At 47.9% G+C, this 115,343-nt stretch carries 106 protein-coding genes, 2 tRNA genes, 1 rRNA gene and 1 pseudogene; 65 read left to right on the plus strand and 45 right to left on the minus strand.

What is annotated here, in order from left to right; all coding sequences use genetic code 11:
• From rrf to JHL22_RS09370, 3 genes are all read left to right on the plus strand, one after another.
• Positions 1–111: ribosomal RNA gene (gene rrf / locus JHL22_RS09360) — 5S ribosomal RNA — on the plus strand; the annotation flags it as partial.
• 82 nt (positions 112–193) lie between these two features.
• Positions 194–961 (plus strand): sulfite exporter TauE/SafE family protein, encoded by a 768-nt coding sequence (locus tag JHL22_RS09365; RefSeq protein ID WP_200236359.1) that lies wholly within the window; start codon positions 194–196, stop codon positions 959–961.
• Positions 962–1,199: 238 nt separating this feature from the next.
• Positions 1,200–1,934 carry a class I SAM-dependent methyltransferase gene (locus tag JHL22_RS09370; RefSeq protein ID WP_200236361.1) on the plus strand — a complete coding sequence of 245 codons (735 nt, stop codon included), beginning with the start codon at positions 1,200–1,202 and terminating at the stop codon, positions 1,932–1,934.
• A 64-nt stretch (positions 1,935–1,998) separates the two neighbouring features.
• Here JHL22_RS09370 and JHL22_RS09375 read toward each other — a convergent pair whose 3' ends face one another.
• Both JHL22_RS09375 and JHL22_RS09380 read right to left on the minus strand, forming a co-directional pair.
• Positions 1,999–2,472: a T6SS immunity protein Tdi1 domain-containing protein gene (locus tag JHL22_RS09375; protein ID WP_200236364.1), complete on the minus strand. Its 474-nt coding sequence runs from the start codon at positions 2,470–2,472 to the stop codon at positions 1,999–2,001.
• 57 nt (positions 2,473–2,529) lie between these two features.
• Complete coding sequence (locus JHL22_RS09380; RefSeq protein ID WP_200236367.1) at positions 2,530–3,000, minus strand: TM2 domain-containing protein; 471 nt, start codon at positions 2,998–3,000, stop codon at positions 2,530–2,532.
• Between the two features lie 111 nt (positions 3,001–3,111).
• Here JHL22_RS09380 and JHL22_RS09385 point away from each other — a divergent pair, with 111 nt between their 5' ends.
• Complete coding sequence (locus tag JHL22_RS09385; protein ID WP_200236370.1) at positions 3,112–5,385, plus strand: heavy metal translocating P-type ATPase; 2,274 nt, start codon at positions 3,112–3,114, stop codon at positions 5,383–5,385.
• 18 nt (positions 5,386–5,403) lie between these two features.
• The gene (gene cueR, locus JHL22_RS09390) at positions 5,404–5,808 is read left to right on the plus strand and encodes a Cu(I)-responsive transcriptional regulator (RefSeq protein WP_200236373.1); all 405 of its coding nucleotides are present in this window, start codon (positions 5,404–5,406) and stop codon (positions 5,806–5,808) included.
• On the opposite strand, the gene JHL22_RS09395 is transcribed toward cueR, so the two are convergent.
• A complete protein-coding gene (locus tag JHL22_RS09395) occupies positions 5,789–7,042 on the minus strand; it encodes a D-amino acid dehydrogenase (RefSeq protein ID WP_200236376.1) in 1,254 nt (417 codons plus the stop codon). The two genes, cueR and JHL22_RS09395, sit on opposite strands and share 20 nt — an antisense overlap.
• A 23-nt stretch (positions 7,043–7,065) precedes the next feature.
• Positions 7,066–7,857 (minus strand): ferritin-like domain-containing protein, encoded by a 792-nt coding sequence (locus JHL22_RS09400; protein WP_200236379.1) that lies wholly within the window; start codon positions 7,855–7,857, stop codon positions 7,066–7,068.
• A 97-nt stretch (positions 7,858–7,954) separates the two neighbouring features.
• Between JHL22_RS09400 and JHL22_RS09405 the strand changes: the two genes are divergently transcribed.
• The 11 genes from JHL22_RS09405 to JHL22_RS09455 all read left to right on the plus strand — a co-directional run bounded on the left by JHL22_RS09405 (position 7,955) and on the right by JHL22_RS09455 (position 22,917).
• Positions 7,955–8,923: a D-2-hydroxyacid dehydrogenase gene (locus tag JHL22_RS09405; RefSeq protein ID WP_200236383.1), complete on the plus strand. Its 969-nt coding sequence runs from the start codon at positions 7,955–7,957 to the stop codon at positions 8,921–8,923.
• A gap of 115 nt (positions 8,924–9,038) precedes the next feature.
• Positions 9,039–10,655 (plus strand): GMC family oxidoreductase, encoded by a 1,617-nt coding sequence (locus JHL22_RS09410; RefSeq protein ID WP_200236385.1) that lies wholly within the window; start codon positions 9,039–9,041, stop codon positions 10,653–10,655.
• A 202-nt stretch (positions 10,656–10,857) separates the two neighbouring features.
• The gene (locus JHL22_RS09415; protein WP_200236387.1) at positions 10,858–11,649 is read left to right on the plus strand and encodes a phosphoadenylyl-sulfate reductase; all 792 of its coding nucleotides are present in this window, start codon (positions 10,858–10,860) and stop codon (positions 11,647–11,649) included.
• A gap of 39 nt (positions 11,650–11,688) precedes the next feature.
• A complete protein-coding gene (cysD, locus tag JHL22_RS09420) occupies positions 11,689–12,639 on the plus strand; it encodes a sulfate adenylyltransferase subunit CysD (RefSeq protein ID WP_200236390.1) in 951 nt (316 codons plus the stop codon).
• Between the two features lie 21 nt (positions 12,640–12,660).
• Positions 12,661–13,965, plus strand: a complete 1,305-nt coding sequence (locus tag JHL22_RS09425; protein ID WP_200236392.1) for a sulfate adenylyltransferase subunit 1 — start codon at positions 12,661–12,663, stop codon at positions 13,963–13,965.
• 311 nt (positions 13,966–14,276) lie between these two features.
• Positions 14,277–15,272, plus strand: a complete 996-nt coding sequence (locus JHL22_RS09430) for a virulence RhuM family protein/type II toxin-antitoxin system death-on-curing family toxin (RefSeq protein ID WP_200236395.1) — start codon at positions 14,277–14,279, stop codon at positions 15,270–15,272.
• A gap of 414 nt (positions 15,273–15,686) precedes the next feature.
• Positions 15,687–15,887 carry a hypothetical protein gene (locus tag JHL22_RS09435; RefSeq protein WP_200236398.1) on the plus strand — a complete coding sequence of 67 codons (201 nt, stop codon included), beginning with the start codon at positions 15,687–15,689 and terminating at the stop codon, positions 15,885–15,887.
• A gap of 189 nt (positions 15,888–16,076) precedes the next feature.
• Positions 16,077–17,633, plus strand: a complete 1,557-nt coding sequence (locus JHL22_RS09440) for a type I restriction-modification system subunit M (RefSeq protein ID WP_200236401.1) — start codon at positions 16,077–16,079, stop codon at positions 17,631–17,633.
• Complete coding sequence (locus JHL22_RS09445; RefSeq protein ID WP_200236404.1) at positions 17,630–18,772, plus strand: restriction endonuclease subunit S; 1,143 nt, start codon at positions 17,630–17,632, stop codon at positions 18,770–18,772. Before JHL22_RS09440 ends, JHL22_RS09445 begins: the two co-directional genes overlap by 4 nt.
• A 12-nt stretch (positions 18,773–18,784) precedes the next feature.
• Positions 18,785–19,822, plus strand: coding sequence for a virulence RhuM family protein (locus JHL22_RS09450; protein WP_200236407.1), 1,038 nt, complete (start codon positions 18,785–18,787; stop codon positions 19,820–19,822).
• Positions 19,819–22,917: an HsdR family type I site-specific deoxyribonuclease gene (locus JHL22_RS09455; RefSeq protein ID WP_200236409.1), complete on the plus strand. Its 3,099-nt coding sequence runs from the start codon at positions 19,819–19,821 to the stop codon at positions 22,915–22,917. Before JHL22_RS09450 ends, JHL22_RS09455 begins: the two co-directional genes overlap by 4 nt.
• A 23-nt stretch (positions 22,918–22,940) precedes the next feature.
• On the opposite strand, the pseudogene JHL22_RS16200 reads toward JHL22_RS09455, so the two are convergent.
• Positions 22,941–23,156: pseudogene (locus JHL22_RS16200) on the minus strand (hypothetical protein); the annotation flags it as partial.
• Positions 23,157–23,171: 15 nt separating this feature from the next.
• Positions 23,172–24,239, minus strand: coding sequence for a sulfate/molybdate ABC transporter ATP-binding protein (locus JHL22_RS09460; protein WP_200236412.1), 1,068 nt, complete (start codon positions 24,237–24,239; stop codon positions 23,172–23,174).
• Positions 24,240–24,530: 291 nt separating this feature from the next.
• On the opposite strand from JHL22_RS09460, the gene JHL22_RS09465 reads away from it, so the two are divergent.
• Positions 24,531–26,327 carry an ABC transporter ATP-binding protein/permease gene (locus tag JHL22_RS09465; protein WP_200236416.1) on the plus strand — a complete coding sequence of 599 codons (1,797 nt, stop codon included), beginning with the start codon at positions 24,531–24,533 and terminating at the stop codon, positions 26,325–26,327.
• A 51-nt stretch (positions 26,328–26,378) separates the two neighbouring features.
• On the opposite strand, the gene JHL22_RS09470 is transcribed toward JHL22_RS09465, so the two are convergent.
• Positions 26,379–26,759: a SirB2 family protein gene (locus JHL22_RS09470; protein ID WP_200236418.1), complete on the minus strand. Its 381-nt coding sequence runs from the start codon at positions 26,757–26,759 to the stop codon at positions 26,379–26,381.
• Between the two features lie 147 nt (positions 26,760–26,906).
• Here JHL22_RS09470 and JHL22_RS09475 point away from each other — a divergent pair, with 147 nt between their 5' ends.
• From JHL22_RS09475 to moaA, 6 genes are all read left to right on the plus strand, one after another.
• Complete coding sequence (locus JHL22_RS09475) at positions 26,907–27,668, plus strand: TSUP family transporter (protein WP_200236422.1); 762 nt, start codon at positions 26,907–26,909, stop codon at positions 27,666–27,668.
• A 134-nt stretch (positions 27,669–27,802) separates the two neighbouring features.
• Entirely contained in the window at positions 27,803–30,262 is a 2,460-nt protein-coding gene (gene rnr / locus JHL22_RS09480) for a ribonuclease R (RefSeq protein ID WP_200236425.1), read from the plus strand.
• Positions 30,263–30,283: 21 nt separating this feature from the next.
• Positions 30,284–31,024: a 23S rRNA (guanosine(2251)-2'-O)-methyltransferase RlmB gene (gene rlmB / locus JHL22_RS09485; protein WP_200236428.1), complete on the plus strand. Its 741-nt coding sequence runs from the start codon at positions 30,284–30,286 to the stop codon at positions 31,022–31,024.
• A 38-nt stretch (positions 31,025–31,062) separates the two neighbouring features.
• Complete coding sequence (locus JHL22_RS09490) at positions 31,063–32,310, plus strand: cystathionine gamma-synthase family protein (protein ID WP_200236780.1); 1,248 nt, start codon at positions 31,063–31,065, stop codon at positions 32,308–32,310.
• 202 nt (positions 32,311–32,512) lie between these two features.
• Complete coding sequence (locus JHL22_RS09495; protein WP_169294981.1) at positions 32,513–32,785, plus strand: HU family DNA-binding protein; 273 nt, start codon at positions 32,513–32,515, stop codon at positions 32,783–32,785.
• A gap of 182 nt (positions 32,786–32,967) precedes the next feature.
• The gene (moaA, locus tag JHL22_RS09500; RefSeq protein ID WP_200236430.1) at positions 32,968–33,942 is read left to right on the plus strand and encodes a GTP 3',8-cyclase MoaA; all 975 of its coding nucleotides are present in this window, start codon (positions 32,968–32,970) and stop codon (positions 33,940–33,942) included.
• A gap of 56 nt (positions 33,943–33,998) precedes the next feature.
• On the opposite strand, the gene mog is transcribed toward moaA, so the two are convergent.
• Entirely contained in the window at positions 33,999–34,562 is a 564-nt protein-coding gene (gene mog / locus JHL22_RS09505) for a molybdopterin adenylyltransferase (RefSeq protein ID WP_200236432.1), read from the minus strand.
• A 103-nt stretch (positions 34,563–34,665) separates the two neighbouring features.
• Here mog and moaC point away from each other — a divergent pair, with 103 nt between their 5' ends.
• The 9 genes from moaC to fdhE all read left to right on the plus strand — a co-directional run bounded on the left by moaC (position 34,666) and on the right by fdhE (position 44,138).
• Complete coding sequence (gene moaC, locus JHL22_RS09510; RefSeq protein WP_200236435.1) at positions 34,666–35,148, plus strand: cyclic pyranopterin monophosphate synthase MoaC; 483 nt, start codon at positions 34,666–34,668, stop codon at positions 35,146–35,148.
• A 63-nt stretch (positions 35,149–35,211) separates the two neighbouring features.
• Entirely contained in the window at positions 35,212–35,955 is a 744-nt protein-coding gene (modA, locus tag JHL22_RS09515; RefSeq protein ID WP_200236439.1) for a molybdate ABC transporter substrate-binding protein, read from the plus strand.
• A gap of 18 nt (positions 35,956–35,973) precedes the next feature.
• Positions 35,974–36,636 (plus strand): molybdate ABC transporter permease subunit, encoded by a 663-nt coding sequence (gene modB, locus JHL22_RS09520; RefSeq protein ID WP_200236441.1) that lies wholly within the window; start codon positions 35,974–35,976, stop codon positions 36,634–36,636.
• A gap of 1 nt (position 36,637) precedes the next feature.
• Positions 36,638–37,318 (plus strand): ABC transporter ATP-binding protein, encoded by a 681-nt coding sequence (locus tag JHL22_RS09525; protein WP_200236444.1) that lies wholly within the window; start codon positions 36,638–36,640, stop codon positions 37,316–37,318.
• A 276-nt stretch (positions 37,319–37,594) separates the two neighbouring features.
• Positions 37,595–40,708 (plus strand): formate dehydrogenase-N subunit alpha, encoded by a 3,114-nt coding sequence (gene fdnG / locus JHL22_RS09530; RefSeq protein ID WP_200236447.1) that lies wholly within the window; start codon positions 37,595–37,597, stop codon positions 40,706–40,708.
• A gap of 11 nt (positions 40,709–40,719) precedes the next feature.
• Positions 40,720–41,634 carry a formate dehydrogenase subunit beta gene (fdxH, locus tag JHL22_RS09535; RefSeq protein ID WP_200236450.1) on the plus strand — a complete coding sequence of 305 codons (915 nt, stop codon included), beginning with the start codon at positions 40,720–40,722 and terminating at the stop codon, positions 41,632–41,634.
• On the plus strand, positions 41,634–42,281 hold the full coding sequence (locus tag JHL22_RS09540; protein WP_200236453.1) for a formate dehydrogenase subunit gamma: 648 nt from the start codon (positions 41,634–41,636) through the stop codon (positions 42,279–42,281). Before fdxH ends, JHL22_RS09540 begins: the two co-directional genes overlap by 1 nt.
• A 113-nt stretch (positions 42,282–42,394) precedes the next feature.
• Positions 42,395–43,201, plus strand: coding sequence for a formate dehydrogenase accessory sulfurtransferase FdhD (gene fdhD, locus JHL22_RS09545; protein ID WP_200236456.1), 807 nt, complete (start codon positions 42,395–42,397; stop codon positions 43,199–43,201).
• Between the two features lie 10 nt (positions 43,202–43,211).
• On the plus strand, positions 43,212–44,138 hold the full coding sequence (gene fdhE / locus JHL22_RS09550) for a formate dehydrogenase accessory protein FdhE (protein ID WP_200236460.1): 927 nt from the start codon (positions 43,212–43,214) through the stop codon (positions 44,136–44,138).
• Positions 44,139–44,278: 140 nt separating this feature from the next.
• Here the strand turns inward: fdhE and JHL22_RS09555 are convergent, their stop codons facing one another.
• The 4 genes from JHL22_RS09555 to JHL22_RS09570 are packed head-to-tail and all read right to left on the minus strand — an operon-like array spanning position 44,279 to position 46,802.
• On the minus strand, positions 44,279–45,487 hold the full coding sequence (locus JHL22_RS09555; protein WP_200236463.1) for a molybdopterin molybdotransferase MoeA: 1,209 nt from the start codon (positions 45,485–45,487) through the stop codon (positions 44,279–44,281).
• A complete protein-coding gene (gene mobA, locus JHL22_RS09560; protein WP_200236465.1) occupies positions 45,487–46,092 on the minus strand; it encodes a molybdenum cofactor guanylyltransferase in 606 nt (201 codons plus the stop codon). Before mobA ends, JHL22_RS09555 begins: the two co-directional genes overlap by 1 nt.
• Positions 46,089–46,553 carry a molybdenum cofactor biosynthesis protein MoaE gene (locus tag JHL22_RS09565; protein WP_234041224.1) on the minus strand — a complete coding sequence of 155 codons (465 nt, stop codon included), beginning with the start codon at positions 46,551–46,553 and terminating at the stop codon, positions 46,089–46,091. Before JHL22_RS09565 ends, mobA begins: the two co-directional genes overlap by 4 nt.
• Complete coding sequence (locus JHL22_RS09570) at positions 46,554–46,802, minus strand: MoaD/ThiS family protein (protein ID WP_200236467.1); 249 nt, start codon at positions 46,800–46,802, stop codon at positions 46,554–46,556.
• A 228-nt stretch (positions 46,803–47,030) separates the two neighbouring features.
• Between JHL22_RS09570 and JHL22_RS09575 the strand changes: the two genes are divergently transcribed.
• Positions 47,031–47,106, plus strand: a tRNA-Val gene (locus JHL22_RS09575).
• 157 nt (positions 47,107–47,263) lie between these two features.
• Here JHL22_RS09575 and JHL22_RS09580 read toward each other — a convergent pair.
• Positions 47,264–47,488, minus strand: a complete 225-nt coding sequence (locus JHL22_RS09580; protein WP_200236469.1) for a hypothetical protein — start codon at positions 47,486–47,488, stop codon at positions 47,264–47,266.
• Between the two features lie 458 nt (positions 47,489–47,946).
• Here JHL22_RS09580 and JHL22_RS09585 point away from each other — a divergent pair, with 458 nt between their 5' ends.
• Together JHL22_RS09585 and JHL22_RS09590 are read left to right on the plus strand one after the other, a co-directional pair.
• The gene (locus tag JHL22_RS09585; protein WP_200236471.1) at positions 47,947–49,086 is read left to right on the plus strand and encodes an exonuclease SbcCD subunit D; all 1,140 of its coding nucleotides are present in this window, start codon (positions 47,947–47,949) and stop codon (positions 49,084–49,086) included.
• Positions 49,083–52,139, plus strand: a complete 3,057-nt coding sequence (locus tag JHL22_RS09590; protein ID WP_200236474.1) for an AAA family ATPase — start codon at positions 49,083–49,085, stop codon at positions 52,137–52,139. Before JHL22_RS09585 ends, JHL22_RS09590 begins: the two co-directional genes overlap by 4 nt.
• Before the next feature lie 25 nt (positions 52,140–52,164).
• Here the strand turns inward: JHL22_RS09590 and arsC are convergent, their stop codons facing one another.
• Both arsC and ogt read right to left on the minus strand, forming a co-directional pair.
• A complete protein-coding gene (gene arsC, locus JHL22_RS09595; protein WP_200236476.1) occupies positions 52,165–52,593 on the minus strand; it encodes an arsenate reductase (glutaredoxin) in 429 nt (142 codons plus the stop codon).
• A complete protein-coding gene (ogt, locus tag JHL22_RS16145) occupies positions 52,568–53,140 on the minus strand; it encodes a methylated-DNA--[protein]-cysteine S-methyltransferase (RefSeq protein ID WP_329610659.1) in 573 nt (190 codons plus the stop codon). Before ogt ends, arsC begins: the two co-directional genes overlap by 26 nt.
• 82 nt (positions 53,141–53,222) lie before the next feature.
• Between ogt and JHL22_RS09605 the strand changes: the two genes are divergently transcribed.
• Entirely contained in the window at positions 53,223–53,897 is a 675-nt protein-coding gene (locus JHL22_RS09605; protein ID WP_200236479.1) for a response regulator transcription factor, read from the plus strand.
• A gap of 63 nt (positions 53,898–53,960) precedes the next feature.
• Positions 53,961–55,082 (plus strand): sensor histidine kinase, encoded by a 1,122-nt coding sequence (locus JHL22_RS09610; protein ID WP_200236481.1) that lies wholly within the window; start codon positions 53,961–53,963, stop codon positions 55,080–55,082.
• On the opposite strand, the gene JHL22_RS09615 is transcribed toward JHL22_RS09610, so the two are convergent.
• The gene (locus tag JHL22_RS09615) at positions 55,069–57,222 is read right to left on the minus strand and encodes a TonB-dependent receptor (protein ID WP_200236484.1); all 2,154 of its coding nucleotides are present in this window, start codon (positions 57,220–57,222) and stop codon (positions 55,069–55,071) included. The genes JHL22_RS09610 and JHL22_RS09615 overlap by 14 nt on opposite strands.
• 99 nt (positions 57,223–57,321) lie before the next feature.
• Here JHL22_RS09615 and JHL22_RS09620 point away from each other — a divergent pair, with 99 nt between their 5' ends.
• The gene (locus tag JHL22_RS09620) at positions 57,322–57,648 is read left to right on the plus strand and encodes a hypothetical protein (protein WP_200236486.1); all 327 of its coding nucleotides are present in this window, start codon (positions 57,322–57,324) and stop codon (positions 57,646–57,648) included.
• Positions 57,649–57,852: 204 nt separating this feature from the next.
• On the opposite strand, the gene argG is transcribed toward JHL22_RS09620, so the two are convergent.
• Both argG and argF read right to left on the minus strand, forming a co-directional pair.
• Positions 57,853–59,196, minus strand: a complete 1,344-nt coding sequence (gene argG, locus JHL22_RS09625; RefSeq protein ID WP_200236488.1) for an argininosuccinate synthase — start codon at positions 59,194–59,196, stop codon at positions 57,853–57,855.
• Between the two features lie 56 nt (positions 59,197–59,252).
• Complete coding sequence (gene argF / locus JHL22_RS09630) at positions 59,253–60,197, minus strand: ornithine carbamoyltransferase (RefSeq protein ID WP_200236490.1); 945 nt, start codon at positions 60,195–60,197, stop codon at positions 59,253–59,255.
• Between the two features lie 154 nt (positions 60,198–60,351).
• On the opposite strand from argF, the gene JHL22_RS09635 reads away from it, so the two are divergent.
• Positions 60,352–60,666: a DUF3579 domain-containing protein gene (locus JHL22_RS09635; RefSeq protein ID WP_200236492.1), complete on the plus strand. Its 315-nt coding sequence runs from the start codon at positions 60,352–60,354 to the stop codon at positions 60,664–60,666.
• A 61-nt stretch (positions 60,667–60,727) separates the two neighbouring features.
• On the opposite strand, the gene rpsT is transcribed toward JHL22_RS09635, so the two are convergent.
• The 7 genes from rpsT to lpxK form a co-directional block, all read right to left on the minus strand.
• Positions 60,728–60,991, minus strand: a complete 264-nt coding sequence (rpsT, locus tag JHL22_RS09640; protein ID WP_200236494.1) for a 30S ribosomal protein S20 — start codon at positions 60,989–60,991, stop codon at positions 60,728–60,730.
• A gap of 138 nt (positions 60,992–61,129) precedes the next feature.
• Positions 61,130–62,746, minus strand: coding sequence for a murein biosynthesis integral membrane protein MurJ (gene murJ / locus JHL22_RS09645; protein WP_200236495.1), 1,617 nt, complete (start codon positions 62,744–62,746; stop codon positions 61,130–61,132).
• Positions 62,747–62,838: 92 nt separating this feature from the next.
• Positions 62,839–63,597, minus strand: a complete 759-nt coding sequence (locus tag JHL22_RS09650; protein WP_200236497.1) for a 3-hydroxyacyl-CoA dehydrogenase — start codon at positions 63,595–63,597, stop codon at positions 62,839–62,841.
• Positions 63,598–63,615: 18 nt separating this feature from the next.
• A complete protein-coding gene (gene adk / locus JHL22_RS09655; protein WP_200236500.1) occupies positions 63,616–64,272 on the minus strand; it encodes an adenylate kinase in 657 nt (218 codons plus the stop codon).
• 73 nt (positions 64,273–64,345) lie between these two features.
• Positions 64,346–65,110, minus strand: coding sequence for a 3-deoxy-manno-octulosonate cytidylyltransferase (kdsB, locus tag JHL22_RS09660; protein ID WP_200236503.1), 765 nt, complete (start codon positions 65,108–65,110; stop codon positions 64,346–64,348).
• The gene (locus JHL22_RS09665; RefSeq protein ID WP_200236508.1) at positions 65,110–65,295 is read right to left on the minus strand and encodes a Trm112 family protein; all 186 of its coding nucleotides are present in this window, start codon (positions 65,293–65,295) and stop codon (positions 65,110–65,112) included. The genes kdsB and JHL22_RS09665 overlap by 1 nt, the downstream gene beginning before the upstream one ends.
• A 20-nt stretch (positions 65,296–65,315) precedes the next feature.
• Positions 65,316–66,374, minus strand: coding sequence for a tetraacyldisaccharide 4'-kinase (lpxK, locus tag JHL22_RS09670; RefSeq protein ID WP_200236510.1), 1,059 nt, complete (start codon positions 66,372–66,374; stop codon positions 65,316–65,318).
• Positions 66,375–66,751: 377 nt separating this feature from the next.
• On the opposite strand from lpxK, the gene xseA reads away from it, so the two are divergent.
• Together xseA and sodB are read left to right on the plus strand one after the other, a co-directional pair.
• Positions 66,752–68,110 carry an exodeoxyribonuclease VII large subunit gene (xseA, locus tag JHL22_RS09675; protein ID WP_200236513.1) on the plus strand — a complete coding sequence of 453 codons (1,359 nt, stop codon included), beginning with the start codon at positions 66,752–66,754 and terminating at the stop codon, positions 68,108–68,110.
• A gap of 34 nt (positions 68,111–68,144) precedes the next feature.
• Positions 68,145–68,723, plus strand: a complete 579-nt coding sequence (gene sodB / locus JHL22_RS09680) for a superoxide dismutase (protein WP_200236516.1) — start codon at positions 68,145–68,147, stop codon at positions 68,721–68,723.
• A gap of 105 nt (positions 68,724–68,828) precedes the next feature.
• Here the strand turns inward: sodB and JHL22_RS09685 are convergent, their stop codons facing one another.
• From JHL22_RS09685 to JHL22_RS09695, 3 genes are read right to left on the minus strand one after another with little or no spacing between them, the layout of a single operon-like run.
• On the minus strand, positions 68,829–69,170 hold the full coding sequence (locus tag JHL22_RS09685) for a hypothetical protein (RefSeq protein WP_200236519.1): 342 nt from the start codon (positions 69,168–69,170) through the stop codon (positions 68,829–68,831).
• Positions 69,171–69,214: 44 nt separating this feature from the next.
• Positions 69,215–69,706: a DUF192 domain-containing protein gene (locus JHL22_RS09690; RefSeq protein WP_200236521.1), complete on the minus strand. Its 492-nt coding sequence runs from the start codon at positions 69,704–69,706 to the stop codon at positions 69,215–69,217.
• 14 nt (positions 69,707–69,720) lie between these two features.
• Positions 69,721–69,966, minus strand: coding sequence for a cold-shock protein (locus JHL22_RS09695; protein WP_200236524.1), 246 nt, complete (start codon positions 69,964–69,966; stop codon positions 69,721–69,723).
• 243 nt (positions 69,967–70,209) lie between these two features.
• On the opposite strand from JHL22_RS09695, the gene clpS reads away from it, so the two are divergent.
• Genes clpS through JHL22_RS09725 form a run of 6 tightly spaced genes read left to right on the plus strand, consistent with a single transcriptional unit; the run spans position 70,210 to position 77,829 of the window.
• Positions 70,210–70,518, plus strand: coding sequence for an ATP-dependent Clp protease adapter ClpS (gene clpS / locus JHL22_RS09700; protein ID WP_200236527.1), 309 nt, complete (start codon positions 70,210–70,212; stop codon positions 70,516–70,518).
• Between the two features lie 52 nt (positions 70,519–70,570).
• Complete coding sequence (gene clpA / locus JHL22_RS09705; protein WP_200236529.1) at positions 70,571–72,871, plus strand: ATP-dependent Clp protease ATP-binding subunit ClpA; 2,301 nt, start codon at positions 70,571–70,573, stop codon at positions 72,869–72,871.
• Positions 72,871–74,151, plus strand: coding sequence for a paraquat-inducible protein A (locus tag JHL22_RS09710; protein ID WP_200236532.1), 1,281 nt, complete (start codon positions 72,871–72,873; stop codon positions 74,149–74,151). Before clpA ends, JHL22_RS09710 begins: the two co-directional genes overlap by 1 nt.
• 58 nt (positions 74,152–74,209) lie before the next feature.
• A complete protein-coding gene (locus JHL22_RS09715) occupies positions 74,210–75,931 on the plus strand; it encodes a PqiB family protein (RefSeq protein ID WP_200236534.1) in 1,722 nt (573 codons plus the stop codon).
• A 6-nt stretch (positions 75,932–75,937) separates the two neighbouring features.
• A complete protein-coding gene (locus JHL22_RS09720) occupies positions 75,938–76,618 on the plus strand; it encodes a PqiC family protein (protein WP_200236537.1) in 681 nt (226 codons plus the stop codon).
• A gap of 59 nt (positions 76,619–76,677) precedes the next feature.
• A complete protein-coding gene (locus JHL22_RS09725; RefSeq protein ID WP_200236540.1) occupies positions 76,678–77,829 on the plus strand; it encodes an ABC transporter substrate-binding protein in 1,152 nt (383 codons plus the stop codon).
• A 68-nt stretch (positions 77,830–77,897) separates the two neighbouring features.
• On the opposite strand, the gene JHL22_RS09730 is transcribed toward JHL22_RS09725, so the two are convergent.
• Genes JHL22_RS09730 through JHL22_RS09765 form a run of 8 tightly spaced genes read right to left on the minus strand, consistent with a single transcriptional unit; the run spans position 77,898 to position 86,031 of the window.
• On the minus strand, positions 77,898–78,908 hold the full coding sequence (locus JHL22_RS09730) for a Bug family tripartite tricarboxylate transporter substrate binding protein (RefSeq protein ID WP_200236543.1): 1,011 nt from the start codon (positions 78,906–78,908) through the stop codon (positions 77,898–77,900).
• 21 nt (positions 78,909–78,929) lie between these two features.
• Positions 78,930–79,376: a dUTP diphosphatase gene (dut, locus tag JHL22_RS09735; RefSeq protein WP_200236546.1), complete on the minus strand. Its 447-nt coding sequence runs from the start codon at positions 79,374–79,376 to the stop codon at positions 78,930–78,932.
• On the minus strand, positions 79,373–79,798 hold the full coding sequence (locus tag JHL22_RS09740; RefSeq protein WP_200236549.1) for a hypothetical protein: 426 nt from the start codon (positions 79,796–79,798) through the stop codon (positions 79,373–79,375). The genes dut and JHL22_RS09740 overlap by 4 nt, the downstream gene beginning before the upstream one ends.
• A gap of 28 nt (positions 79,799–79,826) precedes the next feature.
• The gene (locus JHL22_RS09745) at positions 79,827–80,483 is read right to left on the minus strand and encodes a DedA family protein (protein WP_200236552.1); all 657 of its coding nucleotides are present in this window, start codon (positions 80,481–80,483) and stop codon (positions 79,827–79,829) included.
• 33 nt (positions 80,484–80,516) lie between these two features.
• Positions 80,517–81,713, minus strand: a complete 1,197-nt coding sequence (gene coaBC / locus JHL22_RS09750; protein WP_200236555.1) for a bifunctional phosphopantothenoylcysteine decarboxylase/phosphopantothenate--cysteine ligase CoaBC — start codon at positions 81,711–81,713, stop codon at positions 80,517–80,519.
• Positions 81,710–82,222 carry a signal peptidase II gene (gene lspA, locus JHL22_RS09755; protein WP_200236787.1) on the minus strand — a complete coding sequence of 171 codons (513 nt, stop codon included), beginning with the start codon at positions 82,220–82,222 and terminating at the stop codon, positions 81,710–81,712. Before lspA ends, coaBC begins: the two co-directional genes overlap by 4 nt.
• Positions 82,215–85,076 carry an isoleucine--tRNA ligase gene (ileS, locus tag JHL22_RS09760; RefSeq protein WP_200236789.1) on the minus strand — a complete coding sequence of 954 codons (2,862 nt, stop codon included), beginning with the start codon at positions 85,074–85,076 and terminating at the stop codon, positions 82,215–82,217. Before ileS ends, lspA begins: the two co-directional genes overlap by 8 nt.
• Positions 85,066–86,031, minus strand: a complete 966-nt coding sequence (locus tag JHL22_RS09765; RefSeq protein ID WP_200236557.1) for a bifunctional riboflavin kinase/FAD synthetase — start codon at positions 86,029–86,031, stop codon at positions 85,066–85,068. The genes ileS and JHL22_RS09765 overlap by 11 nt, the downstream gene beginning before the upstream one ends.
• Before the next feature lie 47 nt (positions 86,032–86,078).
• On the opposite strand from JHL22_RS09765, the gene purN reads away from it, so the two are divergent.
• The 6 genes from purN (at position 86,079) to JHL22_RS09795 (ending at position 92,436) form a co-directional block, all read left to right on the plus strand.
• On the plus strand, positions 86,079–86,741 hold the full coding sequence (gene purN / locus JHL22_RS09770; RefSeq protein WP_200236560.1) for a phosphoribosylglycinamide formyltransferase: 663 nt from the start codon (positions 86,079–86,081) through the stop codon (positions 86,739–86,741).
• Between the two features lie 5 nt (positions 86,742–86,746).
• A complete protein-coding gene (locus JHL22_RS09775; RefSeq protein WP_200236562.1) occupies positions 86,747–88,321 on the plus strand; it encodes a class I SAM-dependent methyltransferase in 1,575 nt (524 codons plus the stop codon).
• Positions 88,322–88,593: 272 nt separating this feature from the next.
• The gene (locus JHL22_RS09780) at positions 88,594–89,799 is read left to right on the plus strand and encodes a DesA family fatty acid desaturase (RefSeq protein ID WP_200236565.1); all 1,206 of its coding nucleotides are present in this window, start codon (positions 88,594–88,596) and stop codon (positions 89,797–89,799) included.
• Entirely contained in the window at positions 89,796–92,063 is a 2,268-nt protein-coding gene (locus JHL22_RS09785; protein WP_200236567.1) for a UvrD-helicase domain-containing protein, read from the plus strand. Before JHL22_RS09780 ends, JHL22_RS09785 begins: the two co-directional genes overlap by 4 nt.
• A 56-nt stretch (positions 92,064–92,119) precedes the next feature.
• Positions 92,120–92,281, plus strand: coding sequence for a hypothetical protein (locus JHL22_RS09790; RefSeq protein WP_200236570.1), 162 nt, complete (start codon positions 92,120–92,122; stop codon positions 92,279–92,281).
• Between the two features lie 78 nt (positions 92,282–92,359).
• Positions 92,360–92,436 (plus strand) — tRNA-Val (locus JHL22_RS09795).
• An 818-nt stretch (positions 92,437–93,254) separates the two neighbouring features.
• Here the strand turns inward: JHL22_RS09795 and JHL22_RS09800 are convergent.
• The 4 genes from JHL22_RS09800 to JHL22_RS09815 form a co-directional block, all read right to left on the minus strand.
• The gene (locus JHL22_RS09800; RefSeq protein WP_200236572.1) at positions 93,255–93,740 is read right to left on the minus strand and encodes a DUF934 domain-containing protein; all 486 of its coding nucleotides are present in this window, start codon (positions 93,738–93,740) and stop codon (positions 93,255–93,257) included.
• Positions 93,724–95,751, minus strand: a complete 2,028-nt coding sequence (locus JHL22_RS09805; protein WP_200236575.1) for a DUF2849 domain-containing protein — start codon at positions 95,749–95,751, stop codon at positions 93,724–93,726. Before JHL22_RS09805 ends, JHL22_RS09800 begins: the two co-directional genes overlap by 17 nt.
• A gap of 462 nt (positions 95,752–96,213) precedes the next feature.
• On the minus strand, positions 96,214–96,450 hold the full coding sequence (locus tag JHL22_RS09810) for a hypothetical protein (protein ID WP_200236578.1): 237 nt from the start codon (positions 96,448–96,450) through the stop codon (positions 96,214–96,216).
• A 94-nt stretch (positions 96,451–96,544) separates the two neighbouring features.
• Positions 96,545–96,784 carry a putative hemolysin gene (locus JHL22_RS09815; RefSeq protein WP_234041226.1) on the minus strand — a complete coding sequence of 80 codons (240 nt, stop codon included), beginning with the start codon at positions 96,782–96,784 and terminating at the stop codon, positions 96,545–96,547.
• 528 nt (positions 96,785–97,312) lie between these two features.
• Here JHL22_RS09815 and JHL22_RS09820 point away from each other — a divergent pair.
• Positions 97,313–97,684 (plus strand): single-stranded DNA-binding protein, encoded by a 372-nt coding sequence (locus tag JHL22_RS09820; protein ID WP_200236583.1) that lies wholly within the window; start codon positions 97,313–97,315, stop codon positions 97,682–97,684.
• Positions 97,685–97,807: 123 nt separating this feature from the next.
• Positions 97,808–98,065: a hypothetical protein gene (locus JHL22_RS09825; RefSeq protein ID WP_200236585.1), complete on the plus strand. Its 258-nt coding sequence runs from the start codon at positions 97,808–97,810 to the stop codon at positions 98,063–98,065.
• Positions 98,066–98,125: 60 nt separating this feature from the next.
• On the opposite strand, the gene JHL22_RS09830 is transcribed toward JHL22_RS09825, so the two are convergent.
• Entirely contained in the window at positions 98,126–98,377 is a 252-nt protein-coding gene (locus JHL22_RS09830; protein WP_200236587.1) for a hypothetical protein, read from the minus strand.
• A gap of 429 nt (positions 98,378–98,806) precedes the next feature.
• Here JHL22_RS09830 and JHL22_RS09835 point away from each other — a divergent pair, with 429 nt between their 5' ends.
• Complete coding sequence (locus JHL22_RS09835; protein WP_200236589.1) at positions 98,807–99,238, plus strand: PaaI family thioesterase; 432 nt, start codon at positions 98,807–98,809, stop codon at positions 99,236–99,238.
• Here JHL22_RS09835 and JHL22_RS09840 read toward each other — a convergent pair.
• The 4 genes from JHL22_RS09840 to JHL22_RS09855 form a co-directional block, all read right to left on the minus strand.
• Entirely contained in the window at positions 99,235–99,990 is a 756-nt protein-coding gene (locus JHL22_RS09840; protein ID WP_200236591.1) for a hypothetical protein, read from the minus strand. The genes JHL22_RS09835 and JHL22_RS09840 overlap by 4 nt on opposite strands.
• 244 nt (positions 99,991–100,234) lie before the next feature.
• Positions 100,235–102,160 (minus strand): TRAP transporter large permease, encoded by a 1,926-nt coding sequence (locus JHL22_RS09845; RefSeq protein WP_200236593.1) that lies wholly within the window; start codon positions 102,158–102,160, stop codon positions 100,235–100,237.
• Positions 102,157–102,783 (minus strand): TRAP transporter small permease subunit, encoded by a 627-nt coding sequence (locus JHL22_RS09850; protein WP_200236595.1) that lies wholly within the window; start codon positions 102,781–102,783, stop codon positions 102,157–102,159. Before JHL22_RS09850 ends, JHL22_RS09845 begins: the two co-directional genes overlap by 4 nt.
• 119 nt (positions 102,784–102,902) lie before the next feature.
• Positions 102,903–104,069: a TRAP transporter substrate-binding protein gene (locus tag JHL22_RS09855; RefSeq protein ID WP_200236598.1), complete on the minus strand. Its 1,167-nt coding sequence runs from the start codon at positions 104,067–104,069 to the stop codon at positions 102,903–102,905.
• Positions 104,070–105,137: 1,068 nt separating this feature from the next.
• Here JHL22_RS09855 and flhD point away from each other — a divergent pair.
• The 9 genes from flhD (at position 105,138) to JHL22_RS09900 (ending at position 115,318) form a co-directional block, all read left to right on the plus strand.
• Entirely contained in the window at positions 105,138–105,494 is a 357-nt protein-coding gene (gene flhD / locus JHL22_RS09860) for a flagellar transcriptional regulator FlhD (protein ID WP_407926770.1), read from the plus strand.
• Positions 105,491–106,081 carry a flagellar transcriptional regulator FlhC gene (flhC, locus tag JHL22_RS09865; RefSeq protein WP_329610660.1) on the plus strand — a complete coding sequence of 197 codons (591 nt, stop codon included), beginning with the start codon at positions 105,491–105,493 and terminating at the stop codon, positions 106,079–106,081. Before flhD ends, flhC begins: the two co-directional genes overlap by 4 nt.
• 228 nt (positions 106,082–106,309) lie before the next feature.
• Entirely contained in the window at positions 106,310–107,893 is a 1,584-nt protein-coding gene (locus JHL22_RS09870; protein ID WP_200236601.1) for a methyl-accepting chemotaxis protein, read from the plus strand.
• A 124-nt stretch (positions 107,894–108,017) separates the two neighbouring features.
• The gene (gene motA, locus JHL22_RS09875; protein WP_200236605.1) at positions 108,018–108,881 is read left to right on the plus strand and encodes a flagellar motor stator protein MotA; all 864 of its coding nucleotides are present in this window, start codon (positions 108,018–108,020) and stop codon (positions 108,879–108,881) included.
• Positions 108,882–108,890: 9 nt separating this feature from the next.
• Complete coding sequence (gene motB / locus JHL22_RS09880; RefSeq protein ID WP_200236608.1) at positions 108,891–110,675, plus strand: flagellar motor protein MotB; 1,785 nt, start codon at positions 108,891–108,893, stop codon at positions 110,673–110,675.
• Positions 110,676–110,686: 11 nt separating this feature from the next.
• Complete coding sequence (locus JHL22_RS09885) at positions 110,687–112,915, plus strand: chemotaxis protein CheW (RefSeq protein WP_200236611.1); 2,229 nt, start codon at positions 110,687–110,689, stop codon at positions 112,913–112,915.
• A gap of 2 nt (positions 112,916–112,917) precedes the next feature.
• Positions 112,918–113,397 (plus strand): chemotaxis protein CheW, encoded by a 480-nt coding sequence (locus JHL22_RS09890; protein WP_200236614.1) that lies wholly within the window; start codon positions 112,918–112,920, stop codon positions 113,395–113,397.
• Positions 113,397–114,218, plus strand: a complete 822-nt coding sequence (locus JHL22_RS09895; protein WP_200236617.1) for a CheR family methyltransferase — start codon at positions 113,397–113,399, stop codon at positions 114,216–114,218. The genes JHL22_RS09890 and JHL22_RS09895 overlap by 1 nt, the downstream gene beginning before the upstream one ends.
• Positions 114,219–114,244: 26 nt before the next feature.
• On the plus strand, positions 114,245–115,318 hold the full coding sequence (locus JHL22_RS09900; protein WP_329610661.1) for a protein-glutamate methylesterase/protein-glutamine glutaminase: 1,074 nt from the start codon (positions 114,245–114,247) through the stop codon (positions 115,316–115,318).
• The last annotated feature ends 25 nt before the right edge of the window (positions 115,319–115,343 follow it).

Below are 115,343 nucleotides of genomic sequence, written 5' to 3' on the forward strand. Positions count from 1 at the left end.
TGACGACCATAGCAAGGTGGACCCACTCCTTCCCTTCCCGAACAGGACAGTGAAACGCCTTCGCGCCGATGATAGTGGATGGACATCCGTGAAAGTAGGTCATCGTCAGGCTCTTTATTCAAAAAAAACCCCTTCAGATAATTCTGAAGGGGTTTTTTATTGCCTGCAAAATTTGATGGAAGATTGAAAGTAAATGTTTGAATGGTTTTCTTTCCCTGATGAAATAAGCAGAACCTTTGCGATTGTACTGATTTTTGCCAGTTTTTTAACTTCCGCTTTAACTGCAGCCATGGGACTTGGCGGTGGGGTTGCGTTATTGGCCTTAATGGGTACTGGCATGCCCGTAGCCAGTGTGCTTCCGGTACATGCAATTGTGCAATTAGGTTCAAACATGGGTCGAACTATTATTCAGTTCAAATATATTGTCTGGCCATTGGTATTATGGTTTTTACTTGGCAGTATATTTGGAGTTGCAATGGGTGGGCCGGTTGTTATGCATATTCCAGATACCTTTGCCAAACTATTACTAGCTGCTTTTATTCTATGGTCTGTTTTTGGGGCCAAGATTAAACCGGCCTCATCGGTTAGTAGGATCTATTTCATTTTGGGTGGCGCATTAACCAGTTTTGCTTCCATGATTGTGGGTGCGGCTGGGCCTATGGTGGCGGCCTTGATTGCTTCTAAAGGGTATACCAAACAAGCTTTGGTGGCGACACATTCGGTATGTATGGTTTTTCAGCACGGGCTTAAAATTCTAGTCTTTGGTGCTTTGGGTTTTGCATTTGCGCAATGGGTGCCTATGCTAGTGGCTATGATTGCCAGTGGTTTGGCCGGGACTTATGTAGGTACCCGTTTGCTTGATGATTTGCCAGAAAGTATTTTTAAACTGGGCTTCAGAATCACAATGATATTGCTAAGTCTACAAATGATTTGGGGTGCACTTAAATTTTTTTGGATTTGATTAATTCGTCAAAGAAAGATTCTTTCCGATGATAGCCTGCTTATGATTGAGTAAAACAAAAAAATCATTACTATTAATTTTTGTTTTATTTGAAATTGCCGCTAAATTTTATCTATATTTAATTAAGTTGCTCTAAATACCCTTTAATTTTCATTATCTTTTGTTATTCGCCTAAATAATTATTGTTTATAAAAATATGGGCTATAGTGACTGGTGTGTATATTAGATTGAAGGGGCTATGTTTACATCCATACCTTATAAAACCAAATTACGTACTATCCACATTCCAGGGCAAGATCCACTGGAAATATTCACTTTATTAGACAGGCAGCAATATTACGATCCAACGGGTGCCGCCAAACGTTTGGGTATTTGCTCGGCAGCCTGGCCATTGTTTGGAATGTTATGGCCTTCAGGCTTGCAATTGGCCATTAAAGTCACAAAAGAAGACATTGATCCTGAACAGCGTATTCTGGAAATAGGCTGTGGTTTGGGCTTGGCCAGCATGACTGCGCACCGTCTGGGCGCTAATGTTACCGCCAGCGACCGCCATCCATTGGCAAAACATTTTTTAAATAAAAACCTTAAAAATAATAATTTACCACTCATTAATTACAGGTATGGCCAGTGGGGCCATGATAGGGCAGTCTCTTTGGCAGACACGGGGGCACCGGTATTGTCGGGCCGTTATGATTTGATTATGGGCAGTGATTTACTTTACGAGCCTAGTAGTCCCGGGATGGTGGCGCAGTATATCCACGAGCATGCACAAGCCCGCGCAGAGGTTTGGGTGATGGATCCAAACCGAGGTTACAGAAACCGTTTTACCAGAGAAATGTCAACATATGGTTTTGAGCTGGCCGAAGAAAAAAAAATCCATCGGCCCTATGCTTTTGATATCAATGATATGCCCGAATCCTATTCGGGCCGGTTCTTACGTTATCAACGGAATATCAATTTATCGCTATTATAAATAGCCAGGCCATACCAGGCTTGATCCGGCGGTTTTTTGCTATTGGATGCCAGGCTGGATATGGCTACCCGTCGTTATTGTCATTAATGTCTTCATCAATGTTTATTTTGCCAATTTCTTCCCACAGCATGCCCATATCTGAAAAATGATGCTCTACATCAAAAATTTCCAGATTATCGCTATGGTATTCGCCACCCAGTACTGGTGGGGTCTTGAAACCATAAATGGTATTGGGTGGCAGTTGATGATGCAGCAATGGCGCGATCAGTTCGCAAGAAAAATAATCAATCACGAATTCTTCATCTTCCAGTAACTGCTTGAAAGACTCAAGGGAGTCTGCGAGTACTTCCAGCTCGCCGTCCAGGGTATCCAGGAAAAGGATGGAGCCGTTGTCTTTTTCAATAAGGAAGGCATCGCCGGTTTGCGTAATCATGGCAATTTCCGTTTCAAAAGGAATCAGCCAATTCCAGGCTTTAAGCAGTTTCTTACTGTCTATGGTGGAAGTGTCAATAATCAGGTCTTTGATATTTAATTGCATGGTATAAAAAACCGGGCCTGTGCCCGGTTGTTAGTAATGGATTAAGGATAGATAAGATTATGCCTTAATATTTGCCTTGAATTCTTCATCATTCATGAAAATATACCTGACAGCATCAACCAGACCCAGAAATACGGAGAGCGGGAGCCAGATAAAGCTGATAAACAGATATAAAAGGCCCATGCCTATATGTCCAGCGTAGAAGCGGTGGGCACCCAGCCAGCCTAGAAAAATAGCCAGGAAGATGGCTATCTTGCGAGAGTTGGCCTGGTTATTCATTTCTTCACCTTTGTTTTTGTAGATCCATACACAAACAACGGCGGTAATAAGAATGGCAACCACAATTTTTACTGGATGTCTTGAAACATAAAGGGATATAGTCCAGTAAAGATCCTGGAAATTGTAAATAACGATGCCGGTAATTTGGCTTAGCCATTGTGCCAGAGCAGTAAATACGCCTTCACCAAAGGTTAGGCCAATTAGCACAATAATAAATACAATTACGGGCAGTAAAAGTTTTTGCAGCATTGAAATTTTCTCCGTATGAGGGGCCAGTAGGAATCGGGCTTGACCTTCCCATAGTGTGAGGGTTGATAATAAATCAGTTAATATGGATTATCCTTTATTTTTGTGATTATCATGGCAAATTCCAAATTGTTAGATGTTTCTCCCCATTACGAATTCGCGGTTCATGGCATGACATGCGCATCTTGTGTGCGGCGTGTTGAGCGATCCATTGCCAAAATTGAGGGGGTTGAAAAAGTTAACGTTAACCTGGCTTCTGAAACCGCCCATGTAGAATTAAGCAGGCAAGACTTGCCAGCCGAACAGATTATTGCCGTTATTGCCAAGGCAGGTTATGAAGCCGCGCTGATAGAACGTGCAGACAAGCAAACCCAGGAGCAGATTGAAAACCGGAATCGTGAAATCGCCGGCCTGAAGCGGGATTTGCTAATTGCCACTCTCTTTACTGTCCCTGTTTTTATTCTGGAAATGGGGGGGCATGTTATTCCCGGTTTTCATGATTGGCTGCATGCTTTCCTGCCCATGCAAACCAGCTGGATAATCCAGTGGGTGCTGACCACGATTGTGCTGGCTTTCCCCGGCAGACGTTTTTTTACACTTGGCGTAAAAAGCTTTATGCAAAAATCGCCTGACATGAATGCCCTGGTGGCTATTGGTGCTGGCAGTGCTTACGTTTATTCAGCCATTGTGACGGCATTGCCTGAAATCATTCCCGAAAATTCTCGTTTTGTGTATTTTGAAGCGGCTGCGGTGGTAAGCACCCTGATACTGTTGGGCCGTTACCTGGAAGCCCGCAGCAAAGGGCAAACCGGGCAGGCCATTGCCCGCCTGATCGGCTTGCAGGCCAAAACGGCACACTTGATAGAAAATGGCCAGGTACGTGATATCCCGCTGGATGAACTTAAGGTGAATGATACGGTACTGGTCAGGCCGGGTGAAACTGTTCCGGCTGATGGGGTCGTGGTAAGTGGCCAGGCGCATATTAATGAATCGATGATGACCGGCGAACCATTGCCGGTTAGCAAGTCGCAGGGGGATAAAGTGGTGGGCAGTACGGTTAGCACCAATGGCAGCCTGACGGTTAAAGTAGAGCAGGTGGGTGAGAACACGGTCTTGGCTAATATTATCAAGATGGTGCAGCAGGCACAGGCCGATAAACTGCCGATTCAAAATATACTGGATGTGGTAACCAGCCGCTTTGTGCCGGCGGTGCTGGTGGTGGCTGTTTTAACTTTTATGGCCTGGATGGTTTGGGGCCCCGAACCCTTGTTGCCGCATGCGTTAACGGCTACCGTGGCGGTGTTGATTATTGCCTGCCCATGTGCCATGGGTTTGGCCGTACCGGTTTCCATTATGGTGGCAACGGGTAGGGCAGCGCAGCTGAATATCCTGTTTCGCAAGGCCAGTGCTTTGCAGATATTAAAAGACACCAAGGTGGTGGTTTTTGATAAAACGGGTACCTTAACCCATGGCCGCCCCGAACTGACCGATTTACAGGTGACGGATGATTTTGAGCAAGCGCAACTATTGGCCCATGTTGCCGCGATTGAGCAGCGTTCCGAACACCCGATTGCCCTGGCTATTGTCAAGGCGGCACAAGAACAGAATTTGCACTTGCCACCGGTGGATGATTTTCACAATATTATGGGTGCCGGCATCCAGGCCCGTATTGGTAACGACCATTATCTGATTGGCTCGGAAAAATTCCTGGTCAGCCAAGGTGCGGATATAAGTGCTTTGGCTGAAAAGGGCATGGCGTTTGCCCGTGTAGGCAAGACGCCTATTTTTGTGGCGGTTAATACCCAGGCTGCCGGCCTGTTCGTGATTGCCGATACCGTTAAGGAAGATGCGGCAAGCGCCATCGCGCAACTGCACAACATGAATATTAAAACCGTGATGTTAACCGGCGACAACCCGCAAACCGCACAGGCCATTGCCCATCAATTGAATATTGACAAGGTGTATGCCCAGGCATTGCCTGATGACAAGGTAAAGTATGTCAATCAGATCAAGCAGGAAATGGGCACGTTGGTTTTTGTAGGTGATGGCATTAATGATGCACCGGCCCTGGCCAATGCTGATGTAGGTGTGGCCATTGGCACCGGTACGGATATTGCCATCGAATCGGCCGATGTGGTGCTCATGGGCAAAAGCATTCAGAATGTGGCGCATGCGGTTTCATTATCGAAGGCAACCTTTAAAAATATTTACCAGAACCTGTTCTGGGCATTTGCCTATAATGTGGCGCTTATCCCTATTGCCGCTGGTGTGTTGTATCCGGCCTATGGGTTGGGATTGTCACCGGTCTTTGCGGCGGCTGCCATGGCATTGTCCAGTGTGTTTGTCGTCACCAATGCGTTAAGATTACGCAGGTTTTCAATTAAATAACCCGGCAGGAAAATGTCCATGAATATTGGTGAAGCCGCCAGGCAAACAGGCATCTCGGCAAAAATGATTCGCTATTACGAAGACACCGGTTTAATTAAACCGGTTCATCGCAGTGATTCGGGCTATCGGCAATACGCTGAAAAGGATTTGCATACCTTGCGTTTCATACGGCGTTCACGTGATTTGGGGTTTTCAATTGCACAAATTGAGGATTTGCTGGCCTTATGGAATGATCAGGGCAGGGCCAGTGCCGATGTCAAGCAAATAACCCAACAGCATATAGAAGCGTTGCAACATAAGATTCAGCAATTGCAGGCTATGGTGGATACCTTGCAACACCTGAACCGGCATTGCTCGGGTGACCAGCGCCCTGATTGCCCCATATTAGAGGATCTTGGCCAAACTACGCATTACTCAGGCTGAATAGCGTGTCAGGAACCGAAGGCGTTTTTCCACTGATTTTGTCTGCCAGCAATTTGCTCGAGCCGGTAGCCAGGGTAAAGCCCAGTGCGCCCTGGCCGATATTCAGCCACAGATTTTTGTATCGGGTGCTATCAATAATGGGTTTGCCCTTGGGGGTGGCCGGACGCAGGCCCGCCCATTGCTCTGCCTGGGCGTAATTGCCAGCATCAGGGAAAACAGCCTTGGCCTCGTTAATCAGGGTTTTAATGCGGCTGGGGTCAATGTTTTTATTCATGCCAACCAAATCGGCCATGCCGGCAATACGCAGGCGTTTACCAATGCGGGCATAAACTACCTTGCGTTCAAAATCGGTAATGCTGACATGGGGTGCCTGGTTATCGTTCTGGATGGGCAGGGTAAGGCTGTATCCTTTAAGCGGGCGCACGGGTACATCTATTTGAAGTGGTTTAAGCAAGGCGGTGCTTTCGCAACCCAGTGCCACCACGATATGATCGGCTGAAAGCGTTTGCCGGTTTTTAAGCATGACGCTAACTTGTGATGAGCCATTGCTTTGCAAAAGGCCAACTTCCTGGTTGAAAAGAAACTCAACACCCCGATTTAATAAAATAGTCTTCAGGTTTTGGCAAAATTTAAAGCAATCAGCCGCTTCTTCACTGGGGGTATAAATGCCACCCGTAATCTGGTTTTTTAAGGGTGCAAGTGAAGGTTCTTTTTCAATGCATTCATCGGTGTTCAGGGCAAACTGCTCACAGCCAAGCTGGCGCTGGAAATCAAGCAGCTGGACGGCACTGTTAAAGGATTCGGTGCTTCGGTGCAGCACCATTTTGCCGGATGCCTGGAAATCCATAGTCAGTTTTTCAGCATCCATTAATTGGTGTAGCAGATCACGGCTAAGAAAAGAAAGTTGCAGCAGCTCCCGGGTGGTTTTGTCGCTTTGGCTGGCATTGCAGGCTTTCATGAAACGCAGGTTCCAGCAGATGTCGGCCGGGTCCAGGCTGGGCCGAAAACGTAGCGGAGAATTGGGGTCAAGCAGCCATTTGGGTACTTTGCCAATAACGCCCGGGCCGGCCAGCGGAGCGACATAGCTGTATGAAAGTTGTGCACCGTTGGCATAGCTGGTTTCAAGGCCTACATCGGGGTTTTTATCAAGGATACTTACTTTATGACCTTGTTCAGTAAGGTAGTATGCCGTTGTCAGGCCTATTACACCTGCACCTAAAATAAGTATTTCCATTGTTATCCCTGTTTATTAAACGATTAAACCGAACTTAGCCAGGCCAACTCTTCGTCGCTAAAGCCGGCCTGTTTTCTGGCCACCATATTAAGGGGCCCTTTGGGTTTTGCGACATGGTAAGTGTGTATCATGTTGGCATAAGTGGCAATGGGGTCTTTACCGGTTTGCTGGCATAAATAAAGATACCATTTATTGCCCAATTCAACATGGCCTACCTCATCACGCAAAATGATATCCAGGATTTTTACGCCTTCGTGGTCATTGACGCTGGCCAGCTTGTTCTGGATAAGCGGCGACACATCCAGTCCACGGGCCTCAAGGGTTCTGGGAACCAGGGCAAGTCGGGCAAGAAGATCGTTAGCGGTTTTTTCGCATATTGCCCATAAACCGTTATGGGCCGTGAAATCACCGTACTCATATCCCATGTTGCGCAAATGATCCCGAACCAGGGAAAAATGATAGGCTTCTTCCTTGGCAACACGCAGCCAATCACGGTAAAAGTCGTCAGGCAAATGGGCAAAGCGCCAGATAATGTCCAGCGCCAGATTAATGGCATTGAATTCTATATGTGCAATAGCATGAATAAGTGCCGCTTTACCCTGTTCACTATTAATGGAACGGTAGGCCACTTTTTGTGGGGAAACCAGTTCGGGTTGCAAGGGCCGACCCGGAATAGTCTGGCTGGGTGATGTTATTTCCTGCGTATGAATAGGGGCATCAAATGCAATTTTCTGGACAGCGGCAATTTTTTCATCAGGATCTGAAACGATAAGCGCCTGAAGGACACTTTCACGAAGGGAAAGGGGATTTGACATAAAAACAATAATTATTGGAAACAGTTGGTATTGACCCTATTCTAGCCAAATAAGGCGGGTGATATAGTGAATGATTTTACCGTTGTGGATTATTCTCATGAGTCATGTTCCCCATATTGTATTTCTGGATCGCGGCACCATTCCGGATTTCATTCAGTTAAAACCCTTTACCTTTGAGTGTACGGTAGATATGTATGCCAATACACCGGCGCATCAGGTGGCCGAACGGATTGAAAACGCGGATATCGTGATTACCAATAAGGTCCGGATTGACAATGACAGTCTGTCTCGTGCGGCTAGCCTGAAATTAATTGCGATCTCTGCAACCGGCACGAATGTGGTTGATATCAACGCCTGTGAAGTTAAGGGTTGTGTGGTTAGCAATATTAGAAATTATGCGGTCAATAGCGTGCCAGAGCATGTGTTGGCTCTCATGTTTGCCTTGCGCAGAAGCATTATTCCCTATCATGCTTCTGTTAAGGCCGGGCGTTGGCAGCAAAGCGGGCAGTTTTGCTATTTTGATTACCCTATTAAGGATTTGGCCAATAGCACGTTGGGTATTTTCGGTTCGGGCGCCTTGGGTTCATCACTGGCAACCCTGGCCAGGGGGCTGGGCATGAAAACCATTTTTGCTTCGCGTAAAGGACAGGCGCCACGTGATGAAAACTATCGTCCATTTGAGGAAGTACTTGAAACTTCAGATATCCTGAGCCTGCATTTGCCACTGACACCAGAGACCCAAAATATGATTGCCGACCCGGAATTTGACAAGATGAAACCATCAGCCTTGCTGGTTAATACCGCAAGAGGAGGGCTGGTTGACGAGGAAGCGTTGGTGCGGGCTATTAAAGGAAAAAAGATTGGTGGTGCCGCATTTGATGTGGTTACCACTGAACCCATGCCCGACTCACATCCGTTTATGGCATTGATGGATTATCCCAATTTTATTTTAACACCACATGTGGCATGGGCCAGTGAAGAAGCCATCCAGGCATTGGCTGACCAGTTGATTAATAACATTAATTCTTTTGTGCGGGGAGAAATCCGTAATCAGGTTTTTTCGTAACCATTTTTTGCCGCTAATAAGGGATAGGTGTTTGTCCTTCTTGTGTCAAGAAATGTAAACCTCTATGCTGGTTTTGCTTCCTTTGAAGTAAAAAAACAGCATCTCAGAGGCGGATATGCACAACCAGAAACCGGTTTTATTTGGAGAGTTTGATTACATTATTGTAGGTGCCGGTTCGGCCGGGTGTCTGCTTGCCAACCGTTTATCTGCAAATCCCGATAACAGGGTTTTATTGTTGGAAGCGGGTGGGCCGGATTCCTGGCATTGGCTGCATATTCCGGTGGGATACTTATACTGTATTGGCAATCCACGAGCCGACTGGTGCTTTCGTACACGGCCGGATGCCGGGCTGCATGATCGCAGTATTGCCTATCCACGGGGCAAGGTGCTGGGGGGCAGCTCAGCCATTAATGGCATGATTTACATGCGGGGACAAAAACAGGATTACGACTACTGGGCCAGCCTGGGCAATACCGGCTGGGCCTGGGATGATGTACTGCCCTTATTTAAAGGGTTTGAAAACCACCATTTAGGCAATAATGATTGGCATGGTACCGATGGGGAATTACGGGTGGAAAACCAGCGCTTGCGGTGGGATATTCTGGATGCCTTCAGGGCTGCAGCGGCACAGGCTGGCATTTTTCCCATCGATGATTTCAACCGGGGTGATAACGAAGGAAGCGCTTATTTTGAGGTAACCCAAAAAAAGGGTTTGCGTTTCAGTGCGGCAAAGGCTTTTCTGCATCCGGTCAAGTCTCGCAAAAATTTGACTATTCTTATGCATGCCACCAGTGACCGTATCATCTTTGAAGGTAAACGGGCACGGGGTATTCAGTATTATATTAACGGCAAGCTGTATCAGGCCAACGCCCGGGCCGAGCTGGTGTTGTCAGCGGGTGCGATTGGATCGGTGCAAATATTGCAACGCTCGGGAATTGGCCCGGCTTCTTACCTGAACAAATTGCACATTCCGGTTGTGCATCATGCGCCAGAGGTCGGAAAAAACTTGCAGGACCATTTGCAGTTGCGTACGGTTTATAAAGTGTCTGGGGTAAAGACACTGAATAAAATGATGCAATCACCTTTGCAAAAAGCCTGGATGGGCATGCAGTATGCATTGTTCCGCAAAGGTCCCTTAACCATGGCACCTTCCCAATTGGGGGTCTTTGCCCGCTCTACTGATGAGCAGGGCAGTGCCAATCTTGAATACCATGTACAACCCTTGTCTTTGGAAAAATTTGGCGAACCCCTGCATGCATTTGCTGCGTTTACCGCTTCGGTCTGCAATTTAAGGCCTACCAGCCGGGGTGAGGTTAATATCGTTTCGTCTGCCTGCCATGACAAGCCCGATATTATGTGCAACTACTTAAGTACTGATGAGGATATACGGATTGCCGTGCAGAGTCTGAAACTAACCAGAAGAATTGTGTTTCAGGATGCGCTGGCTACCTATAACCCCATTGAATATAAACCAGGCACTATCTATCAGTCTGAAGAAGACCTGGTTAGGGCGGCCGGTGAAATAGGCACCACTATTTTTCATCCAGTAGGTACATGCCGTATGGGAACTGATGATAAAGCCGTGGTTGATCCCGAGCTTAAGGTAAACGGGGTAAGTGGCTTACGGGTGATCGACGCCTCTATCATGCCGCAAATTACCTCGGGTAATACGAATGCACCTGTCATGATGATTGCTGAAAAAGGCGCCAGAATGATTCTGGCATCACGCTAATGTATTCATTTATGCGGTTTTGACATTATCACTTTAAGCGTAATGAAAGTAGCAAGGATATAGCCTGATTGAATATGCAAAGAAATATTAGTTAGTTTGAGTTTGTCCGGTAACTCTATATTATAAAAACCTGATTTGTTATACCGAACCAGAATATGGGTTTCATGATGAAACAGGTTCGGTTTTTGAATTTAGGTTAACCATGTCTTTACAAACAGCCAGTGATTTTTCGGGTGGATTCGAGCGGCCCCTGTTATGGTCCCCCCCCAAGGGTAGTGTCAGCGCCACTTTACTACAGGATAAAAGAGCGGTGCTGGCGGAGCGGCTTCAGCTTATTGCAGCCAGCCATTCCCGTGTCAGGCTGGCTTCCAGTTTGTCGGCAGAAGACCAGGTGCTGACCGATATTATTTTGACCAACCTGAAAAATACCCCGAATCAGCGCATTGATATTTTTACGCTGGAAACCGGACGCCTGCACCCGGAAACTCTGGCACTGCTTGAGCAGGTAAAACAGCGTTATGGCTATGAGATCAAACTGTATCGGCCAGAGGCCGGGCAACTTGCTGAATATATTAATACCTATGGTCTTAACGGTTTTTACGATAGCCTTGAAGCCCGCAAAAAATGCTGCCAGATAAGAAAAATTATTTCCCTTGACCAGGCACTGGCACAGGCCGATGCCTGGATTACGGGGCAACGCCGGGAACAGTCGGTAACCCGCACTGAGCTTACTTTGCAAGAACAGGATACAGCCAGAAATATTCTTAAGTACAACCCGCTGTTTGACTGGTCCGAGGCGGAAATCTGGGCCTATGTCAATTTATATGATTTACCCGTTAATGTGTTGCATGAGCAAGGCTATCCCAGTATTGGCTGTGAGCCCTGTACCAAGGCGGTTCGTGCCGGTGAAGACCCTCGTGCAGGTCGTTGGTGGTGGGAATCGCAAGACAGCAAGGAATGTGGCCTGCATGTAAGCCCTGCCCCCACAGCGTAAGCAGTAACTATAGAAATTTAAAGAAAACCAGGATTTTTAATGAATAGCATAACTGAGACCGTGCATCTTGAGAAAGCACAATTGCATACCGAACACCTGAAACGGCTGGAAACCGAATCGATTTATATTATTCGTGAAGTCGTGGCCGAGTGCCGTTCACCGGCGCTGCTGTTTTCCGGTGGTAAGGACTCGGTGGTCTTGCTGCACCTGGCCATGAAAGCATTCCGTCTGGGGGATCGCAAACTGAACTTGCCATTTCCATTAGTGCATATTGATACCGGCCATAATTACCCGGAAGTGATTGCCTTTCGTGATGAGCTGGTTAAACAATATGGCCTGAAGCTGGTGGTGGGGCATGTTGAAGACTCCATTCGCAAAGGCACGGTACGCTTGCATCGTGAAAATGATTCCCGCAATGCCGCACAGGCCGTGACCTTGTTGGAAACCGTGGAAGAAAACGGTTTTGACGCCTTAATGGGCGGTGCCCGCCGCGATGAAGAAAAAGCCCGGGCCAAAGAACGCATTTTCTCTTTCCGTGACGAATTTGGCCAGTGGGACCCGAAAAACCAGCGCCCCGAACTGTGGGACTTGTATAACGCCCGGATCCACCCCGGTGAGCAAATCCGCGTATTCCCGATTTCAAACTGGACCGAGCTGGATATCTGGCAATACATTGAACAGGAAAACCTGAGCCTGCCTTCCATTTACTATGCGCATGAGCGTGAAGTAGTGCGTCGTAATAGCCTGTTGGTGCCGGTAACGCCATTAACCCCTAAAAAAGAAGACGAGCAAAGCGAAGTGTTGACGGTGCGGTTCCGTACCGTGGGCGATATCAGCTGCACTTGCCCGGTCTTAAGTACCGCCACTTCACCGCAAGCCATTATTGAAGAAACCGCTATTACGCAAATTACCGAACGCGGTGCTACCCGAATGGATGACCAGACCAGTGAAGCGTCGATGGAAAAACGCAAAAAAGAAGGCTACTTCTGATAATTGGATATTGAGAAAGACATGACAGAAAAAACAAATACCCAGGGCTTATTGCGTTTCATTACTGCAGGCTCGGTTGATGATGGTAAAAGCACGCTGATTGGCCGTTTGTTATATGACAGCAAATCGGTGCTGACAGACCAGTTGCAGGCGATCCAGAAAGCCCGCCATAAAAGAACCACTGGCGAACAGATTGATTTTTCCCTGCTGACTGACGGCCTTGAAGCCGAGCGCGAGCAGGGCATTACGATTGATGTGGCCTACCGTTATTTTTCAACTGCAAACCGCAAGTTCATTATTGCGGATACCCCCGGGCATGAACAGTACACCCGTAATATGGTGACAGGGGCTTCTACCGCCGATGCCGCGATTGTACTGATTGATATTGTGCGTGCCATTAAAGAAAATGGCGAGTTTGAATTGCTGGCGCAAACCAAGCGCCATACCGCCTTGATCAAATTGCTGGGCATCCGTCATGTATTGGTGGCGGTTAATAAAATGGATCTGGTAGGGTTTGATGAGACCCGCTTCAATCAGGTAAAAACCGCTTATCTGGCACTGGCACAGCAGCTTGGACTGGATGCCAGCCAGATTCACTTTATTCCTGTATCAGCCTTGAGTGGCGATAATATCGTTTACAAGAGCGAGCAAACCCCCTGGTATGATGGCAAGCCATTGTTATCTATTCTGGAATCGCTGGATAATGGGGAAGAAGACGAGCTGAATGCGCCTGAGGCATTGCGCCTGCCGGTACAACTGGTGATTCGCCAGGATGGTTCACAGGCGGATGACTTCAGGGGTTATATGGGCAAGGTTGCCCAAGGTAGCGTGTATGTGGGTCAGCAAATCAGGGTCTTGCCTGCCAACCAGACGGCAACCGTGGCAGAAATTCTCACTCCCGACGGTAACGTGCAACAGGCACTTAAAGACGGTACGGTTACCATTCGCCTGGATGTGGATATTGATATTTCTCGTGGCGATATGTTGGTGGATGCTCAGGCCGTGGTTGAATCAAGCAAGACGCTGTCTGCCAATATCTGCTGGTTTGATGAGTTTCCTTTGAACCTGAAAAGAAAATATCTATTGAAACATACAGCAGCTACCGTGCCGGTGCGTATTAACCAGATCCATCATGTGCTGGATGTACAAACCCTGCTGGATACCGCAGACAAAGATCAGCTGGCCTTGAATGATATTGGCAAGGTAGGGTTGTCTTTGCAAAAACCGCTGGTGGTGGATGCTTACGCACAAAACCAGATTACCGGTTCGTTTATTCTGATTGATGAAGTCAGCAATAATACGGTGGCGGCGGGTATTATTAATTGATTGTGTGCGTTCCCGGGTTAGTAGCCTGGGAATGCCTATGTTTACCAGGTTTCTTCTATAGAGGCGGAATCATTATTCAGCTTTGCTCCGACGCCCCTGCGGGCCGAAGTCGCTGCACCTGAATAATGATTCCGCTTTTTTCTGCTTGTTGCCATGCGCTGCGTTGGAATGCAGGCCTGCATATAAATCAGGGAATGCTTTCTGACTGCCAAGTCAAAATAATTATTATAAATCAAACACCGGCAAGGCCCTTTACCGTAAAATTGGGCGGCTTGGTAAGAAGCGTTTGGAATAAATAACAAAGAGGTGCTATGGATCAGCAACAAGTACGAATTTTCACTTTATCTGATGGTCAGGCTCAACTTGAAGTGGCGCTGGAACAAGAGACGGTGTGGTTGAGCCAGGCCCAGATGGTAGAGTTGTTTGGACGAGATCAGTCGGTAATTTCTCGTCATGTCCGTAATGCATTATCAGAAGGTGAGGTAAATGATAAAAGCAATATGCAAAAAATGCATATTGCTAATTCAGACCGCCCAGTCGTATTTTACGATCTGGATGTTATTATCTCTGTCGGATATCGTATCAAGTCTGAACGAGGCGTTCAGTTCAGGCGCTGGGCAACACAAGTACTCAAAGACCACTTGGTTAGCGGCTATACCCTCAACCAGCGGCGCCTGGCAGAGCGAGGCATTGAGTTTGAGCAGGCAGTGAATTTACTTAGCCGCACGTTAAGTAACCAAGGTCTGGTTACTCAGGAAGGCAAGGCAGTAGCGCGAGTGATTAGCGACTACGCTCGCTCTTGGAGCCTGCTGCAGGGCTATGACGAACAGCAGCTTGAAGAAATATCCTTAAGACAACTGGATATGCGTCCATTACTACAGGATGAGGCGTTAACGGCCATTGGTGAGCTGAAGCAGACATTAATTGGCAAGGGCGAAGCTACCGAGCTTTTCGGCCAGTTGCGAGGCGAAGGTCTGGCTTCGGCCCTGGCAACTATTGAGCAGGGGTTTGGCGATGAGCTTTTCTATCCTAACATAGCCAGTCGTGCTGCCCACTTGCTGTATTTCGTGATCAAAAACCACCCTCTGGCAGACGGCAATAAACGATGCGGTTCTTTTCTATTTTTGTGGTATTTGCGCCGAAATGCCGACTTATTGGCACTTCCTGTTGAACAACTCATTAATGATAATACCTTAGTGGCATTAGCCCTATTGGTGGCAGAAAGCTTGCCGGATCAAAAAAACTTGATGATTCGGCTCATTGAGCACTTTATCCTGCTAAAGGAACCGCTGGCTTATAAGGCCTGAAAATGAACGAAAATCAATCACAATAATATCGCTTTGAGTGATTTTCCGAGACTGGATTTGGAGTAATTACTCGCTCCATGCTCCAGCGTGGAAATGCATAGGTTTAGCCGGTTTCTTTTGTGGAAGCGGAATTATTATTCAGCTTTTCTCCGACGCCCCTGCGGGCCGAAGTCGCTGCACCTGAATAATGATTCCGCTTTTTTACTGGTTCTTGCCATGTTCTGCGTTGGAATGCAGGCCTGCATATAAATCAGGGAATGCTTTCTGACCTAGGTATTGATTTGGGTACCACAACATGTACGGATATTTATAAATCCAAGAAAAATACCTGGAACTTGCAGGCACCCGCAATGAGCACATGGAGTAAGGGAACCATCCTTCAGTCCTCATATCCTTCTCTTGACGCTTTTGAGAATGGGAAAAATCTTTTTAACAAGACTGGGTAATGGAAGGGCGTTATGGAAAGCGAGCAATGCGAATATTGAAATTCAATATGTGCATGTCAGCTTTGATGCGACCTTGAATTACGAAACGGCCAAGGCAAAAACAATGTACGCAAAATACCAACAGGAACAGGAGCGTATGAAACAGCAGGAAACAGTCAGCCAACTTTAACGGGGTGCCTGACGTAATTCTGCTTTCATCCCCCATTAGGGTGACGTTTCATCTCAAAAGCCCTCTGACCAAAAAACTGTAGCGATAGAATACCCCTCTATCACTACCGCTATCCGTCAAAATAAGCCTTATAATACCCACACCCCAAACCCCCCAAGTAACAAAACAATACAAAGCAGGAAAAACACCATGACAAGTGCCCAACAACGTGCAGAACTTCAACGCCGCATCTGGCAAATAGCAAACGATGTGCGGGGTTCGGTCGATGGCTGGGATTTCAAGCAATATGTACTGGGTGCGCTGTTTTACCGCTTCATAAGCGAAAATTTCGCCAGCTATATTGCGGCAGGCGACGACAGCATCAATTATGCAGAACTGGCCGACAGCATTATTACCTCTGAACTGAAAGACGATGCCATTAAAACCAAAGGCTACTTCATATACCCCAGCCAGCTGTTTGAAAACATCGTTAAACAGGCCAACACCAATGAAAGCCTGAATACCGATTTAGCCAATATTTTCAATGCGATAGAAAACTCGGCCAATGGCTATGATTCGGAAACAGACATCAAGGGCCTGTTTGCCGACTTCGACACTACCAGCAACCGCCTGGGTAATACGGTAAGCGATAAAAACAAACGCCTGGCCGCCGTGCTAAAGGGCGTGGTGGAATTGAATTTTGGCAACTTTGAAAACAATCACATTGACCTGTTTGGTGATGCTTACGAGTTTTTAATTTCCAACTATGCCGCCAATGCCGGTAAATCCGGTGGTGAATTTTTTACCCCGCAGCATGTGTCCAAATTAATTGCACAACTGGCCATGCACCAGCAAACCAAGGTCAACAAAATTTATGACCCGGCATGTGGCTCCGGCTCGCTACTGTTGCAGGCCAAAAAACACTTTGACGCCCATATCATTGAAGAAGGTTTTTACGGGCAGGAAATTAACCACACCACCTATAACCTGGCCCGCATGAACATGTTCCTGCACAACATCAACTATGACAAGTTCAACATTGCGCTGGGCGATACGCTGCTTAACCCTGGTTTTGAGCAAGACAAACCGTTTGATGCCATTGTGTCCAATCCGCCGTATTCGGTAAAGTGGGTGGGTGCCGACGACCCAACGCTGATTAATGATGAGCGCTTTGCCCCGGCAGGGGTGCTGGCCCCCAAATCCAAGGCGGATTTTGCCTTTGTACTGCATGCGCTTAGCTACCTGTCTGGCAAGGGCAGGGCGGCCATTGTTTGCTTTCCGGGCATTTTTTACCGGGGTGGGGCCGAACAGAAAATCCGTAAATACCTGGTTGATAACAACTACGTGGAAACCGTTATTTCTCTGGCTCCCAATTTGTTTTTTGGGACTACCATTGCCGTGAATATCCTGGTGCTGTCCAAGCATAAAGCCAATACCGACATCCAGTTTATTGATGCCAGCGAATTATCCAAAAAAGAAACCAATAACAATATTCTGCTGGATGAACATATTGAAAAAATCATGCAGGTATTTGATAGCAAGGAAAATATCGAGCACTTTGCCAAATTTGTACCCTTTGAAAGCGTTGCCGCCAATGACTACAACCTGTCGGTGAGTAGCTACGTGGAAGCCGAAGACACCCGGGAAGTGGTGGATATCGTCCAGCTTAACGCAGAGCTGGCAACCACCGTTGCCAATATAGACTGTCTGCGCAAGGACATTGATGCGATTGTGGCGGAAATTGAAGGCGAGGAAATTGAGGGATGAGTAGCATGAGTTTTATGGAGAAACTGCTGGATGGCGTGCAGGTGGAGTGGGTGGCTTTAGAGCGGCTGGCAAAAATCAAGCATGGCAAAGACTGGAAACATTTGAATTCAGGCGATATTCCTGTATATGGTTCAGGAGGGGTAATGGGATATGTTGATACATATTCATATGATAAACCTACTGTTTTAATTCCAAGAAAAGGTTCAATTACAAATGTTTTTTATGTCGATGAGCCATTTTGGAATGTTGATACAATTTACTATACAGAAATTGATGTTTCAAAGATTATTCCCAAATTTCTTTATCACTTTATTAAAAAAATAGACTTAATGGCGCTTGATACAGGCTCAGGAAGACCAAGTCTGACACAGGCAATATTAAATAAAATAGCAATCCCCATTCCCTGCCCGGAAAACCCCAAAAAATCACTTGAAATCCAAGCCGAAATCGTCCGCATTCTGGATGCTTTCACCGAGCTGACCGCCGAGCTGACCGCCGAGCTGACCGCAGAGCTGACCGCCCGCAAAAAACAATACAACTACTATCGGGATAAGTTGTTGAGTTTTGATGAGGGCGAAGTGGAGTGGAAAACGTTGGGGGAGATGTTTGACATGCGTGCTGGAAAACATATCTCAGCCCAAAAAATCGCAAATGCCTCTACTAAAGAACATTCTTACCCGTGCTTTGGAGGAAATGGTATTCGGGGATTTGTTAATGAAGCGAGCCATAATGGGGAGCATTTACTCATTGGAAGACAAGGAGCCCTATGTGGTAATGTTCAAAGAATGAAAGGTCAATTTTACGCCACTGAACATGCTGTCGTGGTAACAGCAAAAAAAGGAATAAATATTGACTGGGCATTTCATTTGCTAACTGTTGTGAATCTCAACCAATATGCATCAAAATCGGCCCAACCAGGATTAGCTGTTGGAAATATTCAGAGTTTAAAAATTCCTATTCCATCCTTGGAAGAACAAATCCGCGTAGCCTCTATCCTCGACAAATTCGACGCCCTTACCAATTCCATCACTGAAGGCTTGCCCCGTGAAATCGAACTGCGTCAAAAACAATATGAATATTACCGCGACCAGCTATTGAGCTTTCCCAAAGTAGAAGCGCGTACAACTGCTTTGGCATAAGGAACAAGACCAATGTATAACCTGAGCCGGCAAGACCAAACCACAGAGTTTTTACTCTACACAGCACCCAATGGCGAGATAAAAGTGGAAGTGCTGCTTAGCAATGAAACCATCTGGATGACGCAGGAGCGGATGGCTGAATTATTTGGTGTGCAACGTCCGGCAATTACCAAGCATCTAAAAAACATCTTTGAAAGCAATGAGTTAAAAGAGGAAGTGGTATGTTCCATTTTGGAACATACCACTGAGCATGGTGCAATTTCTGGTAAAACTCAAACCAGCAAGGTCAAGTACTACAACCTTGACGCGGTGATTTCAGTCGGCTATCGGGTTAACTCGGCTCAGGCAACTCAATTCAGAATCTGGGCGACTCAACTCATCAAAGAGTACATCATCAAAGGCGTTGCCATGGATGATGAGCGTCTGAAAAATGGCCGTTATTTCGGCAAGGATTATTTTCGTGAACTGCTTGAGCGGGTACGCTCCATCCGCGCCAGTGAACGACGCATTTATCAGCAAATTACCGATATTTTTGCCGAGTGTAGCATTGACTACGACCCAAACTCTCAAACCACTCGTTTGTTTTACGCCCATGTGCAGGATAGGTTTCATTTTGCCATTACTGGTCATACTGCCGCTGAAATCATTTCACTCAGGGCGGACGCCAGTAAACCGTTAATGGGCATGAGTACGTATAAAAACGCCCCTGCTGGCCGTGTCCTAAAGTCAGATACCATTTCAGCAAAAAACTATTTAAGCGAAACAGATATTAAAAAACTGGAGCGCACGGTATCTGCTTTTTTTGATTATATTGAAGGCGTTATTGAACGGCGTACTACGCTTTCAATGGAAAGTTTTTCGGAAAGCGTCAACAAATTCCTTACCTTTAACGAATACCGAATTCTGGAAGGGTACGGAAAAATCAGTCGTAAACAGGCTGAGCAAAAAGCGTTTGCTGAATATGAAAAATTCAACAAATTGCAACACATTGAGTCAGATTTCGACCGTACAGTGAAGCAACTGCTACAGAAAAAGGACATAAAAGAATGAACGCTTACACCCCCATCACTGAAACCAACCACTTTATCGTCCTTGAGAAATACAGCAAAGAATGGCAGGTGGCTGAAAGCTATCAAAATGAATTCGAGCTGGAACAGGAATTGATTCAAGACTTGCAAAACCAGGGCTATGAATATGTGCCTGGCCTGAAAAGCATGGACACCATGCTGGCCAATATACGTGTGCAGTTGCAGGCCCTAAATAAGGTAGAGTTCAGTAATGGTGAATGGCGGCGTTTTGTGGAAACTTATTTAGACAAGCCCAGCGATGGCGTTGTTGATAAAACCCGTAAAATCCACGACAATTACATTCACGATTTTGTCTTTGACGATGGCCGTATTCAAAATATTTACCTGCTGGATAAAAAGAACATTGCCCGTAACAAGGTGCAGGTAATCAAGCAGTTTGAGCAAACCGGCAGCCATCTTAACCGTTATGACGTTACCATTCTGGTGAACGGCCTGCCACTGGTGCAGATAGAGCTTAAAAAGCGGGGCGTGGCCATTCGTGAGGCTTTTAACCAGATTCACCGTTACAGCAAAGAAAGCTTTAACAGCGAACATTCTCTGTATAAATATTTGCAGCTGTTTGTGATTTCCAACGGCACCGATACCCGTTATTTTGCCAATACCACCAGGCGTGACAAGCACAGTTTTGATTTCACCATGCACTGGGCCCAGGCCGATAACAGCCTGATTCGCGACCTGAAAGACTTTACCGCAACCTTTTTTCAAAAAAATACCCTGCTGAATATATTGCTGTATTATTCGGTATTTGATGTGAGCGATACTTTGCTGGTGATGCGGCCTTACCAGATCGCCGCCACCGAGCGTATTTTGTGGAAAATCAACAGTGCCTATGCGGCCAAAAGCTGGAGCAAGCCGGAAAGCGGGGGGTATATCTGGCATACCACGGGTTCAGGTAAAACCTTAACCAGCTTCAAGGCGGCCCGCCTGGCCACAGAGCTGGAGTTTATCGACAAGGTTTTCTTTGTGGTGGACAGAAAAGACCTTGATTACCAAACGATGAAAGAGTACCAGCGCTTTTCCCCTGATAGCGTGAATGGGTCTGACAGCACCGCCGGGCTAAAGCGTAACCTGGAAAAAAACGACAATAAAATCATTGTTACCACCATCCAGAAGCTGAATAACCTGATGAAAAGCGAAAGCGATTTACCCGTTTACAATAAACAGGTGGTGTTTATTTTTGACGAATGCCACCGCAGCCAGTTTGGGGAAGCACAAAAGAATTTAAAGAAAAAATTCAGGCAATTTTACCAATTCGGTTTTACCGGCACGCCTATTTTTCCGCAAAATGCCCTGGGGGCGGATACAACCGCCAGCGTATTTGGCCGTGAATTGCATTCTTATGTGATTACCGATGCCATCCGTGATGAAAAGGTGCTCAAGTTCAAGGTGGACTATAACGATGTGCGCCCGCAATTCAAGGCGATAGAGACAGAGCAGGATGAACAGAAACTGAGTGCGGCAGAAAATAAACAGGCTTTGCTGCACCCTGATCGTATCCGGGAAGTATCGCAGTATATTTTGAACAGTTTCCGCCAGAAAACCCATCGCCTGAAAGCGGGGGCCAGGGGCTTTAATGCCATGTTTGCGGTAAGCAGTGTCGATGCCGCTAAACTGTATTACGAGCAGCTGAACCAGTTGCCGCAAGGCAGCGACAAACCCCTGAAAATAGCCACGATCTTTTCTTTTGCGGCCAATGAAGAGCAGGATGCGGTCGGTGATATTCCTGATGAAAGCTTTGAAGTGTCTGCCCTGAACAGCAGTGCCAAAGCGTTTTTGGAAGCGGCGATTGCCGATTACAACACGGTTTTTAAAACCAGTTTTAGCGTGGATAGCAACGGTTTTCAGAATTACTATCGTGATTTGGCCAAACGGGTGAAAGCGCAGGAAGTTGATTTATTGATTGTGGTGGGTATGTTCCTGACCGGTTTTGATGCGCCTGCCCTGAATACTTTGTTTGTAGATAAAAACCTGCGCTACCACGGCCTGATTCAGGCTTATTCACGCACCAACCGCATTTATGACGCGACCAAAACCTTTGGCAATATCGTGACTTTCCGTGATCTGGAGCAGGCCACCATTAATGCCATTACCTTGTTTGGTGATAAAAACACCAAAAACGTGGTACTGGAAAAGAGCTTCAAAGCGTATATGGAGGGCTTTAGTGATATTGTGACTGGTGAGGCCAGACGTGGCTTTGTGGATATTGTGACCGAGCTGGAACAGCGCTTTCCCAAGCCCAATGAGATTTTTCTGGAAAAAGACAAGAAAGATTTTGCCAAACTGTTTGGCGAGTATTTGCGGGTGGAAAATATCCTGCAAAACTTTGATGAATTTGCCAGCCTGAAAGCTTTGCAAAATGTGGACATGAGCGATGATGCGGCGGTAGAGGCCTTTAAGGAACAGCATTATTTAAGTGATAGTGATCTGGTCGCCATGCAAGCCGTTTCTATGCCTGCCGAGCGCAAAATACAGGATTACCGTTCTACCTATAATGATATTCGCGATTGGTTGCGCCGACAAAAAACGGCTAATGAGCAAGATGAATCTACACTGGATTGGGATGATGTGGTGTTTGAGGTGGATTTGCTGAAGTCGCAGGAAATTAACCTGGATTATATTCTTGAGCTGATTTTTGAGCATAACAGGAAAAACAAGAACAAAGCCGGGTTAATTGATGAAGTACGCCGGCTTATCCGTGCCAGCCTGGGTAATCGGGCCAAGGAAAGCCTGATGGTGGATTTTATTAACCAAACCGATCTGGATGCCATCAAGGAAAAAGAAAACGTGACTGATGCTTTTGTTACTTTTGCACGAGCAGAACAATTGCAAGAGGCAGAGGCATTGATTGACAGCGAGAACCTGAATGAAGAAGCGGCAAAACGCTATATTATGGCCTCGTTAAAGCGGGAATATGCCAGCGAGAACGGAACCGGACTGAATGAGATTTTACCCAGAATGAGCCCGCTGAACCCGCAATATTTAACGAAAAAACAAAGCGTTTTACAAAAAATCGCTGCGTTTGTAGAGAAGTTCAAGGGCGTTGGGGGTGAAGTGTAGTTTGGTGTGTCTGGCAATTTGGCAACAGACTGTTGCCAAATTGCAGGATTGCAGTAAAAGCGAAAGAATGCGCGGCAGTAGCGCAGATTTGTAGCGGAAAAGCCACCAACCTCAGGGAAGGTCTGCCGTAAGTCCTTGCTGAATGTCAAATTGGTCTTTGTCGTTTTTATCGTGCAATGGTTACCCGATGAAATTTCTTGTGGATTGGTGAGATTGTACTGGTTCCCATGCTCCTGCATGGGAACCGGAATCACTCAAACACTGGCCGGGTCAAAAACGGCCACTTTCCTGGCCTTCACATACACATTATCGCCCGGCATTAAGCCCAGGCTGCGGTAGCGTTCTTTGGTTAGCACCACTTCAATATTCTCATCCTGGCCGTCGCGGGCAATTTCAACCCGGACAATTGGGCCGATGGAATGGATATGCTCTATTTGGCCATGGCCCAGGGCATTGGTGGCATCAAGGCTGATTTCAATGTCGTGCGGGCGGATGTAGGCAATGGCTTCGGCGCCAGTAAAATGCGCGCTGTGCTGGCTGATTTCATGGCGGAAATCACCGCTGGTGAAGTGCTTGTCCTGGATTCGGCCATGAAACAGGTTAACGTCGCCCAGAAACTGGGTCACAAACGGGCTGGCAGGCGTGTCGTAAATTTCATCGGGGCTACCCACCTGTTCAATCTTGCCGTGGTTCATCACCACCACACGGTCTGATACCTCAAGGGCTTCTTCCTGGTCGTGGGTTACAAAAATACTGGTCAGGTTGATATCGTCATGCAGCTGGCGCAGCCAGCGGCGCAGGTCTTTGCGCACCTTGGCATCCAGGGCACCAAAGGGTTCGTCCAGCAATAATACTTGCGGCTCAACTGCCAAAGAGCGGGCCAGGGCAATACGCTGGCGCTGGCCGCCAGACAATTGTGACGGGTAGGCATTGGCCAGCCAGTCCAGTTGTACCATTTTCAGTAAAGCCATGACTTTTTCCCGGATGGCTTCCTGGGAAGGGCGATCTTTGCGTGGTTTAACATTCAGGCCAAAGGCGATGTTGTCGAACACGGTCATGTGCCGGAACAGGGCATAGTGCTGGAATACGAAGCCGATCTGGCGTTTGGACACATGGGTATCGGTGCTGTCTTGCCCGTTAAAAATAATTTTGCCTGAATCTGCTTTTTCAAGGCCGGCAATAATACGCAACAGGGTGGTTTTACCGCAGCCTGAAGGGCCCAGCAGGGCAAGCAACTCGCCACTGTGGATGTCCAGATTGATATTATCAAGGGCCGTAAACCCGGCGAATTTCTTTGAAATGTTCTGAACTTCAATACTCACGATAATTCCTGTTTATGTAGCGACTTGCCAAGAAGGGCATGGCGAATGCGAATTTGGTTGGCACGCCATCGGACAGTGTAGAATTGCAGATGCAAAACCGGAACGAAGAAAAATTGATATTTATATAACCTACGGTTATAAGTGATTTTCAAGTCATGGCATAAACCGCATCACCCATGGCGGAATGTCTGTGATTTTTTACTATTTAAGACGGACATCAGGTAAAGTAGTGAACTTTATTGCCGATGGCGAACTCTATTTGCCCATGAGAAAAAATCATAAGGAGTGTCAATGAATTGGGGCCAAGAATTACAAGACAGCGCGCTTTGGATCTTGCAGGCTTTGCTTATATCATCAGTCATGTTGGGACTGGTTGGTTTTATTCTGGTTAAAACCACTAAATGGGCAGGGCAATTCTGGCTATTGGCCGGTGATTACTTCAATCCCAAAAACAGCCTGCGTCCCTTGCTGACATTTGGGGTAATCCTGTTTTTAAGCTTGTTTGGGGTGCGTATTAGCGTGTTGTTTTCAAACTGGTACAACACGATGTATACAGCGTTGCAAGAGCTTAATGAAGATGGATTCTGGATACAGATGGGCGTGTTTGCCATTCTGGCCGCGATTCATATTTCCCGGGCACTAATATCATATTATTTGCAACAGAGCTTTACCATTAAATGGCGTGAGTCCCTGAATGAATCCCTGCTCTCGCAATGGCTGGAAAAAAGCAGTTATTACCGCTCCCATTATCTTGAAACACCGGCCGATAACCCGGACCAGCGTATCCAGCAGGATGTGTCCAGTTTTGTGACAACGTCCTTATCCCTGATTCTGGGCCTAGTCAGTTCCCTGGTTTCTGCCGTTGCCTTTACGATAATTTTGTGGGGTTTGTCGGGCGATTTAACCGTTTTTGGATTCACCCTGTCAAAAGGGATGGTCTTCGCCCTGTTTATTTATATTCTGATTGCCACGGTCTTTGCGTTCAGGATCGGGCGTCCGCTGATTCGTCTTAGCTTCCTTGATGAACGTTTCAACGCGGATTACCGTTACTCGCTGGTTCGGGTACGAGAATATGCCGAAAGTATTGCCTTTTATGGCGGTGAAGAAATCGAAGGGCAAAAACTGCGTAATCGCTTTGCCCGGGTTATTGGTAACGTGTGGGCAATTGTTTTCCGTTCAGTCAAATTGCAGGGCTTCAACTTGCTGGTTTCACAAACTGCGGTTATTTTTCCTTTCATTATTCAGGCAAAAAGGTTTTTTTCCCAGCAAATCACGCTGGGTGCCATGATACAAACGGCTCAGGCATTTGGTACCTTGCATGATAATCTGTCATTTTTTCGTGATGCTTATGATACTTTTGCCGGTTATCGCGCGGTGTTAGACCGGCTAAGCGGTTTTGTACAAAATATCCGTGCGGCTGATAAATTACCGGTTCCCGATGTTAAGGCAGAGCAGGAAACGGTTGCATTGCGTGGTGTCAGTATTACAACCCCAGCGGGTAAGTGTCTGGTAAAAGACTTGTCTTTTGCGGTAGAGTCCGGGCATTCCCTGCTACTGCAAGGCCCTTCGGGGGCGGGTAAAACCACCATATTGCGAACAATAGCCGGTTTGTGGCCTTATTCGCAGGGGCAGGTGGTACGGCCTGATAATAATGTGTTATTCCTGTCGCAAAAACCGTATTTGCCTGAAGGTTCCCTGCTGGATGTTTTGTACTATCCTAACGAAGTACCTGAAGATGGGCATGAACATGCTAGCAAAGTATTGCAGGATGTGAATCTGGGTCACCTGATTGGTCGTATGGACGAGGTGGTGAGCTGGACCAATATCCTTTCTTTGGGTGAGCAACAAAGGATTGCGTTTGGCCGTTTGCTGCTGGCAAAGCCGGTTGCCGCGTTTATAGACGAAGCCACCTCTGCCATGGATGAAGGTCTTGAGGATGCCATGTACCGGCTGATTGCCCAGCGACTGCCTGAATTGCGCCTGATTAGCGTGGGGCATCGCAGCACCCTGTATTCGCATCATACGCATTTGCTGTATTTGCGTGGCGAAGGCATATGGGATTTCAAACCTTTGCCGCAAACTGGATGATGTCCAGGTGCGGCAAAGGCGGTTTTGTTGTTATGGTGCTAGATCTTGCGTTTAGACAAACCAGGAAAGGGCGCTTTTGTTAATGGCTGCGCCAATAATATATACAAAAATCAGGGTGGCAATGATGGTTGCCATTATTTTTTGGGCCGGTGTTTTTCCGCGCTTGATCGCAACAGTGCCAACCCCGATATAGGCAATCAGGGCCACTATTTTGGCCAGAATAAAGGGTTGGTTGGGGCCAATCATGGCTGCCAGGATAAAACCGCAGATCAGCAGGATGGAATCAATTACATGCGGGGCTATTTTTACAAAACCTATTTGCAGCAGGCGGGAGCCCGTAATTGACCAAAATGCGCGAATCAGGAAGAAAGTGATGCTCAGGTAGGCACAGGTCATGTGCAGGTGCTTGATGGGTAGATAATAATCAGCCATAATCTCGATTTTAAAAAGTCAAATACTGGAAATTGGGTATTTTAACTGATGGATATTGTTTTTGATTTTTTACCCTACGGTTTATCGGCTTAATGCGTTCTGATCGGCATTTTTCTGATATCCAGGTCTTTTTTATCCGGATGCGGCATGGATTTCGTTGTTAGCCCTGATGTATTGCTTCTACTTTTCTTTGTTGCCATGCTGGCGGGATTTGTTGACACCATTGCCGGCGGTGGCGGCCTGATTACCATTCCGGTGTTATTACTGGTTCAGGTTCCCCCCATCAATGCGCTGGCCACTAACAAGTTGCAAGGCAGTTTTGGTACCCTGACTTCCTCCTTAACCATGCTCAGAAAAAGAATCGTGCGTTTTGAGGAAGTCTGGAAACCGGCACTCATGGCTTTCGTGGGGGCGGCATTGGGTACTGTTCTTATCCAGCTCATTGATGTCTCGGTGCTGGATATCGTGATTCCCGTTGTGCTGGTCATGATTGGACTGTATTTTTTGTTTACGCCGTCTGCCGGTAAGGTAGAACGGGTTCCGCGCATGAGTGGCAAGACATTCAATTGTACCGTTGTACCGGTAATTGCATTTTATGATGGTATTTTTGGTCCGGGAACCGGCTCTTTCTTTTCCCTTGCCAATGTCGCGTTACGGGGCCAGCAAATTATCAAGGCAACGGCCAATGCCAAGGTATTCAACTTTGCCAGTAATGTCGCTTCGGTAGCGCTTTTTGTACTGGGTGGCAAAGTCTTGTGGCTGATCGGTGGTATTATGATTGTTGGGCAAATAATGGGTGCTTATGCGGGTTCTTTAATGGTAATCAGCCATGGCAGCAAATTTATTCGCCCGCTTATTGTGTTGGTCTGTTTTGTGATGGTTACCCGTTACCTGCTTGAAAAATTCTAGGAAATGGCAGTGCTTACCGGGCGATTTTTTAAACGCACAGGCCAGTCATATAAGTATCATAAAGCCGTAATAGGATAGTATGGTTTTATAAGCATTAGTTGCATCATAAATTGAAATAACCAGGAAGTACTGTATTGGCTAATCGAACCACCACTAAAAATCCGGCAAACAGGCCTGTTCAGGCTAATAATTCCCTTACGGAAAGCACGCCTGACTTTGATCCCGATGTTCCAAGCCGTGAAAATATTCTTCAGGCGTTCCGGGATTCAACACCACCACTGACGGTGAATGCCTTAATCAGTGCATTCGGTCTATCCAGAGACGCCAGTGTCGTGGGCCTTGAAAGACGGATGGGGGCCATGCAAAGAGATGGCCAGCTTGAACAAACACCGGGCGGTTGGCAATTGTCCCGGCAGAAAAATTTTGTGATTGGCAAAGTCCAGGGGCACCGGGATGGATTCGGCTTTCTTATTCCCGAAGACGGTTCACAGGATTTGTTCCTGTCACCACGGGAAATGCTTAAGGTGTTGCATGGCGACCGGGTTCAGGTAAAACCCACTGGCGAATACAGAGGTAAGCCTGAAGGCACCATTGTAGAAGTGCTTGAGCGCGGCACGACACGACTGGTTGGACGTTTACTGCATGAGCAGGGGCTATATGTCGTGGTGCCCGAAGATCAGCGAATAAAACACGATATTATCGTACAAAGTGCAGACCTGGGTGAGGCCCGGCACGGGCAAGTGGTGACGGTTGAAATTATTCAGCAGCCAACCCGCCATACCCAGCCCTTGGGTAAAATTATAGAAGTACTGGGCGAAATAGATGACCCGGGCATGGAAATTGAAATTGCAGTGCGCAAATTTGATGTTCCGGTTGAGTTCTCCGATGCGACCCTTATACAGTCGGAAAGCCTGCCTGATGAAGTGCAGGCTGCGGATCTTAAAGGCCGTATAGATTTGCGCGATGTGGCATTTATCACAATTGACGGTGAGGATGCCCGTGACTTTGATGATGCCGTGTATGCCGAGGTTGTTAATATTGGCACTGAAAAACGCCGTAAAATGGCATGGCGCCTGTTGGTGGCCATTGCCGATGTTTCTCATTATGTTAAACCTGGCGATGCCATAGACCGGGATGCCATAGAGCGCGGTACCAGTGTGTACTTCCCGCGCCGGGTTATTCCCATGCTGCCTGAAAAACTGTCCAATGGTCTGTGCTCCCTGAATCCTGAGGTAGATCGTCTGGTTCTGGTGTGCGATATGGTGATTCCCATGACGGGGGTCAAGGCAGGAACGGTTACGGCCTATCAGTTTTACAATGCGGTCATTAACTCGCATGCGCGTACCACTTATACGCAAATCTGGAATGCGTTGCAGCAGCCAACCGGCCCGGCCGCTACCGAATTGGGTGATTTGCTGGCACCCGTCAAAGATTTGTATGCCCTTTTTGAAGCGTTTGAAAAAGAACGGGGACTGCGCGGTGCAATGGATTTCGACACCATTGAAACCCGTATTATGTGTAATGACATGGGCAAGATAGAGCAAATTGTTCCATTTATCAGGAATAATGCGCATAAATTAATTGAAGAGTGCATGTTGGCCGCTAACACATGTGCGGCCGACTTCATATTAAGAAACAAGCGGCAGGGGTTGTTTCGCATTCATGAAGGGCCAACCCCTGAAAAACTCGAAGCCTTGCGTGAGTTTTTGCGTACCTTGGGCTTGTCGCTAGGTGGCGGTGATGATCCTTCCGGCAAAGATTATGCTGCCTTGCTGGATGCCGGCCGCGCACGTCCCGATTTCCAGATTCTCCAGAGCATGTGCTTAAGATCCATGCAACAGGCTGTTTACAGTCCGGATAACGTCGGGCATTTTGGCTTGGCGTACGAACAGTATACGCATTTCACCTCACCCATTCGCCGTTACCCCGATCTTCTTACGCATAGGGTGATCAAGTCTATTCTTGCCCGCAGGCACTATACGCCTGAAGTGGCTGGTGTGCCTAAAGAGCAGGGTGAAACCCATAAAGAGCATGAGCATGCTGTCTGGGATAGTCTGGGTATGGTGCTTTCCGCCTACGAGCGGCGTGCTGACGATGCCTCGCGCGATGTGGAGGCCTGGCTTAAATGCTGGTATGTGCGTGAACATGTGGGTGAGATTTTTAGTGGCCGGGTAAGTGGTGTCGCGCCTTTTGGCTTGTTTGTGACACTCGAAACCCTGTTTGTTGAAGGTATGGTGCACGTTTCTGAATTGGGCACCGATTATTTCCAATACAATGAAGGTTTGCACGAGTTGCGCGGAGAACGGACAGGCATGCGTTATCGCCTTACCGATCAGGTTCAGGTGCAGGTAACACGGGTAGACCTGGAAGCCCGTCGAATTGAGTTTTCGCTGGTAAAAGGTACGACCTTTGAGTCATTGCGTAAAGACGCCCAACGCAGTGAGTCCGAGCCACGACAGTTAAAACGTCCGGCCAAACCCAAGCCCGAAGCACTGAAGGGTAAAACCGCACAACAACGGCGGGCCGAGCTGAAAAAGTCAGCCCAGGCCGAGGCCGGGCAAAAGAACAAAAAGCCAACAGGCAAGCGAAGGTAAATAAAAAGGTAATTAATTTATATGTCAAGCAGTCAAATTCTGGCAGGATTTCATGCGGTAATAGCCCGCATGCGTCATGCACCCGATTCAATCCGGGAAATTTATATCGAAGCATCACGCAAGGACAGGCGGATGCAAAGCCTGGTGGAACAGGCTGAAAAAAACAAGATTCGTATTCATCCGGTTCCTGTGCAGCGGCTTGATGGCCTGGCAAAAGGCGTGAAGCATCAAGGGGTGGTCGCCCTGGCAGATCACAAACAACTGGCCGTCAATATCGATGACGTACTGGATGTGATCGAAGGACCGGCCCATTTATTGATCCTTGATAGCGTAACCGATCCCCATAACCTGGGCGCTTGCTTGCGTACGGCTGATGCCGCAGGTGTTCATGCGGTTATTGCACCCAAAGACAAGGCGGTAGGTCTTAATGCCACGGTGCAGCGTGTGGCATGTGGCGCTGCCGATACGGTGCCTTACATTATGGTTACTAACCTGGCTCGTGTCATGCGTCAGCTTAAAGAGCGCGATGTCTGGTTAATTGGCACTGATGACGAAGCCAGTGGCACTTTTCATGATGTTGATGCCACTCGTTCGATTGCCTGGGTCATGGGAGCCGAAGGTGAAGGGATGCGACGCTTAACGCGTGAAACCTGTGATGAGCTGGTGCGGATTCCCATGCTGGGTTCGGTTGAAAGTCTTAACGTAAGTGTGGCTAGCGCGGTTTGTTTGTTCGAAACGGTTCGTCAGCGCCAGGTAAAATAAGTAAAAATTCATCCTTTAACAGTTATCTCATGTCAAAAATAGAACATAGCGGGTTTACCACTTCCATTCTTCATGCCGACCGTCGTAAAGCGGTAGAGCATGGTGCCATTCACAAGCCATTGCATACATCAACCGAGTACGCCTTTGCCGACTCCCGGGAGCTGGCTGCCGTGTTTCAAGGTAAATCGGGCTACACCTATGCCCGTCAGGGAACGCCGACAACCGCAGCGCTTGAAGATAAAATCACCCTGATGGAAGCAGGGGCGGGCACGGTTACATTTGCCACAGGGATGGCCGCCTTGTCTTCCATTTTCATGACATTGTTAAAACAGGGCGATCATCTGGTTTCCAGCCAGTTTGTTTTTGGTAATACCAACAGCTTGCTGGGTACGCTTGACCGTCTTGGGGTAACGATCACCTTTGTTGATCCTACCGATGCGCAACAGGTCAAAGACGCTATTCGTCCTGAAACCAAAATGGTATTTACCGAAACCATTGCCAACCCGGGTACGCAAATTGCCGATTTAGCGGCTATTGGTGATATTTGTGAGGCGCATAATCTGGTGTATGTGATTGATAACACCTTAACCTCACCGTGGTTGCTTCAAGGCAAAAGTGTTAAGGCTTCCCTGGTCATGAACTCATTGTCCAAGCATATTTGCGGTCATGGCAATGCGCTGGGTGGGGCGGTTACCAATACCGGCTTATATGATTGGTCTGCCTTTTCCAATATCTATGATAATTACAAAACAGGTCCCGCCCATTCCTGGGGGCTAACCCAAATCAAGAAAAAAGGCTTGCGTGACATGGGGGCAACGCTTTCTTCCGATGCCGCTCATCGTATTGCCGTTGGTGCCGAAACGCTTGCTTTAAGACTAAAGCAGTCTTGTTCAAACGCGCTGGCACTGGCCCGCTTTCTTGAAACCCATCCCGGGATTGCCAGTGTGCGTTATCCCGGTTTAAGCCAGCATCCACAGCATGAACGTGCCGCCAGCCTGTTTGGCAACCGTTTTGGGGCTTTGCTGGGCGTAGAATTGGTTGATGGCATAGATTGCTTTGAATTTTTGAATAAACTGAAGGTAGTGGTGCTGGCCACGCATTTGGGTGATGCCAGGACCCTGGCCTTGCCAGTAGCCCATACCATTTATTATGAGATGGGGGCTGCCCGAAGGGCGGAAATGGGTATTGGCGATAATTTGCTACGCGTATCTGTGGGCATTGAAGATGAAGAAGACCTGATCAATGACTTTAGTCAGGCGCTTGAACAGTGCATGAATGTTGCTTAAGAACAGGCAGGGCAGGGTTTGAACCTGCCTTGTACTGGTGTATAAAAAATAATACAGATTAATTACTTTCTATTGATAATAGCCGCAAGACTAGTAAATATGCGGGGTTCGCGGTGTTTTTTTCTTGACAGCCAATAAGATTAAAGGGAAGATACGCGTGATGATTTACATTAGAGTTAATTTATAAAAGGGGTTTTCCTGAATGAATAAGACAGAGTTGGTTGAATACATTGCATCTAAAGCCGATATTTCCAAAGCAGCCGCTGGCCGTTCTCTGGATGCAATGATCGCTGCAGTGAAAGCAACACTGAAAAAAGGCGAGACGGTAACCTTGGTTGGTTTTGGTACATTTGCCGTTTCTACGCGTGCTGCCCGTACTGGTCGCAACCCACGTACAGGCGAAGCCATTAAAATCAAAAAAGCCAAAGTACCTAAATTCCGTCCAGGTAAAGCACTTAAAGACGCTGTAAACTAAACTACCGACTGGGTTTATTAAGAAAATAATCATTTTTTTATTATTTATAAGTGATTTTTTCTAAAATATAAATAAACCTCGCCAGGCAAAAGAGCCCCAAGAACCAGATCTTCTTTCTGATTTTTGGGGTTTTTCTATGGTAGACTGCATTTAATTAATTAATGTAATGGATATAAGCCAGTATGCTGATTGACAGATTTAATCGAAAAATAGAATATTTACGTATCTCGTTGATTGATAAATGCGATTTGCGTTGTTCTTACTGTATTCCCAAAGGATTCAAAGAATTTGAACGTCCAGTGAATTGGCTGTCTTTTGATGAGATAGAGCGCGTGGTTGCCGCTTTTGCCCGCATGGGTACCCGCCGTTTCAGGTTAACCGGTGGAGAGCCACTGTTACGTAAAGACCTTCCAGAGTTGGTTGGCCGCCTGTCAGCGTTGGAAGGGGTTGAAGACCTGTCCATGTCCACCAATGGCACGCAATTGCAAAAGTATGCGCAACCTTTGCGTGATGCTGGTTTGCACCGTTTGAATGTCAGTCTTGACTCCTTGCGCCGTGAATGTGTCGAGGAAATTTCCGGTAGCGACAGTTTGTCAAAAGTAATGGCAGGACTGGAGGCAGCCAGGCAGGCCGGCTTTACAAGAATTAAAATTAATATGGTCCCGCTGGCGGGTATTAACATTTCTGATATTGAAGATATGATTCAGTACTGTATTCAGAATCAGTTTGTATTGCGCTTGATTGAAGTCATGCCCATGGGGGTAACCGGGCAAAAACAGGTGCCGGTTAATTTGCAGGATATTATTGAACAGGTCAAAGACAAGTTTCGCTTGCAAGCGTCTAACAAGGTGTGGGGCGGGGGGCCAGCCCGTTACTGGGAAACGGCCAACAGTGATTTTACGCTTGGCTTTATAACGCCCAAATCCCAACATTTCTGTGAAACCTGCAATCGGGTCCGGTTGGCGGTTGACGGGCATTTGTACTTGTGTTTAGGACAAGAAGACAAGCTTAACCTGCTGCCTTATTTACGTGATAACTGTACGGATGCCGAGCTTGAACAGGCCATTCGCGAAGCGATAGAGCTGAAACCCGAACGGCATGAATTCAATACCCAGCCAGAGAAAATCATTCGTATTATGTCGATGACGGGTGGTTAAGCGTTTTTAATATAAAAAGCGGCCTGTTGGCCGCTTTTTATATAGGGTAAACACGCTTATTTCGGACGTACCGATTTGCATACATCGGGGTTGGTTTCCACCAGCGGGCCGCCAACGGCATCCACGCAAATGGGTACTGATGCAAAAATGCCATGAATGACTTGTTTGCCTTGTTCATCTTTTACGCCACCCAAGGTTTCTGCGATGGCATTGGGACGACCAGGCAAGTTTAGAATCAGGCTATTACCGCGGATGACACCCACTTGGCGAGATAAAATGGCGGTAGGAATAAAGTGCAGGCTGATTTGCCGCATTTGTTCGCCAAATCCGGGTATGACGCGATCAGCAACCGCCAGGGTGGCTTCGGGCGTAACATCACGCAAATAAGGCCCAGTCCCACCTGTTGTTAAAATCAATGGGCATTTTTGATTGTCAGAAAGTTCAATCAGGGTTTGTTCAATCAGGGGTTGTTCATCGGGAATTAAATGTTCAACAAACTCTAGCGGGTTGAGTACCGCTGAACTTAACCAGGTTTTTAATGCAGGCAAGCCCTGATCCTGATAGGTTTTATTGAATGCCCTGTCGCTGATAGAGACAATGCCAATGCGTAGTGTTTCCATAATGATTCCTTTGGGAACATAAAATTTTACTAAAATGAATTGTATTCTATATGATTAAATTTATCTCATTTACCCTGTTTTGACCGTATTAAGGATATAAAACGTGCCAGATCAACAATTAACGCATTTTGACAGCCAGGGCCAGGCCCATATGGTTGATATTTCTGAAAAAAAGGAAACCAAACGGGTTGCCCGCGCCAGCGGGAAAATAAGTATGAATGAAGTGGCTTACCGTTTGCTTGTTTCCGGACAAAGCAAAAAAGGTGATGTGCTGGGTATTGCCCGTATTGCTGCGATCCAGGGCGCCAAGCACACCAGCTTGCTGATTCCGCTGTGCCATCCTTTAAGCCTGACGCATGTGGGTATTGAATTTAAGCTGGATGCAGCAGGGCAATCGGTTGAAGTGGTGGCCACGACTGAAACCACAGGGAAAACCGGTGTGGAAATGGAGGCCCTGACGGCAGTTTCCACCGGGCTGCTAACCATCTACGATATGTTGAAAGCGGTAGATAAAGGCATGCAGATGGGGCATATTCATTTACTTGAGAAAAAAGGCGGCAAATCAGGTGATTGGCAGGCTGTTTAAGAGTGTTATACTTTTTTTGTTTTTGAAGTCATCAAGCGCCGGTCAAGTAAAAGGAATAAGGATATGTTCAAACGGATATTGCTGCTGTTGGCATGCGTGGGTGTGGGTAATGCTTCGGCGGCCACCATTACGGTTTCTGCTGCAGCCAGCCTGAAAGAGGTGTTTCAGGAAATCGGCCAGAAATTTGAGCAGGCGCATCAAGGGCACAAGATTGATTTCAATTTTGGCGGTTCAGGAAGCCTGCTTCAGCAAATCCGTCATGGTGCGCCGGTAGACGTTTTTGCCAGTGCCGACCTTGCCAATATGCAGGCTGCCAATGAGGGCGGGTTTTTGCAAAATAACCGGCAAACCAATTTTGTAAAAAACGAACTGGTGTTCATTGTGCCTGCCGCCAGCAAGCTAAAACTGGAAACCCTGAATGATCTGCAAAGCGATGAGGTAAAGCGTATTGCCATTGGCAATCCATCCAGTGTGCCAGCCGGTCGCTATACCGAAACGGCTCTTAAAAAGGCCGGTCTTGATAATGCACTTAAAGAGAAAACGGTGTTTACGCAAAATGTTCGTCAGGCACTTGAGTACGTGGCCAATGCAAACGTTGAAGCCGGTTTTGTTTATGGCACTGATGCCAAAATCCTGGCCGATAAGGTTAAGGTCGTTTTCAATGTAGACCTTGATAAACCGGTTATTTATCCGATTGCTGTCATCAAAGACAGTAAAGAGCCGGCGCTTGCCCAGCAGTTTGTTAATTATGTGTTGTCAGAAGAAAGCCGGGTTGTTTTTGATAAATACGGTTTTGCCCGACCTTAATCGTCAGGAAAACAGGCAATGCAGTCGGTAATGGTACCTTTGTTCCTATCTCTTAAAGTGGCTATTTGGGCCACTTTGATTAATCTTGTCCTGGGCATCGCTTTTGGGTGGTACCTGTCTCAAAAGCGCAGTTTTTTCAGGCAAGTGCTTGATGTGCTGGCCACCTTGCCAATGGTGTTGCCGCCAACCGTATTGGGTTATTATTTGCTGGTTCTGTTTGGCAATCAAACCGGTTTAAGCCAGTGGCTTGAAACTAATTTTGGTTTTGGGCTTATTTTTTCCCTTAACGGTGCGATTGTTGCTGCGGTTATTGTTACTTTTCCGCTGGTTTTTAAACCGGCCCGTGCCGCTTTCGAGTCGGTAGATGAGCAGTTGCAGCAGGTGGGTTGGGTGTTGGGCGTATCAAAGACAGCGGTATTTTTTCGGGTCTTTTTGCCTTTGGCCTGGCGTGGAATTATGGCAGGCGTTTTGCTGGGCTTTGTTCGGGCCTTGGGTGAGTTTGGGGCGACCTTAATGGTGGCTGGCAGTATTCCGGGTAAAACCCAAACGCTTTCAATTGCCATTTATGATGCGGTCCAGGCAGGCCAGGATAGCGAAGTCAACCAGTTGGTTTTGCTAATATCAGTGGTTTGTATTGTGGTTTTGGTGTTGGCTTATTATTTTTCTCCAAAGCGTGCCTGACATGATTTTTGATATAAACATCCAGAAAAAGCTGGTTTCCGCTTCTAGAACGTTCATGCTGGATACGCAGGTATGCAGTCATCAGGATCAAGTGATTTTATTTGGTCCTTCGGGGGTGGGCAAATCCCTGACCATAAAATGCATAGCGGGCTTGTTAACGCCTGACAGCGGCGGCATAAAAATTAAAAACAGGGTGCTGTTTGACAAAGAAAAAAATATAAATATAGTGCCGCAGGAGCGCCATGTAGGGTATATTCTACAAAACTACGCTTTGTTTCCGCACTTGACCATAGAACAAAATGTAGGTTTCGGGTTAAACCGTAAAGGCTTGTTTAATACGGTGTCACGGGATAATCGTGAAAATATCTACCACTGGCTGGACAGGTTTCAAATAACCGATCTGGCCAGGCAGTATCCCGGCCAGTTGTCTGGTGGCCAGCAGCAACGTGTTGCCTTGGCCCGGGCCTTGATTATCGAACCAGAAATTTTGTTGCTTGATGAACCGTTTGCCGCCCTTGATAAAAAACTTCGCATACATATGCGTGAAGAAGTCAAAGAATTGCAGGAAGAATTAAAAATCCCCTTAATGCTTATTACTCATGACGAGGAAGATATAAAAGCGTTTTCGGCAGATTTGATTGAATTCACATCTTTAAAGCAAGTTCCCAAAGAGAGTTTTTAAAAACAATTTCCAAAAGAATCAAGACCAAAGTGTTTGCCTGGATTGTCAGGTGCTTCTTGTTTAAGCGTATTTAAAAAGAGCCTGTTGGCAGGCTTTCTTGTATTGTTAATGTAAATGGAACGAGTGCCTGGATATAATAAATATGTCATTTTGATGGATGTAAGTATTTATTTGTAAATTTTTTAAAGTGATAATTTTTTTAAATGAAATTTTACTTATAATAGCCCCTATTGATCATAGGGTCTTAAATATATACACGATAGGAGCATCATCGCAATGAAGATGACCAGACGACAGTTTTTTAAAGTTACGGCAAGCGGTGTTGGTGCAACAAGCCTGGCTGTCATGGGCGCGGCGCCAACCAATGCGTGGGCTGAAGTTCGCCAGTACAAATTGTTAAGAGCGGTTGAAACACGCAATAACTGTACTTATTGTTCGGTGGGCTGTGGAACCTTGTTATACAGCCTGGGCGATGGCGCAAAAAACGTAACCAAAAAAATATATCACATTGAAGGCGACCCGGATCATCCGGTCAGCAGGGGGAGCCTATGCCCGAAAGGAGCCGGCCTGATTGATTACATCAACAGCCCCAAGCGCTTGCACTACCCTGAAGTGCGTGAAGCCGGCACCAATGAGTGGAAGCGAATCTCCTGGAATGACGCTTTCGATCGTATCGCCCGCCTGATTAAAGACGAGCGCGATAAGCATCTGATTGTGAAAAACGACAAAGGCGTTACGGTTAACCGTCTTGAAGCGGTTGGCATGGCCTGTACATCCGCCGGCTCCAGTGAAGCCGGCATCCTGACCCAAAAATTCATTCGTTCTTTGGGTATCGTGGCGGCAGACTCGCAGGCGCGTGTTTGCCATGCGCCCACTGTGTCGGCACTGGCTTCTACATTTGGCCGTGGAGCAATGACCAATACGTTCTGTGATATGCAGAATGCCGATTTTATTCTGGTTATGGGTGGCAACCCGGCAGAAGCGCACCCGGTTGGTTTCAAATGGGTCATTGAAGCGAAGAAGAAAAAAGGGACCAAGTTAATCGTTTGTGATCCGCGTTTTAACCGAACCGCTGCGGTGGCCGACCACTACTTACCGATTCGTTCAGGCAGTGACATTGCCTTTTTGGGGGCGGTCATTCATTGGCTAATTGAAAACGATAAGATCCAGTGGGAATATGTAAAAGCCTATACCAACGCCAGTTTCATTGTTGATGAAAAGTATGGCTTTCATGAAGGCCTGTTTTCCGGTCATCCCGATTATGTCGAAACAAGCGATGTTACAGTTGCTGTTGATCCGTTAGCGGATACGCATGAGCCCAAAAACGCCAGTTACGATACGAGTTCATGGACTTATGAGCTGGACGAAAACGGTTATGCCAAGGTTGATCCAACGCTAAGCCATCCGCGTTGTGTATGGAATTTAATGAAAGCGCATTATTCCCGTTACACGCCCGAGATGATGACCAAAATCACCGGTACACCGATTGAAGATTTCCTGCTGGTTTGCCAGGCGTTGGGTGAAACCAGTGCTCCCGACAAGACAGGGACGATTCTTTATGCCCTGGGTTGGACGCAGCATACATATGGGACCCAGAATATCCGTACCATGGCCATGATCCAGCTCATGCTGGGTAATATTGGCATGGCGGGCGGGGGGGTCAATGCCTTGCGCGGTCACTCCAACATTCAGGGACTGTCTGATTTAGGCGTGCTGTCTACCAGCTTGCCGGGCTACCTGGTGTTGCCAAATGAAAACCAGCACCCTACCTTTGACGATTACCTGCAAAGGCAAACCCCGCAATCTTTCCGTCCTGGTCAACTGAACTACTGGAGTAATACGCCCAAGTTCATGGTTAGCTTGCTTAAATGGTTCTTTGGTGAAAACGCCACCAAAGAAAATGACTGGGGTTATGAGTGGTTGCCCAAATGGGACAAGATGTACGATAGCCTGCAAATGACCGAGATGATTTATCAGGGTCAAATGCAGGGACTGCTGGTGCAGGGCTTTAATATTACCAGTTCATTCCCTGATTCAAAACGGGTGGCCGAAGCCTTTTCAAAATTGAAATTCCTGGTAGTAATGGACCCGTTGAATACCGAAACGGCCACTTTTTGGGAAAATCATGGTGAGCATAACGACGTTGATCCTGCCAGCATCCAGACAACGGTGTTCCGTTTGCCAACGCCCTGTTTTGCTGAAGAAGAGGGTTCCATCGTTAACTCGTCACGCTGGTTGCAATGGCACTGGGCCGGGGCGCATCCTCCAGGCGATGCTAAACCGGATCTGGAAATTCTGGCTGAAATTCATCAGCGTCTTAAAAAGCTTTACCTGGAAGAGGGCGGTACTGTGCCCGAGCCAATTGTTAACCTAGATTGGCAATATAAGAATCCCCTCAGCCCCTTGCCGCATGAAATGGCCCAGGAATCTAATGGCCGTGCCCTGGAAGATATTAAAGATGAGATGGGTAATATCATCATACCCAAAGGCCAGCTGCTGGATGGTTTTCATCAATTGCGTGATGACGGAAGTACGTCTTGTGCCTGTTGGATATTTTCAGGTAGCTGGACTAAAAACGGCAACCAGATGGCCCGTCGCGACAACACCGATTCCGGTTTGGGCAATACGCCGGGATGGGCCTGGGCCTGGCCGGCCAACCGCCGCATTCTGTATAACCGTGCATCGTGCGACCCCAGTGGCAAGCCATGGGATAAAAACCGTACGCTGATCGAGTGGGATGGACGCAAATGGGTGGGGGCCGATATACCCGACTTCAAGGCGGATGAGGCACCCGGCACGGATATGAATCCGTTCATTATGAACGAAGAAGGTGTTGGCCGTTTATTCTGCACCAAAAAACTGGTGGACGGTCCTTTCCCCGAGTCTTATGAACCCATGGAAACGCCGCTGGGCACTAACCTGTTGCACCCCAGCGTGGTGCATTCTCCAGCCGTACGTATGTTTGACAGTGCCAGAAGCCGTTTTGGCAAGAAAGATAAGTACCCCTATGTGGGGACCACCTATCGCCTGACCGAGCACTTCCAGTTCTGGACCAAATCGGTCAAGCTGCTCATGATTGCCCAGCCAGAACAGTTCGTTGAAATTAGCGAAGAGCTGGCCAAAGAAAAAGGGATTGAAAAAGGTGATTGGGTGACAATTAGCACTATCCGGGGCTCTATCAAGGCCAGGGCCGTTGTTACAAAACGGATCCGGCCCTTGCAGGTTAATGGTGAAACCCTGCACCAGGTTGGGATTCCCTTGCATGGTGGCTGGGTTAATGTATCAGACAGAAAACAGTATTTAGTAAATACCTTGACGCCTTTTGTTGGTGACTGTAATGCACAGACACCCGAATACAAAACATTTTTAGTGAACGTGGAAAAGGCTTAAGGAGTTAAAATATGGCATTGCAATCTTTAGATATCCGTCGTCGTTCCGCGACAGCTGAAATGACGCCACCACCAAGTGTGCGTCAACCGGAAGAAGTGGCAAAATTAATTGACGTGACCACCTGTATTGGCTGTAAGGCCTGTCAGGTAGCCTGTTCCGAATGGAACGATTTGCGTGATGATATTGGCATTAATCACGGCGTTTATGACAACCCGATAGACTTGACGGCAGATAGCTGGACCGTCATGCGTTTTTCCGAAACCGAAGAAAATGGCAAGCTGGAGTGGCTGATCCGCAAGGATGGCTGTATGCACTGTACCGATCCTGGCTGCCTGAAAGCCTGCCCCTCACCTGGTGCCATTATTCAGTATGAAAACGGGATTGTTGACTTCCATCAGGAAAACTGTATTGGGTGTGGTTACTGTATCGCCGGTTGCCCATTCAATATTCCACGGATTTCCAAAAAGGATAACCGGGCTTATAAATGCAGTTTGTGTTCAGACCGTGTCGCGGTTGGGCAAGAACCGGCCTGTGTCAAAACCTGTCCTACCGGTGCCATCCAGTTTGGTACCAAAGATGACATGAAGCTGGTGGCTGAAAAAAGGATTGAAGACTTGCAAAACCGGGGCTATGAAAATGCCGGTTTGTATGATCCTGAAGGTGTGGGTGGTACCCATGTCATGTATGTTTTGCACCATGCTGATAAACCGCAGCTTTATAATGATCTGCCTAAAGATCCTGAAATTAGTACAGCCGTCAGTTTATGGAAAGGTATTCTTAAACCATTGGCTACGGTTGGTATTGCCGTAGCGGGTATCGTCGCCTGGCTGCACTATATTACAATCGGTCCAAACCGGACCGTTGAAGAAAAGCCTGAAATTATTGGCAAAGATGGTGACAAGCTTAAAGACGAGGGAGATGCATAATGAAAGAGAAACTGATTCAGCGCTATAACAAAGCCGAACGGGTCAATCACTGGATTGTGGCCGGCTGCTTTGTGTTGCTGGCGATTTCCGGCCTGGCTTTTTTCTATCCTGCCTTTTTCTGGCTGACGGGTGTGTTTGGCACGCCACAGCTGGCCCGTATTATTCACCCTTTTGTCGGGGTGGTTATGTTTGTTGGCTTTTTTATCCAGTTTTTCCGGTATTGGAAATTTAATTTCATGGAAGAGGGAGATGTCAAATGGCTGACATCGGTAGGGAAAATTCTTAAAGGCGAAGAAGTGGGTGATACCGGCAAATATAATGCCGGCCAGAAAATCATGTTCTGGCTAATGACAATTTGTATGTTGTCATTGCTGGTAACTGGATTTATTGCCTGGCGTCCTTATTTTGCCGACATGTTCCCGATTCCGGTCATCCGTATTGCCTTATTGCTGCATGCCGTGTCTGCCCTGGTGCTAATTGCAGGCATTATTGTGCACGTATACGCCGCCATCTGGATTAAAGGCACCATTCGTGCCATGGTGGAAGGCGTGGTTACCCAGGCATGGGCCAAGGCGCATCATCCTCGCTGGTATCGTGAAATCATGGCGAAAAAGAAAGCCAAGGATGAGGCGGCAGGGCGCTTATAACTAGCGTACTGTATTAACCGGTAAATGCCGAGGCTGACGTTTAAAGGTCAGGTTCAGGCGTTTGCCGTTGATGCCTGCTGGTACCCGGCAAGACTTACTTTCAAAAGCATAAAATGACTGCAAGCCCACTTAAAACCTTACCTGTCTGGCGCCTGAAACAGGGGCAGATAAACGAAACAGATGATTGCCTGAGCAATGAAGTGCCGGTAGCGCTTGTTTATAATGGCATTTCTCATGTGGTTTTAATGGCAACCCCACAGGATCTGCCAGAGCTGGCGCTTGGGTTCAGCCTTACCGAAGGGATTTTGTCTTCGGTTTCCCAGCTTTATGATGTAGAGGTAGAGCAAACCTCGACAGGCATGCTGGTTAATATGGACATTGCCTCAGAAGCATTTTTACAGCTGAAGGGACGGCGTCGTAATTTAAGCGGACGCACCGGATGCGGCTTATGTGGCATAGAAAGCCTGGATGCGGTTAAACCGGTTATCACACCGGTAACGGTAAGGCCAGCCATCTCTGCCGCACATATTTCAGCCGCGCTTGATGCGTTTGCCTCGTTGCAGCCATTGCGGGCCGAAACAGGGTCTGTGCATGGGGTGGCCTGGGTAAACAAGAACGGTCATATAAAGGCCCTGTTTGAAGATGTGGGGCGTCATAATGCCCTGGATAAAATGCTGGGGTTTGGTGCCCGGGCAGGCTGGAACTGGTCAGAGGGTTTTGTGCTGGTATCCAGTCGTGCCAGCTACGAAATGGTGGTCAAGTCTGCCGTGCTGGGGGTTGGATGCCTGGTTGCCGTTTCTGCGCCCACTGCGCTGGCGGTGCAATTGGCACAAGAAGCCAATATGACGCTAATAGGCTTTGCCAAGCCTCAGCAGCAGGTGATTTACACCGGTCATGAATATATTACTTTGGCAGATTAAAGGGTTTTACATGGATCACATTAAATTAAAATCAAAAGAAGAAATCGAAAAATCTTTTTTTCATATTCCATTTTGGATAGCACCGGACAAAAATCTGTTTTTGTCCCGCAGTGATCGTTTCAAAAAATTGGCCAAACTGGAAAAATCCGACTGGAAATTGTATTTGCAGCTTCTTTCTGAGTTGTCACGAGTCCAGCATGGCTTGCTGGCGGATGCCGATGCCGTGGTGCCAGAACTTAAACGCAATGATTCGGCTTCCTTGCTAAATGTTTACAGTACCGCGATCCCGTTCTGTTTTACCCCCATGTTGAATGCCTTGTATGAACGCAGCAAGAGCGAGCTTTCGGCTCATATGGAACAAACCTGGCAGCGCCTGCTGGCCATGCCGGTACCCGAGCAGGAAGCCTTGGCCTTGCGTATCCTGCAACAGGAAATCAAAGAGAATGATCAGGAATACAGCATTTGGGTGCATGCCGTACTGCAGGTTGTCTGGACTTACTGGGCGATGCAGCTGCAGGAAACTGATGTTCCTTCGCGTGACGAACGCGTGCAGTGCCCCTGCTGTGGCAGTGATGCGGTTGGCAGTGTGATTTTAAAAAGCGGTGAGCAGGAAAATCTGCGTTACCTGCATTGCAACTTATGCAACAGTCGCTGGAATGCCTTAAGGGCAAAATGCACATTCTGTGGCAACACCAAGGATATGACATTGCAATCGGTGGAAGGGGCAACAGAAGGTGCTTTACATGGTGCCAGTGGTGAAACCTGTGATGTTTGCCAGGGTTACCGTAAAATGTTCAGCCTAAGCAAAGAACAGCATGCCGATCCGGTAGCCGATGACCTGGGATCTTTAGCCCTGGATATGATGTTGGGTGAAAAAGGTTATTCCCGCGGTGGGGCGAATCCTTTTCTGGTGATGGAAAAAGAAGCGCGCCATTAATATGACCTGAAGCCAGTAAGCACGCTTCGGGTTACAGGCAGGCGCTTGCGATGCCAAACGGTCTTGCCACCACGGTTTATATTTTTTATTGCCCAATAACGGTTTGTGTTATTGGGCTTTTTATTGAAAATAAGCTGGGTTTAAAACGAGTGTGGCAAAGGATAAACATCAAGCCATTGGCCGTGTTCAACATTCGTGCGCCCGGGAATCTCGATTAATATATCTGCCTTGACACAACCCGAAAGCATATGCGAGTCCTGGCCTTTGACCGGCGCCGCCCAGATACCGGTTTCTGTCAGGGTAATCGCGCCACGCCAGAAGTCACGGCGACCTTGCTTATTGTTCGGGATTGAAAAATCTGCCTGGGCTTTCCAGGTTTTTGGTCGGGCTTTTTCAAGTGAAAGACCGGCCAGATATTTAATGGCGGGCAGTGTCATGAGCAAGGTCGTTGCATAGCTAGCAACCGGATTGCCAGGTAACAAAAACACCTTGCAGCGATGATTAATATTGCCCCAGGCAAAGGGCTTGCCGGGCTTGATGGCCAACTTCCAGTGTTCAAGGGTGCCCAGTTCGTCCAGCACCTGTTTGACATAGTCTTTGTCACCAACAGAAGCACCGCCAGAGCAGATGATGATGTCCGAGTTGCCTGAAGCCTGCTGCAAGGCCTGTTTGATGGTGTCGTAGTCATCAGGTAAAACACCGCCGTTGATCACATTCAGGTAGGCATAATGTTTAAGCCAGCTTAGCAGCATGGGGCGGTTTGAGTCATAAATCTTACCGGGGCTTAGCGCTTCGCTTAGGGCAAGCAGCTCATCGCCGGTAGAAAACAGGGTTAAGGTAAGGGGCTTGAAGCAGCTGATGCTGGCATAGCCCTGGCTGGCCAACAAGCCGATGGCCGCCGGAGAAATAACCGTCTGGGATGAAACCAGCACATCCCCTTTTTTTAATTCTTCACCCTGACGACGGATATTGGCGCCGGGTTTTAATGCTTGCTCTACCGACACACGACTATCGGTAACGGTGGTATTTTCTTGTGGAACAACACTATCGGTATTGGCGGGTATGCCTGCGCCAGTAAAAATACGTACGGCCTGTCCCGGTGCCAGGCTGATGGCGGTTACGTCATCGCCGGCAGCAATCACAGCAATAATTTCCCATTCGGTCCGGTCCAGGTCACACACCGCGTAGCCGTCCATGGCGCTGTTATCAAACATGGGCGCATCATAATTAACCGCCAACTCTTCGGCCAGAATATAGCCTTCAGCCTCTTCAAGGGGGCGGACTTCTGTTTGAGTGGTTGCCTGGGTGTTGGCAAGAAGCTCTTCAAGTGCTTCGTAATAATCACGCATTATGTTGAACCTTGTAATGAATCCCAGAGCTTGAGTGATTCTGGATTATTGAAATTGATAAAAAAATCTTCCTGCTCAATATTGACCAATGTATGGGTGTTGTCCAAAACAAAGGAGCGCAGGCGCAGTTTGTCCACGTTGTTATCAAGCCGCCGTTTCAGGTCGGGCAGCAGTGAACGCCTGAACTGTATAACACTGGGGTGCTGGTTGCTGCCACTGATTGCCATGGCAATATCGGTATTGGTTTGCAGCAGGGCGTTATGCAGACGCGCCGTCAGGTAGTCGGGCAAGAAAGGGGTGTCGCAGGGAACCACCTGGATAAATTCAATATTGTCAGGGAGCTGGATGCTGGCGCTGTAAATACCACCTAACGGGCCCATTTCAGCGTATTGGGGCAAGTCCTGTATAACCGGATGTCCATAAGAGGCATATTTATCCAGGTTCCGGTTTGCGCTAATCACAATGCAATCCAGTGTTTTTTGCAAAAGCGCCAGCGGATATTCCACCAGAGGTTTATGCTTGAACAAAACCATTCCCTTGTCCTGGTGGTTCATTCTGCTGCCCAGTCCACCGGCAAGAATGAGTCCGGCTGTATTTGATTTCATGCCTGCTTCCATCGCTGTGTGTGATCAAGATCAGATTTTTTCATGTCTACCCAACGGGCGTCTCCATTGGCAAAACATTCTTTTTTCCAGAAAGGCGCTTCGGTTTTCAGGTAATCCATAATAAATTCATTAGCCTGATAGGCGTCTTTGCGATGTTCGCAAGCGGTTAGGACCAGAACAATTCTTTCGCCGGTTTTGATGTTGCCAATGCGATGGATGACTTTTACATACTGTAAAGGCCATTTTTTTTGGGCAGCCAGAATGATTTTTTCTATTTCCTGTTCGGTTACCCCGGGAAAGTGCTCCAGGTACAAGTGGCTGAGCAATTGCTCATGGTCTTTGCCGCGAACCTTTCCGGTAAAACTGACCAGGGCGCCACAGTTTCTTGAAGACGCTTCGGCCAGTTTTTCTTCGGCTTCCAGGCTGAAGTCTGCGGTTTGAATACTGATGGCATGCACCATTTAGCCTCCGGTAACCGGTGGGAGCAAAGCAACTTCGGCATTTTCCGGTATGTAGGTGTTTTGGTGAACAATGCTTTTATTGATGGCAAGCTTGTACACGTTTTCGGGTGCCAGGGTTGTATGCCACAATTCGTTGCGGCTGCGTAACAACTGGATGAGGTCATCGCAGGTGCCACCCGTCCATTCAATCGTTTCTTCAGCAATGGCCAATTGTTCTTTTAGTTTTGCCATATAGATAATTTTTAACATATTTGGTAATGCCATAGTTATGGTATTGAATTAATCATTATAACCAAAGTTTGCGGATATGCCGCTTTCATCCCGTAGCGGCTTGTTAGTGAAAGGGGCCGGGATAATATTGGATTTTCTGGTTTGTTGTAAAATAACAGTGTTTTTGATGGAATTTAAGCGTAATCTTAAAAAAGTCTTGCCAACCTTTAAAAGGCCTTATATAATTTAATTCTTCAGTTAAGCAATGGGTGCTTAGCTCAGTTGGTAGAGCGGCGCCCTTACAAGGCGTAGGTCACAGGTTCGACCCCTGTAGCACCCACCATTGCATGATTGGCAAATCAAGCACTTACATTAGTAAGTGCTTTTTTTATGCCTGTGTTTATTAATAATAATATGAAATAAAACTGGCCAAGTGGCCAGCTTTAAAAAAACGGCATTGCTTTTCAAATAAACGGTTTAACCGGAAAGCAATTCTTGTACTAAGAGTGGTCAAACCAGCTTTTGAATAACTGGATCACTTCGGGGTTGCCCGATTGGGTCTGGCCGGGGTCCAGTTCCAGAATAGCGTCTCCGTCAACCGGGAAGTATTCATTGGCAATACGGGTAGCTATTTCATAAATGGGTTCAAGCTCGAAACCCGGTTTGGCAATAGCATCCATAAAAGTTTCAAGTGCATATCTGCCCTTTTCATTTAACTTGTACATATTTTTCTCCTGTAAAGCAGAATGTATTGATTTCAATACGCTAAATAGCCCTTACATCTTATAGCACTTGTGAAACAAGTGACAAGTGCGTGGGGGATGTTGCAACACTTGTATGGCTTGTTTGGGCGCTGATGGCATCTGTCACGTTTGTGTCGTATAGGGACATCATAATTCTATTGTTTTCTACAGGAGGGAGCAATGAGAATATTCGCCGGACGTGTCTATGGTTGGTTAGCCTTTTGTATTGATGTTATTGGTGATTGTGCGGTAGATGTGGTCAATTCAGATATGTCAGAGCACGAAGAGTAATGGCCCGGCAGGGTTTCAAGCTTGAGAGGCTAAGGCTGATAGCTACGGCAAATTTCCTGATCTGATTTTTTAATGCGTTAAAATGCCTGTGCGATCATAAATGGTCGATAACGCAAATATACGCAAATATAAAAAATGACGATTATTACATGAAATTCATTCATACCTCTGACTGGCACCTGGGCCGTCAGTTTGCCAGCCGTTTGCTGATTGAAGACCAGGAGTATGTGCTGGACCAGATGATTGCCTATCTTGAACAGTATCAGGTGCAGGCATTGCTTGTTAGTGGAGACGTGTATGACCGCTCGGTGCCGCCGGTGTCGGCCGTTGCTTTGCTGGACAAAACCTTAAACCGGATAGCGCAGTTAAACATTCCGGTCATTATGATTCCGGGTAACCATGACAGCGCCCGCCGGCTTGGCTTTGCTGCCCAACAGTTAAGCGCTTCGGGGGTGCATATCATTGCCGATTTTGAGCAGATGCTCAAGCCGGTTATTATTAATGCGAATGATGAACAGATTGCGTTTTATGGCATGCCCTTTAATGATCCCGAGCTGGTGCGCAATTATTTTCAGGAACCGGTCAACTCCTACGAAGCGGCGCATTGCCTGCTGGCTGAAAAAATCAAACAGGTCATGAATCCGGAAAGCGTCAACGTATTGCTGGCGCACTGCTTCCTGGAGGGGGCGGTGAATTCCGAATCTGAACGGCCTTTATCAATCGGCGGTTCTGATGTGGTGCCCCACACGGTTTTTGACGGATTTGATTACGTGGCGCTGGGCCATTTGCATGCGCCCCAGTATAAAGGGGCCGAGCATATTCGTTATTCAGGCTCTATTCTTAAATACAGTTTTTCAGAGCAGTTTCACAACAAGGGCGTTACCCTGGTAGGGCTGGATGCAAACGGCCAGGCAAACATACAAAACCTGCCTCTGAAGCCCTTGCACGATGTGAGAACCCTGGAAGGGACATTGGCCGACATTGTTGAAATGGGCCGGCAAGATCCCCATGCGCACGATTACGTTCTGGTAAAGCTTGCGGATACCCACGCCGTGCTGGATCCGGTAGGTAAAATCCGTGAGGTATATCCCAATGTGTTGCAACTGGAAAAGCCCGGCTTGTATCGTGCTGAGGGTGAAGTGCAGGCCCCGGGGCAGGCCCTGAAACGCGATGAGTACGATTTGTTTTGTGATTTTTTTGAGCAGGTGGCTGGACAGGCACTAAGTGAGCCCCAGAAGCAGGCGGTTAAAGCGGTCATTCTGGACGTGCGTAAAGAGGAGCAGGCATGAAACCCGTCTATTTAAGCATGCAGGCTTTTGGTCCTTTTGCGGCGCAAGAAGAGGTTGATTTTACCCGTCTGGGAGAAAACCCCCTGTTTCTGATTAATGGTCCAACCGGTGCCGGTAAAAGTACCTTGCTGGATGCCATCTGTTTTGCCCTGTACGGCCAGGCAGCCGATAATGAGCGCGAACCGGCTGCCCTGCGTTCGGATATGGCGGACCCCCAACTGTTAACCGAAGTTCAATTCCAGTTTGCTTTGGGTGAAAAGCAATATCGTATTGCCAGGATGCCAACCCAGAATAAGCCCAAACAGCGTGGTGAAGGACTTACCACGCAAGCGACCGAAGCAAAGCTGTGGGAAATACCGGCTGACGGGAATGAGATTTTGCTGATTCCGAAAAAAGCCACCGAGGTGACAGAAAGGGTGATTGAGCTGACCGGGCTTACTGCTGATCAGTTCAGGCAGGTGATGGTCTTGCCACAGGGTAAGTTCAGGGATTTGTTATTGGCCAATTCCCAGCAAAGGGAAAACATTTTCAGCCAGCTGTTTCAAACCTCGATTTATCACAAAATAGAAGAAAAACTTAAGCAGCGGGCAGCAGGTATTGAAGAAAGCAAAAAAGAATATGACCTGAAAATTGCCGGCTTGCTGGAATCGGCCGATTCGAGTTCTGAAGCTGGCCTGAAAGAAAAAACCAGTCAACTGAAGCCGCTTGTTGATGAGCTTAAAACGGAAAAAGACCGGGCCTTTGATCAATTCATGCTGTCTGAAAAAGAGCGTTCAGGTGCAATGGCTTTGAGTGAGCTGTTCAGGCAGAAAGAAAATTGTCAGGCTTCGTTGGTCAGGCTTGAGCAGGAGCGCGGGCAATTGCGGCAAACAGAACATAAACTTGCCCGTTCCCGCCAGGCCGCTTTGTTGGTGCCGTTTATCCAGACACAGGAAATGGCGGAAAAACGCCGTGAAAGTCTTCGACAGGAGTTGCATACGCTGGCCCTGAAAATGGCCACCGCAGGGAAAAAACAGCAAGAAACCCGGCAGGAGCTTGAGCTGGCAACCAGCAAGTACCAGCAAAAAGATGCCTTGAATGTACACATCCATGAGCTTGAGCGTTACCGTGAAAAAATGGTCTTGCTTACACAAAAGCAAGTGGAAAATGAGCGGCAGCAGGCGGCTTTTCAGCAAATTAACCAGACGTATGCGACACAGCTGGCAGCCCGGCAAGATAAACAGCAACAACTGGAGCAGGGCAGGACAAAAACTGTCGGGTTGCAAACTTTTGTTGAGGGCCTGTCTGATGCCGTACAGCAACTGGATCAGGTTGAGCATGTCCTGCAATTAAAAATCCGGTACGATGTTTTGCTGGGTAAAAACCAGGTGTTGAAAGAACGTGTGCTGGCTGAAGCCGCATCGGTGGAGAGGGCGCGACAAGCCTGCCAGGAACTGTACCAGGAAAATGTCCAGCTGCAAATTCAGTGGCATCAGGAGCAGGCGGCGCAGTTGGCCAGCCGTTTGCAGTTAAATGAACCTTGTCCGGTTTGCGGTAGCACTACTCACCCGCAACCAGCACAGGCCCAACGCGTGTTGCTTAACAAGGAAGACCTTGAGCAGTCTGCACAAAGGCTTGAAAATGCCCGTCAGCGGCTGCAGAAAATAGAAAATGCCCTGGTTCAGAGCCGTACCTTGCAAGAAGCGTTGGCGGTGCAAATAAATGAACAGCTAGAGATGCTTGGGGACAAGGCCGTTATACCGGTCGGCGTCTTGCAGGAAGTGTGTGAGCAGGCCCGAAAACGGGTTAACCAGTGCAAGCAGGCCAGGCAGTCGCAGTCTTTGTTGCAAGAGCAGCTGGCTGTTTTTGAACAGGAACTGTCGCAGCTTGACGAAGCCTTGCAGCAAACCCAGGAAAAGCAGCAGGTCATTAGGCTTTCCCAGGCTTCCCTGGAAAATGAGCTCAAGCTTCGGCTGGCCGAATTGCCAGAGTCGTTTCGTGATGCCGCCGTGCTGGAACAAACGCTGGCCGTCTCTAAACAGCGTTTGGCCTTACTGCAAAATGAATATGAGACGTCCCAGCGTGCGTTTGACCAGGCCAGGCAAGAGAACGTGCAGGTACAGGAGCGCCAGGCTGGCCTGGAAAGCCAGCAGGAACAGGCAATTCTTGCCTTGCGGCAAGCGCAGCAGGCCTGTCAGGCGCAGCTTGAGCAGCACGCCTTTAACAGTGAGCAAGCATGCAGGCAGGCGGTGCTGGCCGCCCATGAAATGCAGGCACTTGAGCGGTATGTAGAGCAGTTCAACCGTCAACAGTATGAGCTTGAAGGGCAATACAAAACTATTTGTGAGCAGCTTGAGGGAAAAATCCTGCCTGATTTGGCGCAAATGGAAAGCAGGCATGAGCAGATTAAACAGTTGCGTGACCAGACCCAACATGCCTGGCAGCATCATGCCGAGCAATTGAATCAACTGGAATCGGTGGCTGTAAAAATTGGCCGCATGAATGAACAAAATGCCGGATTGGCGCGGGAATATGCCATTTATGGCACGCTTAGCCATATTGCCAATGGTCGTGGTGATAGCCGGATCAGCCTGCAACGGTTTGTGCTAAGCGTTTTGCTTGATGATGTGTTGGCTGATGCCACGGTGCGCTTGCGCATCATGAGCAAGGGGCGTTATCAATTGATCCGGAAAGAGGACAGGGCCAAGGGTAATAGCAGGTCAGGCCTGGATCTGGAGGTCATGGATGAATACACGGGCATTGCCCGGCCGGCTGCTACCTTATCGGGGGGCGAGTCTTTCATGGCGGCGCTATCGCTGGCGCTGGGATTGTCTGATGTTGTCCAGGCCTATGCCGGTGGCATCAGGCTGGATACCCTGTTTATTGATGAGGGTTTTGGCAGCCTGGATATGGATTCTTTGGATTTGGCCATTCGGACCTTGCTGGATTTGCAGGCCAGCGGACGAACCGTTGGCATTATTTCCCATGTGACCGAACTGAAAGAGCAAATGGCGTTGCGCATTGATGTGCTGCCCTCGGCCAGGGGCAGCAGCATTCAGGTCAAAGGCGTTTAAAAAGTCATTTGCCAGGGCAGGCGCACTACACGATGCGCTTGCCGTTTTCATCAATAAGCGCATCACCATTTTCCTTGTTAAAGGCTTTAAGCTGGGGCAATGGCAAGATTTCAAGCACTTCTTCACAGGGACGGCACAGCCTGGCGGTTTCATTGTTAACCACCACAATAGGCCGGTTGATTAAAACGGGGTGTTTGACCATGAAGTCCAGCAGTTCATCGTCTGTCCACTTGGGACTGGCTAAATCCAGCTCCTGGTAAATGGCTTCTTTGGCGCGAATGATATCCCTGATGGTATGGGGGGATTTTGCGATGATGTCGGCCAGTGCCTGTTTGCTGGGGGTATCCTTGAGGTACTCGATAACGTCGGGCTCAATACCAGTATTGCGAATAAGTGCCAGGGTGTTGCGTGAAGTACCACAACGTGGATTATGGTAAATCGTTATTTTGCTCATGTTGGCTCCTGTTAACTATAGGTATATGGCTGGGGATAATACCAGAGAAAGAGGCTTCATGGCGTAACAGCCATATTTTGCGTTCCAGGCCACCGCCATAGCCGGTCATGCTGCCGTCTTTGCCAATCACCCGGTGGCAGGGGATGACGATTGAAATGGGGTTGGCGCCATTGGCCAGTCCAATGGCCCGTGATGCTTTCGGGTTACCAACCTTGGTTGCCAGTTCGCCATAGCTCATGGTTTGACCATGGGGGATTTTTTGCAGGGCATGCCATACCGCACGCTGGAATTCGGTGCCGCCGGTTGCCACCGGGATATTGCTTAGTGCGTTAAGGTCGCCATTGAAATAGTCTTGCAGGTTCTTTTCATAGGGGCAGGGTGTGCTGGCAGGAATGATTTCCATTTGTTCGTTTTGCCGATGCAGTAAATCAAGCATCCGCGTTTCATGATCGGCAAAATCAAGTACCCTGAGCCTGTTTTCGTTATCGGTCATCAGAATGATTTCTCCCAGTGGAGAGGCCATTCTGGACATATAGAGTTTCATCATATTTAGACCAATGATTAAATTTTGCGTAAATTGATATACCATTTGATATTTTAAAGTGATTAATTTAACAAGAAAGCTCAAAATGAGAATATTGGTAATTGAAGATGACAGTATCCTGGGCTCTGCCTTGCAGGAATTTCTGAGCGCGCAGAGTTATGCGGTGGACTGGGTAAGTAATGGTAATCAGGCGTTGGGGGCGGTGTCGGCGCAAACTTATGATTTACTGGTGTTAGACTTGAATTTGCCCGACATGAGTGGGCTGGAGGTCTTGCGGCAATTAAGGGCGCAGGGGCAACAAGAGCCTACCCTGATTCTAACCGCCCGAGATGGGGTGGAAGACCGTGTGGCAGGCCTGGATGCCGGTGCCGATGATTATGTGACCAAACCCTTTGAGTTGGCAGAGCTTGCCGCCCGCGTTCGCGCTTTTGCCCGCAGGCAGGCAGGTCAGCCTAACCCTGTTCTGGAGGTTGGCTCGCTGGCGTTTGATATGGTGGGCAGAGAGGTCAGGGCCAATGGCGAGCGGTTGAATTTATCGGTGCGTGAATTATCGGTACTGGAAATGCTGATGGTCAGGGCAGGCAGGGTGGTAACCAAACGCCAGATTGTGAACTCCCTGTCGGCATGGGATGCCGACTTCAGTGAAAATGCGGTTGAAGTTTATGTGTACCGTTTGCGCAAGCGCCTTGAGGGGCTTGGGGTTTCCATCCAGACAGTACGGGGGTTTGGTTATCTGCTGGAAATTGATAGCCAAACCTGAGAATGCGCGGCCAGTCAGTCATGTGGGTTGGCTTGTTGGGCTTTGTTTTGCAAAAGGTAAGTCATGCATAAACTTAACTCCCTGAAGTTATTGAAAAAAAATACCCGGCTTTTGGCAAAAGGCTCTCTTTCCCGATATCTGATTATTCGTCTGATACCTGCCCTGCTGGTGTTGTTTTTACTCGATTTTAGCGTGACCTGGCTGATTACCCATGAGTTTTCGGTGGCTCGCTGGGATTTGCGGGATATCCTTTTGTTGATACTGGCCGGACAGGTCATCCTGGTTATTTTATTTGCCTGGCTGGTGGTGTATGGGATTCGTTCCGGACTGCGTTCGGTTAATCTTATTTCTACCCAGATTGCCCAGCGTAATGAAGAGGATCTGCAGGCTATTGATATGACCAATGTGCCTACCGAGCTGGCCCCATTGGTGTCGCGGCTTAATGAATTGTTCCGAAGACTGGATGAATCTATGGCGGCACAAAGGCGCTTTATCGGTCATGCCGCTCATCAGCTAAGGACACCGCTGGCAGGTTTGCGGCTTGAGTCCGAGCTTATGCTGGCTCAGCCTTTGCCAGAAGATGTCAGGAAACGGGCCGAAAGAATTAAGTCCATCAGTAACCGGATGATTCACCTTGGGCAGCAATTGCTGGTGCTGGCACGTGCCGACCCGGGCATACGGCCGCAAAACAGTTTTACCCGGATAGACTTGTGTGAATGGGTGCAAACCAGTGGTTCGGAATGGGTGCCCAAAACCCGGCAGCAGCATATTGATCTCTTGTTAGAGGCGCCTTCTTCTGCAGTGTGGATTGATGGCGACCAGCTATTGTTGGAAGAGTTGCTGGGTAACTTGATTGACAATGCCCTGAAATATGCCAAGGGTGCAAAAAATATTGTGCTTACCGTAGGGCAAAATCCGCCATCGCTATCGGTGGAAGATGATGGTTGTGGCATAGCGCCGGAAGACCGGCAACATGTTTTTGAGGCATTTTACCGGGCCTCTGGCGTGGAAGCCAGTGGCTCTGGGCTGGGGTTGCAGGTAGTACAGGAAATTGCGCGGGCACATGGGGCCTGGTGGAGCCTGGTCAGTAAACCCGCCATCCAGGGAACCCGTGTTACGGTTGTTTTTCCGGGGCCCAGGATTGGTGCGCAACTGTCACGCCAGGACCGGTTTACCAGAACCTGAAGCGGGTGGCGATTTCTATATTGGTGCCCGAAGCCGGTAGTTCAGAGTAAGAGGCCATATATTTTTTGTTGGTGATATTCAACAGGCTGATGCTGACAGAGCTGCTGTCGTCTTTACCAAAGTTGATGCCGGCACTTAAGTTAAGTGTGCCCCAGCCTGGCAAAGCACCTGAAGATGACCTGTTTTTGCTGGCGGCACGCAGGTAAAGATCAGACCACACCGGTTTGTCAAACAGCAGGAATTCATTTCTTACGCCAATCCTGCCAAACAGTTTGGGGGTGTCGGTATCTTTGGTTTTGATGCCGGAATGGGTTTCTTCACGCGTCATCCAGGTTCCACTCATGTAAGGGGTAATGAAGGTGTCGGGTAGGGTGTACTCGGCAAGCAATTCCAGGCCATATGTTTTGGCAGAATCGGCATTGATGTAAATATTGTCTGTTGCCAATGCGGTTGACGCGCATGCCGTACTGACACTGCAACTTAAACTGGTGATATAGTTTTTGGCGGTACTGTAAAAAATGGCAGAATCCAGCACCAGATTATTGTTGCTGTAGCGTGCACCCAGTTCGTAGTTTTTAGACGTCTCAGGCTTCAGGTTGGGGTTGTTATATACGGTTTGTCCGCCGGCCGTTGTGGTGGTGTACAGTTTGGCCAGATTGGGAATGGTGAAGCCTTCAGAGTAAGAGGCACGCAGGCTGGTATTAGTAAAACCGGTATATACCAGGCCAAATGATTTGATGAGTTTGCGATAGGTTTCATCATCATTCATAAGTCCCGGGTCGCTTTTCTTCAGATCGTTTTTTACATAAAAATAGCGTAGGCCTGCCGTCAGCTTCAGGTCATCACTTAAACGCCATTCATCCTGTGCAAAAAGAGACGTGGTATTAATGGCTGCCTTAATGTAAGGTGTACTGACCGTGCTGCTTGTGATAGGGAATGGCATGCCCGGGCGCTGAATTGACGTCGTGGTGCTGGACAGCTTGTGGGCCTCAAGCTCATCGGCCAGATGGTGTAGGCCGACAATGGTTTTATGGTTGGGGTGAAGGCGGAAATACAGTTGCAGGCTACCACCGTAGTTAATGAGTTCATCCATTGACTCGGAGCGGACTTTGACATTGACCATGGGGTTTGGCGAAAGGTGAACCTGGTTCACGAACTCGCGGTCAACTTTCTGTTTATAAATATCAAAGTGAATTTTTTCCAGGTATTTGCCAAGGTTGTCTGCTTCATAAAAGACGCTGACTTTACTGCGGTCCCTTTTGGGCAGGTCAATCTGGAAGTCTTTGTACGTATTGCTTAATGAAACAAGGTTTACCCAGCTTTTGGCTTTCAGCCGGTTTTTTTCGGCTTTTATGCCCAGGTAGTGATTGTTTTCCTGGCCGAAACGGTATCCCAGATGCAACGAGGCGCTGTCTGATTGATAAGCGGTGTTATCAAGCCTCTCTTGCCCACCGCTATATTCACTGTTTGGCACATGGCGGTCATGGTGTATGCTGCGGGAAAAAGAAAGACGGTAATCAAACTGATTGACGGTTCCCGCCAGCGAACCGGCACCTTGCCAGCCATTGGTCGCTGAAAAATAAGTGCCACCCAGATCGGCCTCAAAAGGGCGTGGAGCGCCTTTCTTGGTAATAATGTTAACCACGCCACCAATCGCTTTTGAACCGTGCATAACCGAGGCTGGGCCGCGTACCAGCTCAATCCGTTCAATGTTATGGGTTTCCACCAGGAAGGGCGAGCCATAACTGGAGTGGTCGGTGACTTCTTGCCCGTCAATCAGAATAGCGACCCTGGTAGGGTCTTCGCCACGGATTTTTACCCGTTTATGGCCGGCAATACTGGAGTCAACGAGCTGGATACCCGGTACGTCTTTAAGCAGTTCGGCGACGTTGTCAGAGGTTTGTTTCTGCAAGGTGTTCTGGTCAATGACGGTGACCGAGTATGGGTTCTCGCGTATGGTGCTTTCGGTTTTGGTGCCAATGGCAACCACTTCATCCAGCAGGGCGACAGGCTGTGCTTCACGGCCCGGGTTTTGCGAGGCCGTGCCTTGTGCATACAGGTTGTGGCTTAAAAGGCATGTTAAAAGGCAAAGCGGGAAGTGCTTTTTTGTCCGGACGTTTCTGGAAATTGATTTTTTCATGAGCTTATTTGTTTTCTTGTTGATTTGTGAATGCAGTCAATGAACCGATAACTGGGGGGGTTAATTGATAATTTTCTGGCTGGAAAATACGCAATAACTTTGCAGGTTTTTATTTTTGGCGGGCGGGTTGGTGTTTTGGCATTGTTGGTCATCTGCGTAAGCAGTGATGGCAAGCTGATTGTTATTGATGTTAAGCAAATAATGCGTGTGATCTGTTTGCGTTCCGGCGGTTGCGGGTTGGTGCTGGAATTTTTCAAATTGTGTATTGTGGGGGTTTTCCAGGCACTTTGCGGTATGTTTTATTTTCCTGTTGTCCAGAATCGTAGTGACAGCCTGTTTTGTATTCAGGCATTCTTGCTGGCTGGTGGCATTGACAAAGGATGCCTTGATATCAGTAGTAGGGCTCTGATGGGTGAGAATAAGTAATAAAAATAGGGTATTTATTTAAATTAATGATGGAGTTAATGAAAATGAGAATTATAATCCAAATGAGAATCATTATCATAAAATAGAGAATGGGGGTGAAATAAAAAAAAGCACTCATGTATATTTGAGTGCTTTTTGCAATTGTTTCTGACAGTAGTTTTGCATCCACCAACTGATGCTTTGCATGAATTGGTGGATAGGCGATCAGTCTTTTTTGTTATGGCCAATGAAGGGGGTGACTTCGCCTTCTTTATTGGTGCTGAGCAGGCCAATATTGCTGTAAATTTGCAGCTTGTCGCGGGTGTCACGAATGTCCATGTTGCGCATGGTTAGCTGACCAATCCGATCCAGCGGAGAGAATGAGTCTTCACCTTCTTTTTCCATCGTGAGTCGTTCTGGATGGTAAGTCAGGTTGGCGCTGGTCATGTCTAGCAGGGAATAGTCGTTGCCACGGCGCAATTCAATGGCGACTTCACCCGTAATGGCACTGGCAATCCAGCGCTGGGTGGTATCGCGCAGCATCATGGACTGTGTGTCAAACCAGCGACCTTCATAAAGCAGGCGGCCAAGGCGACGGCCATTGGTGCGGTACTGTTCAATAGTGCCTTCGTTGTGAATGCCGCTGATCAGGCGTTCGTAGGCAATATGCAACAGGGCCATGCCGGGGGCTTCGTAAATGCCGCGGCTTTTGGCTTCGATGATGCGGTTTTCAATCTGGTCGGACATGCCCAGACCATGACGTCCACCCACTTCATTGGCGTAATAGAAGAGATCTACGATGTTGTCGAACTCTTTGCCATTGATGGCAACGGGACGGCCTGCCTCGAAGCGGATGGTCACTTCTTCGGCGGCAACCTTGACATCATCTTTCCAGAAAGCAACGCCCATGATGGGCTCGACAATGCGAATGCCTTTATCGAGGAATTCCAGGTCTTTGGCTTCATGGGTGGCACCAAGGATATTGGAGTCTGTCGAGTAAGCTTTTTCGACGTTCATTTTGTAGCTGAAGCCGTTGGCATTCAGGTACTCGGACATTTCTTTGCGGCCGCCCAGTTCATCGATGAAGTTCTGGTCTAGCCAGGGTTTGTAAATTTGCAGGTTTGGATTGGCCAGCAGGCCGTAGCGGTAGAAACGCTCGATATCGTTGCCCTTATAGGTACTGCCATCACCCCAGATATTGACGTTATCTTCACGCATGGCGGTAACCAGCATGGTGCCGGTAACGGCACGACCCAGCGGAGTGGTGTTGAAATACGTGGCGCCGGCGGTGGTGATGTGGAAAGCGCCGCATTGGATGGCGGCAATGCCTTCTTCAACCAGTTGTTGGCGGCAATCGATCAGGCGGGCTTTTTCAGCGCCATATTCCAGTGCTTTGCGGGGAATATCGTCGTAGTTGTCTTCGTCGGGCTGACCCAGGTTGGCAGTGTAGGCGCATGGAAAGGCACCTTTTGCCTGCATCCAGTGAACAGCGACGCTGGTGTCCAGACCGCCGGAAAACGCAATACCCACACGCTGCCCGATGGGCAGGTGTTGCAAAATTGTACTCATATTATTTAGTGCTCCAATAAAGATGCAAAATTTTAACCCATTTGTGTGTTGTTTACTTACTGTTTGGGGTCTTTACCCAGTAACAGGAACTCCATCAAGGCTTTTTGGGCATGCAAACGGTTTTCCGCTTCATCCCAAACCACGCTTTGGGGGCCATCAATCACTTCGGCGGTGACTTCTTCACCCCGGTGGGCGGGCAGGCAGTGCATGAAAACGGCATCTTCAGCGGCCACCTTCATCATGTCTGCGTCTACGCACCAGTCAGCAAAGGCAATGCGGCGTTTTTCATTCTCATCTTCGAAGCCCATGCTGGTCCAGACATCGGTGGTAATAAGATGGGCACCTTTGCAGGCTTCGATGGGATCATCAAATTCTTTCAGGGTGCTTTCATTAATATTGCCAATGAGTTTGTGGTCTAGCTGATAGCCTTTGGGAGCGGAAACATGCAAGGTGAAGTTAAGCATTTTGGCGGCCTGGATCCAGGTATAGGCCATATTGTTGGCATCGCCTATCCAAGCAACAGTTTTGCCTTCGATGGGGCCACGGTGCTCGAAGAAAGTAAGTATGTCGGCCAGGATCTGGCAGGGATGGAATTCATTGGTAAGGCCGTTGATGACCGGAACCCGGGAGTGGGCGGCAAAGCGCTCGATGCGCGTTTGCTCGAAGGTGCGGATCATGACGATATCAACCATGCGGGAGATGACTCTGGCGGTGTCTTCAATGGGTTCGGAGCGGCCTAGTTGGGAGTCGCCCGAGGTAAGGTTGATAACAGAGCCACCAAGTTGGTACATGCCCGCTTCGAAGGAAACCCGGGTGCGGGTACTGGCTTTTTCAAATACCATGGCAAGCGTTCGGTCATGCAGGGGCATATGGGGTTCATAGCGCTTGAATTTTTCTTTAATAAGCAGTGCGCGCTTGAGAACATACAGGATTTCTTCGGGGGTGAAGTCCTGGAATTGCAAAAAGTGCCGCATGGGGCCGGTGATATGAGAGCTTGTCATGGGTACAAAGTGAGAAAGAAAATTGAATATGGTTTAAAATAGAGGGATAGATATATTTGTATAATTCTTTATCATATACAATTCTGCGTTTAGTATGTCCATCTTCCTGTATTTGTTTTTAAAAAAGTGCGGGTTTCTCGTAAAGTCTGATTAAGTGCAACAACTAATAATTCATGGTGTAACACAGGAAGGTCATCGTTTTCGTCCCAGCGACTGGGCCGAACGTTTGGCCGGTGTAATGTCACAATTTCGTCCTGCCGGGTTTATGGGCAGCCACCTTACTTACTCACCTTATGTCGTGCCTAATATTCTTAATGGTGTGAAATGTGTGATTGTAGATACGCGCTTGCGCGAACTCGAGCCCAAAGCCTGGAAATTTGTCGTTGATTTTGCAAGCGACAATCACCTGACCACTTCAATGAAAGAAATTGAAGAAATTGAGGCTGAAAAAAATAAAAGGACGCAGTAGCGTCCTTTTATTTTTGCTGAAAAACTCGACAGCTTGTAAAAGCTGTCAGAGTGAAGCAAACTTAAGCGATTGCTTTGATGGCAGCTGCCAAACGGCTTTTTTGACGCGCTGCTTTGTTTTTGTGGATGATGTTTTTATCAGCCACGCGATCGATGACGCTGGTTGCCTTGGCAAAAATTTCGTTTGCCTTGGTTTGGTCACCAGCTTCAATAGCCTTGCGAACGTGCTTGATGTTTGTGCGCAGCAAAGAACGCAGGCTAGAGTTGTGTTTGTTGCGTGCTACAGATTGACGTGCACGTTTACGGGCTTGGGCAGTATTGGCCATATCAGATTCTTCTATTAAGTTAATTCAGCAAAGTTCGTTATTTTACCATAAACTTCACTTTTTGCAAGATTTCTTTTTAAATACACGAATTTACGTGAGATCTGCAACAATTGCGTTTGCCTGGAGCGACATTTGGCTTTATTTTCGACGGGTGAAATCATGTGTTCTGAAACCACAAGCCAGCAACACACTAAAATAAACAATGCCGCACCCAACCAGTACCAGGAATAGGGTAATAAGTCTTGAAACGGAAAATATAAAAGCAGACTCGCCAATAATACCAGAAATAAAGCCGCCTATTGCGTGGATAAGCGTATTTGGGCTGGCTTGTGTCCAATTAATATACTGCTGGATGAATAAGAGCCAGCCGGTCATGCACAGCAGGGCAGGTGTCAGGCGCATGAAAAATGCAAGCCAGTTTATTTGGGGAGTGTAGATTTTTTTTCTGCGCAAACCAATATACAGTAAAAGTGCATTAATGCTGGCTCCCAGCCCGATAGATAGGGCAAGGCCGGCATGATCCAGTAATGGAACAAAAACAATATTTAATAGTTGGGTGCTAATTAAGACAAAGATGGCAATTTTGACGGGTGTACGGATATCCTGTTTGGCATAAAAGCCCGGCGCCAGAATTTTAACGCTAAGTATGCCAATAAGGCCAACCGCGTAGGCCATAACGGCACTGCGGGTAGAAAAAACATCGTCACTGCCAAAGGCGCCGTAATTGAACAGGCTGGCAACCAGGCCATCCGCCAGGAAAGCCATGCCCAGGGCGGCAGGCATGCCAAGCAGGAAAACCAGCTTTAAACCCCAATCCATAAGCTGGCTGTAAGCCCCGGAATCTTGTTTGGCATGGGCGGCAGATAGGTTGGGCAATAACACGGTTCCCAGGGCAACACCCAGCAGGGCAGTGGGGAATTCCATTAAGCGGTCAGCAAAAGAAAGCCATGTAACGCTGCCGGCTGCCAGCCAGGTGGCAATATTGGTATTGATAAGGATGGATATCTGTGCCACGGAAACCCCCAGGGTTGCCGGTCCCATTTGCTTGACAATACGTCGCACGACCGGATCTTGCCAGGCCAGGCTGACGTTAAATGACAGACGCGGTACCAAACCCAGTTTGGCCAGGGCCAGCCACTGTATGGTTAGCTGGGCAATGCCACCGACCATGACACCTGCCGCAAGGGCATAAATGGGGGTTGAAAAGAAGCCGGTTAAAAACAGGCTGGCCAGAATCATGGCGATATTCAGCAACACGGGCGTAAAGGCCGGGATGGCAAATTTACGCCAGGTATTAAGGACCCCCGAGGCAAAGGCCACCAGTGACATGCATAAAATATAGGGAAACATGACACGGGTCATCCAGGTGGCCGCTTCAAAGGCGGTCTGGTTTTCGGGGCGGGTCATGCCCGAGGCCATCGCTGCGACAATCCAGGGCGTGGCGATCATGCCGAGTAAGGTGACCAGCATAAGGGCAACCGTTAGAAGCGTGGCAACATGATCAAGCAGTACTTTTACTTTTTCTTCGGAGTGATTGTTGCGTGCTTCACCAAGGATGGGTACAAAAGCCTGGGCAAAGGCACCTTCGGCAAACAGGCGACGCAGCAGATTGGGGATGCGAAAGGCAACCCAGAAAGCATCGGTCATGGCGCTGGCTCCAAATGTTCTTGCAATCAGGACATCTCTGGCCAGCCCGGTGATGCGGGATAAAAGAGTAAGGCCACTGATGGTTGCGGCAGAACGAAGTAAGCTCATGATTCAATAAAAAGAAAGGTTAAAAAAATTAGCGCCCGTAAAGCCAATGATAGGACATTGTAGCGGGCGCTAATTGTGCTTCTTGTAAAAGATTATTTTGGCTGCAGGCGAATGGCCCCGTCAAGGCGAATGGTTTCACCGTTAATCATTTCATTGGTAATGATGCTGTAGACCAATTTTGAATAGTCTTCGGGGGTACCCAGGCGCGAAGGAAACGGGATATTTGCAGCCAGGGAGTCCTGGACTTCCTGTGGCATGCCAAACATCATGGGTGTACCGAAAATGCCAGGGGCAATGGTGTTGCAGCGAATGCCAGAACGGGCCAGATCACGGGCGACAGGCAGTGTCATGCCCACCACGCCGCCTTTTGAGGCGGAATAGGCCGCCTGGCCAATTTGGCCTTCGTAGGCAGCTACCGATGCGGTATTGATAATCACACCCCGTTCGCCAGTGGCTTCGGGAGTGTTTTTTTCCATGGCCGCGGCAGCCAGACGCAACATGTTGAATGAACCAATCAGGTTGATACTAATGACTTTCTGGAATAACTCAAGGGAATGGGCACCCTGTTTACCGACGGTACGGGAGGCCGGTGCGATACCGGCGCAATTAACCAGGCCAAACAAGGGGCCCAGCTCGGTGGCTGCCGTAATAACAGCCTGTGCGTCGGTTTCGTTAGTGACATCGCAATGAACATATTTTTGGTTCAGTTCGGTGGCGATTTGCTGGCCTGCTTCATCTTGCAGGTCGGCAATGACAACCTTGGCACCATTTTTAACCAGCATTCTGGCAGTACCGGCACCTAGGCCAGAGGCGCCGCCGGTAACAATGAAAACTTTTCCTTGAATATCCATATGTCTTCTCCTGATTGATTATTTGGACAATGCGTCTTGTATGCGTTTTGTAATTTCGTCTACTTTGCCCAAGCCGGATACCTTGACATATTTTGGTGCTTTGGGATCATTCTGGGCAGCCCAGCCTGAGTAGTAGTCGACCAGGGGACGCGTTTGGTTCCGGTAGACTTCGAGGCGTTTTTTAACGGTTTCTTCCTGGTCATCATCGCGCTGAACCAGGGGCTCACCGGTGATGTCGTCTTTTCCTTCCACTTTGGGCGGATTGAATTTGGTATGGTAAGAACGGCCGCTGGCAGGATGAATGCGACGCCCGCTCATGCGCTCGATGATGTCTTCTTCTGGAACATCAATTTCAATCACGTAATCAAGATTGATATTGGCTGATTTCAAGGCATCGGCCTGGGGAATGGTGCGTGGGAAGCCGTCAAACAAATAGCCATTTTCGCAGTCATTTTCTTGCAGGCGGTCTTTAACCAGCCGGATGATAATGTCATCGGAAACCAGTCCGCCATTATCCATGATTTGTTTGGCTTCCAGGCCAACGGGAGTTTGGGCCTTAACCGCGGCACGCAACATGTCACCGGTGGAAATTTGGGGAACGGAATATTCCTGGGTGATAAAGCTGGCTTGAGTGCCTTTGCCGGCACCAGGTGGCCCTAACAGTATTAAGCGCATGAATCCCTCCTGGGTAAAAAATATATTAGTATATAAATAAATGAGTGTATTTTATATGATGCATTGCAAAAAGTTACCGGTTTTCCAGAAAATTTCTAACTCTTTCCAGATCTTCCGGTGTGTCTACGCCGGCTAAAGGAGCCTGGCGGGTTTGCAAGACGTAAATTTTGTGTCCATGCTCAAGTGCTCTTAGCTGTTCCAGCGCTTCGGTTGTTTCAAGCGTGCCTTGCGCAAGCAATGGAAATTGCTTCAGAAAAAATGAACGATAGGCATACATGCCAATATGGTGCAATGCAGAAAAAGAGGGGGGTAACTGTGAGCGATCCTGGTTGAAAGCATCACGTGCCCAGGGAATGGGCGCTCTTGAAAAATAAATGGCAAAACCCTTGGTATCACGCACCACCTTGACAATATTCGGATTGAAAAAATGTTCGCTGCTACTGATAGGGTAAGCGCAGGTGGCAATGGATGCGTCGGGGTGAGTGGCCAGGGCATGGGCAGTCTGATTGATCAGTCCAGGATCAATCAGGGGCTCGTCTCCTTGGACATTAACGACAATTTGTGCGTGGTCAAAGCCCAGGGTGTTGGCTACCTCTGCCAGCCGGTCGGTGCCCGATGGATGGTCTTCCCGGGTAAGTAGGGTTTCAAAGCCATGCTGATGTGCGCAATCTGCTATTTGCCGGTCATCGGTTGCAATAATGACACGGCTGGCTTCGGAAGCCCGGGCACGTTCTGCAGTATGAATGACAAGGGGTTTGCCAGCGATATCGGCCAGCATTTTGCCGGGCAGACGGGTAGAAGCTGCGCGTGCAGGGATGACAGCAATAAAGTCGGTCATTATGAAGCGGGCTGGTCTGGTTCTGAAAGGGCGCGGGCTTCGCTGGGCAGCATAATGGGTATGCCATCGCGAATCGGGTAAGCCTGTTTATCGTTTTCGCAGATGAGTTCCTGCGCTTTAGGGTCGTGCTTCAAGGGCCCCTTGCAAACGGGACAAACCAGTTTATCTAATGGAGATTTTTTCATTTTATTGCTTGAATTATTGGTTAATTCGAAGAGTATAACGGCAACTGACGGATTTTTTCTTCAATTAGATCAAAAAAATGTGGATTCGAAAAGTGTGGTTCAACGTTTACGGTCCATATGCGGCTGTCTGTCAGTACACGGCATTTACTGGCATCTTTGCTGGTCATCAGGATAATCTCTGCATTGATTGCCTTGAAATCATTGGCCGTATAAGCATAATGATCGGGAAAAGGGATGGTTTGGGAGATTGTTAGCTGAAGCTGCTCCAGTGTGGCAAAAAAACGATCTGGCTGGCCGATTCCTGCAAGGGCGGCCATGGGTTGGTTTTTATGTTCTTCGATGAATTTTTGGGCCGTAATGGTTTGGCCCGTGACCAGGTGCGTCAGGGATACCGGTTCCAGGGACATGGCAATTTCATGCGCGAATTCAGCCTGAAAGTTGTTCAGGGGCGTGGATTTGAGGTTGGTGATAATAAAATCAACCTGCTTCAGCCGGCTTGTCGGCTCACGCAAGGGGCCTGCTGGCAAAAGTTTGCCATTACCGGTCCGGCGGTTGTCCTGCACGACAATCTCAATATCTCTTTGCAATTTCAGGTGCTGAAGCCCATCGTCAGAAATAACGATATCGGTTGCCGGCCAGGTGGCAAGCAGTTTTTCAACTGCCCGCTGTCTTTGTGGATGTACACTGATAGGGACGTGTCTTGCTATCAGACTGGGTTCATCACCCATTTGGCTGGCGCTGGCATCGGCACCAAAAGCCGTGCGGGCTTCGGGGCCAATATTTACCCCATAACCGCGGCTGATAACGCCGGGTGTAAAGCCTTTTTTTCTTAAGGCCTGTACCAAGGCGATAACAAGCGGTGTTTTTCCGGTGCCGCCAACATAAATATTGCCTACAATGATAACTGGGCAAGGGGCACGGTATACTGTCTTCAGTTTTGTGCGGTACAAATATGACTTTGCGGCAACCCACAAATAAGCCAGCCAGGAAAAAGGCGTAAGCAGGGTCGAGAGCAGGCCTCCTTGGTGCCATTGTTTTTGCAAGTATTGGGCAAATGCACCGGTGCGGGATTTTTTCATATAAGTTGCCTGGCTGGGTTTGGTTTGCATAAAGGGTAGATAGGGTACTGGAAACAAACCGATGATGGGCCAAAATTGTTTTCATGAGAATACGACAGTTTATAATTCCTTTTTTACAAAGGCAATTGTAACTACCCACAAAATCTGTGGATAATTCTGTTGATAACCTAAGGAAGGACGTGTTTACACGCGTTGTACGTGGCTTTGCTTAATCATTGTGCAATTTAACTGAAATATTTAAAATCGTTTTATATCAATAAGTTAGTTGGTTTTCTTAATAATTTGCTTTATATATCAGTGCTAAAAGGCAGAATAATGAGCTAAGTTATTGATTTTCAAATTTTGTGGAAAGATTGGATCTGAACCACGCGAGAGATATGAGTTTTTCTGAAAATTTAACAAAATCCGTAACCGAAATTCTGAGCATTTCCCAATTGAATCGTAGGGTTGGCATGCTTTTTGAACGGGAGCTTCCGGTGATGTGGATCCGGGGTGAAGTATCCAATTTTGTGCAGGCAACATCCGGGCATTGGTACTTCACGTTAAAAGATGAGCGTGCTGCCGTCAAAGGTGTCATGTTCAGGGGTAAGGCTGCTTCAACCGGATTCACGCCCCGCAGCGGAGACAAGGTCGAGGTCCGGGCCAGGGTTTCTTTATATGAGCCACGCGGGGATTTCCAGCTTCAAGTGGATATGATGCGCAGGGCAGGGCAGGGTGATTTACACGAGGCTTTTTTGCGTATCAGGCAAAAACTGGAATCCGAGGGGCTGTTTGATCCGGCCCGAAAAAAAGATATCCCCCAGTTTCCCAAGGCTATCGGGGTGATCACATCATTATCTGCCGCTGCCTTGCAGGATGTATTAACCGCATTGGCTCGCAGGGCACCTTATGTGCCGGTTATTATCTACCCCAGCCTGGTACAGGGGCAGGAAGCGCCAGCCTCTCTGATGGCCGCACTTGAACAGGCTGAGCAGCGTCAGGAAGTGGACGTGCTTTTGCTGGTTCGGGGTGGGGGCAGCATAGAAGACTTATGGAGCTTTAACGACGAAGGGTTGGCCCGTCTTGTTGCCAGTTGCCGCATTCCCGTTATTAGTGGGGTGGGCCACGAAACAGACTTCACCATTGCCGATTTTGTGGCCGATTTGCGTGCGCCAACCCCAACGGCGGCTGCCGAGTTGGCCTGTGTGTCAGGGCAAGATCTGTCACGTCGCATCAAGCATGCCGTTAATGTCCTTAACCGGGTTCAGCAACGCCAGCTTGAAATGGCCGGTATGCGACTTGATAAGGCGGCAGCACGGCTGGTTTCGCCAGAGCAGTTGCTGCTTCGCTACGGACAGAAAAACAATTATTTGTTGCAGTCACTGGAAAAATCCTTGCGCCGGAAAAAAGAGGCCCTGCAAACCCGTGTCACATTACTGAACAATGCCTTGCAATACAATAAGCCTGATATTGCCAAAGAAAGGGTCAGGGTTAAGCAATATGCAAGCCGGCTCCAGCAACTCTGGTTGCTTCAAATTGGCAAACGTGTTGCCAGGCACGAAAAACTGGACAGCAATTTACGCAATATGAACCCGCGTGCCATCTTGGGTCGCGGTTTCTCGATTACCTATGATGAATTTGGTAATATAGTAAGAGACCCTGCCAAACTTTGCGCCAATCAGACGTTGCGCCTGGAGTTGGAAAAAGGTATCCAAAATGTTGTGGTCATTAAAGACAATCCCCAGGGATTGCTTTAAGATCATATTTTTTTACAAAAAGGAAGGAAGAAAAATGGCACATACATTACCTGCTTTGCCGTACGCACTAGATGCACTGGCCCCACACATTTCCCAGGAAACACTCGAGTTTCACTACGGTAAGCACCATCAGACATACGTGACCAACCTGAACAACTTAATTGCAGGCACCGAGTTTGAAAGCGCAAGCCTTGAAGATATCATCAAGAAGTCCTCAGGCGGTGTATTTAACAATGCTGCCCAAGTCTGGAATCACACGTTCTACTGGAACAGCCTGTCTCCCAATGGTGGCGGCGAGCCAACGGGTGCCCTGCTGGAAGCCATCAATGCAAAATGGGGCAGTGTTGCCGCATTCAAAGAAGCCTTTAACAAATCGGCAGCTGGCAACTTTGGTTCAGGCTGGACATGGCTGGTTAAAAAAGAAGACGGTACGCTGGATATCGTTAATACCAGTAATGCGGCAACCCCATTGACCGGTGCTGACAAGGCCCTGCTTACCTGTGACGTATGGGAGCATGCGTACTATATTGACTACCGCAATGCCCGTCCCAAGTATCTGGAAACATTCTGGAATATCGTAAACTGGGATTTTGCGGCAGCCAACCTGGCTTAAATCCCGTATAGTCATAAAAACCGGTCATACAGGTCGGTCAGAAACCCTCAGCCATTGGTTGCGAAACCAGTAACTGGGGGTTTTTATTTATTTAAGGTTTAAAGCTTAAATACAGTCTTTGACCATTTGCATAATTTGCGGGTTGGAATCAGGCCTGGCAACAAGCTTGACCTGCGCAGTAAGCAGGGTACCGGATTCTATATGCGCCTGAGCGATATCAGTGTCGGAGCCCGGAATAGTGACAATATAAAAATTAGTGGTTAGTCGTTGGATTTTTGCCGCTGGATACATGGACTTCCAGTTTTCATGAATGCAAGTTGCCGCCCGTATGGGGGTTTTGCCAGAACTGTTGTTAATGCCGGTGGGGGCAAGGGAAGACGTGTTGCTGGAAACGGTGCAGGCACTTAAAAAAATGCCGGTAAATAAAGCTGCGTAAACCATTTTCATGGGAAAATCCTTAATGCTTGGCCAATACGGGATATTAATATTAATTAATAAGGCAAGAAACGTATGATATCCTTTTCCTTGACATTGTACTCTCTGAACCAGTGCCGGTTCATTTCCAGCGCGTATTTTGCCGGGCCCGCCGAGCAGTGACTGTCCTCGCGCAGCGGCAGCATTTCATGGAAATTCAGAATTTGTCCCTGTTCATCGATAAAGGCAATGGCCAACGGGATGTATGTGTTGCGCATCCAGAAACACAGCGGCTGGCTTTCTTCGAATACAAATAACATACCGTGATTGGGTGGCATTTCCTGGCGATACATGAGTCCTTTCGTGCGTGTTTCAGGTGTATCGGCTATTTCGGCGGTAATGTTAATGTTATTGATGGAAAGGTTGCGCGTTTTCAGGAGCGTGGTATTTTCAGCACGACTGGCTGAAACTGGCACAAGAAAAGCGCATAGTGCCAAGATAAGGCAAAAATTAGATTTAATAATGGATTTAATGGGACATTGCTGCCCCATTAATTTGAAACGTTGCATTATGCGTGTCCGGGTTAGGCTTCAGTAATGCTTAAGGCTTGTTTGCCTTTTGGGCCTTGGGCAATTTCAAAAGAAACTTTTTGGCCTTCTTTAAGCGTTTTAAACCCATTCATTTGTATGGATGAGAAATGCGCAAAAAGATCTTCTCCACCACCGTCTGGGGTAATGAACCCAAAACCCTTGGCATCATTGAACCACTTGACGGTTCCTGTTTGTTTTTGTCCGTCCCCTTGAACGATTGAATCTGTTATTTCTGACATATGCACTGCCTTTGATTGAAAATGATACATATTCGGATAATAAATAACCTTATCCTTTGTACACCTAAGCGGGGCTTAGCTATCCATTTACGCTAAAGTGTATCTAAATAATGCTTTTAAAGCGGTAGTCAGTCAATAGTGGAAATTACCGATTAGGTTCATTATTTGTATATAAGTGAAATAACAGGCAGAATCATGTTTACAATATTATTTTATTTGTACATGTTTTTTCAAGAGTAGATAATGGGGCAACAATCTGGTCTTGTGACCGAGAAGCAAAAGGCAAAACTGGCACCACCACCTTTTTATCAGGTGCTATTGCTTAATGATGATTACACGCCAATGGATTTTGTCATTTTGGTTTTACAAAAATTTTTTTCAAAATCTGAAGAAGATGCTACTTTAATTATGCTGAAAGTGCATCATGAAGGAAAGGCGGTTTGTGGCGTTTATCCCAAAGATGTCGCGGCAACCAAAGTGGCTATGGTGGCCCAGTATGCCCGTTCCAACCAGCACCCGTTACAGTGCATAATGGAACCTCTCGAGACATAATGGGTCTACAGCTTGTAATGTTTGGCAGTTTAAGGAAGTATCGGAGGATGATGTGATTTCTCAAGAATTGGAAGTAAGCTTACATATGGCTTTTGTTGACGCCAGATCATCACGTCACGAGTTCATTACGGTTGAGCATTTATTGCTTGCCCTGCTGGACAATGCCGCAGCCGCTGAGGTGCTTAAGGCATGTGATGCCGATATTGAGTCCTTACGTGGAAAACTACGTAAATTTGTCAACGAAAATACACCAGTCGTACCGGGCGAAGAAGACGTGGACACCCAGCCCACGTTGGGTTTCCAGCGGGTGATCCAGCGTGCAATCATGCATGTGTCATCTAACGGAAACAACAAGAATCCGGCGACGGGCGCCAATGTGCTGGTGGCCATATTCAGCGAAAAAGATTCTCATGCGGTTTTCTTCCTGCAGGAAGAAAATATTACCCGTCTTGATGTGGTTAATTATATTTCGCATGGCATTTCCAAATTGCTGCCGCCCAAGCAAGAGCGCCAGGAAGAGTCTATCGTAAGCCAGCGTGAGCCCAGTGATTTTGATAAGTCACCCTTGGCTTTGTATGCCCAAGACCTTAATGCCAATGCCCAGGAAGGCAAAATAGATCCACTTATCGGGCGCGATCCAGAAATTGAACGGGTTATCCAGATTTTATGCCGTCGCCGTAAAAATAATCCTTTGCTGGTGGGTGAAGCCGGTGTTGGCAAGACAGCCATTGCCGAAGGTCTGGCATTAAGAATTGAAAACAGTGAAGTGCCCGATATCCTTTCATCAGCCCGGGTTTATGCCCTTGATATGGGGGCATTGCTGGCCGGAACCAAATACCGCGGAGACTTCGAGCAACGGCTCAAAGCAGTGCTCAAGCAACTGGAAGAGCACGAAAATGCCGTGCTTTTCATTGACGAAATCCATACCCTTATTGGTGCCGGTTCGGCTTCTGGAGGCACCATGGATGCTTCCAACCTGTTAAAACCGGCCTTGTCTTCTGGTAAGTTGCGTTGTATGGGCGCGACAACCTATAAAGAGTATCGGGGTATTTTTGAAAAAGACCACGCTTTGTCACGCCGGTTCCAGAAAGTGGATGTTGTTGAACCTACGGTAGAGCAAACTATTCAGATTTTGCGTGGCCTGAAGTCCAAGTTTGAAGCGCATCATGGCGTACGTTATTCATCTCCCGCCCTGGTTGCCGCAGCAGAGCTGTCTGCCCGTCATATTAATGACCGGCACTTGCCCGACAAGGCCATTGATGTGATTGACGAAGCCGGTGCGGCACAACGATTGCTACCCAAATCACGCCAGAAAAAAGTGATTGGCAAAGCAGAGGTGGAAGCCATTGTTGCAAAAATGGCACGTATTCCGCCACAAAGTGTTTCTACCGATGACCGGAACAAGCTGGCTACCCTTGAACGGGATTTGAAAACCGTGGTGTTTGGGCAAAACGAAGCCATTACGGCTTTGGCTGCCGCCATTAAAATGTCGCGCTCCGGTTTGGGCAAGCCCGATAAACCCATTGGTTCATTCCTGTTTTCCGGCCCTACCGGGGTTGGCAAAACCGAAGTCGCCAAACAGCTGGCCTTTACTCTGGGGGTTGAACTGGTTCGTTTTGACATGTCCGAATATATGGAGCGTCATGCGGTTTCCCGTCTTATTGGTGCGCCACCCGGTTATGTCGGGTTTGATCAGGGCGGGCTTTTAACCGAAGCCATTACCAAACAGCCGCACTGTGTCTTGCTGCTGGATGAAATAGAAAAAGCGCATCCGGATATTTTCAATATCCTGCTGCAGGTCATGGATCACGGCACCTTAACCGACAATAACGGCCGCAAGGCTGATTTCAGGAATGTCGTTCTTATCATGACCACCAATGCAGGTGCAGAGATGCTAAGTAAACCCACGATCGGGTTTGCCGCCTCGCGTCAGATTGGTGATGAAATGGCTGAAATCAAACGGCTCTTTACCCCTGAATTCCGCAATCGTCTTGATGCCATAATCCCTTTTGCATCCCTTAATAAGGATATTATTCTGCGTGTGGTCGATAAGTTCCTGATCGAGCTTGAAGAACAGCTGCATGCGAAACGGGTGGAAGTCACCTTTACCGATGCGTTGCGTACTTATCTGGCTGATAAAGGGTTTGATCCACTCATGGGTGCAAGGCCCATGCAGCGGCTTATCCAGGACGTTATACGCCGGGCTCTGGCCGATGAATTGCTGTTTGGCAAGCTGGCTAACGGAGGTTCTGTTCGGGTGGATGTCAAGGATGATCAGGTTTCCCTGTCTTTTGAAGAGCCCGGCTCAAAAGCCAATGACCCTGAACATAAGGAAGAGGTGCTGGTTCCCTGATGCTGGATTCGGCAATCAGGCTGGCTTGTCATCATTGCGGGCAACTTCATGTAAAGCCGCAGCTGCATGAGCGCCAACGTGCCTCATGCGTACGCTGCGGTACCGTTTTGCTGCAAAAGGGAAGGTTTGATGTCAGTGCCTGGCTGGCCTTGTCAGTGGCGGCATTATGGGTATTCCTGATTGCCAATATTATGCCGGTTGCCACGCTTTCCTCAACCGGCATGTCTCGCAGTGCCACCTTTCTTCAATCCATCCAGGTAACCTGGGGGCAGGGCTTCCCATTGGTTGCTTCTATGTGCCTAATGGTGGGCTTTGTGGTTCCGCTACTTCAATTAAGCCTGCTAACGTGGATCCTGTCTTTTCTGTATAAGAAAAAATATCCGCCTGGTTTGCGCACTTTTTCTCGCCTTACCTGGCTGTGTAAACCATGGTCTATGATCCCGGTTTTCATGCTGGGTGTGCTGGTGGCTGTGGTTAAACTGGCAGGCATGGCTTCCCTGGAGCCCGAAGCGGGCTTGTGGGCATTTGCCGTACTTACCTTTTTATTAACTTTCCTGAATAAACTCAATTCCCGAAAAATTTGGCAGCTGTCGCAAGAGCAAGGAGTAGTCAATGACCTGCCGACTAATCCGCAAGCGGGGCAATACGTACTTGACTGTGAGGTTTGTTCTCAGGTTACCATGAGCCACCAAACCACTGGACGCTGTAACCGTTGCAATGCCAGCGTGCATTATCGTAAACCCAAATATAAATCCCGAACCCTGGCCCTGCTGGCAGCAGCTATTGTGTTTTATGTGCCGGCCAACCTGTATCCGGTCATGTTTATTGATTCCTTGCTAGGCTCCAGCGGACATACTATTTTGGGCGGTGTGCTTCAGCTTTGGCAATTGGGATCATGGGATCTGGCATTAATTGTTTTTGTGGCCAGTATCGTGGTACCCATTAGCAAAATTGTTATTATGCTGGTTTTATACCTCAATGATAAATCAGGCAGTCATGCCGTTCAGCAGCAGCATACCCGCCTTTACCAGATTGTTGAATATATCGGACAATGGTCCATGCTGGATGTTTTTGTGGTGATCTTGCTGGCTGCGCTGGCCAATTTTGGCAACCTGATGAGCGTCATGCCCGGGCATGGTGCGACTGCTTTTGGACTGGTGGTTGTCTTCACCATGCTGTCCGCCCAAAGTTTTGATATCAGGGAAGGGTGGGATTGCGTTGATGACGGGATTGAGCAGGACGATTTTGAGCCGGCAGAAACAGCACCCACATTTCAATAAAGCAGTTTGTGCCAGCTTACCGGTTTATTTATGGCGTTAATTATGCGGAAAACAAAAAATGTCTGAATCTGACGACAAACAATTATCCTCCCCAGAGGCGAATAATCCATTGGTGGTAAATGGGGGAAAACCACCTATCGTCAAAGAGCCGCTTGTTAGTCAAAAAAAAGGGAAAAACATTTCATGGATCTGGCTGGTGCCTTTTATGGCTGCCATCGTCGGCTTGTCATTGCTGGTCCGGGACTATATGGAGCAGGGGCCGGAAGCCAGCATCATCTTCCAAACGGCCGAAGGGCTTGAGGTTGGAAAAACACAGGTTCGCTACAAGGATGTGGTGATTGGGCATGTGAATAAAATTGGCCTTACACAAGACAGGAATGAAGTACAGGTTAATGTCAGCCTTTCCAAGGAAAGCGAATTCCTGATGCAGGAAGGAACCCGCTTTTGGGTGGTCAGGCCCCGCCTTACCGTTAGCGGGGTATCCGGTTTGGGCACCCTGGTGTCGGGTGCATATATTGGTGTTGATATACCCGATGACTATGAAAAAGAGCCGGTTTATACTGATGACTTTATTGGTCTGGAACAGCCCCCTGAAATTTCAAGTAATCGGCCGGGCAAAAAATTTGTGCTGAATGCCAGGAATCTGGGGTCACTGGATCTGGGCTCTCCGGTGTATTATCGACGCATTCCAGTGGGGCAGGTTATCAATTACCAGCTTGAAAAAGAGGGTAAGGCCGTTGATATACTTGTTTTTATTGATTCCCCTTATGATCAATTCGTGACGGAAAACAGCCGTTTCTGGAATGCCAGTGGTCTGGATTTTTCACTTGGCGCCAGTGGCCTGAATTTCAAAACCCAATCTCTGGTTTCATTGTTAACGGGTGGTGTGGCTTTTGCCGATCCACCGCTAAAGTATGGGCAAGAAACCAGGCCGGCCCAGGCAAACTCTGTTTTTTTGCTGGAAACCACCGAAGATAGGGCCATGTCCGATCCGCATGGTCAGGCCTATCCGGTTCGCATGAAATTCAGCAATTCGGTACGTGGTCTGCAGGCAGGAGCACCGCTTGATTTTAAAGGGATCAATTTAGGCGAGGTGCGTGCCATTAGTCTTGAGTATGATGCGAAAAGCAAGGAAAGCTTTGCGGTGGTGGACGCCATTGTTTTTGAAAACCGGCTGGGCGTTGTGCTGAACAGTAAAAAACAGGCTGGCAGCAATGTAAAAGAAATTGGGCTTAATGAAATAAAAGCTTTTTTTGCCAGTGGTTTAAGGGGACAATTGCGTTTTGCCAATCTTTTTACCGGCCAGCTGTATGTGGCGCTTGATTACTTTCCTGATGAACCGCCTTTGCCTGCGTCGGATTTATCGCAAGACCCGTTCACCATTCCCACAGTGGGCGGCAGTTTTGACCAAATTCAGGATAACCTGAATCAGATTATTCGCAAGCTCAAGGACCTTCCCCTGGATTCAATTGGCGAATCACTGGATAGCGCCTTGCAAGGGGTGGCCGGGCTGGTTAACAATCTGGACAGCAAAACCATGCCTGAAATAAACAAAGCCCTGCGTCAGGCAAGCCGCTCATTGAACGGAGCTGATAAGCTGGTGAACAGCATGGATGACACCCTGCGCCCAGATGGTGCTTTAATGTCAGAGACTCGAACTATGCTCCGGGAACTAACGCGCACCATGCGATCATTTCGTGCAATTAGTGACTTTTTGCAGGTAGAACCTTCTTCGCTCATCAGGGGCAGGCAGAAAGATCAAATACCGTTTATGGAATAGCTCATTATGAAACTTACACAACAACAATATGCCATTTTGAAAAGAATTTGTTATTCTTTGTGCATAGGCATTGTTATTTGGCTAATAGTGGGCTGCGCTTCAGCACCGCCAGTCAGGTATTATTCTTTGCAGCCACAAATACAGTCTTCTGCAGTGACGGGCAATACGCCCATAGGACTGAAAATTGCTTTGCCGCAAATTCCCGAATCAGTCGACAAGCCCCAGTTGATGGTACGCAACGCTGCCGAGCCACAGGTTATTTATGCCCTGAATGCCGCGCGCTGGGCGGGCTCCCTGTCAGATGAAATTGGCCAGTCCCTGTCATTTTATCTGGCTGGTCAGTTGGGCGCCATTAATGTGCAGAACTTGCCCGTTGTACCGGGCTCGTTACCGGTCTGGAACGTTCAAACTAATGTGCTGCAGTTTGAACTGATGCCCGGCGATAGCGCACTGCTTGATGTAGTATGGACGCTTAAGCCACCAGCTGGCACCAGCACCGCCTGGATTTGCCAAACACGAATCAGCGTTCCAGTTATTCAAAAAGAGGCTGCTTCCGTGGTAAATGGGCAACAGCAGGCCATTCGTTTGCTGGCCAATGAAATGGCCAAAAAAATTAATCCAGGTGTTATGTCGGCCGATAATACAGTACAGGCTTCGGTGCAAACCCGTTCTTGTCGCCAATCGTAAACAAGGGGCAGCAAAGCCCCGCACATCAGTAATTTGTAAAACTTAGGATAATATTTGCAATGAAGAAGAAAATTCTATTCTCTGGAATAATGCTTGCCTTTACCTCTGTCAGCCAGGCTGAAGTGGTGGTGGGGGTTGATGTATCGGCAACCGGTCCTGCTGCCGCCATTGGCATACAGTCCCAAAACGCCATGACGCTGTGGCCAGAGACACTGGGCGGAGAAAAAGCCAAATATATTATTCTTGATGATGGTACCGATGTTAGCAAGGCAGTAAGAAATGTACGCAAGCTGACTTCGGAAGACAAAGTGGATATTATTATTGGTCCTAATACAACGGCGGCTACCCTGGCCTTGCTGGATGTCCTGAAAGAGACCCAAACACCCCTGATCGCATTGGCGGCCTCCAGTTCTATTGTAGAGCCGGCCGATGATCCTGGCCGTCGCTGGGTGTTCAAAATGCCCCAGAATGATGGCCTGATGGCTGATGTCCTGATTGATGAAATGGTCAAGAAAGGACATAAAACCGTTGGGTTTATCGGTTTTGCCGATTCCTATGGTGAAAACTGGTGGAAAGAGTTTACCTCGCGCCTTGACGGCAGGCTTGAAGTCGTTGCCCGCGAATCTTTTCAGCGTACTGATTCATCGGTGGTTGGCCAGGCCCTGAAGCTGATTTCAGCCAAACCCGATGCCATTTTGGTGGCTGGTGCCGGCACGCCCGCCGTATTGCCCGAAAAAACCCTGAAAGACCGTGGCTACAAAAATCCGATTTACCAAACCCATGGCATTGGCACGCTTGAGTTCCTGCAGGTGGGTGGCAAGTCTGTTGAAGGAACGCTGTTTCCAACCGGCCCGGGAGTGGTTGCCCGTGGTTTGCCAGACAGTAATCCGGTTAAAGAAGTTGCCATGGACTTTACCGAACGCTATGAAGCCAAATATGGCCCGAATACGGCTACCCAGTTTGCCGGTGATGCCTGGGGTGCCTGGATTGTGGCCGACAAGGCGGTGTCACGGGTAATTAAAAAGGGCATCAAGCCAGGAACGGTTGAATTCAGGAACGCGCTGCGTGATGAAATTGAAAACACCAAAGACCTGATTGTTCCCAATGGTGTGTTAAATATTACACCTAATGATCACCAGGGTTTTGATGCCCGTGCCGCGGTAATGGGTACCATTAAAGATGGCAAGTTTGTTTATGCCGGTGAACAATAATACGGGCTGTATGGCTCAGTGATTAAAACAGCTTTGGCTGCTTGTCAGTGAGCCAGTTTTGTGGCCGATTAGTTAATGGTGGCACCCGAAATTTCAACAATTTCCTTGTACTTTTTATGCTCTGAATTGACGAAATCGGCAAATTCCTGTGCAGTACCGGGTTTGGTATCAGAGCCCATGGTTTTAAGCTGCTTTTGCACGGCCGGGTCATTCATGGCATTGCTATAGGCTGTGTTCAGCTTGTTAATAACCGGCTCGGGTGTGCCACCGGTAGCAAATACACCAAACCAGGTACCAATATCAAAGTCTTTAATGCCAGCAGCTTCCATAGTGGGGGTGTTTGGCAGAAAAGGTGTGGCCTCTTTGGTGGTAACGGCCAATGCTTTCACTTGTCCTTCAGTAATCAGGGGTAATGATGAGGCCAGGTTGTCAAACATGAACTGGGTCTGGTTGGACAATAAAGACAGTTTTGCCGGATTGGCACCGCCATAAGGCACGTGTACGGCGTCAATGCCGGTACGGGCTTTCATGAGCTCACCGGCCAGGTGACCGGCGCTGCCACTGCCACCAGAGGCGTAGTTAAGCTTGCCTACATTGTTGTTGGCATAGTCAATTAAGTCTTGCAGGGTATTGATATTGTTGGTTTCGGCAAAATCTTTGTTTATGATTAAAACATTAGGTACCGAAGACACCATAATGACCGGCGCGAAATCCTTGATGGGATCAAACGTAATGTTTTTATATAACCATGGGTTAATGGCCTGGATAGCCACGGCACCCATGACCAGCGTATAGCCATCGGGCTGGGCCTTGGCGACCGAAGCGGCACCAATATTGCCACCGGCACCGGCTTTGTTCTCGACAATAACGGTTTGCTTGAGTTCTTGCTGTACCTTTTCACCCAAGAGGCGGGCGATGGTGTCAAGCGGGCCACCGGCAGCATAAGGAACCACAAAATTAATGGGCTTTTCGGGCCAGGCGGTGGTGGTATCCTGTGCCATCGCCAGGGTGGAACCCAGTATGCCAGAGGCCAGCAGGGCGCCTGTGCTTTTCAAAATCATTCTACGTGTTAGTGTCATTATTAAGTCCTTGTAAAAAAATTAACGGCGGCCGGTACTGCCAAAACCATCGGTGCCGCGATCACTGTCTTCAAACTCATCGACAATATTGAATTCTACTTGCTGGACAGGCACCACCACTAATTGGGCAATGCGCTCCATGGGGGAAATAATAAAATCGGTTTGGCCACGATTCCAGGTTGAAACCATGAGTTGCCCCTGGTAGTCGGAATCAATAAGGCCAACCAGATTGCCAAGCACGATGCCATGTTTATGGCCAAGCCCGGAGCGTGGCAAGATAACGGCGGCATAGTTCGGGTTATTGATATAAATGGATAAACCCGTGGGGATCAAAGTGGTCTGGCCCGGTGCCAGGGTAATAGCTTCATCAAGACAGGCACGCAGATCAAGGCCGGCAGAGCCACCGGTTGCATAGGCGGGCAATTGTGAACGGATTCGTTCATCAAGAATTTTCAGGTCTATTTTCATTTTTTCCTGTTGGATTTAGTGGATTTGAAAACGGATGCCATGAACCGGAACAGGGCAATGGCAACAATGATAAGTAATACAATTGCCCCTTGACCATCGGACTTGGCAAGAATGGAGCCCAGAAAAGCCATCAGAAAAATCAGGAAGAAAAATCTTCTGATATTTTTATTGAAAGCAGAGGCTGTGTAGGTGGCTGAACGCTTTTTATCCGCTGTTTTTTCGGTGGGCGGCAAAGTATAGGTGCTGGGTTTTACCGGTATGTCTGACGGGAAAGTGTCATCATCGGGGAAATTGCCAGGGGAACTCTGGAAAATGTCATCAGCCTTGTTTTGTGTGGCGGAAGACATGGAAGATTGCTTTACCAGCGCTTCAATGTAGGAGACATAGTCTCCATTTTTGGGGCTATCATAGCTTTTCAACATGATGCTTCCTTTGCCTTGTTAATGTAAGCTAGCTGTTTTGGTTCTTTCCTTTTTTGATTTTTTCAGGTGGTTTTTTCATGAGTGAATAAACCAGCCAAACACCGGCAACCACTGATAATAGTGTACCAATTAACAAGGTGGTTCCGCCGCCTGCACCATGAGAGTCTGAAATGGCCTCGGCACCTTTGGCACCCAGATACCCGGGCATGACCATAATTGGCATCCAGATGATGGCAGAGGTAACATTGGCGATTTGAAATCGCAGATGCGACATGTTCATGATACCTGCAACCGCAGGGATCGTAGATCGTATAGGCCCCATGAAGCGACCCAGAAAAACCGATAAGACGCCATATTTATAAAAAAACAGTCTTGTACGGGCAATCATTTTCCGGTGCTGGTTCAGGGGCCACTTACGGGTGATATCCATGCCAAACCAGCGTCCGATCCAGTAGGAAAGGGCGTCACCCAATATGGCGCCCGCTATTCCCCAGATTATGATGGGCCAGGGTGATAGTACCTCTGAACCGATCAGGGTGCCGGTTGCCAGCAAAATGGCTGTGGCCGGAATGACCAGGCCAATAATAAGCATGGACTCGCCAAAGGTTAGCAAGGCAATAATGGGGCCTGCCCAGACCTGGTTGTCCTGGATGAATGTAATGACCTGTTGAAGCAGCTGATCCATGAAAATTTACCGGTTGATCCTGAAAAAGGGCCTTTATGCCGACAGTTTCAGGGCAATATGTTTAACCAACTGGCGTGAAGCAGCCAGTTTGGGCAGGGTGGGCAATTGTTGATGGCCGCTTTCTTCAAACAGAACCATAGTGGTGGAATCGGCATCCATGACATCCTGCGCCAGATTGCCTACCAGCAAGGGTATGTTTTTACGTTGTCGTTTGCTTTCGGCATATTCCAGCAGGTTTTCTGTTTCTGCCGCAAAACCAACGCACCATGGGCCATTTTCAAGGGCGGCAACCAAGGCAAGAATGTCTGGGTTGGGGGCAAATTCAAGATCCATACCGGTATTGTCGGTTTTCTTGATTTTGTTTTCCTGGAAGTTGCTGACATGCCAGTCGGCAACAGCGGCGACCGAGATGAAAATGTCGGCATCATGGGCATGTTGCATAACCTGTTCATGCATTTGCCGGGCGGTGGTAACGGATATGCGCTGCACATCATAGGGGGATTCAAGCGCGGTTGGGCCGGAAACCAGGATAACCCGCGCACCGGCTTCGCGTGCCGCACGGGCAATGGCGTAACCCATTTTGCCGGAGGAGCGGTTGGTAATCATGCGAACCGGATCAATGGGCTCGGCCGTGGGGCCAGCGGTAATTAACACGCATTTGCCACGTAACAGCTTTTCCTGAAAAAATGAGATGGTTTCATTCACGATTTCATGGGGTTCAAGCATGCGGCCACTGCCAGTTTCGCCGCAAGCCTGTGAGCCACTGCCAGGCCCCCAAACAGCAGTGTTGTCGTGCAACAGCTGTTGTATATTGCGCTGGGTTGCCGGGTGCGCCCACATTTCCCGGTTCATGGCCGGCACCACAATAAGGGGGCAATTGCCTTTAGCCAGACACAGGGTGGAAAGCAGGTCATCGGCCAGGCCATGACTGAGTTTTGCAATGAAGTCGGCACTGGCCGGTATGATAATAATGGCATCGGCTTGGCGGCTTAAATTAATATGCGCCATGCTATTGGCCATGCGGGCGTCCAGCGTTTCGGTATATACCGGGTTTCCCGACAGGGCCTGAAAGGTGGTGGGGGTGACGAATTGCGTAGCGGCATCAGTCATGACCACGGTAATATGGGCACCGTGATCCATTAGCCGGCGGGTAAGCTCTGCCGCCTTGTAGCAGGCAATGCCACCTGTAATACCCAATACGATGCGTTTGCCGGAAAGGTCTGGATTCATGCTTGCTCTTGTTTGGTACGACGAATACGAAGGATCTCATCAAGAATGAGAAAGACAGCCCCTATGGTAATACAAATATCCGCGACATTGAAGGCGGGGAAATAGGCATTACCCCAATAAAACAAAAGAAAATCAATAACATGGCCGTAGGCTACGCGATCGATGACATTGCCCAGCGCACCGGCCATGATAAGGGTAAGGGAAAAACAAAAGAACGTTTGTGCTTTATGTTTTTTTAACAAATACAGAATAAACCCGGTAGCGCCCAGACCTAGAACCAGGAAGAACCAACGTTGCCAGCCGCCGCCATCGGCAAACAGGCTGAAAGCAGCGCCCTGGTTGTAAACCAGAATGAAATCAAAGAAAGGCAGGATATTCTGTCTTTCCAGATAGTCAAAATTGTGTTCAAAATACAGTTTGCTGGCCTGGTCTATAATAATCAGGAAAAAGGCACAGGCAACCCATATGCCATAGGCAACAGGTTGCTTGTTGTCATGCGGGTCAGGCATACTCACGGGCCTCGCCATCACCATGCAGGTTGTCAACACAGCGGGAACAAATACCAGGGTGCTCCGGGTGGCTGTTTACATCTTCACGGTAGTGCCAGCAACGCTCACACTTCTCATGCTCAGACGGTGCAATTTCAAAACGGAGTTCTCCGTTTGCCGCATGCACGGTTGCCCGGGAAACAATGAAAATGAAGCGCAGGTCATCGTCCAGGCTTTGCAACCAGGCCAGGTCCTGTTCACTGGCATATATATCTACCTCGGCCTGCAGGGCGGAGCCAATCTGGCCGGCACTGCGCAAGTCTTCAAGCTGTTTGTTCAGGTCGGCCCTGATTTCAAGCAGGCGAGACCATTTGGCGTTTAATGAATCACTGTCTGCCGGTACTGGAATATCATGGTAAACCTCGGTAAAGATGGTCATGCCATTGGCCAGGTCGGTGTTTTTCAGGGTGGATTCGCGCAGAACTGCCCAGGCTTCTTCTGCCGTAAACGACAGGATAGGAGCCATTAGTTTAAGCAGGCTGTAGGTAATATGCAGCAGGGCGGTTTGTGCAGAACGACGTGCCAGGCTGTCTTTGCCGCTGGTGTATAAACGGTCTTTCAGGGTATCTAGGTAAAATGCACCCAGGTCTTCCGAACAGAAAATCTGCAACCTTGCCACTGCAGGGTGAAAATTAAGCGCTTGGTAATTCGCCAGTACCTCATCTTGCATGGTTTTGGTAAAAGCCAGCGCATAGCGGTCTACCTCAAACATTTGCTCAAGGCTGACCATATCTTTGGCGGCGTCAAAATCATTCAGGTTGCCCAGCAGGAAGCACAGGGTATTGCGAATGCGACGATAGCTTTCAACCACGCGCTTGAGAATCTGGTCAGAGATGGACAGTTCTCCGGAATAGTCGGTGGCGGCCGTCCACAGGCGGATGATTTCAGCACCTAAAGAGTCGGAAACTTTTTGTGGGGCAATCACGTTACCGACTGATTTGCTCATCTTCCGGCCCTGGCCATCGACCACAAAGCCATGGGTTAGCAAGCCCTTGTAGGGGGGCTGGCCAAACATCATTGAAGATGTTAGCAAGGAAGAGTGAAACCAGCCACGGTGTTGGTCGGAGCCTTCAAGATATAAGTCTGCCGGCCAGCGCAGGGTATCTGCATGAGAACCGTTGCAAACGTGATTTTTGCCACCCATGACGGTAAAGTGCGTAGTGCCCGAATCAAACCAGACGTCAAGGGTATCACGATTTTTTTCGTATTGATCGGCTTCTTCACCCAGCAGTTCTTTGGGGTCCAGCGATTGCCAGGCTTCGATGCCTTCTTTTTCAACCCGTTGGGCCACCAGCTCCAGTAACTCTACACTGCGTGGATGGAGTTCGCCGGTTTCCTTGTGGACGAAGAAGGCCATGGGCACACCCCATTGGCGTTGACGTGACAAGGTCCAGTCGGGGCGGTTGGCAATCATGGCGTGCAGGCGTGCACGACCCCATGCCGGATAAAAACTGGTGGCCTCAACGCCAGCCAGGGCTTTTTCACGCAGGGTAGCCGAGCCGTCGTTAGGCTGGCGGTCCATGCCGGCAAACCATTGGCTGGTGGCGCGGTAAATAACTGGGGTTTTGTGACGCCAGCAATGCATGTAGCTATGCTTCAGGGGCTCGACTTTAATAAGTGCGCCAGCCTGTTTCATGGTTTCTACAATTTTCGGGTTGGCATCCCAAATGGACAGGCCGCCAAACAAAGGCAGACTGCTGGCGTATTTGCCATCGGCCATGACCGGACCGATAATGTCATCGTCTTTAATGCCATTGGCTTTGCAGGAGATAAAGTCTTCAATACCGTAAGCAGGGGCAGAGTGAACAATACCGGTACCGGCATCTACGGTAACGTAGTCACCCAGATACATGGGAGACAGGCGGTCATAACCGGCGTCGACCTGGTACAGGGGGTGATGAAAAGCAATGTGATCAAGTGCTGCACCCAGGCAGCTGGCTTCAATGGAGCCTTCCAGTTCCCAGGCGGCAAGGCAGGCTTCTACGCGGTCTGTGGCCAGCAGCAGCAACGGCCCTGTGGGCAGGGATGGCGTAACACGCACCAGCGAGTATTCTAGCTCGGGGTGGATGTTAAGTGCCATGTTGGACGGAATCGTCCAGGGCGTGGTGGTCCAGATAACCACGGCACCGTCGTCAATACGGTCCAGATTGAAGGCTTTAGCCAGTTTGTCTTTTTCAGCAAACGGGAAGGCAACATCAATCGCCGGATCTTTGCGATCCTGGTATTCAACCTCGGCTTCGGCCAGGGCAGAGCCACAGTCAAAGCACCAGTTGACGGGCTTGAGTCCACGGAAAATATAACCTTTGTCCAGAATATCGGCCAGGGCACGGATTTCATTGGCCTCGTTGGCAAAATTCATGGTGAGGTAAGGGTTGTCCCACTCGCCCAGCACGCCCAGGCGTTTGAAATCTTTACGCTGGCGGTCTATTTGTTCATAAGCATAGGCACGGGCCTTGGCTTGCACTTCGGCCACAGGCAGGTGTTTGCCGAATTTTTTCTCGATCTGGATCTCGATGGGCATGCCATGGCAGTCCCAGCCGGGGACGTAAGGGGCATCGTAACCAGCCATGTTGCGGCTTTTTAGAATGATGTCTTTAAGGATTTTGTTAACCGCGTGGCCAATATGAATATCACCGTTGGCATACGGCGGGCCGTCATGCAAAATAAACGTTGGACGGCCTTTGCTGGCCTCGCGAATAGCTTCGTAAACTTTATTTTCTTCCCATTGTTTAACCCATTCAGGTTCGCGTTTAGGCAGATTTCCACGCATAGGGAAAGATGTTTCGGGCAAATTTAAAGTGTTTTTATAGTCCATGGACAGCAAAATAGTTACGAGCGATGCGCTCATCGTTACGGATGGCATCGATCATTGTGGGTAAATTGGGAAATTTTTCTTCGTCCCGCACATAGTGCAGGAATGAGACAGTAATAAGTTTACCGTATGCCGATACGGTTTTATCCAGAATATGCACTTCGAGCAATACTTTGCCGTCGGATTCGACGGTAGGCCGTACGCCCAGGCTTGCAATCCCGGGTAACAGTTGCCCGTCAAGGCCCTTGACGGAAACCACATAAATGCCCGAACGTAAGGCACAACGCGGCATGGCACGCAGGTTTAGGGTTGGGTAGCCGATAGTGCGGCCCAGTTTTTTGCCGTGAATGACATGACCACTGATTTCATACGGACGCCCCAGATAACTGTTGGCGCGATCAAGATCGCCAAAAGCCAGTGCATTGCGCAGCTCGGTGCTTGAATAGCGCTGGTTTTGTTTATCCAGTACATCTTCAAGTGTTTCCACTTCAAAACCGAAGTGGGAAGAGGCATCGCGCAATAGTGCAATATTACCGCTGCGTTTTTTGCCAAAACGAAAGTCAACGCCTACGTACAGCCATTTTGTTTTCAATCGGCGTACCAGAATATCTTCAATGAACTGTTCGGCACTAAGGGTGGCAAATTGTTGATTGAAACGGTTCAGGAAAACCTGTTCTATGCCGGCATCGGCCAGTGCGGTAATTTTATCGCGCAGGGGTGAAATGCGTGTGGGGGCCAGTTCGGGGCGCTGTTCGCGAAAGGCAAAGTATTCCCTGGGGTGTGGCAAAAATGTCATGACCGAGGGAACCAGTTTTTTTTGCTCGGCTACCTGGACGACGCGCTCAAGCAGGCGCTGGTGCCCCAGATGGACCCCATCGAAGTTGCCAATGGTGAGCGCGCTTTCCCGTTGTTGGGAAGCGGGGAAAGCATTACGATAAAGATTAATAGTATTTTTCACGAATAACAGTTTACAATTTTACGCTTCATTAAGAAGGAAGTTATGCTGTGACTGTTGTAAATCAATCACCCAAACGTTTTGTTCTGCTGATTTCGGGCCGTGGTTCGAATATGCAGGCTATTGTTACTATGGCCAAAAACCGGCCTGATATTCATGTTGCGGCTGTTATTTCCCACTCAAGGAACAGCAAGGGCCTTGAATGGGCCAAAGAGCAGGGTATTAATGTACACGAAATCCTGAACAAGGATTATGATTCGCGCGAATCATTTGATCAAGCCCTGCAGGAAATTATTGACACCCATCAGCCTGATTATGTATTGCTGGCCGGTTTCATGCGCATCCTTACCGAAAAATTCGTGCGTCATTACCACGGTCGACTGATTAATATCCATCCCTCCCTGTTGCCATCCTTTCCCGGACTGGATACGCACCAGCAAGCCCTGGATGCCGGCGTATTGTTACACGGGTGCACGATTCATTTTGTGACGCCCGTACTGGATCATGGTCCTATTATTGCCCAGTCGGCAGTGCCGGTGCTGAAAACAGATAGCGCGGATGCGCTGGCGCAACGGGTTCTGGGTATGGAGCACATAATGTTTCCTGCCGTGGTGGGCTATTTGGCAGAAGATATCGTAGAACTGGGCGATAATGGCAAGGTTATTTATAAACGTGAAGTGCCCTCACTGTTCATGTTTTCAGAAAAAGGATAATTAAAATGAGATCAAGTGCCACCTCACGCAACCGGCAGGGTTCTGCCGGCAGAAAAAAAGGCCCTGAAAAACCGTTTGTTAAAACGCCGGTTTATGCCGTACGCATAGAACAGGTTAAAACGGTTTTTGCCGAAGTGCAAAAATGGAAGTTCCCGGCAGATTCGGTATTGTCTGCCTGGTTTCGAATGAACAAGTCGCTGGGTAGTCGTGATCGTGCCGAAGTGGCCGAAGCCGTCTATGACATTCTTCGCAACCTGCGCCGTTATCGGCAATTTTCCGAAAGTGGCGTTGGTTCATCGTTGCAACGTTTGGCTATTCTGGGACTGTCTTCAACCCTGGGGCACGACGCCATCCGGGCTGTCATTACCGAAGATGAAAATGCCTGGCTTGAGCATTTGCAAACCATAGACCAGAATGCCTTGTCACCTGCCGTTCGGGGCAGCCTGCCTGATTGGTTATATGAGTACTTCAGCAAGCTTGACAATGCCGAGTCCCTGATTGCCGCCCTTAATGAAAAGGCGCCCCTTGATTTGCGCGTTAATAGTTTCAAGACCGACCGTGAAACGGTGCTGGCCGCTTTCAAAGATTCACCGGCAGAGCCGTTCGAGCCACAGCCCACCCCGTATTCCCCATGGGGTATACGCCTGAAAGGGAAGCCGGCCATTAATCGCTGGCCTTTGTTTGAAAACGGCTCACTGGAAGTGCAGGATGAAGGTAGCCAAATCCTGGGGATGCTGGTTAGCCCGCGTCGGGGCGAGATGGTGATCGATTTTTGTGCGGGGGCGGGTGGTAAAACCCTTCTGTTGGGTGCGCTTATGCGTTCAACCGGTCGCCTTTACGCTTTTGATGTGTCAGCGGGGCGTTTGGCAAAAGCCAAGCCACGCGTTGCCCGCAGTGGCCTGTCCAATGTTACCCCGGTTGTGATTACCAGTGAAAACGATGCCCGCGTTAAACGTTTGGCTGGTAAGGCGCATCGTGTGCTGGTCGATGCACCGTGTACCGGGATGGGTACTTTGCGTCGCAACCCAGACCTGAAGTGGCGGCAGTCACCCAAAGATGTGGCTGAATTGACGGCCATGCAGGCAAGTATTTTGGTCAGCGCTTCGCGTTGCGTTGCGCCCGGTGGACGCCTGGTTTATTCAACCTGCAGTGTTCTGCCCGAGGAAAACGAGCAGCAGATTGAGCAGTTCTTGCAAAACCACCCGGACTTTACACTGCTTCATGTGAATGAGGTGCTGGGAGATCGTTGCCCCAATCTGGTCATGGAAAATGAATACCTTCACCTGCGTCCGGATGTTCACGGTACAGACGGCTTTTTTGCTGCAGTGCTTGAACGCCGGAAAAAAGACGAGGTAGCTGTAAAAAAAGAGGCCGCTGAAAAGGTTTCTGTTGCGAAAGCGTCAAGCGAAGATGTGGCGGCTGTCTCTAATGAAACGGCGGAAACGGAAGAAGCTGTGGCAAGTAGTGAAATTGCAGAAACGGCAACCGAAGCAACCTCACCAGAAGCAACTGTGACAGAAGCAACTGAAACAATAAGCGCAAACAAAGACAAGTCTGTAAAAGATAAGCTGTCGTCGTAAGTAATTTAAAATGGCTGATTTCCATCTCGACAGAATGGAAATTAGTCATTTTTTTTGCGTTGCATTTATAAACATGCAATAATGATTCATTAATCAAATCAATCTGTTATTAGGTTTTTTAATTCTTTTAATAGATTTGTACAATCATATTTTTTCAGCATGATGGTAATCATCTGAAGCAAGTAACCAGGGCTGGAACAGAACTTTTTTTCTGTATGTCATTCCAATCCTGAACACTGAAGCAAACGTTTTTAGGAGACCTGGTAAGGTTTATGGATAATATTCTTAATTTTGTGGCGGGTGGTTTATTGCAACTGTCCTGGTGGCAAGTTATTCTTGTCACGCTGGTTCTTACGCATATCACCATTGTTGCAGTCACTGTTTTTCTGCATCGCAACCAGACTCATCGTGGTCTGGATCTTCATCCCATTATTTCTCATTTTTTCCGCTTGTGGTTGTGGCTTACCACCGGTATGGTTACCAAGGAATGGGTGGCCATTCATCGCAAACACCATGCAAAATGCGAGAAAGAAGGTGATCCGCATTCGCCTGTTGTGTATGGCATAGAAAAAGTAATGTGGCAAGGGGCAGAGCTGTACCGTGAAGAATCTGCCAATGAGGAAACCCTCAAACGTTACGGTCACGGAACCCCCGATGACTGGCTTGAGCGTAATATCTACACTCGTCATTCCGGCTTGGGTATTATTTTGACCTTGATTGTAGACGTGTTGTTATTTGGGGCTGCCGGTTTGGCGGTCTGGGCCGTGCAAATGGCCTGGATCCCATTCTGGGCGGCCGGTGTGGTAAACGGCCTGGGCCACTATATTGGTTATCGTAATTTTTCCAGCCCGGATACCAGTACAAACCTGTTCCCGATTGGCATTATTATTGGGGGCGAAGAACTGCACAATAACCACCATGCTTATGGTACATCGGCCAAGTTTTCCAGCAAGTGGTATGAGTTTGACATTGGCTGGCTGTATATCAAGCTAATGAGTTATGTGGGCCTGGCCAAAGTGCGTAAAGTGGCCCCTAAATTAAAACTTGAACAAAAGCCTGATCTGGTCACTGAAAAAACCCTGCAAGGCGTGATCACTCACCGTTATGAAATCATGACCCGCTATGCAGATTTGCTTAAACAGGCGGCCCAGGCAGAAATTGAGCGCCTTAAAGGTGTAAAGGACAGCCTTAGTATCCAGCAGGCAGCCTTGCTGAAATCGGTTGCAGATCGCATTACCCAGGCAGAGCAGTCCCTGAAGCCAACTGAAAAAGAAGAGCTTGAGAACGCGCTGTCCCAGAATAAAGTCCTGGCAACCCTGGTGACTATGCGTGATGATCTTACGCGTGTTTGGGCAAGCTCTACGGCAAGCAGTGAACAACTGTTGCAAGACTTGCAGGCCTGGTGTCAGCAAGCCCAGCAAAGTGGTATTCAGGGTCTTGAGCAATTCGCATTGCGCCTGAAACGTTACGCGGCATGATTGATCAGCTCAATCCCGAACAGCGTACTGCGGTAACGTCATCAGCGCGGTACGCGCTGGTTCTGGCAGGCGCCGGAAGTGGTAAAACCAAGGTTCTCACTACTCGCATGGCCTGGCTCATTCAAACGGGCCAGGTTTCACCTTATGGCTTGCTGGCCGTCACATTTACCAATAAAGCCGCCAAGGAAATGCTTGCCCGTTTAACGGGCATGTTGCCCATTGATGCCCGGGGCATGTGGATAGGCACTTTTCATGGCTTGTGCAACCGCCTTTTGCGTACCCATTACCGTGATGCCGGCTTGCCTCAGGGGTTTCAAATTCTTGATACGGCAGACCAGCTGTCGGCCATCAAACGCCTGATTAAAACCGGCAATATCGATGATGAGAAATTTCCGGCCAAAGAGATGCAGCGTTTTATCAATGCGGCCAAGGAAAAGGGTGAGCGTCCTGAAACCATGGAAGTATGGGATGCGCATCGCCAGCGGATGGTGGATATTTATCAGCTATACCAGGAACAATGTCAGCGTGAAGGGGTGGTTGATTTTGCCGAACTGCTGTTGCGTGCCTATGAATTGCTGGCCAGAAATGCGCCGGTTCGTGAACACTACCAGCGCCGCTTCAAACATATCCTGGTAGACGAATTTCAGGACACCAATGACCTGCAGTACAAGTGGCTTTGTCTGCTTGCCGGTCAAGAGGCCTCAATGTTTGCCGTGGGTGATGATGACCAGTCCATCTACGCATTTCGTGGTGCCAATGTGGGTAATATGACCGCTTTCGAGCGTGATTACGCCAAAGGTAATATTATCCGGCTTGAGCAAAACTACCGTTCTTATGGCAATATCCTGGATGCAGCCAATGCCTTGATTGAACATAACAATGATCGCATGGGTAAAAACCTGTGGACCGACCGTGGTGCCGGTGAACCCTTGCGCATCATAGAGCAACCCACCGATTTGCAAGAATCGCAATGGCTGATGGAAGAGATCAAGGCACTGCTTAATGACGGGCGAGCAAGACGTGATATTGCCATCCTGTACCGCAGCAACGCACAGTCGCGCACGATAGAGCATGCCCTGTTCTCAGCCCGGATTCCTTACAAGGTTTATGGTGGCCTGCGCTTTTTCGAGCGTCAGGAAGTCAAGCATGTGCTGGCTTACCTGCGCCTGGTGGCCAATTTGGGTGACGATACCTCTTTCATGCGGGTGGTTAATTTTCCCACTCGGGGTATTGGTGCCCGTACCCTTGAAAACCTGACCGATGCCTCACGTCAAATTGGTTGCAGCATGGCGCATGCCATTGGTGCGGTTTCAGGAAAAGGGGGGGGCAATCTTGCCTCGTTTGTGCAACTTATCAAGCAAATGGCCGAGGTGGGGCAAACCGTTACCTTACCCGAACTGGTGCAGCACGTTATTGAAATCTCAGGATTAAAAGAGCATTACGAAAAAGAGCGCGAGGGAGCGGAACGCCTTGAGAACTTAAGTGAGTTGATTAATGCGGCAACCGTGTTTTCTCTTGAAGAAAACTACGAGGGGATGCCCGCCAGCAAGGCGGTAGAACCCCCTGTTCCCGTTGACCCGGATATCATGTTTCAGGAAGCCATTTCCCCGCTGGCCGCGTTTTTATCTCATGCTTCACTGGAAGCGGGCGATAACCAGGCCAAGGCAGGAGAAGATGCCATCCAGCTAATGACCATTCATGCCGCCAAAGGTCTTGAGTTTGAAGTGGTATTTATTACCGGCGTTGAAGAAGGGCTGTTTCCGCATGAGAACAGCCTGATGGCTGATGGCGGGCTTGAAGAAGAGCGCCGTCTTATGTACGTAGCCATTACCCGTGCCCGCGAGCGCCTGTATATTAGCATGGCGCAAAGTCGAATGTTGCATGGTCAAACCCGTTATTCCATTCGCTCACGTTTTCTGGATGAGCTCCCTGAAGCCTGCATTAAATGGTTAACACCCAAGGTTGCCACTTATGGTGCAAGCCAAAATAGCTGGGGAAGCGGTACGTCCCACCCGCGTGATGCCTTTGGGCGTCCCCAAAGCGGAATCATGGCACCGCGTGCGTCACGTACTGTAAGCAGTGGTGTGCAGGTTGGGCAGCAACAATTCAAAATTGGCCAAGGTGTGCGTCATGCCAAGTTTGGTGATGGAACCATTATTAATTTAAGTGGTCAAGGTAACGATGCTCAGGCACAAATTATTTTCCAGAATGCCGGTGCCAAAACCCTGGCATTGGGTATTGCCAAGCTGGAAGTGATTGCCTGATTCGCGTGCCAATTAACGGGGGGGCTTTATGAGCCCCCTATGAAACGAGGTGGAAAATGAAGAGAACACTGTTGCTGTCATGCTGTTTGTTAGGGCTTTTGGCGGGTTGCACAGCCGGCTCCGAAAATGCTTCATTAAGCGGTTCCAAAGTAGAGATGTACGGCATTATGGATATTGGTGTTGGTTATACTAACCAAAAAACAACATTTTCCAAATAAACTGCCTGATTTTTAATTGTTTTGGCACGAAGTGTTGACGGAGTTATAGTTGATGCATATAATTATATTCTTTCCTGAAGGCGGTTAGCTCAGTTGGTTAGAGCGCTACGTTGACATCGTAGAGGTCGCTGGTTCGACTCCAGTACCGCCTACCAAATGCTTAAAGACAAGCTAGGAAATAATAAGACAAGACCCCGATAAATCAAGCATTTACGGGGTTTTTTGTTGTCTGGACGGGGTATAAGTTAAGACAAAAGGGGACTTGAAGATACCCCCATTAGGGGGTACATTTGGGGGTATAACTTGATACCCCTAATGGAGATACCCCAATGGCACTGACCCCGGCTACCAGAAGAAGGTGGAAAAGCGGGTAAAAGAGATTGAGGCCGAAAACAGCTTTAAAGCCATCGGTACAGAATGGTTTGAGACCAGAAGCAAAGGATTGAAGTAGCTGGTAACCACAATATAAGGCAGGTTACGCACGCACTGGCAAGTATAGTAAAGCCACCCGAAAAAAAGACGGGTTAAGTATTTTAGTTGTCCTATGCCTACGTTAAATGAAAATTTACATCACTTTTTAAAGTCAGAATGATGCCTATTCAAAATTTGTACCGAATTGCCTCCATATTGGTTTTTGCCACGCTTGTGTCGGGCTGTTTTTCAACAAACCGGGTATCTTCAAATCTCGTGAGTGAATGTGGATGGTGGGGGAATTGCTCCTATGAAGGCTCATACGAAGCCGGAGAGGAAGCATTTGCTGAACGTGAAGCGGCGCGTTTGAATCGGGCTCAATCCGTAAGGATGAGAAGTAGCTACAGAAGGTTCTGATGGCGTAGCAGACGACGTTAGGGGCGAAAGGCAGAAAAAAGGCTTGCCCATTTTGCATGCAAGCCTTTTTTATTTAGGCAGGACGGTTGACAATTAAGCCCAACATCCGCCTGCTTAATGAGAATTTCCCTTATGCAGCCTTATCCTATGAACCATAAACACCAACCAGCCTGTTCAATAAGCTGCCTGGTGCCGTGCTGGTTTTATGTGATTCGGCAAGCTGGGCGGCTTCAAGCCAGCGCTCTTCAGGAAAGGTTTTGGAGACTTTTGCGCTACTGAACCCACAAGTAATCATGGCGGTAAACTGGTCTGGTAATACATGGCCACCGGCCCGTATTTCACCTTTAAACTGATGCCGTTCACGAATCAGCTTGGCCTGTGTAAATCCCCGGCCATCCCTGAATTTCGGGAAATCAATCAGAACCAGCTCTACCTGTGGCAACAGTCCGGCAATGTCGGCCACATTATCGCCAGGGTTTAACCATATTCCTTTGCGAACTGGCAGGTTTTCAATTTCTGCCCATCTGTCTACCGTAATGGCAATGCTGCCATCACCGGGAAGCGCATCTTCAGCACCCACATATTGCCATTGATCCTGGGCGGGTTTTCCAAATTTATTTACCAGCAACATTAAGTGCCTCCTTGAAGGGTGCAGCGCCAATGCGGTGATAGGTCTGCAGGAAAGTTTCATCGTTGGTGCGGTCACGAAGATAAATATTCATGATTTCTTCTACCACCACAGGAACGTCTTCAAACGTAACGGAAGACCCCAGGATTTTGCCAACCACCGCGTTTTCATCGGCAGAGCCGCCAAGCGTGATTTGATAGAATTCCTGGCCGTTTTTATCTACGCCCAGAATGCCAATATTGGCAATGTGGTGATGGGCGCACGCATTAATACAACCCGAAATGTTCAGGGTAAGTTTGCCCAGATCATGTTCAATTTTCTTTTTATGAACCATGATCGCAATCTCTTGGGCGACAGGAATAGAGCGGGCATTGGCCAGGCTGCAGTAGTCCATGCCAGGGCAGGCAATCATGTCGGTGACCAGACCGATGTTGTCGGTTGCCAAACTGGCGTTGGTCAGTGTTTGCCAAACCTCGAAAAGGTCTTCTTTTTTCACGTGTGGCAGAACCAGGTTTTGTTCGTGCGTGACCCTGATTTCATTCAGGGAATACTTTTCAGCCAGCCCGGCCACCAGATCCATTTCATCGGCACTCATATCACCGGGAATCCCACCTTGCGGTTTCAGGGAAATGACGGCGCTGATATAAGCGGCTTGCTTATGCGGGTAAGTATTTTGTTTAACCCAGCGGGCAAAGGCAGGATTGTTTGCCAGTGACGCTTCAAATGCGGGAAATTTGCCGCTGCCTGCCTCGAAGGATGCCGTCACAAAGCGGGCATTAAAGTGCTCAACCAGTTCATTGCTAACCAGCGGGCGGTCATCGGGCAGGGCGTCAAATTCTTCCTCTATCATGCGGATAAAGTTTTCTGGCTTCAGTTCCCGGACCAGGATTTTGATGCGTGCCTTATACAGGTTGTCACGACGTCCGAGCGCATTGTAAACACGGACAATGGCTTCAACATATTTAAGCAGATCTTGCTGTGGTAACCATGACCTTACCTTGGTGGCTACAATAGGCGTCCTGCCAAGGCCGCCACCAGCGTGTACTTCAAAACCTGTTTCGCCAGCTTCGTTTTTCAGAACCCGCAAGCCAATATCATGCAGCCGGATGGCAGCCCTGTCATTGGCACTGCCGGTAATGGCAATCTTGAATTTGCGAGGTAAATAGGTAAATTCAGGATGGTCGGTAGACCACTGGCGCAGGATTTCCGCATAAACACGAGGGTCAATATCTTCATCAAAAGCTGCACCGGCAAACTGGTCGGTGGTCACGTTGCGTATGCAATTGCCGCTGGTCTGGATGGCGTGCAAGTCGACATCGGCCAGGGCGGATAAGGCATCGGCAGCCTGGTCCAGCCGTATCCAGTTGAACTGTATGTTCTGGCGCGTGGTGAAATGGCCGTAACCCTTGTCATAAGTGCGTGCTACATAGGCCAGCTGTTTTAATTGTTCGGCGCTAAGTGTGCCATAAGGAATGGCTACCCTAAGCATATAGGCATGCAATTGCAAATATAGGCCGTTCATTAAACGGTAGGTCTTGAACTCATCCTCGGTAAGCTCTCCGCTTAAACGGCGTTGCACCTGCTCACCAAAAAAACGGGCGCGGTTTTTCAGGAACGCGTGCTCATTGTCATCATATTGGTAAATGCCGGCCTTGCTGTTGGCCTGGCGCGGTTGCAGGGTCTGGCTGAAGGCAGGGTTGCCGTTTTCGCCATCTCCGGACTGTTTGCCCAGATCGGGGCGCACGGATGGGCCTTTGCTGCGGATGCGCTCTTTGTAATCACAGGGCACGGGAATATTGTTTTCCCGGATGGCCGGCAATTCTTGAACACCGACAACAAAATTATGGTCGCTGGCCTGCTGTGCGATGTCACGTGCCGCTTCGATGTTTTCTTGATTGAATAATGAGGCTGACTGCAATTCTTGCACCCACTCATTGTTTTCTCCCAGCCAGACTACAATTCCGTCATGCAGGCGGTTTGCCGAGAAAAGTGTCAATTCAGCCGTATTGCTCATTTATAAACTCCTTGAGCACTACATATCATTGCAATACCCATATTCATCATAAAAAAATATAAAAATAAGCATATATGCATATAATTAAAATTCATATGATGCTGTAAAAGATAAAAATTTATTTATACTCTATACATTTTTCCTGCCTTTCTCTATACCCTTGATATATAAAGAAGTTATAAAGAAAGACTTTTTTGATATAAATAAGTATTAACGGGCTTTGCGGCGGGGTGGGTATTTCAGGATAGGGGTTACGGTGACGATGTAAGGCTGCAGATTGTTGTTTTTCATGCAGTATATGCAAGCGTGAAAGGCTGGGTAAAAAGAGATGTAGCACATGCGGGCGTGCCAGGGGAATGCTTTTTTAGAAACAAAGGTGGATAATGGCAATACTAAAGGCTGCCATTATCCAGGTGTTATTAAGCCAGAAAAGGAACGGGCGGGTTGAAACCGCTACTTGGCTTAATTAATAACCAGTTTGATGGTAGATATTGGAATATTAGCGTTATCCAAGGCTTCATCAATGAGTTCTTCAGGGGTTTTGGGAGATTCCGGGGTTTGGTCGGTGGGATCAATATCCAGTTTTTGCATTAACAGTTTTTTGATTTCAACAATATTTTCCGGCACGGAATCATTGGGGTCCAAGGTAAGCTTTTCTGTGATGCCGTCCATGTTTTCGTAAGAAATATAGCGTGACATAAGTGCCTCTTTAAAAAAGTGAAATCTGCCTGGATGATGGCAGGATAAAAAATATGGAGTGTTATAAGCTTAACATTAAAAGGCAGCAGGCCTGTTACTGCTCATTGGCTTTAGTGACTTGATAATGTTGGCGATAAAATTCCCATTCTTCAATTTGTGTGCCATCGGGGAATTGGCAAATCCCATATTGGCCATTTTTTCCTTGCATGATAATAACTTTGCCGCCTTTTTGCTGGCAAAGCATTGACGCCGGGTTGGCCATTTCAATAGGTGCAGTAGCGGCACATGCTGAAAGCAGCAATACGCTAAAAACAGGATACCGTGTAAATTTCATCATAAATTCCCAATGCAGGCTTGCCTGATGTACGGTTAAATACCGGGCTTTCTGAACAAGCTGGGGGATGAAAAGATGCGATGTTCAGAAAGAAAAACGGTTATGCGGAAAAAAAGCTGATATATGAAAATAATAGGGAAGTTTTAACGGCAAGTAAAGAGAGCGGAATAAAGAATAGGCAGGATAAAGCAGGATAAAAAAAACGGACACATGGAAAGTCATGGTCCGTTTAAAAATCGGTGTTAGCCGACTACGGTGTAGATTTCATTGTAAGGGTGTTTGTGGTTTTTTTATGTTGATATAAATCAAGGTCTTATGGATGGTTTTAAATAAAACGGCAAATAGATATCAAGTTTTGTTTTGGGGTTGTTTTATGTTGAAATTATTAAGGTCTTTATGTTTTTATTTCAGGCAAGATTGAAAATAGGGAAGATTAAAACAGGTATGATAATGCCCGAAAGACTCACACTCACTGCTTAAGCGTGTTTTGTGATAATAATAAATTATTCAGCAAAATGGAATTTGAAAATGATTGATGGATTGATTGCCGGCAAAATATTTGGGCAACCCAAGCAAGGCCAGGGTAAAAACGGCTCTTATGTCACGGCCAAGGTACGGGCGGCTACAGAGCAGGACACTATATTTGTAAATGTTATCTGTTTTAACCAGCAGGCTTGCACGCAGTTACTTGCCTTGCAGGATGGTGACAGTGTCTCGGTTGCAGGGTCGCTTACACCCAGGGTATGGGACTCTCAAGATGGTCCCCGGCCGGTTCTGGATATGGTTGCGCATGCGGTGCTCTCGGCCTATCACGTAAAAAGAAAGCGTGATGAAGTTCAGGGCATGAGAAACCATGGCAGGCAGGAAGATTTTAATGATGACTTTGAAGGTGATCATTAAATGTCATGACATTTTTCTTCTAAAGAAAGAATGGTGTCATGTTCTATGGCTAAAATACGTGCTTTAATGAATAAGTCTTTGCTGTTTGAGAGGCTCTTTTAGGTTAATGAAGAGGGGAAATCAATGGCAGTAACTTTTTTTTTGGCATTTGATCTAAGTAGTGGTAATGCAGACAAACATTTGGCGCTGTACGATGAGCTTGATCGCCTGGGGGCCCAACGGGCCTTGAAATCATTTTGGTGGGTAAGGCTGGACGATTTTACCAGTACGACTTTCCGGACTTACATTAAGCAGTTTTTAGATGAACAGGATCGCGTTTTTATTATTAAAAATGGTGGTTGGGCTGCATTCCGCCCAGAAACGAATCCGCTGGATGATTAATCAAACTTGCGGTTTCCATTTTTCATATTTGGCAGGCAGGCAGGCAGGTCTGTCTGGCCGTTATCCAATTTTCAGTAAACTGTCTTCGGGTGCGAGATCCATTGACTCAATAACGCCCAGCGTCAGAAACTCCATAAGCTGGTTGGTAAGCAGGTTGGGCACCCACGATGTTGTGGATGCATTCCATGTTGGTTTATTGAGATAAGCATATAAGGTGCCATTTTTGTCTATGGCAAGATACTTGTACCCTTCAGGAACATTTATTTTTAAATTGAAGTAGGTAATCGTATGTTCTAGGGGGGTGAATTTCATCGTTGACCTTATGAATTATATTGATTCACTAATGAGTGATGAGGCCTTGCAATTGCCTGCAAAAATCCTCAAATCCTGATTTATGTTAATAAGCAAGAATGTAAATCAAATTTTCAGAACTGCATTGTTTACGTCATAAAATTAATAATATTTGACGTTTTGCAGAGATCATTTTTTGTCAAGTTGGCTTTTTTGTCAAAAACAATATAATTAGGGCAAGAATCTTGATCTATCTTATGTTTATTAAATGGCGGGATTTACACAAATAATGGCAAGTCCTACACTACAGGCTCAGTGATTCGTTTCATTGTTAGCGTAAATTTTGCCAGGGCTTATATAAGTCCTGGTTTTTTTTTGTCAAAATTTTTCCTGCAAGTCGAATTTGGGGTACAGTCTAGATCAATCTATAAAAATACAGGAGATCTTGGCGTGGCTTCAAAAGTAGAAATTATCACTTTCCTGAAAAAGGATTTTCCCCAGAATAAATGCATAGTGGAAAGCGTTGGAGAAAAGTTTTCCAGAGTAAGATGGCCGGTAAGCCATGAAGACCTGCGGCCAGGAGGAAGCGTATCGGGACCTTCGCTAATGACGGCAGCCGATGTTGCTTTATATGTTGCCATTCTGGGCGAAATCGGGATTGTGCCTTTGGCCGTTACCACTAATCTTAATATGTCATTTTTAAGAAAGCCCGCTTCAGACAAAGATCTTATTGCTGAATGCAGGCTTATCAAGCTGGGTAGAACCCTTGCCGTTGGAGATGTTTTTATTTACTCCGAAGGGGACGGGCAGGCAGTGGCGCATGCAGTGGGCACCTATGCCATTCCGGCTCAGAATCAATCAGGCCAGGTAAATGTTGTTTAATCCCGGTGGGTAAAGTCTGGTGTGGATGATGAGTCGCTCAGATTGTCAGTTTCATTAACTCCAAGCAGCGCTTTAATGGCTGTTTGGGTTTTTATGGCAAGCCCCAGGGTATGGGCGTAATAATCGCAAACGGCATGGTAGCTCAGGTCACTGATGTTTTGCTGATTGCTGATTTCTTCTGGCAATAGCATGAGTTGCTCATGAACCTCACAGGCTTGTGCAACCGAACATGCTGAATGAAGAAAGGGATATTCATCTTTCTCCCAATGCCAGAAGTCGGAAATCTGTTCGATGCCGGTTAGTTGCTGGAAATAATGATTCAGCTGCCTGGTGCCAGGAGGATAGGTATTGAATATTTGGTTGGACGCATCGTAATTGAAGTGGTTGGCAACATGGTCACGCCATTGTTTATCTGCCAGTGACCAGACGGCCAGTTCATCTTTATTGTTTAATATATCCAGTGCAACGGTCTTTTTTATGGGCAGGGGGAGTTGTGTGGCTGAGGGTAGCGTGTCTACAAGTTGGTAAAAGGCCTCTTGACCCAGGTTAAAACAAAAGGCTTTCCAATAGCTGCAAAGTAAAACGGTAATGGATTTCAGCAAAGGAGTCGCTGTGGCGTCCGGTTCATTGGAAGCGAGCTCCAGCAAAGGATAAATATCATCACTAATGTTTTTTATAAAAGTAGTGGTGGCTACCGGACAAAATAAGGCTTCGTTTTCCATATCTTCGACTTCTGTGATGGTTGACTTCATCAGTATCCTTTCTGTTAATGCGGCAATTATACAAGTATGTCGATGACACATACGCCGGTTTCATCATTCTTTGGGGCAATTGCCGCCTTTTGGTATCGCATGCGATTTAATCATGTTGAGCAGGGGGCGTACAATAATAAATACCGCCATTTGGCGGTATTTATTATTGTTTGATCGGGTTTGTGAGGTAAGTCTCGCTGTTTAGCGGCATTTGCTTCACGGAGGGACGCCAACCGTTGATTGATTATTTATATAAAACCTCGGGTAGCCACAAACCAATCTGTGGGAAGACATAAAGCAGGATCAGGGCAAATATCTGGATGCCCATAAAGGGCAGCATGCCCAGGAAGATCTGGTTCAGGGTAACGTGTGGTGGCGCCACTCCTTTTAAATAGAAGGCGGACATGGCCACGGGGGGTGAAAGGAAAGCAGTTTGCAGGTTAAGGGCGACCAGGATGCCAAAAAACAGGGGATCAATATTATAGTGACCTAGTAAGGGCAGGAAAATGGGCATGAAAATGACAATGATTTCCGTCCATTCAAGTGGCCAGCCTAGCAGGAAAATTACAATTTGAGCCATGATCATGAATTCAACAGGCGTCAAGTCCATTGATAAAACCCAGGCGTTAATAATTTCCTGTCCACCCAATAAGGCAAAAGCGGCAGAGAAGATACTGGAACCGACAAATAGCCAGCACACCATGGCGCTGGTTTTGGCTGCCAGGTACATGGACTCCTTGAGCATGGCCATATTCAGGCGTCGATAGGCAAATGCCAGTAATAGCCCGCCAAATGCCCCCATGGCAGCGGCTTCTGATGGAGTGGCAAAACCAAATACAATACTACCCAGTACGGCCAGGATCAGAATGGCCAGCGGGAAGAAGGAGGCCAGAAGCATTTTGAAAATTTCCAGCCGGGCAAAGGTAAAAAATGTATAAAAGATGAGCAACAGGGCCAGACCTGTAAAGAAAATAATCCAGAATGTCATGGGGGCATTGGTTCTGCCCGCTTCATCAGCGATGACGGTTTCTGTAGCGGTGACTTCTTCAACGGCGGCTTGTGCCATAGGCTCGGCCCCGGGAGGTTCGTTCAAGGTGCCCGGAGGTTCAGCCAATCCGCCGGCTCCGGGGGGCTCTGCCAGGCCGCTGCTGTAACTGTCAGACGGGGTGTCAAATGAGCCGAATCCCATTTCTTGCAATTCATAGGTTTGTTGGGGAGCAGGGGCGGTAACAATCCCGTAGGTAATGCCCATGGCACCAAAGAAAACGATGGCTGGCAATAAGGTAATAAAAAGTTGATAAAGCAGGGTTTTTGCGGGCATGCTGGCATTGCGTTTGCCTTTCAGGGCAGTTAACAGGCCTGGTAAGGCTTTGTTACTGATGGCGTTTTTTATGTTTTCCGCAAATTCGGGTAGGGTAATGCGTTTATCTTCTTCAGACAGGGGGGGCGCCATCTTTGGTTTGAGTTTGGCCAGGATAATGACGTAAACTACATAAAGCGTGGCCAGCATGAGGCCAGGGAAAAAGGCGGCTGCATATAGTTTGACCACCGAGACACCCGCTACGGCACCATATACAATTAACAGTACGGAAGGTGGGATCATGATGCCCAAGCATCCGCCTGCGGTAATAGAACCAGCAGAAAGCTTAACATCGTAACCTGCTTTAAGCATGGCGGGTAGTGCAAGCAATCCCATCAACGTGACCACAGCACCAACAATACCGGTTGCCGTGGCAAAAACGGCACAGGTAATAATCGTCGCAACTGCCAAAGAGCCTGGGATGCGTGCCATCACCAGGTGCAGGCTATTGAACAATTTTTCAATCAGGTTGGCGCGCTCAACCAGATAGCCCATGAAAATGAATAAAGGAACCGCAATAAGTACATCATTAGTCATGACGGCGTAGGTACGCAGAACCATCAGGTCAAGGGTTTGTTCCACAGCTAGCCGCGTACCCATATCCTGGTAAGCATATAAGGTAAAACCTACACCCATGCCCATTAGCGTAAAGGCAGTGGGAAACCCCAGCATGATGGCCGCAACAATTAAGGCCAGCATGAGCAGGCCCATATGACCATTCGTGATGTCAGCCGGAGCAGGCATGAAAATAAACAGGGTAATAATAATGCCGAATAATATAGTAAGTCCGAACCAGGCTTCTTTTTTCATGACTTATTCCTGTTTTTATCTGTTATATATTCATCTGCTTGAATGATGTCTTCAGTTGAAACATGGACCATATCTTTCAATTTATCAACGTCCACTTCTTCAACATCAATATCGCGTGACGGCCATTCGCCCTTTTTCAGGCACGCAATGCATCTGACCACTTCAACGAATCCCTGTAAAAGCAGGGCAAAACCGGCAATCGGAATGATGGCCTTGAATGGGTAAATGGGCGGACCATCGGCGGTAATGGTAGAGTGCTCATTGATGATCCAGGATTCAGAGGCGTAGTTGTAACCTGCCCATACCAAGGCAATAATCCCTGGAAAGAAAAAAATAAAATAAAGGATAAAATCCAGGCTGGCTTGTAAGCGAGCAGGAAAAAAACCATAAAGCACGTCACCGCGAACATGGCCGTTTTTCCCCAGGGTATAAGCACCGGCCATCATGAAGAGTGCACCATAAAGCATATTCATGACATCAAATGCCCAGGCATGAGGTTGATGCAATGCATAACGGGAGAAAACTTCATAGGTTACAAACAAGGTGAGTATGAGTGCACACCAACTGAATATTTGTCCGATCAGCGTATTAACTTTATCAATAAAGCGCAATATTTTTTGCATAAAGAGTCGCCTGGCAGTATTGATTGATACAAAGAGGTCATTTTCATCCCTGATAGGCATGAAAATGACAGGAAGGTCTGTAAACCAGTTATTGGTTTACAGACGCGAGTACCAGCGTTTTAGGACTTTTTGGCAGCGGGCCGGGCAAAATAATGGTTGTAAGCCATACGACGGTTATTGTTGGTATCCATATCCCATGCCAGGGCACGTTCAGCAAAAGCACGTTGCGACTGTTCAATTTCCTTAAACAGGGCATTGCTTTCCGCTTTTTTGGCAATAATATCGTCCCAGGTCGTCAATTGTTGTTGAAGGATGGAGTCAGGTGTTTTGTAGAATTTGACATTGTCTTCGGTTTTCAGTTTGACGTAATCTTGTGAATAGCGGTCTATGGCTTTCCATGACATATCAGCCGAGGCGGCTTCAACGGCATTTTCAATGATCGCTTTCATTTTGTCTGGCAGTGCATTGTATTTATCTTTATTGAAGGTAATTTCAAAGGTTTCTGAAGACTGGTGAAAACTTTGTAGCATGCACACTTTGGAAACATCAGGAAAACCAAGCAGGCGGTCTGATGAGGCGTTGTTAAATTCCGCGCCGTCCAGGAGGCCACGATCAAGGGCGGGGACGATTTCACCGCCAGGCAGAGCATTAACGGCAGCGCCCATGGCGGTAAACAGGTCAATGGCCAGTCCGTTGGTACGGAATTTCAGGCCTTTCAGGTCTTCTGCTTTGGCAATAGGTTTTTTGAACCAGCCCAAGGGTTGGGTAGGCATTGGGCCGCTAAGGAAAGAAATCACATTGCCGCCAATAGAGTCATATAATTTGACCAGCAATTCATTGCCACCGCCGTATTTAAACCAGGCAAGCAACATATTGGCATCCATGCCATAGGCTGGGCCGGAAGAAAACAGGGCAAGTGCATTCTGTTTTCCATAACTATAACCAAGTACGCCATGGCCACCGTCAAGGGTTCCTTTTGAAACGGCATCCAGCAAGGCAAAGGCGGGTACCACAGCACCGGCTGGAAGGACCTCAATTTTAAGTTCTCCGCCGGTCATGTCATTGACTTTTTTAGCAAAATCAAGGGCGTATTCGTGAAAAATATCTACGGTTGGCCAAGTGCTTTGAAAGCGGAAACTGACCGGGGTTTGGGCGCTGACAATGGCCGGAAAACCCATGCCTACCGCGGCGGCTGTACCGGCCGCTGCGGTGCCAAGGAACTTACGGCGTGATTCTGTTGGGGGTGGGGTGGTGGACGCTTTTTTTGCAGGACTGTGATTAGCCATGGTGTGTCTCCTGGGTGGCTGATACAACTAGTGATAATTAATAATGATTTAGTTTTTGTGCTACAGACTGCGACTCCAAGTAAATTTATACGCACTCTGATATTCATTGTCAAGATTAATGGAGTTAGTGTAAGTGCCTATATTTAAATGTAATTTGAAGGGCGGCCATTTCATTTTGCCGGTCTCGAAAAGCCTGATAAATGGTTGTAATTAGGGGAAGTTCACACGCAGGCGCGTGGGAAAAGTGATCCCATTGATAGAGAATATGAATTTTTCAGCTTGATAAAAATTTACATTTTGTGTACTATTTTATTTACAATTTTTTGCTTTGATATAAATCAAGAAAAATCAATTTTGTGCAGAATTGAAATATTTTGCAATAAATTAGCAATGTGGATTTTCAGGCATGTCTGTGTAGGTTGGTAAGTGCGGTTTTAATGGCAGGTGTAAATAAAAATATTGAGTTATTTTTTAAGAAAATTTTTAATTAAATAGTTTTAATTAAAAATTTTAAATTTTAAAACAACAAATCAGCCTTAATTTTGAAACTCAATGTAACTACAGATCTTTAAGGAATGTAAATTTTGAGGGTTTTCATTTTTATGAAAAAAATTTTCATTTTCAGTGTATTTTTGTTTGCTAATACTTTTGTTTGTAAAAAAATTTAATTTTCAATGATTTTGGCTTTTTATTATTGGAATAATTGTTATTAATTGTGGTGGTTTTTGGGGGTGAGAAGGGGGGGCTTAAGTGGCTATAACAAAGTGGTTTGTATACGGCTATTCTTGTTTTTTTATATCAAGTAGGCATAATTCATGCATTCAAGCAATTAATAAAACATAAAACCATGACTTTGTCATTAAGGGTTTACGGTAGGATTCATAAGAATTTAATATATTTTTTTTATGATGACAGCTTTGTTAATAAATTTTTTATTTAACAAGTTTGTGAACAATAGTTTCAGGAACGTATTGAAATTTTACCCTGGGTGTTTTTTGCTGAGGCAGCTTTTTGTTGCCATAACTTTTACTTGTGTTTCCGAATAAATTTAATAAGTGATCAAGAATGATGAGTATTAGCCAATCTCCCTTTATGCAGGACAGTAACCTGGTGAATGAGTTAAGAGAAGTTAACTTGTCTTATTTGCTATTGGCTCAACGTATGTTGCGGGATGATTTTTCCAAAGGCATGTACCGTTTAGGGCTTGGCAAGGATGTTGCCGGGTTGTTGGTAGAGTTAAGTACTTCGCAGGTATTATCGCTGGCTTCCTCAAACTCCCTTATTTGTGGGTTTCGCCTTAACGATATCGCATTGCTTGGCGCCCTGACCAAAGATGGCATGAATGGTACGCTTAAACAGGTCCATGCTTCAATGATGCTTGCCCAGCAAGAGCCTGATCAGGTCATGCAAGAGGTTTCGCAGTGAGCGAAAAGGTGAAAGCCAGGGCAAAACAAAAAAGTGTTCTTAAAGATGGTATGGATATTTCGCTGGCAAGCCAGATGATACAACTGGGTGCCCGCTTGCAGGTTCTTGAAGCAGAAACCGATTTAAGCAGTGACCGGCTTTCCCGGCTTTATCATGAGATCCATCACCGTTCTCCGCCCAAGGGTATGCTGCCTTATTCCACCGACTGGTTTATGTCGTTTTACCAGAATATACATGCGACCCTGTTTTACAGCATTTACCTTAATCTGGTTAATAACACTGAAACACAGGGGATTCAGGCGGTTATTGATGCTTACACGCTTTATCTTGAGCATGATGAAGTCAAACGTGCCTGGGACGAAAAAAGCAATGAGCCGGTATTAAGTTTTACCCGTGCCTGGATGCTGGTTCGGTTCTTTAAAAGCGAATTATTGCAAATGTCCATCTGTTCGCAATGCAATACTGCATTTGTGACCCACAAACACGAACTTGAAAACGGTTTTGTTTGTGTTATGTGTAAGCCCCCAGCCCGAATAGTAGGCATGCTTAACAAGCAGGCTGCCAGCTCTTATTACGGCAAATTTTAAACAGTTTCCCAAGAGCCGCTCTTGTTATAGATGATCGGCTTGCGCTGTGTTTGCTGACTTCTTTTATGTTTGTGCTGCAACCCGTTTTTGGCTGCTTCAATGGTCGTCTCATACGTTGAAAATTAAATAAATGTAATTTATTGACGTTAAGAAGTAATAGTAATACTGCACTGAAAACTATTAACAATTATTGGCTGACGTAAATAGCCTGGATGGATTGCCTGAATCATGCGTAAGAATTTGCCTGTTAACGATATTGAAACCCTGGTCCAGGATGACCAGTACCTCATCTCCAAGACGGATCTCAAGGGGCGGATTACTTACTGTAATCCGGCTTTTGTGGAAATTAGCGGCTTCGCCAGGGAAGAGTTGATCGGCAAGCCCCATAATATTATTCGGCATCCTGATATGCCAGAACTTGCGTTCCGGGATTTATGGGAAAGTGCGCAAAACAGGAAACCCTGGATCGGTCTGGTTAAAAACCGTCGCAAAGATGGCGGTTTTTATTGGGTATTAGCCAACGTGACACCTATCTTTCAGAATAATGAAGTGAGTGGTTATGCCTCAGTCAGGGTCAAGGCCGATCCTGAAAGTATCGCCAAGGCCGAGACCTTTTACAGGCAGATTAATAATGGCGAGAAAATTCCTTATACGATCAAGCAAGGCCAGAAAGTGCCTTTGGGGATTCGTCGGGTATTTGCCCGCGTTAGCCGTATTTTTCAAAAAGGATTCGCGCCTGGTCTGATGAGGCTGGGATTGCTGTCGGTAGTGGGCATGGTGTTTCCGGTATGGGTGGCGGTTACACAAACGCAATTGCCGGGTGGTAACACAACGCTGTTTGGGATTATGGCTTTGTTTGTTTTGGCCATCGTGCTGCTGTCCATGAAGCTGGCCAGTCAGATCAAGCGGCCTATCGTTGGTGCGGCAGATATTATTCGCCAGATTTCAGCGGGCAACCTGAATAATAGCGTGGATTCAATTCCGAAAAACGAGATGGGTGAGTTGTATTACTTTCTGGATATGATGCGAAAGGCGCTGATCGGCATTAGTGGAGAGGTTATGTCCGGTGCGGATGCCAACTCTATGATTGTAACGACATTGCAGAAAAACAGCCAGACGCTGGCCATGCAAACGGAAGATCAGGCGGCATCGCTGCAGGAAACGGCAGCCAGCCTTGAAGAGTTAACCGTCACCGTCAGGCAAAATGCCGAGAATGCGCGTTCAGCCAACACGATTGCCCTGGATGGATTGCGGGTGGCCGAAAATGGCAGTGACAAGGTCAATCAGGTGGTTCGCTCCATGGAAGAGATGAACGACAGTTCAAGAAAAATTGAAAGCATTGTCAAAATTATTGAGGATATTGCCTTCCAGACCAACCTGCTGGCGATTAATGCCAGTGTGGAATCAGCCCGTGCGGGTGAGGCCGGGCGCGGGTTTGGTGTGGTGGCCGCTGAGGTACGTAATTTATCTCAAAAAAGCTCTGAGGCCGCCAAGGAAATCAAGGCTTTGGTGCTTGCTTCGGTAGAGGACGTGACGCAAAGTTCGCGCCTGGCAGAAGAAGCGGGCAGTGTCATGAAAGAGATTATGGATTCGGTGCAGGGCATGGTGAATATCATGGCTGAAATTTCCACCGCATCGGTTGAGCAATCAAGTGGTTTGCAACAAATCAACCTGGCGGTTAATCAGATGGATAACGCCGTCCATCAGAACTCGGCGATGGTGCAAAACCTGTCACAAACCTCTGTCGAACTTGGGCAGCAGGCGCAAGAGCTCAAGCAATCCATTGGTGTGCTTAATAATATGCAGGGTTAAGCCAGGCTAAATGCAGAAGTAAGGCGGTTTTAGTTGGCTATTCTATTCAATGGCTGGGGCGCCCTGCCAGTAAAATGATATTTTGGTCAGTTTTGGTGCCTTCGGGTGCGGGTAAGGGGCTAGCGTGTTAGTCGTCATTGGATACAGTATTGTATTAGTTTGTGTTTTTGGGGCCTATGTTGGTATGGGCGGGCACCTTAGTGCCCTTTTTCAGCCTCTTGAGCTGGTTCTTATTGGTGGTGCTGCACTGGGTGCCTACGTGGCTGCCAATAATATGCGTTCAGTCAAACAGTTGGGTAACAGCCTGGCGCGGCTTTTCAGAAAGAATAAATATGACAAGGCGCTCTATCTGGAAATTCTTTCCTGCCTTTTTGTCCTGACCCGAAAAGCCAAAAGTGAAGGCAAGAATGTGATTGAAGCGCATATTGAAGCGCCCCATGAAAGTGATGTTTTTAGCCAGTTCCCCATGGTGCTTAATGATCCAAGAGTGCTGAATTTTATCTGTGATTATTTCCGAATGATTATCACCAGTAACATGAGCGCTTTTGAGCTTGAGCAGCTCATGGATGAGGAAATTGATACCTATCGCCACGAAATGAACGTGCCGGTAAAAGGCCTCAAGGCAGTGGGTGACGGTCTTCCGGCTTTTGGGATTGTGGCCGCCGTTCTGGGGGTCGTTAAGGCACTGGCATCAATTGACCAGCCACCGGCTATTTTAGGAGACCTGATTTCCAAAGCAATGGTGGGGACTTTTCTGGGAATTTTAATGGCATACGGCTTTGTCTATCCCGTCGCCGATGCCATCGAGCGACGAAATAACGAAAGCTATAAGACATTGGAATGCATCAAGGTCACTTTGCTTGCCTATATGCACGGCTATTTGCCTGCTGTTGCAGTTGAATTTGGTCGTAAAGTCCTGTTTTCTTCGGTTCGCCCTTCATTTACGGAGCTTGATGAACAGGTCCAATTGTCCAAATCTTCCAAGTAAACATAAAGTATGTCAGGTAATGCGCCCCGTATAGTTATCCGGAAAAAACGCACTTCTCACGAAGAGGGGCATTCAAGTGGTTCATGGAAAATTGCTTATGCAGACTTCATGACGGCCATGATGGCTTTTTTTCTGGTGATGTGGATTTTGTCGCTGGTGCCAAAAAGCGAGCTTAAAGATCTGGCGGATTATTTCAGGCGACCGCTTATTTCAGCTGTAACCGGTGATCCTTATGTGCCAGCCAGTCGAAACGTGATTCCTGGCGGAGGTACGCCATCTCCCATTCCCACTAAAAGTGCCTTACAAGAAATTACTTCCCTGATTCCGCAAGTCAGTCGAAGTGAGCAGAGTGAAGATAGCGAGCGTCTGGAAAACCTGAAACGCAATGTCGATTTGCAAATAGAAAACAATCCGACTCTGAAGAATTTCAAGCCACAAATGGTCATGGACATGACGCCAGAGGGATTGCGTATTCAAATTCTGGATAATCAGCAGCAACCCATGTTTGCCACGGGTAGCGCGCAGCTTAACCCGGAAATGATTTACATCCTTAAAGAACTCGCGCCCTTGCTTAATGACATGCCCAACGGGATTTCCATTGGCGGCCATACCGATGCCACCCAATATGTAACCGGTGAGCATGCATATAGTAATTGGGAGCTGTCAGCCGACCGGGCCAATTCTGCCCGGCAGGCGTTGGTGAATAACGGTCTGTCTGAAAGCAAGATAAGACGCATACTGGGCTTGTCGTCAACGATTAACCTGGTTAAGGATGATCCCTATTCACCGATTAACCGGCGCATCAGCATCGTGGTGCTGAATCATAAAGCCGAACAAGTGCTTGAGAAAATGAATGCTTCGCCTGGTTTGAAGCAGGAAGATCTGGATGCAAGATTGCAACATGCAAAAGACAGGCACGAGACTCCCTCCGTTTCTTCGTTAAGTAGCGTACACCCCCCCCTTTCTTCCTCGATTAATTCTGCAACCCTTGCCCAGGTTCCCAAAGCCCAGTCTGATTCATCTGCCCGTCAGGTGTTTATCCCGTTACCGGGTATGGTTTCGGTGGTGAATAAGGTGCTTGCCGATCCTGTTGTTGCGGGGCAGGCGGATAGTGAGCAGGCAGACAGTGAAAAGGCGGTTCAGTTGGTTCAGGGCCTGGGTGACAGTGGGTATGACATTGAAAAGATAATGCCTTCTCCTTCTATAGGCAAGCAGGAAAATATTTTGTGGCAGACAGCCGATACAGTTGTGGGCTCCCTGCTGGGAACCGCAACGGCAGCGATTCCTCCCTCATCGGGGGCAGGGCAGGTTTCAACCACCTCGCTGGTTTCACAAAATAAAAACCGGAATCTGATTGAACCAGTAAAGAAAATTGAAAACCCTGCCGTTAATGTAAGCAGGAGGGTTGAAAACTCGCCTGCGACTGATGTAACGGGCAAGGATCCGGTATTTGTGAAGAAGGCGAATCCAGCGAAGACAGCGGAGCCAGTGAAAAAAGTAGCGCCTGCGAAAAAAGCAGAGCCAGTGAGGAAAACCGCTTCCGGGAAGAAACCCGCATCAACGACGAAAGCGTCTCCAGCCAAGAGCGCCAGTTCAGAGATGAGCGTCGCTGCAGAGAAGAAGGGCATCGTCGCAAAGCAGGGAGTGCCTCCACCCAAGGCAAGTACGGTGTCGTCTGTAAGTAAAAGCGGCTCCGGGAGTAATTCCGGCATGGCCAAAACGGGCCCATCGACCAGAGCGGTTGATACGGAAATTGATCTCAGGAGCATTCTTCTTAACAATTTTTATCAGTGACAGACAAGTATATGAGCAGCCCAGATTTAAGTGAGTTTCATGATACGTTTTTTGATGAGGCCCAAGAGCTTCTCCAGGGTATGGAGCAGACCTTGCTGTCGCTGGATCCCGAGTCGCCTGATCACGAATCACTGAATGCGATTTTTCGCTGCGCCCATTCCATCAAGGGTGGGGCGGCGGCTTTTGGTGTTTTTGATGACCTGGTTAGCACCACGCATAAACTGGAAAATATTCTTGATCTGGTCCGCAATGGAAAAATGCCCCTGACGCATGAGGCGATTAGTGTTTTTTTAAAAGCCAAAGATGTGTTGTGGGACTTGGTACAGGCTTACCGGGAGCAGCAGGTGCCAAGCAGTGAAAGTGCCCAGGCGCTGCTGGTCATGTTGCAGCAACTGGGTGAGGCAAAGCAGCCAGAAACAAAACCTGTTGTTACTGCAGTACAAGAAGCAAATCAGGTGATTGAAGCGGCTAAGGCGCATAAAAATAAGCCAGAAGAGAAAGCTGAAGAAATACCGGAAGTTGAGATTCCTGAAGGCGAAAAGCGGTTAAAAGTCACCTTGATCGACGTATTGGAAAAAGACCGTTTGTCCTTGCATAATGAATTGGGCATCATGGGGACGCATATCCGGCAATCAAATTCGGGCAATGAATATTACTATTGGATAAGCTCTGCCTTGCCGCCCGAAGATATTATTGCCGTGTGCTGTTTTGTGATTGATGAAGCACAAATTAAAGTGGAAGAAGACGTATTGGCGGCACCAGAGCCCGCTACGCAGTCTTCGGTCGCTACACCGGTAACGTCCGCACCAACGCAAGAGGCTTCACTTGTAGCTCAGGCACAAGCCAAGCCGGCATCAGGCGCGAACAATAGCCAAAATGAACCAATCCCGTCATTAGCGGCAGGCAATGCCGTTGCTGCAACCACGCCTGCAGCGACCCCTGAAACCACGCTCACGGCAAAAACCGTCAGTGAGGCATCGGTAAAACAGCCGCAGCCCAAAACTGCAGCCGCGAATAAAGAAAGCGGCACAATCCGGGTGCCTATTCAGAAAGTGGATCAACTGGTTAACCAGGTGGGTGAAATGGTGATCAACCAATCTATCCTGATGCAGGCCAATCAGTCACTGGACCCAATTGAGCACGCTTCGCTAATACAGGATATTGAGCATATGGGCAGTGCCTTACGTACCATGCAAGAGGCGATCATGACCTTGCGCATGATGCCCATGGATTACGCTTTCGGACGCTTTCCCCGACTGGTGCGGGAAACGGCGGGAAAACTGGGCAAGCAGATTGAACTGGTTACCAAGGGTGGAGGAACCGAACTGGACAAGGGCTTGATCGAGCGCATGATAGACCCTTTGACCCATCTGATTCGTAACAGTATTGATCATGGTATTGAAATGCCCGACCTGCGCATGGCGGCAGATAAAGACCCATTGGGCAAAATTACCATTAGTGCGCAACATCAGGGCGGACGTATTATTATCGAGGTCATTGACGATGGCGCAGGGATGGATCGTGAAAAACTGATTAATAAAGCGATTGAAAAAGGACTGCCTGCCTCGCACAATATGACCGATGATCAGGCCTTCATGCTTATTTTCGAAGCCGGGTTTTCTACCGCAGAAAAAGTGACGGATGTATCCGGCCGTGGTGTCGGCATGGATGTCGTCAAGCGCAATATCCAGGAGCTGGGCGGACTCACGCAGATTGAATCCGAAAAGGGCAAGGGCACCACCATCCGGATCTCATTGCCACTTACGCTAGCTATTATGGATGGTATGACGGTGCAGTCCGGGAATGAACGATTTGTCCTTTCTTTAAGCCATATTGTTGAATGCCTGCAACCGACGGCTGATCAACTGCGCATGCTTGAGGAAAACAAAGCCTTGCTGTTATTGCGCGGAGAGCATTTGCCCATTATTAATTTATGGGAAATTTTTTCTATTCCCGATACAGAACGAGATCTGGAAAAATCTATTATTGCCGTTTTACAGGTCGGCAAAAGCCGCTATGCCTTGGCGGTAGATCAGCTGTTGGGGCAGCATCAGGTGGTTGTCAAAAACCTTGAAACACATTTCAAGCGGGTACCGTGCGTGTCCGGAGCCACCATTTTGGGTGATGGCAGTGTAGCCCTGATTCTGGACGCGGCTGCCATTCTTGAGCAAAACAAGGTCGGATTGGCGGCTTACGGTTCGGGATTCAATACCCCTGTACTACAACAAGAGAGAGTTTAAGCATGAGCCAGGAAAAAAAAGATGCGCTGAATTATCACTGTCTGGTGTTTTGTGTCGATGGACAGGAATTTGCCATTGATATTCTGAAAGTTCAGGAAATCAGGGAATATCAGCCAGTTAACGTGACACGCGTGGCGCATATGCCACCGTATATCCAGGGGCTGATTAACCTGCGTGGACAAATCATTCCTATTATTGACCTTCGCATAAAACTAAGGGTTAGCGAAGTGGCGTACACCTCGCAAACCGTGGTGATTATTCTGGGTTTGTCGGACCGTATTGTGGGGATTGTGGTGGACAGCGTGTCAAATGTGGAGCTGATTGCTAAAAATACAATTGAGCCTCCTCCTAATGTTAATAATCCTGCCGCCTATTTAATTGGGCTTACCACTTACAAAGACCAATTGTTGCAAATTGTAGATGTTGAAAAACTGATTGATCATGAACACTGGACACTTAGTGACATTAGTCAGGAGGCTTGATGGATACCCTGACAAGATCGATATGGACGGATGCCAATTATAAACATGCCTTGAAAATGCTTCATGATCGAAGCGGTATTATCGTGGGCGAGCACAAAATGAAATCAAGCGAAAGGTTGCTTGAGGGCTTGCGCAAAGAGTTCGGTTTTGCATCTATTGATGATTTTCTCAATGCACTGGAAAAAGACAATGATCACGCAGGATGGCCAGCGTTTATTAACAGTTTTACCATTAACCATACGGCCTTTTTCAGGGAACCGCATCACTTTGATATCCTGACCAAGTATATAGAAAAACACCGGACTGATTGCGCCATGTGGTGTGCTTCCTGCTCTACCGGAGAAGAACCTTATTCCATGGCCATGGTGTTGAATGAAATAGTCGGAGAGCAGGCGGCTTGCTCCAAGATTGTTGCCACCGATATAGACAGCCAGGCGCTTAAAAGAGCCAAAGCAGGCATCTACAGCCTTGATAAATTATCAGGTATTTCCGAGGAACGCCTGCGCCGGCATTTTCTGAAAGGAAACAACCGTTTTGAGGGCAAGGCCAAAGTCAGGCCGGCATTAAGCGCCCGGGTAGAATTTTCTGAATTGAACCTGATGTCATTTTCATGGCCAAAACCGGCCATGTTTGATGTGATTTTCTGTCGCAATACCATGATCTATTTTGATCGTGACACGCAGGTGCGTTTGGTGGCTGATTTTGCCCGTGCCCTGAAGCCGGGGGGCTTGCTGTTTATCGGGCACTCCGAAACGCTGGCAACCACCACAGACCAATTTACCTTATTAGGTCAAACGGTATATAAACGCAATAATCGTTAGTTTTAGCAAGAAGAAATATGACTGAGTTGAAAAAAGGATTGATCCGGGTGTTGTGTGTTGATGATTCAGCATTAATGCGCCGGATTATGACTGAAGTGATTAATGCGGAACCGGATATGGAGGTGGTGGGAACCGCCCCTGATCCGCTGGTGGCCCGGGATATGATCAAGCAATTGAATCCCGATGTGATTACGCTGGACGTGGAAATGCCCAAAATGGACGGGCTGGATTTTCTGGAACGCTTAATGCGCTTGCGTCCGATGCCGGTAGTTATGGTTTCTTCCCTGACCCAGAAAAATTCGGCTATTTCCTTGCGGGCTCTTGAATTGGGTGCGGTTGAAATTGTCGCCAAGCCCAATGCGCAGTCTGGTAAAACCCTTGAAGCCTATCAGCATGAAGTGGCTGATAAAATCCGTGCGGCCAGCCGGGCCAGGTTGAAGAAATATGTGGCACCCGGTCAAGAAGCACCGGTTATTAAAACAGCGGGAATCGCACATAATGTCAGGAATGACTGGGTGGTGGCGATTGGTTCATCAACAGGCGGTACTGAAGCATTGTCCAGGGTGTTAACTGGCTTGCCGCGTGAATGTCCGCCCATTGTCATTACCCAGCACATGCCGGCAGGGTTTACCGCTTCATTTGTAGAAAGACTTGATCGCACTTGCGCGCTAACCGTGCATGAGGCAAAAGGCGATGAGGTGCTTGAAAGCGGCCATGTTTACCTGGCACCAGGCAGTGTGGCGCATTTGGCCATTCGCAAGTCGGGGGGTGTTTACCGGACGGTGTTGATAGATTCTGAACCCGTCAACCGTCACCGGCCCTCGGTCGATGTCCTGTTTTCCAGTGTGGCCAAAGAGGCCGGCAAAAAAGCTACCGGGATTATATTAACCGGGATGGGCAAGGATGGTGCGCAGGGTTTGCTGGAAATGCGCCAGGCCGGTGCCGATACGTTTGTGCAAAATGAAGCCACTTGCGTGGTGTACGGTATGCCCGGAGAGGCCATGAATATTGGCGCTACCGATGAAGCGGTGGCCCTTGACCGGATAGGCGAACGTCTTTTCAAGGGGCTTGCCAAAGCACAGTTACCACTTAAGCGATAATAAATAATGTTGAACATTTAAAATT

This window comes from Advenella mandrilli (assembly GCF_016595155.1).
GTDB classification, from domain to species: Bacteria; Pseudomonadota; Gammaproteobacteria; order Burkholderiales; family Burkholderiaceae_B; genus Advenella; species Advenella mandrilli.

Coding starts and splice junctions, on each gene's coding strand:
- clpS (WP_200236527.1), top strand. CDS start 70,210: ATGGGGCAACAATCTGGTCTTGTGACCGAGAAGCAAAAGGCAAAACTG.
- JHL22_RS09540 (WP_200236453.1), top strand. CDS start 41,634: ATGAAAGAGAAACTGATTCAGCGCTATAACAAAGCCGAACGGGTCAAT.
- JHL22_RS09375 (WP_200236364.1), bottom strand. CDS start 2,472: ATGCAATTAAATATCAAAGACCTGATTATTGACACTTCCACCATAGAC.
- murJ (WP_200236495.1), bottom strand. CDS start 62,746: ATGAGCTTACTTCGTTCTGCCGCAACCATCAGTGGCCTTACTCTTTTA.
- flhD (WP_407926770.1), top strand. CDS start 105,138: ATGAGTATTAGCCAATCTCCCTTTATGCAGGACAGTAACCTGGTGAAT.
- JHL22_RS09435 (WP_200236398.1), top strand. CDS start 15,687: ATGGGAAAAATCTTTTTAACAAGACTGGGTAATGGAAGGGCGTTATGG.
- JHL22_RS09585 (WP_200236471.1), top strand. CDS start 47,947: ATGAAATTCATTCATACCTCTGACTGGCACCTGGGCCGTCAGTTTGCC.
- JHL22_RS09720 (WP_200236537.1), top strand. CDS start 75,938: ATGAAACTTACACAACAACAATATGCCATTTTGAAAAGAATTTGTTAT.
- kdsB (WP_200236503.1), bottom strand. CDS start 65,110: ATGACCGACTTTATTGCTGTCATCCCTGCACGCGCAGCTTCTACCCGT.
- JHL22_RS09615 (WP_200236484.1), bottom strand. CDS start 57,222: ATGAAAAAATCAATTTCCAGAAACGTCCGGACAAAAAAGCACTTCCCG.
- fdxH (WP_200236450.1), top strand. CDS start 40,720: ATGGCATTGCAATCTTTAGATATCCGTCGTCGTTCCGCGACAGCTGAA.
- JHL22_RS09470 (WP_200236418.1), bottom strand. CDS start 26,759: ATGGCTGATTATTATCTACCCATCAAGCACCTGCACATGACCTGTGCC.
- dut (WP_200236546.1), bottom strand. CDS start 79,376: ATGAAAATAGACCTGAAAATTCTTGATGAACGAATCCGTTCACAATTG.
- fdnG (WP_200236447.1), top strand. CDS start 37,595: ATGAAGATGACCAGACGACAGTTTTTTAAAGTTACGGCAAGCGGTGTT.
- modB (WP_200236441.1), top strand. CDS start 35,974: ATGCAGTCGGTAATGGTACCTTTGTTCCTATCTCTTAAAGTGGCTATT.
- JHL22_RS09570 (WP_200236467.1), bottom strand. CDS start 46,802: ATGTTAAAAATTATCTATATGGCAAAACTAAAAGAACAATTGGCCATT.
- JHL22_RS09445 (WP_200236404.1), top strand. CDS start 17,630: ATGAGTAGCATGAGTTTTATGGAGAAACTGCTGGATGGCGTGCAGGTG.
- JHL22_RS09565 (WP_234041224.1), bottom strand. CDS start 46,553: ATGGTGCATGCCATCAGTATTCAAACCGCAGACTTCAGCCTGGAAGCC.
- rlmB (WP_200236428.1), top strand. CDS start 30,284: ATGTCAAGCAGTCAAATTCTGGCAGGATTTCATGCGGTAATAGCCCGC.
- JHL22_RS09380 (WP_200236367.1), bottom strand. CDS start 3,000: ATGCTGCAAAAACTTTTACTGCCCGTAATTGTATTTATTATTGTGCTA.
- JHL22_RS09775 (WP_200236562.1), top strand. CDS start 86,747: ATGAGATCAAGTGCCACCTCACGCAACCGGCAGGGTTCTGCCGGCAGA.
- JHL22_RS09715 (WP_200236534.1), top strand. CDS start 74,210: ATGTCTGAATCTGACGACAAACAATTATCCTCCCCAGAGGCGAATAAT.
- cueR (WP_200236373.1), top strand. CDS start 5,404: ATGAATATTGGTGAAGCCGCCAGGCAAACAGGCATCTCGGCAAAAATG.
- arsC (WP_200236476.1), bottom strand. CDS start 52,593: ATGAGCAAAATAACGATTTACCATAATCCACGTTGTGGTACTTCACGC.
- JHL22_RS09790 (WP_200236570.1), top strand. CDS start 92,120: ATGAAGAGAACACTGTTGCTGTCATGCTGTTTGTTAGGGCTTTTGGCG.
- mobA (WP_200236465.1), bottom strand. CDS start 46,092: ATGAAATCAAATACAGCCGGACTCATTCTTGCCGGTGGACTGGGCAGC.
- JHL22_RS09695 (WP_200236524.1), bottom strand. CDS start 69,966: ATGTCAGAAATAACAGATTCAATCGTTCAAGGGGACGGACAAAAACAA.
- JHL22_RS09370 (WP_200236361.1), top strand. CDS start 1,200: ATGTTTACATCCATACCTTATAAAACCAAATTACGTACTATCCACATT.
- JHL22_RS09805 (WP_200236575.1), bottom strand. CDS start 95,751: ATGAGCAATACGGCTGAATTGACACTTTTCTCGGCAAACCGCCTGCAT.
- JHL22_RS09440 (WP_200236401.1), top strand. CDS start 16,077: ATGACAAGTGCCCAACAACGTGCAGAACTTCAACGCCGCATCTGGCAA.
- JHL22_RS09415 (WP_200236387.1), top strand. CDS start 10,858: ATGTCTTTACAAACAGCCAGTGATTTTTCGGGTGGATTCGAGCGGCCC.
- JHL22_RS09475 (WP_200236422.1), top strand. CDS start 26,907: ATGGATTTCGTTGTTAGCCCTGATGTATTGCTTCTACTTTTCTTTGTT.
- JHL22_RS09825 (WP_200236585.1), top strand. CDS start 97,808: ATGGCAGTAACTTTTTTTTTGGCATTTGATCTAAGTAGTGGTAATGCA.
- sodB (WP_200236516.1), top strand. CDS start 68,145: ATGGCACATACATTACCTGCTTTGCCGTACGCACTAGATGCACTGGCC.
- JHL22_RS09590 (WP_200236474.1), top strand. CDS start 49,083: ATGAAACCCGTCTATTTAAGCATGCAGGCTTTTGGTCCTTTTGCGGCG.
- modA (WP_200236439.1), top strand. CDS start 35,212: ATGTTCAAACGGATATTGCTGCTGTTGGCATGCGTGGGTGTGGGTAAT.
- cysD (WP_200236390.1), top strand. CDS start 11,689: ATGAATAGCATAACTGAGACCGTGCATCTTGAGAAAGCACAATTGCAT.
- JHL22_RS09395 (WP_200236376.1), bottom strand. CDS start 7,042: ATGGAAATACTTATTTTAGGTGCAGGTGTAATAGGCCTGACAACGGCA.
- JHL22_RS09815 (WP_234041226.1), bottom strand. CDS start 96,784: ATGAAATTTACACGGTATCCTGTTTTTAGCGTATTGCTGCTTTCAGCA.
- JHL22_RS09610 (WP_200236481.1), top strand. CDS start 53,961: ATGCATAAACTTAACTCCCTGAAGTTATTGAAAAAAAATACCCGGCTT.
- JHL22_RS09450 (WP_200236407.1), top strand. CDS start 18,785: ATGTATAACCTGAGCCGGCAAGACCAAACCACAGAGTTTTTACTCTAC.
- JHL22_RS09425 (WP_200236392.1), top strand. CDS start 12,661: ATGACAGAAAAAACAAATACCCAGGGCTTATTGCGTTTCATTACTGCA.
- JHL22_RS09580 (WP_200236469.1), bottom strand. CDS start 47,488: ATGTACAAGTTAAATGAAAAGGGCAGATATGCACTTGAAACTTTTATG.
- ogt (WP_329610659.1), bottom strand. CDS start 53,140: ATGATGAAACTCTATATGTCCAGAATGGCCTCTCCACTGGGAGAAATC.
- JHL22_RS09745 (WP_200236552.1), bottom strand. CDS start 80,483: ATGGATCAGCTGCTTCAACAGGTCATTACATTCATCCAGGACAACCAG.
- fdhD (WP_200236456.1), top strand. CDS start 42,395: ATGACTGCAAGCCCACTTAAAACCTTACCTGTCTGGCGCCTGAAACAG.
- JHL22_RS09830 (WP_200236587.1), bottom strand. CDS start 98,377: ATGAAATTCACCCCCCTAGAACATACGATTACCTACTTCAATTTAAAA.
- JHL22_RS09665 (WP_200236508.1), bottom strand. CDS start 65,295: ATGAAAAAATCTCCATTAGATAAACTGGTTTGTCCCGTTTGCAAGGGG.
- adk (WP_200236500.1), bottom strand. CDS start 64,272: ATGCGCTTAATACTGTTAGGGCCACCTGGTGCCGGCAAAGGCACTCAA.
- lspA (WP_200236787.1), bottom strand. CDS start 82,222: ATGCCTGACCCGCATGACAACAAGCAACCTGTTGCCTATGGCATATGG.
- JHL22_RS09405 (WP_200236383.1), top strand. CDS start 7,955: ATGAGTCATGTTCCCCATATTGTATTTCTGGATCGCGGCACCATTCCG.
- JHL22_RS09365 (WP_200236359.1), top strand. CDS start 194: ATGTTTGAATGGTTTTCTTTCCCTGATGAAATAAGCAGAACCTTTGCG.
- JHL22_RS09455 (WP_200236409.1), top strand. CDS start 19,819: ATGAACGCTTACACCCCCATCACTGAAACCAACCACTTTATCGTCCTT.
- ileS (WP_200236789.1), bottom strand. CDS start 85,076: ATGGACTATAAAAACACTTTAAATTTGCCCGAAACATCTTTCCCTATG.
- JHL22_RS09840 (WP_200236591.1), bottom strand. CDS start 99,990: ATGAAGTCAACCATCACAGAAGTCGAAGATATGGAAAACGAAGCCTTA.
- JHL22_RS09400 (WP_200236379.1), bottom strand. CDS start 7,857: ATGTCAAATCCCCTTTCCCTTCGTGAAAGTGTCCTTCAGGCGCTTATC.
- fdhE (WP_200236460.1), top strand. CDS start 43,212: ATGGATCACATTAAATTAAAATCAAAAGAAGAAATCGAAAAATCTTTT.
- JHL22_RS09685 (WP_200236519.1), bottom strand. CDS start 69,170: ATGAAAATGGTTTACGCAGCTTTATTTACCGGCATTTTTTTAAGTGCC.
- JHL22_RS09890 (WP_200236614.1), top strand. CDS start 112,918: ATGAGCCAGGAAAAAAAAGATGCGCTGAATTATCACTGTCTGGTGTTT.
- coaBC (WP_200236555.1), bottom strand. CDS start 81,713: ATGAATCCAGACCTTTCCGGCAAACGCATCGTATTGGGTATTACAGGT.
- JHL22_RS09780 (WP_200236565.1), top strand. CDS start 88,594: ATGGATAATATTCTTAATTTTGTGGCGGGTGGTTTATTGCAACTGTCC.
- moaA (WP_200236430.1), top strand. CDS start 32,968: ATGCTGATTGACAGATTTAATCGAAAAATAGAATATTTACGTATCTCG.
- rpsT (WP_200236494.1), bottom strand. CDS start 60,991: ATGGCCAATACTGCCCAAGCCCGTAAACGTGCACGTCAATCTGTAGCA.
- JHL22_RS09690 (WP_200236521.1), bottom strand. CDS start 69,706: ATGCAACGTTTCAAATTAATGGGGCAGCAATGTCCCATTAAATCCATT.
- JHL22_RS09870 (WP_200236601.1), top strand. CDS start 106,310: ATGCGTAAGAATTTGCCTGTTAACGATATTGAAACCCTGGTCCAGGAT.
- JHL22_RS09430 (WP_200236395.1), top strand. CDS start 14,277: ATGGATCAGCAACAAGTACGAATTTTCACTTTATCTGATGGTCAGGCT.
- motB (WP_200236608.1), top strand. CDS start 108,891: ATGTCAGGTAATGCGCCCCGTATAGTTATCCGGAAAAAACGCACTTCT.
- JHL22_RS09740 (WP_200236549.1), bottom strand. CDS start 79,798: ATGTTGAAAAGCTATGATAGCCCCAAAAATGGAGACTATGTCTCCTAC.
- JHL22_RS09820 (WP_200236583.1), top strand. CDS start 97,313: ATGATTGATGGATTGATTGCCGGCAAAATATTTGGGCAACCCAAGCAA.
- JHL22_RS09810 (WP_200236578.1), bottom strand. CDS start 96,450: ATGTCACGCTATATTTCTTACGAAAACATGGACGGCATCACAGAAAAG.
- JHL22_RS09555 (WP_200236463.1), bottom strand. CDS start 45,487: ATGCGTGATTATTACGAAGCACTTGAAGAGCTTCTTGCCAACACCCAG.
- argG (WP_200236488.1), bottom strand. CDS start 59,196: ATGAGTACAATTTTGCAACACCTGCCCATCGGGCAGCGTGTGGGTATT.
- JHL22_RS09605 (WP_200236479.1), top strand. CDS start 53,223: ATGAGAATATTGGTAATTGAAGATGACAGTATCCTGGGCTCTGCCTTG.
- JHL22_RS09895 (WP_200236617.1), top strand. CDS start 113,397: ATGGATACCCTGACAAGATCGATATGGACGGATGCCAATTATAAACAT.
- mog (WP_200236432.1), bottom strand. CDS start 34,562: ATGGAAACACTACGCATTGGCATTGTCTCTATCAGCGACAGGGCATTC.
- JHL22_RS09850 (WP_200236595.1), bottom strand. CDS start 102,783: ATGCAAAAAATATTGCGCTTTATTGATAAAGTTAATACGCTGATCGGA.
- JHL22_RS09730 (WP_200236543.1), bottom strand. CDS start 78,908: ATGACACTAACACGTAGAATGATTTTGAAAAGCACAGGCGCCCTGCTG.
- JHL22_RS09385 (WP_200236370.1), top strand. CDS start 3,112: ATGGCAAATTCCAAATTGTTAGATGTTTCTCCCCATTACGAATTCGCG.
- xseA (WP_200236513.1), top strand. CDS start 66,752: ATGAGTTTTTCTGAAAATTTAACAAAATCCGTAACCGAAATTCTGAGC.
- JHL22_RS09800 (WP_200236572.1), bottom strand. CDS start 93,740: ATGTTGCTGGTAAATAAATTTGGAAAACCCGCCCAGGATCAATGGCAA.
- lpxK (WP_200236510.1), bottom strand. CDS start 66,374: ATGAAAAAATCCCGCACCGGTGCATTTGCCCAATACTTGCAAAAACAA.
- JHL22_RS09710 (WP_200236532.1), top strand. CDS start 72,871: ATGCTGGATTCGGCAATCAGGCTGGCTTGTCATCATTGCGGGCAACTT.
- JHL22_RS09525 (WP_200236444.1), top strand. CDS start 36,638: ATGATTTTTGATATAAACATCCAGAAAAAGCTGGTTTCCGCTTCTAGA.
- JHL22_RS09495 (WP_169294981.1), top strand. CDS start 32,513: ATGAATAAGACAGAGTTGGTTGAATACATTGCATCTAAAGCCGATATT.
- JHL22_RS09410 (WP_200236385.1), top strand. CDS start 9,039: ATGCACAACCAGAAACCGGTTTTATTTGGAGAGTTTGATTACATTATT.
- JHL22_RS09885 (WP_200236611.1), top strand. CDS start 110,687: ATGAGCAGCCCAGATTTAAGTGAGTTTCATGATACGTTTTTTGATGAG.
- JHL22_RS09855 (WP_200236598.1), bottom strand. CDS start 104,069: ATGGCTAATCACAGTCCTGCAAAAAAAGCGTCCACCACCCCACCCCCA.
- JHL22_RS09845 (WP_200236593.1), bottom strand. CDS start 102,160: ATGAAAAAAGAAGCCTGGTTCGGACTTACTATATTATTCGGCATTATT.
- JHL22_RS09650 (WP_200236497.1), bottom strand. CDS start 63,597: ATGGATATTCAAGGAAAAGTTTTCATTGTTACCGGCGGCGCCTCTGGC.
- JHL22_RS09725 (WP_200236540.1), top strand. CDS start 76,678: ATGAAGAAGAAAATTCTATTCTCTGGAATAATGCTTGCCTTTACCTCT.
- JHL22_RS09465 (WP_200236416.1), top strand. CDS start 24,531: ATGAATTGGGGCCAAGAATTACAAGACAGCGCGCTTTGGATCTTGCAG.
- JHL22_RS09785 (WP_200236567.1), top strand. CDS start 89,796: ATGATTGATCAGCTCAATCCCGAACAGCGTACTGCGGTAACGTCATCA.
- argF (WP_200236490.1), bottom strand. CDS start 60,197: ATGACAAGCTCTCATATCACCGGCCCCATGCGGCACTTTTTGCAATTC.